This is a genomic window from Pelomicrobium sp. P1 (genome assembly GCF_052805615.1).
In genome coordinates, this window is record NZ_JBRBEM010000004.1 from 1 (window position 1) to 110330 (window position 110330).

114 protein-coding genes and 2 pseudogenes (1 of these 116 running past the window's edge) are annotated in these 110330 nt (G+C 67.1%); 40 read left to right on the forward strand and 76 right to left on the reverse strand.

What is annotated here, in order from left to right:
* The 5 genes from ACUVYZ_RS05280 to ACUVYZ_RS05300 all read left to right on the forward strand — a co-directional run.
* On the forward strand, positions 1–374 hold a 374-nt coding region (locus ACUVYZ_RS05280), incomplete at its 5' end, for an integrase core domain-containing protein (protein ID WP_446033039.1).
* A 63-nt stretch (positions 375–437) separates the two neighbouring features.
* Positions 438–788 carry a hypothetical protein gene (locus tag ACUVYZ_RS05285; protein WP_439933399.1) on the forward strand — a complete coding sequence of 117 codons (351 nt, stop codon included), beginning with the start codon at positions 438–440 and terminating at the stop codon, positions 786–788.
* A 120-nt stretch (positions 789–908) separates the two neighbouring features.
* Positions 909–1313: a hypothetical protein gene (locus ACUVYZ_RS05290; RefSeq protein ID WP_439933398.1), complete on the forward strand. Its 405-nt coding sequence runs from the start codon at positions 909–911 to the stop codon at positions 1311–1313.
* A gap of 51 nt (positions 1314–1364) precedes the next feature.
* A complete protein-coding gene (locus ACUVYZ_RS05295) occupies positions 1365–1799 on the forward strand; it encodes a NirD/YgiW/YdeI family stress tolerance protein (RefSeq protein WP_439933397.1) in 435 nt (144 codons plus the stop codon).
* Positions 1800–1857: 58 nt separating this feature from the next.
* Positions 1858–2442: a Uma2 family endonuclease gene (locus ACUVYZ_RS05300; protein WP_439933396.1), complete on the forward strand. Its 585-nt coding sequence runs from the start codon at positions 1858–1860 to the stop codon at positions 2440–2442.
* Between the two features lie 189 nt (positions 2443–2631).
* Here the strand turns inward: ACUVYZ_RS05300 and ACUVYZ_RS05305 are convergent, their stop codons facing one another.
* Entirely contained in the window at positions 2632–3438 is an 807-nt protein-coding gene (locus ACUVYZ_RS05305; RefSeq protein ID WP_439933395.1) for a TonB-dependent siderophore receptor, read from the reverse strand.
* A 268-nt stretch (positions 3439–3706) separates the two neighbouring features.
* Between ACUVYZ_RS05305 and ACUVYZ_RS05310 the strand changes: the two genes are divergently transcribed.
* Positions 3707–4090 carry a ribbon-helix-helix domain-containing protein gene (locus ACUVYZ_RS05310; RefSeq protein WP_446033045.1) on the forward strand — a complete coding sequence of 128 codons (384 nt, stop codon included), beginning with the start codon at positions 3707–3709 and terminating at the stop codon, positions 4088–4090.
* Positions 4044–4331: pseudogene (locus ACUVYZ_RS05315) on the forward strand (type II toxin-antitoxin system VapC family toxin); the annotation flags it as partial. The gene ACUVYZ_RS05310 and the pseudogene ACUVYZ_RS05315, both read left to right, overlap by 47 nt.
* 113 nt (positions 4332–4444) lie before the next feature.
* Here ACUVYZ_RS05315 and ACUVYZ_RS05320 read toward each other — a convergent pair.
* Positions 4445–4864, reverse strand: a complete 420-nt coding sequence (locus ACUVYZ_RS05320; protein ID WP_439933394.1) for a hypothetical protein — start codon at positions 4862–4864, stop codon at positions 4445–4447.
* A 359-nt stretch (positions 4865–5223) separates the two neighbouring features.
* Between ACUVYZ_RS05320 and ACUVYZ_RS05325 the strand changes: the two genes are divergently transcribed.
* Both ACUVYZ_RS05325 and ACUVYZ_RS05330 read left to right on the forward strand, forming a co-directional pair.
* Positions 5224–5466: a DUF2191 domain-containing protein gene (locus tag ACUVYZ_RS05325; RefSeq protein ID WP_439933392.1), complete on the forward strand. Its 243-nt coding sequence runs from the start codon at positions 5224–5226 to the stop codon at positions 5464–5466.
* Entirely contained in the window at positions 5453–5884 is a 432-nt protein-coding gene (locus ACUVYZ_RS05330) for a type II toxin-antitoxin system VapC family toxin (protein ID WP_439933391.1), read from the forward strand. Before ACUVYZ_RS05325 ends, ACUVYZ_RS05330 begins: the two co-directional genes overlap by 14 nt.
* 63 nt (positions 5885–5947) lie before the next feature.
* On the opposite strand, the gene ACUVYZ_RS05335 is transcribed toward ACUVYZ_RS05330, so the two are convergent.
* The 20 genes from ACUVYZ_RS05335 to ACUVYZ_RS05430 all read right to left on the reverse strand — a co-directional run bounded on the left by ACUVYZ_RS05335 (position 5948) and on the right by ACUVYZ_RS05430 (position 22060).
* Positions 5948–6106 (reverse strand): hypothetical protein, encoded by a 159-nt coding sequence (locus ACUVYZ_RS05335; RefSeq protein ID WP_439933390.1) that lies wholly within the window; start codon positions 6104–6106, stop codon positions 5948–5950.
* A gap of 36 nt (positions 6107–6142) precedes the next feature.
* A complete protein-coding gene (locus ACUVYZ_RS05340) occupies positions 6143–6550 on the reverse strand; it encodes an antibiotic biosynthesis monooxygenase family protein (RefSeq protein WP_439933389.1) in 408 nt (135 codons plus the stop codon).
* Positions 6551–6561: 11 nt separating this feature from the next.
* Positions 6562–6834, reverse strand: a complete 273-nt coding sequence (locus ACUVYZ_RS05345) for a hypothetical protein (protein ID WP_439933388.1) — start codon at positions 6832–6834, stop codon at positions 6562–6564.
* 94 nt (positions 6835–6928) lie between these two features.
* A complete protein-coding gene (locus tag ACUVYZ_RS05350; RefSeq protein ID WP_439933387.1) occupies positions 6929–7129 on the reverse strand; it encodes a hypothetical protein in 201 nt (66 codons plus the stop codon).
* Between the two features lie 233 nt (positions 7130–7362).
* Positions 7363–8385 (reverse strand): hypothetical protein, encoded by a 1023-nt coding sequence (locus tag ACUVYZ_RS05355; protein ID WP_439933386.1) that lies wholly within the window; start codon positions 8383–8385, stop codon positions 7363–7365.
* Positions 8379–9884 (reverse strand): TonB-dependent receptor domain-containing protein, encoded by a 1506-nt coding sequence (locus ACUVYZ_RS05360; RefSeq protein ID WP_446033046.1) that lies wholly within the window; start codon positions 9882–9884, stop codon positions 8379–8381. The genes ACUVYZ_RS05355 and ACUVYZ_RS05360 overlap by 7 nt, the downstream gene beginning before the upstream one ends.
* Positions 9767–10531: a TonB-dependent receptor plug domain-containing protein gene (locus ACUVYZ_RS05365; RefSeq protein ID WP_439933385.1), complete on the reverse strand. Its 765-nt coding sequence runs from the start codon at positions 10529–10531 to the stop codon at positions 9767–9769. The genes ACUVYZ_RS05360 and ACUVYZ_RS05365 overlap by 118 nt, the downstream gene beginning before the upstream one ends.
* A 190-nt stretch (positions 10532–10721) precedes the next feature.
* Positions 10722–11036: a hypothetical protein gene (locus ACUVYZ_RS05370; RefSeq protein WP_439933384.1), complete on the reverse strand. Its 315-nt coding sequence runs from the start codon at positions 11034–11036 to the stop codon at positions 10722–10724.
* 108 nt (positions 11037–11144) lie between these two features.
* Complete coding sequence (locus tag ACUVYZ_RS05375; RefSeq protein WP_439933383.1) at positions 11145–11780, reverse strand: hypothetical protein; 636 nt, start codon at positions 11778–11780, stop codon at positions 11145–11147.
* Positions 11777–12400, reverse strand: coding sequence for a hypothetical protein (locus ACUVYZ_RS05380; RefSeq protein ID WP_439933382.1), 624 nt, complete (start codon positions 12398–12400; stop codon positions 11777–11779). The genes ACUVYZ_RS05375 and ACUVYZ_RS05380 overlap by 4 nt, the downstream gene beginning before the upstream one ends.
* Before the next feature lie 2 nt (positions 12401–12402).
* On the reverse strand, positions 12403–13146 hold the full coding sequence (locus tag ACUVYZ_RS05385) for an ABC transporter ATP-binding protein (RefSeq protein ID WP_439933381.1): 744 nt from the start codon (positions 13144–13146) through the stop codon (positions 12403–12405).
* On the reverse strand, positions 13139–14107 hold the full coding sequence (locus ACUVYZ_RS05390) for a FecCD family ABC transporter permease (RefSeq protein WP_439933380.1): 969 nt from the start codon (positions 14105–14107) through the stop codon (positions 13139–13141). The genes ACUVYZ_RS05385 and ACUVYZ_RS05390 overlap by 8 nt, the downstream gene beginning before the upstream one ends.
* 103 nt (positions 14108–14210) lie before the next feature.
* On the reverse strand, positions 14211–15215 hold the full coding sequence (locus ACUVYZ_RS05395) for an ABC transporter substrate-binding protein (RefSeq protein ID WP_439933379.1): 1005 nt from the start codon (positions 15213–15215) through the stop codon (positions 14211–14213).
* A gap of 92 nt (positions 15216–15307) precedes the next feature.
* On the reverse strand, positions 15308–17425 hold the full coding sequence (locus tag ACUVYZ_RS05400; protein WP_439933378.1) for a TonB-dependent receptor: 2118 nt from the start codon (positions 17423–17425) through the stop codon (positions 15308–15310).
* A gap of 126 nt (positions 17426–17551) precedes the next feature.
* Complete coding sequence (locus ACUVYZ_RS05405) at positions 17552–19516, reverse strand: FTR1 family protein (protein ID WP_439933377.1); 1965 nt, start codon at positions 19514–19516, stop codon at positions 17552–17554.
* Between the two features lie 2 nt (positions 19517–19518).
* Positions 19519–19938 carry an ExbD/TolR family protein gene (locus tag ACUVYZ_RS05410; RefSeq protein ID WP_439933376.1) on the reverse strand — a complete coding sequence of 140 codons (420 nt, stop codon included), beginning with the start codon at positions 19936–19938 and terminating at the stop codon, positions 19519–19521.
* Position 19939: 1 nt separating this feature from the next.
* Positions 19940–20695 (reverse strand): MotA/TolQ/ExbB proton channel family protein, encoded by a 756-nt coding sequence (locus tag ACUVYZ_RS05415; protein WP_439933375.1) that lies wholly within the window; start codon positions 20693–20695, stop codon positions 19940–19942.
* A gap of 3 nt (positions 20696–20698) precedes the next feature.
* On the reverse strand, positions 20699–21400 hold the full coding sequence (locus ACUVYZ_RS05420; protein ID WP_446033040.1) for an energy transducer TonB: 702 nt from the start codon (positions 21398–21400) through the stop codon (positions 20699–20701).
* A gap of 44 nt (positions 21401–21444) precedes the next feature.
* Positions 21445–21594: a hemin uptake protein HemP gene (gene hemP / locus ACUVYZ_RS05425; protein WP_439933373.1), complete on the reverse strand. Its 150-nt coding sequence runs from the start codon at positions 21592–21594 to the stop codon at positions 21445–21447.
* A 217-nt stretch (positions 21595–21811) separates the two neighbouring features.
* Entirely contained in the window at positions 21812–22060 is a 249-nt protein-coding gene (locus tag ACUVYZ_RS05430; RefSeq protein ID WP_439933372.1) for a MoaD/ThiS family protein, read from the reverse strand.
* Positions 22061–22163: 103 nt separating this feature from the next.
* On the opposite strand from ACUVYZ_RS05430, the gene rtcA reads away from it, so the two are divergent.
* Positions 22164–23198, forward strand: coding sequence for an RNA 3'-terminal phosphate cyclase (rtcA, locus tag ACUVYZ_RS05435; protein WP_439933371.1), 1035 nt, complete (start codon positions 22164–22166; stop codon positions 23196–23198).
* A gap of 32 nt (positions 23199–23230) precedes the next feature.
* Here the strand turns inward: rtcA and ACUVYZ_RS05440 are convergent, their stop codons facing one another.
* Positions 23231–23530, reverse strand: coding sequence for a hypothetical protein (locus ACUVYZ_RS05440; RefSeq protein ID WP_439933370.1), 300 nt, complete (start codon positions 23528–23530; stop codon positions 23231–23233).
* Between the two features lie 378 nt (positions 23531–23908).
* Between ACUVYZ_RS05440 and ACUVYZ_RS05445 the strand changes: the two genes are divergently transcribed.
* Both ACUVYZ_RS05445 and eno read left to right on the forward strand, forming a co-directional pair.
* Positions 23909–25015, forward strand: coding sequence for a phosphotransferase family protein (locus ACUVYZ_RS05445; protein ID WP_439933369.1), 1107 nt, complete (start codon positions 23909–23911; stop codon positions 25013–25015).
* Positions 25012–26298: a phosphopyruvate hydratase gene (gene eno, locus ACUVYZ_RS05450; RefSeq protein WP_439933368.1), complete on the forward strand. Its 1287-nt coding sequence runs from the start codon at positions 25012–25014 to the stop codon at positions 26296–26298. The genes ACUVYZ_RS05445 and eno overlap by 4 nt, the downstream gene beginning before the upstream one ends.
* 10 nt (positions 26299–26308) lie before the next feature.
* Here eno and ACUVYZ_RS05455 read toward each other — a convergent pair whose 3' ends face one another.
* The gene (locus tag ACUVYZ_RS05455; protein ID WP_439933367.1) at positions 26309–26926 is read right to left on the reverse strand and encodes a cation transporter; all 618 of its coding nucleotides are present in this window, start codon (positions 26924–26926) and stop codon (positions 26309–26311) included.
* A gap of 161 nt (positions 26927–27087) precedes the next feature.
* Between ACUVYZ_RS05455 and ACUVYZ_RS05460 the strand changes: the two genes are divergently transcribed.
* Positions 27088–28302 (forward strand): DNA polymerase Y family protein, encoded by a 1215-nt coding sequence (locus ACUVYZ_RS05460; RefSeq protein ID WP_439933366.1) that lies wholly within the window; start codon positions 27088–27090, stop codon positions 28300–28302.
* A gap of 135 nt (positions 28303–28437) precedes the next feature.
* Here the strand turns inward: ACUVYZ_RS05460 and ACUVYZ_RS05465 are convergent, their stop codons facing one another.
* The 7 genes from ACUVYZ_RS05465 to ACUVYZ_RS05495 form a co-directional block, all read right to left on the reverse strand.
* Positions 28438–28644, reverse strand: a complete 207-nt coding sequence (locus tag ACUVYZ_RS05465; RefSeq protein ID WP_446033041.1) for a hypothetical protein — start codon at positions 28642–28644, stop codon at positions 28438–28440.
* Positions 28645–28724: 80 nt separating this feature from the next.
* A complete protein-coding gene (locus ACUVYZ_RS05470) occupies positions 28725–29390 on the reverse strand; it encodes an MOSC domain-containing protein (RefSeq protein ID WP_439933364.1) in 666 nt (221 codons plus the stop codon).
* Between the two features lie 162 nt (positions 29391–29552).
* Entirely contained in the window at positions 29553–30113 is a 561-nt protein-coding gene (locus ACUVYZ_RS05475) for an NADPH-dependent FMN reductase (RefSeq protein ID WP_439933363.1), read from the reverse strand.
* 58 nt (positions 30114–30171) lie between these two features.
* Positions 30172–30882: an SDR family NAD(P)-dependent oxidoreductase gene (locus ACUVYZ_RS05480; RefSeq protein WP_439933362.1), complete on the reverse strand. Its 711-nt coding sequence runs from the start codon at positions 30880–30882 to the stop codon at positions 30172–30174.
* Positions 30883–31042: 160 nt separating this feature from the next.
* Positions 31043–31918, reverse strand: coding sequence for an NAD-dependent protein deacetylase (locus ACUVYZ_RS05485; RefSeq protein ID WP_439933412.1), 876 nt, complete (start codon positions 31916–31918; stop codon positions 31043–31045).
* Positions 31919–31940: 22 nt separating this feature from the next.
* A complete protein-coding gene (locus ACUVYZ_RS05490; RefSeq protein ID WP_439933361.1) occupies positions 31941–32312 on the reverse strand; it encodes a type II toxin-antitoxin system VapC family toxin in 372 nt (123 codons plus the stop codon).
* Positions 32312–32557, reverse strand: a complete 246-nt coding sequence (locus tag ACUVYZ_RS05495) for a hypothetical protein (RefSeq protein WP_439933360.1) — start codon at positions 32555–32557, stop codon at positions 32312–32314. Before ACUVYZ_RS05495 ends, ACUVYZ_RS05490 begins: the two co-directional genes overlap by 1 nt.
* A 244-nt stretch (positions 32558–32801) precedes the next feature.
* Here ACUVYZ_RS05495 and ACUVYZ_RS05500 point away from each other — a divergent pair.
* Positions 32802–33793, forward strand: a protein-coding gene (locus ACUVYZ_RS05500; protein WP_439933359.1) for an IS630 family transposase whose coding sequence is annotated in 2 segments (ribosomal slippage) — positions 32802–33264 and positions 33264–33793 — 993 coding nt in all. Because the reading frame shifts where the segments join, the coding sequence is not laid out codon by codon here.
* 55 nt (positions 33794–33848) lie between these two features.
* On the opposite strand, the gene ACUVYZ_RS05505 is transcribed toward ACUVYZ_RS05500, so the two are convergent.
* Together ACUVYZ_RS05505 and ACUVYZ_RS05510 are read right to left on the reverse strand one after the other, a co-directional pair.
* Positions 33849–34553, reverse strand: coding sequence for an IS4 family transposase (locus ACUVYZ_RS05505; RefSeq protein ID WP_439933358.1), 705 nt, complete (start codon positions 34551–34553; stop codon positions 33849–33851).
* The gene (locus tag ACUVYZ_RS05510) at positions 34492–35004 is read right to left on the reverse strand and encodes a DUF4372 domain-containing protein (protein WP_439933357.1); all 513 of its coding nucleotides are present in this window, start codon (positions 35002–35004) and stop codon (positions 34492–34494) included. The genes ACUVYZ_RS05505 and ACUVYZ_RS05510 overlap by 62 nt, the downstream gene beginning before the upstream one ends.
* A gap of 206 nt (positions 35005–35210) precedes the next feature.
* Between ACUVYZ_RS05510 and ACUVYZ_RS05515 the strand changes: the two genes are divergently transcribed.
* Positions 35211–36155 (forward strand): DUF481 domain-containing protein, encoded by a 945-nt coding sequence (locus ACUVYZ_RS05515; RefSeq protein WP_439933356.1) that lies wholly within the window; start codon positions 35211–35213, stop codon positions 36153–36155.
* A 6-nt stretch (positions 36156–36161) separates the two neighbouring features.
* Here ACUVYZ_RS05515 and ACUVYZ_RS05520 read toward each other — a convergent pair whose 3' ends face one another.
* Genes ACUVYZ_RS05520 through hyfB form a run of 7 tightly spaced genes read right to left on the reverse strand, consistent with a single transcriptional unit; the run spans position 36162 to position 43689 of the window.
* Positions 36162–36449 carry a hypothetical protein gene (locus tag ACUVYZ_RS05520; protein ID WP_439933355.1) on the reverse strand — a complete coding sequence of 96 codons (288 nt, stop codon included), beginning with the start codon at positions 36447–36449 and terminating at the stop codon, positions 36162–36164.
* Positions 36446–36997, reverse strand: a complete 552-nt coding sequence (locus tag ACUVYZ_RS05525) for an NADH-quinone oxidoreductase subunit B family protein (protein WP_439933354.1) — start codon at positions 36995–36997, stop codon at positions 36446–36448. Before ACUVYZ_RS05525 ends, ACUVYZ_RS05520 begins: the two co-directional genes overlap by 4 nt.
* Before the next feature lie 24 nt (positions 36998–37021).
* Positions 37022–38563 (reverse strand): hydrogenase large subunit, encoded by a 1542-nt coding sequence (locus ACUVYZ_RS05530; RefSeq protein WP_439933353.1) that lies wholly within the window; start codon positions 38561–38563, stop codon positions 37022–37024.
* Between the two features lie 16 nt (positions 38564–38579).
* Positions 38580–40040 carry a hydrogenase 4 subunit F gene (locus ACUVYZ_RS05535; RefSeq protein WP_439933352.1) on the reverse strand — a complete coding sequence of 487 codons (1461 nt, stop codon included), beginning with the start codon at positions 40038–40040 and terminating at the stop codon, positions 38580–38582.
* Positions 40041–40043: 3 nt separating this feature from the next.
* A complete protein-coding gene (locus ACUVYZ_RS05540; protein ID WP_439933351.1) occupies positions 40044–40703 on the reverse strand; it encodes a formate hydrogenlyase in 660 nt (219 codons plus the stop codon).
* A 5-nt stretch (positions 40704–40708) separates the two neighbouring features.
* Positions 40709–41668 (reverse strand): respiratory chain complex I subunit 1 family protein, encoded by a 960-nt coding sequence (locus tag ACUVYZ_RS05545; protein WP_439933350.1) that lies wholly within the window; start codon positions 41666–41668, stop codon positions 40709–40711.
* A gap of 2 nt (positions 41669–41670) precedes the next feature.
* Positions 41671–43689, reverse strand: a complete 2019-nt coding sequence (gene hyfB, locus ACUVYZ_RS05550) for a hydrogenase 4 subunit B (RefSeq protein ID WP_439933349.1) — start codon at positions 43687–43689, stop codon at positions 41671–41673.
* A 139-nt stretch (positions 43690–43828) separates the two neighbouring features.
* Between hyfB and ACUVYZ_RS05555 the strand changes: the two genes are divergently transcribed.
* The gene (locus tag ACUVYZ_RS05555) at positions 43829–44032 is read left to right on the forward strand and encodes a CopG family transcriptional regulator (protein ID WP_439933348.1); all 204 of its coding nucleotides are present in this window, start codon (positions 43829–43831) and stop codon (positions 44030–44032) included.
* 88 nt (positions 44033–44120) lie between these two features.
* Here ACUVYZ_RS05555 and ACUVYZ_RS05560 read toward each other — a convergent pair whose 3' ends face one another.
* The gene (locus tag ACUVYZ_RS05560; RefSeq protein WP_439933347.1) at positions 44121–44570 is read right to left on the reverse strand and encodes a DsrE family protein; all 450 of its coding nucleotides are present in this window, start codon (positions 44568–44570) and stop codon (positions 44121–44123) included.
* A 192-nt stretch (positions 44571–44762) separates the two neighbouring features.
* Between ACUVYZ_RS05560 and ACUVYZ_RS05565 the strand changes: the two genes are divergently transcribed.
* From ACUVYZ_RS05565 to ACUVYZ_RS05575, 3 genes are all read left to right on the forward strand, one after another.
* A complete protein-coding gene (locus tag ACUVYZ_RS05565) occupies positions 44763–45311 on the forward strand; it encodes a sigma-70 family RNA polymerase sigma factor (RefSeq protein WP_439933346.1) in 549 nt (182 codons plus the stop codon).
* Entirely contained in the window at positions 45308–46015 is a 708-nt protein-coding gene (locus tag ACUVYZ_RS05570) for a zf-HC2 domain-containing protein (protein WP_439933345.1), read from the forward strand. Before ACUVYZ_RS05565 ends, ACUVYZ_RS05570 begins: the two co-directional genes overlap by 4 nt.
* Positions 46016–46106: 91 nt before the next feature.
* Entirely contained in the window at positions 46107–46373 is a 267-nt protein-coding gene (locus ACUVYZ_RS05575; protein WP_439933344.1) for an acylphosphatase, read from the forward strand.
* Positions 46374–46800: 427 nt separating this feature from the next.
* On the opposite strand, the gene ACUVYZ_RS05580 is transcribed toward ACUVYZ_RS05575, so the two are convergent.
* Complete coding sequence (locus tag ACUVYZ_RS05580) at positions 46801–51144, reverse strand: DEAD/DEAH box helicase (protein WP_439933343.1); 4344 nt, start codon at positions 51142–51144, stop codon at positions 46801–46803.
* Positions 51145–51368: 224 nt separating this feature from the next.
* On the opposite strand from ACUVYZ_RS05580, the gene brnA reads away from it, so the two are divergent.
* Positions 51369–51632 carry a type II toxin-antitoxin system BrnA family antitoxin gene (gene brnA / locus ACUVYZ_RS05585; protein WP_439933342.1) on the forward strand — a complete coding sequence of 88 codons (264 nt, stop codon included), beginning with the start codon at positions 51369–51371 and terminating at the stop codon, positions 51630–51632.
* Between the two features lie 25 nt (positions 51633–51657).
* On the opposite strand, the gene ACUVYZ_RS05590 is transcribed toward brnA, so the two are convergent.
* The 4 genes from ACUVYZ_RS05590 to ACUVYZ_RS05605 form a co-directional block, all read right to left on the reverse strand.
* Positions 51658–53256: a 4-hydroxyphenylacetate 3-hydroxylase family protein gene (locus ACUVYZ_RS05590; protein ID WP_439933341.1), complete on the reverse strand. Its 1599-nt coding sequence runs from the start codon at positions 53254–53256 to the stop codon at positions 51658–51660.
* 165 nt (positions 53257–53421) lie between these two features.
* Entirely contained in the window at positions 53422–54786 is a 1365-nt protein-coding gene (locus ACUVYZ_RS05595; RefSeq protein ID WP_439933340.1) for a SpoVR family protein, read from the reverse strand.
* A 10-nt stretch (positions 54787–54796) separates the two neighbouring features.
* Positions 54797–55990, reverse strand: a complete 1194-nt coding sequence (locus ACUVYZ_RS05600; protein WP_439933339.1) for a DUF444 family protein — start codon at positions 55988–55990, stop codon at positions 54797–54799.
* 34 nt (positions 55991–56024) lie between these two features.
* A complete protein-coding gene (locus ACUVYZ_RS05605) occupies positions 56025–57959 on the reverse strand; it encodes a serine protein kinase (RefSeq protein ID WP_439933338.1) in 1935 nt (644 codons plus the stop codon).
* Between the two features lie 593 nt (positions 57960–58552).
* On the opposite strand from ACUVYZ_RS05605, the gene ACUVYZ_RS05610 reads away from it, so the two are divergent.
* Positions 58553–59098, forward strand: coding sequence for a C40 family peptidase (locus ACUVYZ_RS05610; RefSeq protein WP_439933337.1), 546 nt, complete (start codon positions 58553–58555; stop codon positions 59096–59098).
* 142 nt (positions 59099–59240) lie between these two features.
* Positions 59241–59999: an SDR family oxidoreductase gene (locus tag ACUVYZ_RS05615; protein WP_439933336.1), complete on the forward strand. Its 759-nt coding sequence runs from the start codon at positions 59241–59243 to the stop codon at positions 59997–59999.
* Here the strand turns inward: ACUVYZ_RS05615 and ettA are convergent.
* Positions 59996–61669 carry an energy-dependent translational throttle protein EttA gene (gene ettA, locus ACUVYZ_RS05620; RefSeq protein ID WP_439933335.1) on the reverse strand — a complete coding sequence of 558 codons (1674 nt, stop codon included), beginning with the start codon at positions 61667–61669 and terminating at the stop codon, positions 59996–59998. The two genes, ACUVYZ_RS05615 and ettA, sit on opposite strands and share 4 nt — an antisense overlap.
* 331 nt (positions 61670–62000) lie before the next feature.
* Between ettA and ACUVYZ_RS05625 the strand changes: the two genes are divergently transcribed.
* Positions 62001–62429 (forward strand): DUF2917 domain-containing protein, encoded by a 429-nt coding sequence (locus tag ACUVYZ_RS05625; protein WP_439933334.1) that lies wholly within the window; start codon positions 62001–62003, stop codon positions 62427–62429.
* A gap of 237 nt (positions 62430–62666) precedes the next feature.
* Here the strand turns inward: ACUVYZ_RS05625 and ACUVYZ_RS05630 are convergent, their stop codons facing one another.
* Both ACUVYZ_RS05630 and ACUVYZ_RS05635 read right to left on the reverse strand, forming a co-directional pair.
* Entirely contained in the window at positions 62667–63476 is an 810-nt protein-coding gene (locus tag ACUVYZ_RS05630) for an enoyl-CoA hydratase/isomerase family protein (RefSeq protein ID WP_439933333.1), read from the reverse strand.
* 16 nt (positions 63477–63492) lie between these two features.
* Positions 63493–64428, reverse strand: coding sequence for an SMP-30/gluconolactonase/LRE family protein (locus ACUVYZ_RS05635; RefSeq protein ID WP_439933332.1), 936 nt, complete (start codon positions 64426–64428; stop codon positions 63493–63495).
* Between the two features lie 155 nt (positions 64429–64583).
* Between ACUVYZ_RS05635 and gcvA the strand changes: the two genes are divergently transcribed.
* Both gcvA and ACUVYZ_RS05645 read left to right on the forward strand, forming a co-directional pair.
* Positions 64584–65489 carry a transcriptional regulator GcvA gene (gene gcvA, locus ACUVYZ_RS05640; protein WP_439933331.1) on the forward strand — a complete coding sequence of 302 codons (906 nt, stop codon included), beginning with the start codon at positions 64584–64586 and terminating at the stop codon, positions 65487–65489.
* Between the two features lie 66 nt (positions 65490–65555).
* A complete protein-coding gene (locus ACUVYZ_RS05645; protein ID WP_439933330.1) occupies positions 65556–66653 on the forward strand; it encodes an NAD(P)H-dependent flavin oxidoreductase in 1098 nt (365 codons plus the stop codon).
* A 53-nt stretch (positions 66654–66706) separates the two neighbouring features.
* On the opposite strand, the pseudogene ACUVYZ_RS05650 reads toward ACUVYZ_RS05645, so the two are convergent.
* The 5 genes and pseudogenes from ACUVYZ_RS05650 to ACUVYZ_RS05670 form a co-directional block, all read right to left on the reverse strand.
* Positions 66707–67143: pseudogene (locus tag ACUVYZ_RS05650) on the reverse strand (CorA family divalent cation transporter); the annotation flags it as partial.
* Positions 67125–67286, reverse strand: a complete 162-nt coding sequence (locus tag ACUVYZ_RS05655; RefSeq protein ID WP_439933415.1) for a hypothetical protein — start codon at positions 67284–67286, stop codon at positions 67125–67127. The gene ACUVYZ_RS05655 and the pseudogene ACUVYZ_RS05650, both read right to left, overlap by 19 nt.
* A gap of 120 nt (positions 67287–67406) precedes the next feature.
* Positions 67407–67715 (reverse strand): PA2779 family protein, encoded by a 309-nt coding sequence (locus ACUVYZ_RS05660; RefSeq protein WP_439933329.1) that lies wholly within the window; start codon positions 67713–67715, stop codon positions 67407–67409.
* A gap of 149 nt (positions 67716–67864) precedes the next feature.
* Entirely contained in the window at positions 67865–68131 is a 267-nt protein-coding gene (locus ACUVYZ_RS05665) for a YdcH family protein (protein WP_439933328.1), read from the reverse strand.
* A gap of 170 nt (positions 68132–68301) precedes the next feature.
* Positions 68302–68607, reverse strand: coding sequence for a hypothetical protein (locus tag ACUVYZ_RS05670; RefSeq protein ID WP_439933327.1), 306 nt, complete (start codon positions 68605–68607; stop codon positions 68302–68304).
* Between the two features lie 336 nt (positions 68608–68943).
* Here ACUVYZ_RS05670 and ACUVYZ_RS05675 point away from each other — a divergent pair, with 336 nt between their 5' ends.
* Positions 68944–69108 (forward strand): FmdB family zinc ribbon protein, encoded by a 165-nt coding sequence (locus tag ACUVYZ_RS05675; protein ID WP_439933326.1) that lies wholly within the window; start codon positions 68944–68946, stop codon positions 69106–69108.
* 127 nt (positions 69109–69235) lie between these two features.
* Positions 69236–69844, forward strand: a complete 609-nt coding sequence (locus ACUVYZ_RS05680) for a glycine zipper 2TM domain-containing protein (protein ID WP_439933325.1) — start codon at positions 69236–69238, stop codon at positions 69842–69844.
* Positions 69845–70393: 549 nt separating this feature from the next.
* Here ACUVYZ_RS05680 and ACUVYZ_RS05685 read toward each other — a convergent pair.
* Positions 70394–71047, reverse strand: a complete 654-nt coding sequence (locus ACUVYZ_RS05685; protein WP_439933323.1) for a 2OG-Fe(II) oxygenase family protein — start codon at positions 71045–71047, stop codon at positions 70394–70396.
* 752 nt (positions 71048–71799) lie between these two features.
* On the opposite strand from ACUVYZ_RS05685, the gene pepN reads away from it, so the two are divergent.
* The 3 genes from pepN (at position 71800) to chrA (ending at position 76755) form a co-directional block, all read left to right on the forward strand.
* Positions 71800–74469, forward strand: coding sequence for an aminopeptidase N (gene pepN / locus ACUVYZ_RS05690; RefSeq protein ID WP_439933322.1), 2670 nt, complete (start codon positions 71800–71802; stop codon positions 74467–74469).
* 22 nt (positions 74470–74491) lie between these two features.
* Positions 74492–75262 (forward strand): DUF1499 domain-containing protein, encoded by a 771-nt coding sequence (locus ACUVYZ_RS05695; RefSeq protein ID WP_439933321.1) that lies wholly within the window; start codon positions 74492–74494, stop codon positions 75260–75262.
* Positions 75263–75360: 98 nt separating this feature from the next.
* On the forward strand, positions 75361–76755 hold the full coding sequence (chrA, locus tag ACUVYZ_RS05700; RefSeq protein WP_439933320.1) for a chromate efflux transporter: 1395 nt from the start codon (positions 75361–75363) through the stop codon (positions 76753–76755).
* A gap of 54 nt (positions 76756–76809) precedes the next feature.
* Here the strand turns inward: chrA and ribA are convergent, their stop codons facing one another.
* The 6 genes from ribA to ACUVYZ_RS05730 all read right to left on the reverse strand — a co-directional run bounded on the left by ribA (position 76810) and on the right by ACUVYZ_RS05730 (position 82318).
* Complete coding sequence (ribA, locus tag ACUVYZ_RS05705; protein WP_439933319.1) at positions 76810–77442, reverse strand: GTP cyclohydrolase II; 633 nt, start codon at positions 77440–77442, stop codon at positions 76810–76812.
* Between the two features lie 142 nt (positions 77443–77584).
* Positions 77585–77998 carry a thioesterase family protein gene (locus tag ACUVYZ_RS05710; protein ID WP_439933318.1) on the reverse strand — a complete coding sequence of 138 codons (414 nt, stop codon included), beginning with the start codon at positions 77996–77998 and terminating at the stop codon, positions 77585–77587.
* Between the two features lie 14 nt (positions 77999–78012).
* The gene (locus ACUVYZ_RS05715) at positions 78013–78684 is read right to left on the reverse strand and encodes a ceramidase domain-containing protein (protein ID WP_439933317.1); all 672 of its coding nucleotides are present in this window, start codon (positions 78682–78684) and stop codon (positions 78013–78015) included.
* Between the two features lie 109 nt (positions 78685–78793).
* Positions 78794–79285 carry an Hsp20/alpha crystallin family protein gene (locus ACUVYZ_RS05720; RefSeq protein WP_439933316.1) on the reverse strand — a complete coding sequence of 164 codons (492 nt, stop codon included), beginning with the start codon at positions 79283–79285 and terminating at the stop codon, positions 78794–78796.
* A gap of 170 nt (positions 79286–79455) precedes the next feature.
* Positions 79456–81897, reverse strand: a complete 2442-nt coding sequence (gene lon, locus ACUVYZ_RS05725) for an endopeptidase La (protein WP_439933315.1) — start codon at positions 81895–81897, stop codon at positions 79456–79458.
* Positions 81898–81910: 13 nt separating this feature from the next.
* Positions 81911–82318 carry an Hsp20/alpha crystallin family protein gene (locus ACUVYZ_RS05730; RefSeq protein ID WP_439933314.1) on the reverse strand — a complete coding sequence of 136 codons (408 nt, stop codon included), beginning with the start codon at positions 82316–82318 and terminating at the stop codon, positions 81911–81913.
* A 160-nt stretch (positions 82319–82478) separates the two neighbouring features.
* On the opposite strand from ACUVYZ_RS05730, the gene ACUVYZ_RS05735 reads away from it, so the two are divergent.
* The 3 genes from ACUVYZ_RS05735 to ACUVYZ_RS05745 all read left to right on the forward strand — a co-directional run bounded on the left by ACUVYZ_RS05735 (position 82479) and on the right by ACUVYZ_RS05745 (position 86502).
* Positions 82479–83207: a DUF72 domain-containing protein gene (locus ACUVYZ_RS05735; RefSeq protein WP_439933313.1), complete on the forward strand. Its 729-nt coding sequence runs from the start codon at positions 82479–82481 to the stop codon at positions 83205–83207.
* Positions 83208–83313: 106 nt separating this feature from the next.
* Complete coding sequence (locus ACUVYZ_RS05740) at positions 83314–84654, forward strand: HD-GYP domain-containing protein (protein ID WP_439933312.1); 1341 nt, start codon at positions 83314–83316, stop codon at positions 84652–84654.
* 75 nt (positions 84655–84729) lie between these two features.
* Positions 84730–86502 (forward strand): putative bifunctional diguanylate cyclase/phosphodiesterase, encoded by a 1773-nt coding sequence (locus tag ACUVYZ_RS05745; RefSeq protein ID WP_439933311.1) that lies wholly within the window; start codon positions 84730–84732, stop codon positions 86500–86502.
* A gap of 87 nt (positions 86503–86589) precedes the next feature.
* Here ACUVYZ_RS05745 and ACUVYZ_RS05750 read toward each other — a convergent pair whose 3' ends face one another.
* From ACUVYZ_RS05750 to ACUVYZ_RS05775, 6 genes are all read right to left on the reverse strand, one after another.
* Positions 86590–86793, reverse strand: coding sequence for a cold-shock protein (locus ACUVYZ_RS05750; RefSeq protein ID WP_439933310.1), 204 nt, complete (start codon positions 86791–86793; stop codon positions 86590–86592).
* Between the two features lie 181 nt (positions 86794–86974).
* Positions 86975–88528 (reverse strand): ATP-dependent DNA ligase, encoded by a 1554-nt coding sequence (locus ACUVYZ_RS05755; protein ID WP_439933309.1) that lies wholly within the window; start codon positions 88526–88528, stop codon positions 86975–86977.
* A 5-nt stretch (positions 88529–88533) separates the two neighbouring features.
* Positions 88534–89427, reverse strand: a complete 894-nt coding sequence (locus tag ACUVYZ_RS05760; RefSeq protein ID WP_439933308.1) for an alpha/beta fold hydrolase — start codon at positions 89425–89427, stop codon at positions 88534–88536.
* Entirely contained in the window at positions 89424–90194 is a 771-nt protein-coding gene (locus ACUVYZ_RS05765; protein ID WP_439933307.1) for an alkaline phytoceramidase, read from the reverse strand. Before ACUVYZ_RS05765 ends, ACUVYZ_RS05760 begins: the two co-directional genes overlap by 4 nt.
* A 251-nt stretch (positions 90195–90445) precedes the next feature.
* Positions 90446–93871 (reverse strand): DNA polymerase III subunit alpha, encoded by a 3426-nt coding sequence (gene dnaE, locus ACUVYZ_RS05770; RefSeq protein WP_439933306.1) that lies wholly within the window; start codon positions 93869–93871, stop codon positions 90446–90448.
* 135 nt (positions 93872–94006) lie between these two features.
* Positions 94007–94768 carry a ribbon-helix-helix protein, CopG family gene (locus ACUVYZ_RS05775; protein ID WP_439933305.1) on the reverse strand — a complete coding sequence of 254 codons (762 nt, stop codon included), beginning with the start codon at positions 94766–94768 and terminating at the stop codon, positions 94007–94009.
* Between the two features lie 173 nt (positions 94769–94941).
* Here ACUVYZ_RS05775 and ACUVYZ_RS05780 point away from each other — a divergent pair, with 173 nt between their 5' ends.
* From ACUVYZ_RS05780 to ACUVYZ_RS05810, 7 genes are all read left to right on the forward strand, one after another.
* The gene (locus ACUVYZ_RS05780) at positions 94942–95427 is read left to right on the forward strand and encodes a DUF4124 domain-containing protein (RefSeq protein WP_439933304.1); all 486 of its coding nucleotides are present in this window, start codon (positions 94942–94944) and stop codon (positions 95425–95427) included.
* A 5-nt stretch (positions 95428–95432) separates the two neighbouring features.
* Positions 95433–96311 carry an alpha/beta fold hydrolase gene (locus ACUVYZ_RS05785; RefSeq protein ID WP_439933303.1) on the forward strand — a complete coding sequence of 293 codons (879 nt, stop codon included), beginning with the start codon at positions 95433–95435 and terminating at the stop codon, positions 96309–96311.
* 1 nt (position 96312) lies between these two features.
* Positions 96313–96966 carry a 2-hydroxychromene-2-carboxylate isomerase gene (locus tag ACUVYZ_RS05790; protein WP_439933302.1) on the forward strand — a complete coding sequence of 218 codons (654 nt, stop codon included), beginning with the start codon at positions 96313–96315 and terminating at the stop codon, positions 96964–96966.
* A 161-nt stretch (positions 96967–97127) separates the two neighbouring features.
* Complete coding sequence (locus ACUVYZ_RS05795; RefSeq protein ID WP_439933301.1) at positions 97128–98027, forward strand: transporter substrate-binding domain-containing protein; 900 nt, start codon at positions 97128–97130, stop codon at positions 98025–98027.
* 60 nt (positions 98028–98087) lie between these two features.
* A complete protein-coding gene (locus ACUVYZ_RS05800) occupies positions 98088–98828 on the forward strand; it encodes an amino acid ABC transporter permease (RefSeq protein WP_439933300.1) in 741 nt (246 codons plus the stop codon).
* Between the two features lie 3 nt (positions 98829–98831).
* The gene (locus ACUVYZ_RS05805) at positions 98832–99515 is read left to right on the forward strand and encodes an amino acid ABC transporter permease (protein WP_439933299.1); all 684 of its coding nucleotides are present in this window, start codon (positions 98832–98834) and stop codon (positions 99513–99515) included.
* The gene (locus ACUVYZ_RS05810; RefSeq protein ID WP_439933298.1) at positions 99512–100237 is read left to right on the forward strand and encodes an amino acid ABC transporter ATP-binding protein; all 726 of its coding nucleotides are present in this window, start codon (positions 99512–99514) and stop codon (positions 100235–100237) included. Before ACUVYZ_RS05805 ends, ACUVYZ_RS05810 begins: the two co-directional genes overlap by 4 nt.
* Before the next feature lie 124 nt (positions 100238–100361).
* On the opposite strand, the gene ACUVYZ_RS05815 is transcribed toward ACUVYZ_RS05810, so the two are convergent.
* The 9 genes from ACUVYZ_RS05815 to ACUVYZ_RS05855 form a co-directional block, all read right to left on the reverse strand.
* Entirely contained in the window at positions 100362–100571 is a 210-nt protein-coding gene (locus ACUVYZ_RS05815; protein ID WP_439933297.1) for a dodecin, read from the reverse strand.
* A gap of 48 nt (positions 100572–100619) precedes the next feature.
* Positions 100620–101639, reverse strand: coding sequence for a D-cysteine desulfhydrase family protein (locus ACUVYZ_RS05820; protein WP_439933296.1), 1020 nt, complete (start codon positions 101637–101639; stop codon positions 100620–100622).
* Between the two features lie 2 nt (positions 101640–101641).
* A complete protein-coding gene (gene ggt / locus ACUVYZ_RS05825) occupies positions 101642–103231 on the reverse strand; it encodes a gamma-glutamyltransferase (protein ID WP_439933411.1) in 1590 nt (529 codons plus the stop codon).
* A gap of 65 nt (positions 103232–103296) precedes the next feature.
* Positions 103297–105729: a bifunctional diguanylate cyclase/phosphodiesterase gene (locus ACUVYZ_RS05830; protein WP_439933295.1), complete on the reverse strand. Its 2433-nt coding sequence runs from the start codon at positions 105727–105729 to the stop codon at positions 103297–103299.
* A 92-nt stretch (positions 105730–105821) separates the two neighbouring features.
* Positions 105822–106610 carry an ABC transporter permease gene (locus ACUVYZ_RS05835; RefSeq protein WP_439933294.1) on the reverse strand — a complete coding sequence of 263 codons (789 nt, stop codon included), beginning with the start codon at positions 106608–106610 and terminating at the stop codon, positions 105822–105824.
* Positions 106611–106631: 21 nt separating this feature from the next.
* On the reverse strand, positions 106632–107477 hold the full coding sequence (locus tag ACUVYZ_RS05840; protein WP_439933293.1) for an ABC transporter ATP-binding protein: 846 nt from the start codon (positions 107475–107477) through the stop codon (positions 106632–106634).
* Positions 107478–107523: 46 nt separating this feature from the next.
* Positions 107524–108558: an ABC transporter substrate-binding protein gene (locus ACUVYZ_RS05845; protein WP_439933292.1), complete on the reverse strand. Its 1035-nt coding sequence runs from the start codon at positions 108556–108558 to the stop codon at positions 107524–107526.
* Positions 108559–108649: 91 nt separating this feature from the next.
* Complete coding sequence (locus ACUVYZ_RS05850) at positions 108650–109261, reverse strand: YceI family protein (RefSeq protein WP_439933291.1); 612 nt, start codon at positions 109259–109261, stop codon at positions 108650–108652.
* Positions 109261–110330: the 3' portion of a CaiB/BaiF CoA transferase family protein gene (locus tag ACUVYZ_RS05855; protein WP_439933290.1), read on the reverse strand. The gene runs 127 nt beyond the window's last position; the window shows 1070 of its 1197 coding nt (coding positions 128–1197); its start codon lies beyond the right edge, outside the window; its stop codon occupies positions 109261–109263. The genes ACUVYZ_RS05850 and ACUVYZ_RS05855 overlap by 1 nt, the downstream gene beginning before the upstream one ends.

Consider the following 110330-nt stretch of genomic DNA (forward strand, 5'->3'; position numbering starts at 1 on the left):
CCGCCGCCTTGAGCCTGCTGCCCACCAAACCCCAGGTGGTCTTGTCGGACAACGGAAGTGAGTTCGAATCGAGCTTTGCCAAAACCCTCGAAGCCCACGGCATCGAACGCTGGTACACCTACCCCAAGACTCCCAAAATGAACGCCCACGTCGAACGCTTCAACCGCACCATCCAGGAATCCTTCGTCGACTACCACGAAGACCTGCTGTTCACCGACCTCGCACGCTTCAACCAGAAACTGGCCGACTGGCTCCTCTTCTACAACACCCAGCGCCCCCACCATCGCCTCGGCCAGCGCACTCCTCTATCATTCCTCCTCCAACACCAACCCGAGTGCCAAAGGTGGTGGACTCATACACAGCCTGGCAAATGAGAATAACTTGCATTACACTACAAAGTGTTCCCTCAGTCGGGGATAGCCGCAACGGAGGTCACTATGATGAAGGCGAGGACCTTTCTTTCCTCTTCCGCGGCGGCGGCCGTTCTGCTCCTGGCCGACGGCTTCGCTTGGGCTGAGCCGCCCGGCCTCGACACCGCTCGGGAAAACGTGCGGCAAGGCACGGCCGTGGCGCCGGAAGTGCTCCGGGGCGTGGAGGACCAGGTGCCCGAAGACGCCAAGCCCGCCATTCGCCGCAGCCGCGAAGCCAGCGGAATCGGCCGACGGGAAGCGCTGGAAGCCTTGGACCGGAGTCGAGACATGGGGGGCGGCCCTCCCTTTGGCGCCGTTCCCAGCCGACCGCCCTTCGCCGGCGGGCCGCCCGCGGGCGTGGGTCGGGGCCGTCCCTGAGGAACGGCCGAAAGGCGCGGGCCGAGCCACCCTGACGCCGTTGTCCCGCCCCTGCCCCTCAGGGCGGAGAAACATTGGCGCTCGGGGAGCGTCCAACCGGTAACGCTATCGGAGATCCCCATGATCCTCCGCGATCCGGTTCGGTGGTTGGCCGTGGGCGCGGTGGGCCTTGCCCTCCTCGCCCTCTCCGGTTGCGCGACCCTGGGCAAGCCCCTTCCCCCGCCGCCCACGACGGCGGAGATCGTGCAGATGGCCGAGGACGGCCGCTCCGCCGACGAGATCATCGCCCGCATGAAGGAATCCCGGGCGGTCTACCGGCTGCCGGCCAGCGAGCTGGCGAAGCTCAGGGAGCAGGGCGTGCCGGATGCGGTCATCGACTACATGCAGCAGACCTACATCGAGGCCGAGCGTTACGAGGAATACCGCCGGGCGCGGGATTTCTACGGGTGGTACGCCTGGCCCAGCCCCTACTGGCCTCACCCCGCCTACCGCTACCGGTTCTGGCCGTACTACTGGTGGTGGTAGGAATGCCACCGGGCTTGGCGGGCAAGTTTTCAGCGCAGAAGGATGGCAACCATGAAGAAAATCCGCTACTTCATCGAGCCCCTAGTCGCCTGCCTGGCGGGCACTGGCGCTGCTCTGGCCCAGGGCCCCTTCCCCACCACCGCGGCCGACATCCATGCCAGTCCCACGCCGGGCCAGCTCGTCGAGCTCAGGGGCCGGGTCGTGGAACGGCTGCGGGACAATGAGTTCCGCTTCGACGACGGGACAGGCCACCTCGTGCTGGACGCGGGGCCGCCCTGGTGGCATACGGTCTCCCTGCCCGCCGGCGCCGAAGTCACGGTGGTGGGCCGCGTCAGCCTGGGCCCGCCCCACGCGCGCCGGGCGTTGGAGCCCGAGATCGACGTGCACCGGCTGCAAACGCCCGCAGGCGAAATGATCCGGGTCCGGGATGTGGGCCCGGCGCCGTGGGCCGGCGGCCTTCCGCTGGCGGCTGTATTGAAGCGGTAAGTCTTGCCGCTACAATGGACGCATCGGAAAAGGGAGGTCCCCGGCGGGAAGGGATTTTATGAGCATCCAGAGCGAGAACTGGCTTCCGCGGCACCGGCTCACCGTGGACGAATACCACCGCATGGGCGAAGTGGGCCTGCTGGCGCCCGAGGCCCGGGTGGAGCTGATCGAAGGAGAGATCATTGACATGGCGCCTATCGGCAGCCGGCACGCCGGTACCATTGCCAGGCTTATCCATCTGCTGACTGCGGCGGTCGGCGACCGGGCCATCGTTTATTCTCAGTCCCCACTGCGCCTTGACGAGCACTCTGAACCCCAACCCGACCTCGTTCTCCTCAAGCCGCGCCGGGATTTCTACACCAGCCGCCATCCGACGGCTTCCGACACGCTGCTGGTGGTCGAGGTGAGCGACGTTACCCTGCGCTACGACCGCCAGGTGAAAGTGCCGCTCTACGCGCGCCACGACGTCCCCGAAGTGTGGATCGTCGATCTGGAGAATGCGCTGACCCACTTCTTCCGTTCCCCCGCCGGAGAGACCTACGCCCATATCTCGGCGACCGAGCGCCCGGGTCTCACCCCCATCGCGGCGCTGCCCGGGACCACCGTGGACCTGACCGGCGTGCTGCCACACGCCTCCAGGTAAACCACCCCCGCCTTTTTTGGGCACGGACCGAGGGCGGCTACACCGGCGACTCGTCCCCGAAAGGCCTCCTCCACCCTGCAGACAAGAATTTTCCTCCCGGCTCGTCCATGACGCCCCACCGGGCTTCTCCTTACACTTTTTTTCTTGTCAGCATGGACCGGACGCTCCCTCCGCACGTATCCCGCGCCTTCAGAACGCATAGCGCGCCCGCAGGGTGAACGTGTGGGGCCGGCCGAGCTGGATCTGGGTGGGCGAGCGGGAGCCGAGCATGTAGTCCTCGTCGAGCACGTTTTCCACACTCGCGAACAGGGTCAGGCCCGGGACTTGGGGCACGCGCCAGCTCGCGTCCAAGTCCAACCGGGTATAGCCGTCCACCTGGAAGGGAATCCCGAAATTGGCGCCCTGGCGTTCGCCGACGTAGATGAAGCTTCCGCCGAGGCGCAGGTCGGTCGTCGCGAAATAGGAGAGCCGCAGCGTGGCGGCGAGCTCGGGCGTGTTGGCGAGCCGCTGGCCCTCGAAGCCGTCGTTGTTCTCCTTGATCTCGGAGTCATGATACGTAAACGCGCCGATCAGGCTCAGCCGTTTCGTCACCTGCGCCGAGACGTCCAGCTCCACGCCGCGCACGTTCACCTCGCCTGGGGGCGCCGAGAAACTCGGGTTGTTCGGATCCGCGGCGATGACGTTGGTCTGGGTCAGGTCGAAGAGCGCCATGGTGTAGAACAGCCGCTTCCAGAAGGCGTCGCCCTTCACGCCGAGCTCGAACTGCTCGCCTTTCTGGGGATCGAAGCCACGGCCATGGGCGTCCTGACCGAAGGCGCCTTCGAAGGAGCGCGACCAACCGGCATAGACGGAAAGCTGCGGCGTGAGGTCGTAAACGGCGCCCAGCGACGGGGACAGCCCCGAGTCGCCAGCTAGGGTATTGCCGGTGTTGACGAATTCGTAGCTCCTGTAACGCAGGCCGCCCAGCAGATGCCAGCGCTCGCCGATATCCACCATGGTCGATGAAGTAGACCCCTTGCTCTCTTTCCTCGCTGAGAAACCGGCGGGGTGAAGCGAACGGCGCCGGCAGCAGCGCGCCGAATTGTTGGTCGAACGCCGGTCCAGTGCCGAAGGTACCGATCAGCTTGCGCAGAATATCCCCGTCGCTGGCATAGCGCTCGTAGCCCACGGCGAGCCGATGGCGGCTGGGGCCCAGGGACGGCGAAGGCTTCGGAGAAGGCCGGAGGATTTGATGTATGTCAATGGGACGGCTAGACTGACCTACATGGAAAAAACACAAATATATCTGCGCAAAAAGGAGCTCGCCGCATTGCGCGAGGCGGCACGGCGCTCCGGGCGCAGCGTCGCGGACCTGGTCCGCGAGGCAATCCGCAAGACCGTGTTGAAGCCCGGGGGGAAGGCCCGCTCGCCCTCTGGGACGGCAAACCCAAACGCGTTTCCGCCGACCACGACAGCGTGCACGACCAGCCGTGATACGGCACGGCGAGGCCGCATTCGTCGACAGCGGAGCCTGGATCGCCCTCGCCCTGTCTCGCGATCCGCTGCACACCCAGGCTCGGGAGCAGTAGGAAGGCCTTCAGGGCGCGGGGACGAAGCTCCACACTTCCGTTCCAGTCGTGATCGAAACCTTCAGCTTCCTGGAACGTAATGCCAATCGCGATGTCGCGCTTGCCTGGAAGGAGTCAATCTACCGGCCGGGTACGGTCAGAATTCTTCCCTGCGAACTGCGAGATCTGGAGCAGGCTTGGGAATACTTCCGGCGTCCCGATCGGGGCAAGCTTTCCGCCGTCGATGCGACCAGTTTTGTCATTATGGGGCGCGCGCGGATCCGGCTTGCTTTTGCGTTCGATCATCATTTCGCCGCGGTCGGATTCAGGCTGGTAGGCTAGCCGCGCGAGGGGGCGGCCTTAGCGCCGGCGGATCTCCGCGCTACCGTCTGGAAGGCTTCGAACCCGCACGGGCAGGATGCGGGGCAGCGCCCCGACCAGCGCTTGCGGATCGTTCACGCTGAAGCTGCCGGAGAGCCGCAGCTTGCCCACCTCCTCATCGGCCAACCGGTGGCCGGGTGCGCGGAGTAGCGCGCCAGCTCGCGAACCACTTCGGCCAGCGTCGCCCCATCGAACGCGAGCCGGCCCTCGCGCCAGGCAGTCGCGGCGGCGAAGTCCATGGGACGCGGCGCCTCGATGCGGCCCTGGGCGTCGATCCGGGTGCCGAGGCCTGCCGTGAGCGGCACTGCCTGCGTGCCTCCCGGGGCGGCGCCCTCCGCCTCCAGCAGGCGCACCACCGTTTCCTGTGCCACGTCCTCGGCCTCGAACCGGTCGCCCAGGCGCCGGGTGAGCGTCCCGACCAGCTCGTCGTAATAAACGCAGCACGGCGTGAAGCATCGGGTTACGGGACGTGGAAGCGAGCGGGACGCGGACAAAACCGCTGTCCACGACGAACGGCCGCTCTTGATCCCGGGTCACTTCGAATTCAGAAAAAACGAAACCGTCCCCTATCGAGAACCCGCGGTGGCTGGCTTGCCCCAGGACGGGGCATGGCCGGCTGAATGAGAATAGCTTGCAGTATCGAGACAATCGGACCGCGTTGTCAACGCGCGCCGGCGGACGGGTGATCGAGGCGCTCCAGCGCGCCGCGGCGTGTCATGTGCCGCGCGGAAGCGTTCGGGTGAAACGGCGCGCGGTGCGCGGTTTCCCGGCCCCTAGGTCAAACTCCCGCCGTTTGCATCGAGCCGATGCACGGTGTACCATATCAAACATATCGATAATATGGGTCATCCATATGAAAACTACCATCGAGCTCCCCGACGCGCTGCTCGACCGCTGCCGCAAAGTCGCGCGCCGCGAGGGCACGACGTTAAAAGCGCTGATCGAAGACGGCCTGCGCCTTGCGTTGCGCGCACGCGAGCGTAAGCCGGCGAAAACGCCCGGGCTCAAGCCGTTCAAGGGCGATGGGCTGACGGCGGAATTCCGCGATATGGGCTGGGAGCGGATACGCGACGAAATCTACCGTGGTCGCGGTTGACACCAACCTTCTCGTCTACGCCCACCGCACGGATGCGCCATTTCACGTTGCGGCCCGGGCGCTGATCGAGTCGCTAATGGCCGAAGCCACTGCCTGGGCGATCCCCTGGCCCTGCGCCCACGAGTTCATCGCCATCGTGACGAATCCCCGCATCTTCAAGACGCCGACCCCGCTCGACGTGGCGCTCGCGCAGCTGCGTACGCTCGCCGAGCAGCCCCAGATCATCTGGCTCGCCGAAGGCGACGATTACCTGCCGCGTCTCGAGACGCTCGCGCTGGCGGCGCAGGTCAAAGGCGGAGCCATACACGACGCTCGGATCGCGGCGATCTGTCTGTACCACGGTGTCCGGGAGCTGTGGTCAGCGGACCGGGATTTTTCGCGTTATCCGGCGCTGCGCGTGCATAATCCCCTCGTCTAAGCACGGATCGGAGCCGCCCGGTGGGACAACTTGGGTCGAATTCCCGAGGAGAGGGACCGGGTGTTACGGGTCGTCCACAACGAAACCGCAATGGACGAACGCTTCACGGGTCAGATCGGCCGCCTCGGCCTCGCACCCCACCCGCCCCGGCAGCAAACGGAAAAGCTCCCCCCGCCACTCGGCATAGGCGCTCGCGAGCTGGGCCTTGGGCCGGTCATCCATGGGCGGCGTCTTCGAGGGGCGCGGCCTTGATCCTTTTTAGCGAGCGACGCGCGGGCGAGCCCTAATGGAGTCGTCCGACCGGGAAGCCGCCCAACCCTCGACCCATGCGGTGAGAATGCCCTCTGGCGCGTCCGCCCCTGCGGGGCAGGGATCGATCAGTTCCACCGCCACGCGCTTCGGGGCGACGAAGACCGCAGGCCTTCCGGGAAGCGCCCCGGAGGCAGCCAGAACGAAAGCATCGGACCGGGTCCATTCCCGGAACTGCTCAGTCGATTCCCAGACGCTATAGAGCACGTGGGAAGGCATCCCTTGCGCCGGGCGGGAGAGGACGGCATGGCAGCAGCCCGGCCGCGCCGCCATCAGGCCGAGGAGCCGCTCGCACCAGGCGTCGAACGCTCCGCGGCATTCCGGCGCCACGAAAAACTGTTCGCTCACGACGATCATGGCCACCTCCCTCAATGGATCGAACGCTTTTGCTCGCGCGGGCTCTCGCCCTTCTGCATCCGGTACAGCAGGTCGTACCACCGGGCGATCAGGCGGCGGCAGACGTCCCGCAACATCGGAGCGGCATGGGCATCCGGATGGGTTTCTATGAATTGCAGGTGGCGAATGACCAGCTCGGCCTGAACGGGGCAACCCCGCTCGGCCTGCTTGGTCATGAGATACAAGGTCGCGGCCACGAGGGCCGGCAGCGTGGGATAGTCGGGATTATTAGGGTCGGCGGTCATATACGAGGCCTCATGATTCCAGGTTTTCGATGGCATCTTTGGCTGGCTGATCGGCATGACCGCCGACAGGCTGGCTGTGGTTGCGGGAGTTCCCTTAGTGTTTCTCCGCGCCCATTTCGATCTTGCTTTTATCGATCTCGATTTCCGTGGCCGATGCGAGTTGTGCCACGGCCTTGCCAAAACGAGCCCGGGCTGCGTTATAGGCTTCGTCATGGCTCGCCGCATCGACCCAGGCTTCCATCTCGACTTTATCCCCGTTGTCCAGCAAGTGGGCTAGCTTTACCTTGAAGTTCATCGCTCACGCTCTCCATAAGTAGATGATGCTCTTGTTTAACATCCAGGCCGTCCCGAACCGAATCCGGCGGGTATGCCTGTTCCCTCAATATCCGCTTGAGCAGCGGAATACAGTTGCCGCACTTGGGCAAGCGACCGAGCAGCTTGAAACAAGCCTTGACGCTGCGGGCGCCGTGCCGGCAAGCGAGGCGAAATTCCTCCTGGCCGATCCCGTGACAGGTACAGCAGCTCTTCTCACGCTGCACTCTGATGCTCCGTGTCGTGAGGACGGAGGGTGCGACGCACGGCGGGCCACCCCTCCCGCACCTTGTTATAAACCTTAGTAATTTGAGACAGAGGCTTGTTAATAAGTTTGAGGTTGACCAGGAACACGCCGATCTGGGCAGCAGTGATTTCCTGCGGCACCAACGGCCAGATGCCGGTCGCGGTTAGCACGAGCACCAGGGCCAAGCTCGCCCAATAGGCGAAATCAGCCGTCGCCTCGCTGCTCTGTTTCCAGAATTCGAACTTGATGCGATTGATGTAAAAGCGCTCTTGTCGCTGGTAAAGTTCTTCCCGGTTTCCTTGGGCGACCGCCGAGCCGACGCTGGCGACGAGCCGCAGGACGTTGTGGCTGTAGCGCTGGATCAGGCCGCCGAAGAGCAGCGCCACAAGAAAAGGCAGCAGGCTCGCCACGAGCAAAGCGGGCAGCAGCTCCGGAGAGAGAGACAGTTGCCAGAGGATCACTGCCGGCAAGCCGATCAGGATCGTCCAGAGCTCTTTCTGGAAAAGGTCGAAGATCTTGCGGGCGTTTTCGCAATCGTTGATCGAGCGGGCGACTTGCTCGCCGACGCACCCACTGCCCCGGCGCTCGAACCACACCCGTTGCAGCTCGATGAACAGCCGGTCGTCCAGCATCCGGTTAGTCAGTTTCTCGGCTAAGCGCAGCACCCCGAGCCCGAAAAAAATGCCGATCGCCAACGGCGTATAGGCGAGCAGTTCTTGGATTCTGAAAACATGCTCACCCTTGGTGATCTCCTGTAACACCTCCTTGACCAGCCACGCTTGCACCGGCTCGATAGCTGGCGTGATGATGTTGGGCAGGATGGCGGCGAGCAACAGCCAGGGATGGCGCAAAAGAATGCCCAGCATTTCCCTGAGGAGGGGACGCCAGGCATCCACCGGGGATCGAGATCGGCCTGGCGCCATCACTTTCCCGGAAGAAGCACTAAAGAGCTGGTTTTCGCGATCGGCCATTTTGCCCGGGTGCACTACCATCTGCCCTCCAGCGATACGAACCAGGTGCGGGAAGACTCTTCCAGCCGCGTTTCCCGGGCGCTGAAGCTGCCATCCGGCTTGAAGGTGGTCTCGTCGCGGAATTTGTCGTCCTTGAGCACGTTGCGCACCGCGAGCCGCACCTTGAAATGGCGCCCAAGCGGTTGGACTGCGTACACGTCCAGCAGCTTTTTGGCGCTTTCGAATTTCAGCTTGGTGTTGCCATCCCCGGTAATTTCGCTATTAGTCATAGCAGGCAAATAGTTGTAGATGGCACCGATCGTGAGTCCGTAAGGCTTAATTTCATAATCGAGGCCCACATTGAACACGTATGACGGCTGATCTTTGATCCGCCGTTTCTCTTTTACTCCCGGTGTCGTCACTTCGGAGAAGAGCCGGGCGTAGTTGAAGGTAAGCGCAAGGCCAGTCAGCCCGATTCCGTCCATTCGCGCCTTGAGGTCGACTTCGGCGCCCCAGATCCGGGCATCCCCCACGTTGAAGGGGCGGCTTACGAACCGCCCGCCTTCGCTCACCACCTGCCGCTCGATCAGGTCCTGCACGTCCCGGTAGAAGACATTGAGCCCGACGACCCCTTCCCGGCGGAAAAAGCGCTCGATCCCGAGCTCCAGGCCCCACGCCCGCTCGGGGCGCAGGTCCGGATTCCCCCCTTTATCGGGATTGGTCAAAGTACCGCCCTTGAGGTCGACGCCCGGCGCGAGGTCGTCCAGCTTGGGCAGGCGCAAAGTCCGCGCCACACTGGCCCGCAAGTTGGTAGCCGGGTCCCAGCGATGGAGGAGATGCAGGGATGGATTGAGGACGCCCGTCGTGCCGGTGCGTTCTACTCCGGAACCGTCTTCGCTTTCCCGGCGGATGCGCTCCAGCCGCAGCCCGGGGGTCAATACGCTGGAGCGGCCCATGCGCCATTCGTCCTGGACGAAGGCCGCGACGCGCCGCTCCTCGACTCGGAAGCGATCGGCGGCCGTTGGGGATTTGAAGACGCCGTTTTCAATGGTGGTCTTGTCGGTTTCCCAATCCTTGAGCACGCCCTCGAGGCCGACGCTCCAAAAGTGACGTTCGAAAGCCACGCCGCTCAAGCGGACGCGTCCCGCAAATTCCCGCTCGTCCTGCTCATCCTGCTGCAGGGTGGTCTTGGTGAGGGCACCCGACGCGTTGAAATCCCGGGTTCCGGTGTTCTTTTCCTCCCGGCCTTGCTCTGCCGTCAGTCGCAGGCTGAGCTGCCGGTCGCCTACCAAAGGTCGCGTCCATTCCCCCCTCAGCCGGGCGATCACCCGGTCTTTGTCCTCCGTCTTCTCCTGGCTGCCGCTGGGCGCGCCGGTCGAATTGAACTTGAACACGTCATTGCGCTTATCTTCTTGGCCAGCGATCAGGAAGGGGTCCAGGGTGAAAGACTGCCTGCCGTCCGGGTCCCAACGCAGCCGCGGCGCCAGCGTAAGCTCCTCCGCGGCGCCAGCGTAAGCTCCTTCACGTCGGCGGGTTTCGATTCAACGAGGCTGTCCTTGACCGCCCCGCTGGCGAGAAACCCCACCTTGGTATCCGTGAGCCGCTCGGCCCGATCGACTACGCCCGCGTTCAGCAGGTAACTGAACCTGCCTTGCCGATCGCCGTACTGCAGGCTCGCTTCGCCCACCTCCTCGGAACCGGTACGGCCGGCACCGACGCGCGCGCGAGCGACGCGCTGCACTGGCGCTTTGCGAAGTACGATGTTGACCGTGCCCCCGATCCCGTCGGCGCTGACGTCGGCGGTAGGGTTGTGAATCAACTCGATGCGTTCGATCATGTCCGCCGGCAGGCGATCCACTTGTATCTGCCGCTCCTTGGCACCGCCCACGATAGGCTCGCCATCGATCAGGATCTGGGTGAACCCCTTGTCTAACCCACGCACCCGGATGTCCTTGGTCACCCCCGGGGGCCCGGAATAAGTGATGCCAGGCAACCGCCGGAGTACGTCTCCGACGGTAGCGTCGTCGAACTTTTCGATGTCCTCGCGCCCGTACACCAGTTTCGCGGTGGGTGCCCGGCGCCGCTCGTCCACGGGATCCAATGTACCGACGACCTGAATTTCCCCGAGCCGTGCTTCCCAGGCAACCTCGGCCCCCGCATCGAGAAGCGTTCCCCACAACATCACCATGCAGCCAACCGATGCCGTTCTTTTCAGTCGCATCCAAGCCCCCTCTCTTCTCGAAAAAGCGGACTGGCTGGCTGGCCGGCTTCCGGCCGGCGGGCTGGCTGCCCCCCAAGTGGAGCGCCACGGGACTAATACCCGTGCGCTCCCGTCCATGCAATCAAAAAATCATCGCGGCGCGGCGGACGCTCCTCGTTCATCCCTCTGCCGGCATCTTGTCCTGATGCTTGCGGGCGGCGCGCTGCATCCAGACGAAACCCGTGATCACCAGCGCGAGGGCCGCCGCCTGGGCGGTAAGGGTCTGCACCGTGGGATAAATGCCGAGCACCGGCACCCGGGGGAAAACCACCAGGTCCGCCGGAAGCCTCCCCGCCTCCTGGAGCGCCGCCACGCCCTGGCCGACAAACACCACCGCAAGCAGTGCGACCAGCACGGAACTCACGGTGAAAAAGGGGCCGATGGGAAGCCGCACGCCGTAGTGGAAGACGGTCCAGGAGATGGCAACTAGCACTGCTGATAAAGCTCTTGCCATGGTGCTTAACAAGACTGTCGAACTCGATCTCGATAATGTCTTGAGGGCTTATAATTGCAACTTTGGGTTCACGAATCTTCGATTGTGTCAAACCTCGAACTTCATACTTCGGCTGTCCACGCCGGTCTTGATCCACGCTAAAAATCCTTCCAGGAAACGCTCTGTCACGGGCATGAAATAAGACCCATAGTGGTAGAACGGATCAAGCGTAGTGACAATCAGTGTTCCATTTGTGGACACTCGGTCTTCGTAAAGCAGACACCCTGTGTGGTTCTTGAGCTCGATCAACGGTGTCGCACCTGCGGGTACCTCCAACACGCCGTGGTAGTGCCAGGTTGCGTCAGCAAGCGTGACGTAGCGGAAAAAGTGGTGCGCCGGCGCGCTGGCGACAAGGCCAAGGTCGGCACCGGGTTCGCGCCACCACCAGAAATTGGTCGGACGATAGTGCCATTTCACATAAGGCAACCAGGTGTGGGGCTGGGTCTCGCCCATTACCACGAGCATGCCCCCCTTCGCGAGAAAACTATGTAATTTTGCTCGTGCTTCGCGCAGCTTTCCTGGATGCGTGCGGTCGGTGACGATCAGCACGTCGTAAGTCGCGAGATCGGTTGTCACCAGCTCGCGGATGTCGATCAAGGCGTCAAAGTGGCGTCCGAAGCGCTCGCCATGCAGCGCACGCTTGTGAAAGTAGGTGCCGCCATCCAGCGCCGCGAGTCTGGTCATGCCTTGCCTTCCTGATTGAGGCGCGCGGCGATCCATTGCACAAGCTGCTGCGGTAGCCGTGCGGCGCTGCGATCGCCTTCGCCATACCCCCACAGATCATTGCCGGCGTGCACCAGCAAGCATCCGCCGCCGCAGTATTCGAGTAGCCAGTCGACCGGCATGCGCCTGGGACCGAGCGCGTTCAACACTTTCGCGCCGCGCGGTGGCGGGTTGTGCCCGCGTCCGTAAAATCCGGCCACGCCCTTGCGGAAGGTAAGGTCATCCGGTTCGATGCCATCGAACACGGGATGCCTCATCAGTTTTTCCACATACAGGTCTTTGACGCGAAAGTCGGCGAGCGGCACGAATTCGCTCAAGCCGGGCAAGAAAGGGTAGGCGACGTGGCCGCAAAAGACGATTGTTTTACCCGCAGCAAGAAACGCCTGCAGCTTATCCTGCTGCTCAGCCAGCTCCCGCTGGTCGCAGCCGGTCCCAATCAGCAGGCCGCAAAAACCGGAAAGCTCGGTTGCCCGTAACGCATAGATGTCGATTCCCACGACGGGCACCGCGAGATCTCGGCGCGAGATCAGCGCGGGCGGCGGGTACTGTTCATACGTAATGAGTGCGATCGGCTGGCGCATAATTATGAATAGATCGGAACGAGTCCGGCGTAGCCATGCTCAGCGTCGCCGATCCGGACGCGCTTCACCGGAACGCCGTAGAGGGCTTCAAGATTGGTCTCGTTTAGCACGTCGTTCGCTGTCCCCGTAAGGTAATGATCTGCCGCGAGCATCAGCAGCACCCGGCTGTTTCCGGCTAGTGCATGTTGCGGATGATGCGTGGTGTAAACCACCGTAATACCGTGCCGGCCAGCGAGCTCCTCCAGCAGGCGCAGCACAGTGGCTTGATTTCGCAAATCAAGCGACGAAGCGGGCTCGTCGAGCACCAGGATCTCGCAGCGCGAAGCGAGCGCCCGCGCGATCAACACGAGTTGCCGCTCGCCTCCGGACAACGCATTAAAAGGCCGGCCGGCGAAGGCGGAAAGTCCTACCCGGTCGAGCGCCTCTTCCGCAATTGCATAGTCTTTCCGTGAAGGTTGAGAAAGTAGTTTCAGATGGCGGACTCGCCCCATCACCACCATTTCCAGCACCGAGTATTGAAACCCAGCGTAAAAGACCTGCGGCACAAACGCGGTCGCGCCGCCAAGCTTTATGGTACCTTCGCGCAAACCGATCAGGCCGATCAGCGACTTGAGCAACGTAGTTTTACCACGCCCGTTCGGTCCGAGGATACTCAACACCTCGCCACGACCTGCTTGCAGTGTTAAATTGCGGAACACCCAGCGGTCGGGTATGTACCAGTAACCTGCGTTTGACACCTCAATCATAGTTCCACCCTTTGTGCTGAAGCGAGCGCAGCAACGCGGCAAAAATCGGTGCGCCGACGAGTACAGTCAAAATGCCGAGTGGAATTTCTGCCGGGGTAAGGGAGCGAGCTAAATCATCGACGATAACCATATACATAGCCCCAATCAGCAACGACGCAGGGAGCAGCCGTCGATGATCCGCTCCGACCAGCATCCGGGCGATGTGCGGAATAACGAGCCCTACCCAGCCGATCACGCCACTTACCGATACCTGACCGGCGATGATGACGCAGGTGGCGATGAGAATTGCCCAGCGCATAGGCTGAACTTTGACGCCGAGCGCCGCGGCATCTTCGTCTCCCAGCGAGAGCAGGTTTATGCGCCAGGAAAGAATGAGTAGCGCGACTGCGCCCAGGCCAGTGGTGAACACAATAATCCCAAGCTTGGCATAATCGGCGGTCGCAAAACTGCCCAGGAGCCAGAACACAATACCGGGAAGCTTTTGCTCTGGATCAGCAACAAACACGAGAAGACTCGTGAGTGCACTAAGCAACGCGCTTGTTATCACGCCAGCGAGCACAAGCATGAGCACTGAGGAGCGACTTTTTACTCGGCTTATCAGCATGACAGCCAGAAGCGCGACAATGCTCCATGTAAACGCGCTTATTACCTGTCCGACCACGCTTGTGCCAAGCAGAATAGCGAGCGCTCCGCCAAAACCAGCGCCGGATGAAACACCGATGATCTGTGGCCCGACCAGTGGATTGCGAAACACGCCTTGCAACGCAGCGCCGCACAGTGCGAGGCCGGCTCCAGCGCAGGCAGCCATCAGCACGCGCGGGACCCGGACGATCTCGATTACCGTCTGCTGTGCCGGGGTCCAGGCGACGCCAGTGTCGATAAATCTACGCAGCAGAATAGCGACTGTCTGCTCCATCGGTACGGCGAACCTTCCTACGGCGAGCGAAAGCAGCAGGATCAAAACCAAAACCAATGCGAGCGCCGCCCAAAGCAGTGCCCACCTTACTGCTGCCTTCCCGGACTGGACACCGCGGCGCGCTGCGCCCGCGGGCTCCGGCAGCGCCTCAACGCTTGGCGTAGCGAGAGTAGTGGGCAGAGTCAATGTTGTCCTCCATCAAAAGAAGCCGGTCGAGCTCGGCATCGGTGAGTTCGTGACTGTAGAGAAACCGGAAAAGTTTTCGTACTTCGCGCCGCAGATCGATGCTCGTGTCCTCCGGGTGTAGCAGCCCGTAGAGCCACAGCCACATCAGCGGCGACTCGTGGCTGGGAGGATCCCAACGGTAGCCGCCGACCGGCACTTTATAGACGCGTTTGTCGCGCACCGCCTTGAGCGCGCGCCATTTTGTGTCGGCGTAGAGCGTGGCGGGCAGCACACCGTCGAAGCCGCCAAGTAAAATGACATCGGGATCCCACGCAAGCACCTGTTCGAAGGTGACGTCGGCGCTGGCGCCACTGATGCCTTGTGCTGCGTTCGCCCCGCCCACGAGGCGCACGTAGAAATCGTTGTATGATCCGGTGCCGGCCGGCCTGAGTCCGGTCTCGAAACGCTGAAAATAGAGCACCTTCGGACGCCGCGCCGCCGGTGTGGCAGCGGTCATGGCCTCAAGCTTCGCGCGCACGCTGCGATGCCAGGCGATAAGCTCAGCGGCCTTCTTTTCCTTGCCGGCGAGCTTTCCCATCGCCGCGAGCAGGTTTTCGAGATGTTCCTGCGTCCCGTAGCGCATCCCGAATACCGGCAGGCCGGCACGCTCGATCGCAGCAATCACGTCCTGCGGCTGGTCGGCCCACTGGAACACCACATCGGGCTTAAGGGAGAGCAGCGTCTCGATATTCGGCGTGAACTGTCCGCCCTTGACAATGTCGGTGGAGATCGCGAGCACCCCGGGGAACATGGTTTGCAGGATCCCACCGCGGATCGCAGACATCGACCCCGGGTTCATCCCGACAATACGCGCACTCGACCCGTCGATGGCCATGAATATGGAGGGCGCGGGCATCGGAATAAACGCAAGCCGCTGCGGCGGGGCGGCGAGCGACAGCGTCTTGTCGCGCTGGTCGACGACCGTCACTTTCTGAGCGCTCGCAGCGCACGAGACAAGCGCGACCGCGATCGCGAGCCAAAGCCGTGGTCGCGAAAGCTGGTATGGGTAGTGTTGAGTGATCATCGCCCAATGGACGAAACGAGGTTGATTGTGACCGACCGGCCAGGCTCGACCAGCGGGTTGGTAATGCTAGCGGGAAATGCGACGTTCGCCTGCGTCACCGGGTTGACGTAGGTCTTATTGGCGAGATTCTCGATTCCGAGCGTGAGTCGATAGTCCTTCAGCAGCGAATCAAAACGGCCGAGGTCCACACCGGCATAAATGCTGAGCACGCCGTATCCTCCGGTAGGCCGTTCCTGCGAGGGATCGATGCGGGTCTTGTTCACTGACCAACGCGCTGTCGCCTCGATCCAATAGGCGTTGTTCGGCAGTGCATAGCGCAATGACACCAACCCATTCAGCGGCGGGATGTAGGCAAGCGGGGTATTGGTTCGTGTGTTGGTGCCGCGCACATTCGCAGCATTGAAGCGCAACGCCAGCTCCTTCGTCATGGCATAAGCGCCGTCAAGTTCGAAGCCCTCGATTGTCGCTTCGCCCGTGTTTTGGCGCTGGCGGGTGGTGGCGTTGAGCACCACGGTCTGCAGCAGATCCTTGTAGTCGCTGCGAAACGCGGTCAGATTTACGCTCAGACCCTGCAGCCTAATCCGCGCGCCGATTTCATAGTTCATACTCGATTCCGGCTTTAGCCCCGGGTTCGGAAGGGTAGTCACCGCGCCCGCCACCCCTCCGAAGAATTTTTCAAACGTGGCGGGCACCCGAAACGCGGTGCTCACGTTACCTATAAAATGCAACGCATTGATGGGCCGGAAAATGAGCCCAGCGCTTCCGGTGACGGCGCTGTCTTGCACGGACCGGTTCTGGGCGAAAGCATTGGAAAGCACCGCACTTTCGCCGACCGCTGGAGTGCCTTCAACTTTGGTGCGGACGAGGTCGTAGCGCGCGCCGAGCGACGCGGTCCAACGTGGCGACGGATCCCAGTCGTTGTGGGCAAAGACGCCGACATTGGTCTGCGTGGCGTTGCGGTTGCGCTTCGCGCGTGCAGTAATAGAGGTCGTGACACCGGCCGCATTGACGGTGCGCGCATCATTTTCTGAACCCGGCCGTTCCTCATAATAGAAGTCAGCGCCGTACGAGAGTACGTTGCTGCTAAACGCCGAACGGGCCAACAGTTTACCCCCGTAAATCGTTGGACCGATTACGTACTGGTTGCTAAAGCTGACGCTACCGTTCGTCGCGGTGCGGCTCTCGGTGCGAATTATGGTCGACAAATTCCTGACATAGAGCGATGCTTCTAGGCCGTCCAGCCACGTCGCAATCCTGTTTTGCGTATAGCCGAGACGAAGATAACGTTCCTCGATCGGATCTTCCCGCACCTTGAGGAGCGGTTCGCCCGGGGCGCCGCCGATCCCGCCGGCGCGCCCGGACTCAACTCTGGCGGTCTTGCCGATGATCTCGAAGCGCTGGGTGGCGCTCGGCGAGTAGCCGATCCGCGCATTCAGCGACTGCGAAGTGAAGTCGCTGTTCGGGATTTCGCCCAGCGGAGTGTTGTAATTGCCTGCCGAGCGGATGTTGGCGCCGATCAGTGCATCAATCCCGTTGCCCAGACCTTGCAGCTCGAGCCGGGTTGCCCCCAGCGCATTCGTGCTGGAATAGCCGAGCGCGTAGAGGCGCGGCGTGAGGGAGAAGGGCTGCATCGGGTCGCCCGCCGCGCGTCGCGTGATGACGTTCACCACGCCGTTCATTGCATCCGAGCCATAGAGCGCGGAGGCCGGGCCGCGGATCACTTCGATGCGTTCGATCTCGTTTGGATCGAGGAGGCTATACTCGAGCGTATTGCGGCCCCGGAAGCGGTCACCGTCGACAAACAACACCATCCGCGGATCGTTCGAGTTAAGGCCGCGAACGACCAGCTGGCCGCCGAGACCCCCGGCGCGCGAGTAGGAAATGCCGGGCACGTCGTCGAGCAACGACTGCAGGTTCGTCATCGGCCGCGACTCGATCTGTCGGCGATCGATTACACTTATGGATTTCGGACTGAGATCGATCAAGCGCTCGCTGCGGGTCGCTGAAACAACAACTTCGCCTAGTGCAGTCTGGGCCAAGATCGAGCTGTGCCATGCCGCGCTGAATGCCGCAACCAGCATAGCGATCTGCTTCGTATACCAGTAACGTGACATCGCTAACCCTTTCCCAGTAGAGATCTCCAAATGCTGGCTATCCACGCTAGGAAAGCGGGAGTGGCTGGCTATATATTATTTAAAATCAAAGAATTAAGTTTACTCTGCTCCTGAGGATTTTTTAGCCTAAGCTGTTGTTTTAGGTGTACGACCGGCAGATGAGCGATTCCACGCAAATCCGGCAATTACGAGGGCAAGCACGATGGCCTGGGCAAGTAGCGTCTGCACCGTGGGATAAATGCCGAGCACCGGCACCCGGGGGAAAACCACCAGGTCCGCCGGAAGCCTCCCCGCCTCCTGGAGCGCCGCCACGCCCTGGCCGACAAACACCACCGCAAGCAGTGCGACCAGCACGGAACTCACGGTGAAAAAGGGGCCAATGGGCAGCCGCAGCCCGTAGCGGAAGATGCCCCAGGAAATGACCACGAGCGCCGCCGCGCCGCCCAGGAAACCCACCAGGATGGAGCCGCCGCCGGTGTCCCCCGTCTGCGTCCACAACGCCTGGTAGAAGAGCACCGTCTCGAATACTTCCCGGTAGACTGCGAGAAACGACACCGCCACCAGGGCGCTCACGGTGCCCCGGGAGAGCGCCCCCTTGAGCCGCTGTTCGATGAAGGCCTTCCAGGCTTGGGCATGGGACTTGCCGTGCAGCCAGAAGCCCACGTAGATGAGGATCGCCGCGGCAAGGAGCGCAGTGATTCCTTCCGTCAACTCCCGGCCGGCGCCGCTCACGCTGACCAGGTGGCTCGCCACAACCCACGTGGCGAGCCCTAGAAGCAGCGCCCCGGTCCAGCCGGCGTGGACGTACTTGAGGAGATCGCGCCGCTCGGCCTTCACCAGGAAGGCGATCACGGCGGCCAGCACCAGGATCGCTTCCAGCCCTTCCCGCAGCAGGATGACGAAGGCGGACACCGCGGCCGCCGAGGGTGAGAGCGCCTCACCGCCGAACAGCTCTTCAGCCCGGGCGAGCAGTACATCGATCGCCGCGGCCTTGCTTTCCACCTCCGCGACGGTCGCGCCCGAGCGCAGAAGGCCGCGGTAGGCCATCATGGCGGCTTCCACTTCGATCCGCAGATTCCTTGCCACCGTGTCAAGACCCGCCTCGGCGAGCTCGAAGCCCTCGAGATAGGCGGCGACCGCCAGCCGCTGGGCCTCGGCCCGGTCGCCGCGCCGGTAGGCGTCCACGCTTTCCGCGAGCAGCCGGCGGCTTTCGGCGATGGGCGAGCCGGCGGCGGGATCGAGGGCCTCGGGGTGGGCGGCGAGCCAGGCCATGACGGCGGCCGCGTCCTCGCCGTGCTTTTCGGCCACCTCCTTGCGGGTGAGGGTCGCCAGGGGTTTGAGCCCCGCGAAGACATCTCGGCCCACGCCCTCCTTCCACAGCGCCGCTCCCTTTTCCGCCAGGGCCGGGTCGATGCCTATGCCAGCGACATAAAAGGCGAGGGCCCAGCGGTCCTCTTCGGAAAGATGCCGGAAGCTCGTCATGGGCGTGCCCGCCACGCCGAGGGTGATGGTGCTGTAGAGGCCGTAGACGCTGCGGCTCGCCATGCGCGTCTGGTCGTGGAAGTCGCTGGGCGGCGGGTCCATGCCCAGGGCCGCCGGGCCGTCGCCGCGTCCCTGGGCGCCGTGGCAGCCGGCGCAGTGTTCCGCGTACAGGGTTCGGGCGCGGGAGAGGTCGGGGGCCCGCTTCGGGGTGACAGCGAGATTGTAGGCGTCGATCACCGCCCAGCGCAGCGCCGAGGCGAGCCGGGCGATCTCTTCTCCCGGGGCTTTCCCTTCGATGCGGCGCTTCAGTTCCGCCGCCTGCGCCAGGAGGTCCGCCTGCTGCGGTGGCGGCGGCAGCGTCTGGAGCAGCGCCAGTACCTGGCCGGCGAATTCGAGCTGCTCCCGGTACTCGGCTTCGTCCAGCACCTGGCCGTCGCGCACGAATTCCGGGTAGTCCACGCTCACGTAGTCCAGCATGTGCACGATGCTCTGCGCGTCCCGCAGGTTCGCTTCGGACAGGGCCGCGCGCGCCTCCATCGCCGCGATCAGCGCCGCGGCAAAGACGGCGGCGAGCCAGAAGCCGAGGGCGGATCCGCTCCTTTTGGACATGGCTAAGGCTCTCTGGGGTCGGTCACGAACCCGATGCGGGTGAGCCCCGCCTTGGCCGCCAGCGACAGGACTTCGGCCACCTGGCGGTATTCGCTGGCTGCGTCCGCCCGCAGGTGCAGCTCGGGCTGGGGCGCAAGGCGCGCGGCCTCCTCGAGCCGCTGGCGCAGTGCGAAGCGATCGATTTGCTCGCCGTTCCAGAATATTTCCCCCGTCGAGCGGATGCCGAGCTGCACGTGCTCGGGCCGGGTGATGTTCACGTGGCTCGAGGCTTTCGGCAGGTCGATCTTCACCGCGTGGGTGAGCAGCGGCGCGGTGATGATGAAGATGATGAGCAAGACCAGCATGACGTCGATCAGCGGGATCATATTGATCTCGCTCACTGGCTGGCTGGGCCCGCCGCTTTGAAAGCCGCCGAAGACCATCTCAGCCCCCCCCTTGGGCGGCCGCCACCGGGCGAACGGCTGGGCGCGCCTCGGTCGGGCTGCGGCCGCGGGCGTCGGCGGCGCGCACCCCGGTCACCATGAAAGCGAAGACGTCGTGGGCGAAGCCATCCAGCTCCGAGAGCAGGACCCGGTTAGCGCGGGTGAAGGCGTTGTAGGCGAGCACGGCGGGGATGGCCACCGCCAGCCCCAGGGCGGTCATGATGAGGGCCTCTCCCACGGGTCCCGCCACTTTGTCCAGCGTACCCTGGCCGGAGAGGCCGATGGCGAGGAGCGCGTGGTAGATCCCCCACACGGTGCCGAAGAGGCCGATGAAGGGGGCGCTCGAGCCCACCGAAGCGAGGAACGTGAGCCCCGACTCCGCCCGGGCGGTCTCCCGCTCGATCACCCGCCGCAGCGCCCGGGTCAGGAATTCGTCGGCCGAGCCCGTCTCGATGAGGCGCGCCTGGTCCCGGCGGCGGTACTGATCGCAGGCCGCGAGGCCCTGCTGCACGAGCCGCGAGAAGGGATCGTGGGCCCCTGCCTGGCGCAATCCCTCCTCCACCGCCGCCAAGCTCTCCGCCGTCCAGAAGCGCTCGAGAAAGCGCCGGCTGTGGCGGCGCACGAGGGCGTAGGCGACCGCCTTGGTGAGGATGAGATACCAGGAGGCGGCCGACATCAGGACGAGCAGCGCCAGGATGAATTTCGCCACCGCATCCGCCTGGGCGAGAAAGTGGGCAAAGCCCAAGGATTCGTGCATCGGTCAACCCCGCAACGTAAAGGAAATCGGAATGAGCACCTGCGCCTCGACCGGCGTCTCGCCCCGGCGCGCCGGCACGAACTTCCAGCGCTTGACCGCGGCCGCGGCAGCCTCGTCCAGGCGCGCAAAACCGCTTGAGCGCCTCACCTCCACGGCAAGGGGCAGCCCCTCCGCGCTCACCCGCACCCGCAGCACCACCTGGCCCTCCTCCCCCAGCCGGCGGGAGAGGGCCGGGTACTCGGGCGGAGGATTCAAGAGGTAGTCCGCGTCGAAGCGCGGCGGGACCAGCGGCGGGGGCGGCGGCGCCGGGGGCGCCTCCACGGGCGCAGCGGGCGGCGCCTTGACCGGCGGCGACTCGGGGGCCTTCGCCACCGGTACTTCCACCGGCGGGGCCACGGGGGCAGGCACCTCCTCGGGCACTGCCAGCAGCGGCGGCTCGGGCGCCTTCACCGGCTGGGGCTCAGGCTTCTCCTTGGGTTTCGGCTTCGGCTTAACCGGCAAGGGCTCGGGCTTGGGCGCCTCCTTCGGCGGTGCCGGCCTCGGCTGCGGCTCGACCAGGCTCACCATGAGCGTCACCGTGGTCTCCAGCGCTGCCCGCACCGGCGCGTAGGACCACAAGGCCCACAGCGCAAGCCCGTGGAGCGCGGCCACCAGGAGCAGGACGAGTCCCCGTACCAGACCCTCGGCGCGCCACGCCTCACCCATGAGAGAAGCCTCGACGGCAGTGTGGGACACGGCACCACCTTTCCTCACGCCGTCAGGATGAGCTTGCCGTTGGCGGTGCGCCGCAGGCGGTACTCCCGCTCCCCGTGCACGATGATGAGTTCCCCAGCCCGGCCCAGGAGCTCGTCGCTGGTGGCGCGCCGGGGCTTGCCCTCCTCTGCCGGGGCAGCCGTCATCGAAAGGGGCTGCTGGCCCGCAGGTCTCCCAGCGTGTCCTTGTTCCATCATGCGAATGAGAATACTTCTCATTCTTTGGCTTGTCAACGGCGGCAGTCCGGGAGTGGTCATCCCGCGCCGGAGACGGGCAGGAATGAGAGCGGAAAAGTCGTCGCGATAACGCGGACGGGAAACCCTGCGGTCAGGGCATCGCCCAGAGCGGCCGGAGAGAGAAGGGCTACCCGCGGCGCGCGGGCACGATGGCCACGTCGTCCCCGTCGGTCACCAGGGCGTCCAGCTCAACGAACTGCTTGTTGATCGTGACCTGCACCCGGTCCTCCCGCAGGTGAACGCTCCAGGGGCTGCCCCGCGCCCGCAGCCGCGCCAGCAGCATTCCCACGGGAACACCGGAAGGAGGCACCGGCAGCTCTTCGGAACTTTTGCCAAGGGCGTCCACCAGGGAAGCGAAGTAAAGAATGCGCGCCATCCGCCCATCCGCCAGGGGAAGAGAACGAGCAACATTCTAGTGCAGCTCAAGGCAAGGAAACGGCTTGCTGCCCCGGAGTCCTTGCCCCACACTCCAGGCCCGTATGCTGGAGATCGACGGATCCTACGGCGAAGGCGGCGGCCAGCTCGTGCGCACGGCCGTCGCCCTCGCGGCCGTGACCGGTCGCGGCGTGCGCATCCGGGGGATTCGCGCGCGCCGGCGCACCCCGGGCCTCGCCGCCCAGCATCTGACCGCGATCCGCGCCGTGGCTGCCCTGGCCCAAGGGGAACTCGAGGGGGATCGGATCGGCTCGATGGAAATCGCCTTTCGGCTCGGAGCGCTCCGGGGCGGGGAATACCGGTTCGCCGTGGGCACCGCCGGCAGCATCACCCTCGTGCTCCAGGCTCTGCTGCCGGTGGCGGTGAGCGCCCCTTGCCCGAGCGCTTTTCGCATCACGGGCGGGACCGACGTGCCTGCCTCGCCGCCCCTGGACTACCTGCGCTGGGTGCTGCTTCCCATTCTAGGGGCGTTGGGCGTCGAGGCGAAGGTAGAGTGCCTGCGGCGAGGCTATTACCCGCGCGGAGGCGGCGAAGTGGCGGTGGAGGTGCGCCCGGGTCGTCTCGGGTTCCTGGTCCTCGAGGGGCCGGGACCGCTGCAGGCGCTGCGCGGCTACGCCCATGTGGCCGGGCTTCCCCGGCACGTGCTGGAGCGCATGGACCGCGCCGCCCGGGCCCAGTTGGGCCCCCAGTTGGGACAGCCGGTGGAGCTGGAGGAGAAGCTCTTGGGCGCGGAAGAAGCCCTGGGCTCCGGTGGCGCCCTGGTGTTGGTAGCAGAAACCGCCCATACGCGGCTCGGCGCCTCCGCCGTCGCCCAGCGGGGCGTGCCTGCCGAGCGGCTGGGAAGCACGGCCGCACAAGCGCTCATCCAGGAGCTCGCCTGCGGGGCAACGCTGGACCTGCACGCCTCGGACCAGGTGCTCGTGTACCTGGCCCTCGCGGGCGGGATCTCCAGCTTCTACGCCCGGGCCCTCACCGCCCACGCGGCCACCGCCCTCTGGCTGCTCCAGCAGTTCCTGCCGCTACGCTGGGAGGCCCGGCCTGAGGGCTCCCGCACCCGCATTCGCCTGGAATGCGGATAGGCGCTTCCGAAAAGCGAGGGCGGGGCGAAAAGTTACTTGACCTCGCTCCTCTCTTTCTCCTGCTCGGGGGTCATGGCGCCGCCCGAGGACGAAACCGTCCCGCCTGCGGACGGGGTACCACCGCCGTATTCGGGGGGAGTTCCGCCACCCGCCGGGCTGTCCTGGGCGGACGGGGTTGACGGGGGCAATCCGGCAACGCCGGTTCCCTGACCCGAGGACTCGGCGGGCGGCGTCGCGGCCTCGCCCGTGGTGGCGGTTTCCTCTTGCTTTCCGCAAGCGGAAAGCAGCAGGGCAACCGCTGACACGGCAACAAGCTTCGACAGGGTCTTCATAAAGGCCTCCATTGACCTTGGCGTTGTAAACCCCGGCCATCCCGCGTTGCGCTAAGGCGGAACGTGGCAACGGCCCCGTACCGTGCCTCGTGCAAGCGCCGTGCCCAGGGGACGGAAACCCTGTCGATTCAAAGATAAATCTCCTGCTCCAGGCGCTTCACGATCCCGGGTTCCGGGGGACATGGGGGTCCGGTTGTCGCTGCGAAGCAACAGCTTTTCCCTTCTCCAAGGCAAAGGCGAAAGAATCGAAGGGGTTAGAGCGTTGGGGATCGGCAACAGCCGTGAGGAAGCATTCCGGGCTTGTTGAGTGCGGGGTCGTCGGTTATCTTGGTCTTGCACCCATCCCTGTCCCGGCCCCGACCTCAGCCGCTGACGGCCATGCATCCGGACGCTCCCCTTCGAGCCGCGCCGTCCCAGGACGCGATCCATGCCGCCCTGGTGCGCATGGGGCTCATGGGGCCCGGCGAGCGCCCGCCCCTCGTCCCCCTGGGCGGGGGCGTGTCCTCGGACATCTATCGGGTCGATCTGCCCGCCGGCCCCGCGTGCATCAAGCGGGCGCTCCCCAGGCTCAAGACAGCGGCCGAGTGGCTCGCCCCGGTGGAGCGCAACCGCTGGGAATACGAGTGGATGCAGGTGGCGGCGAAAATCGTTCCCGAGGCAGTACCGCAGCTTTTCGGGCGCGATGAGGAAAGCGGCGCCTTCGCCATGGAATACCTGGACCCGGCGATCCATCCGGTGTGGAAGGCGCAGCTTCGCGACGGCGTGATCGAAGAAACCACCGCGCGGGAAGTGGCCCGCCGCCTGGTGGCGATCCACGCCGCGACGGCGGGGGACGGGGAGATCGCCCGGCGCTTCGCCACCGATCACATCTTTTTCCCGATCCGCCTGGAGCCCTATCTCGTCGCCACGGCGCAGCGGCACCCTGACATTGGCTGCGCCCTCACCGAGCTGGCCGAAGCGACCGCCGTGACCCGGCGGACCCTGGTGCACGGAGACGTGAGCCCCAAGAACATCCTGGTGGGTCCCAAGGGACCGGTCTTTCTCGACGCGGAATGCGCCTGGTACGGCGACCCGGCCTTCGATCTCGCCTTCTGCCTGAACCACCTGCTCCTCAAGTGCCTGTGGCGGCGTAAGTGGCGGGACCGCTACCTCGCCTGCTTCGATGCCCTGGCGGACGCCTATCTTCGTGGCGTCACCTGGGAACCGCGAAGCGAGCTGGAGTCCCGGGCCGCCCAGCTCCTGCCGGCGTTGTTTCTCGCCCGGGTGGACGGGAAGTCCCCCGTGGAATATGTGACCGAGGAGAGGGACAAGGCCCGGGTGCGGCGCGTGGCCCGCTCGTTTTTCTTCCGGCCCGCGCGCCGCTTGAGAGAAATACGGGACGCCTGGACGGCCGAGCTCGCCCCGGGACGCGCAAACTTTTCCATCCGGGCGGAGGAACAAGCCGGCTGCGATTTCAATCCGGCGCCGCCCCCGGATCGATCATGACCGACACCACCATCACCCGCCTGCAAGCCCGCCGGGTGTGGGACTCCCGCGGGCGCCCTACCGTGGAAGCGGAAGTGCACCTCGCCTGCGGCGCGACGGGGCGGGCCATCGCCCCGGCCGGCGCCTCCCGAGGCACCCGGGAGGCGGTGGACCTGCGGGACGGCGGTCCCCGCTTCGGCGGCCTGGACGTAATGCAGGCGGTGGCCCACGTGGAGGGCCCCATCGCCCAGGCCCTGCTGGGCCGGGACGCGGCGGCGCAGGCGGAGATCGACGGGGAGCTCGCCCGCCTGGACGGCGGCCCCCACTTCGCCCGCCTGGGCGGCAATGCCGCCATCGCGGTGTCCATGGCGGTGCTCCACGCCGCGGCCACCGCCCACGGGGAGCCCCTGTGGCGCTACCTGGCGGAAGGCGAGCCGGTGCGCCTGCCCCTTCCCCAGATCCAAATCTTCGGCGGCGGGGCCCACGCGGGCCGCCGGGTGGACGTGCAGGACTTCATGGTGGTGGCGCTGGGGGCCGGGACCTACGCCCAGGCGCTGGAGATGACGGCGGAAGTGTATCGGGCGGCGGGGCAGCTTATGGCGGAAGCGGGCCGGCTCCAGGGGGTCGCGGACGAAGGCGGCTACTGGCCCGCCTTCGACTCCAACGAACAGGCGCTAGAGACACTTACCCGGGCGATCGAGGCGGCCGGTTTCACCCCCGGGGACGAGGTGGCCATCGCCCTGGACGTGGCCGCCTCCCAGTTCGGCGCCAAGGGCCACTACCGGCTCGCCCTGGACCGGTGGGAACGGGACCGTGATGGCATGATCGAGCTGCTCCTCGGCTGGATCGACCGCTATCCCATCGTCTCGGTGGAGGACCCTCTGGCCGAGGACGATGCCCTTGGCATGATGGCCTTCACCCGGGCGGCGGGCAACCGGGTGCAGGTGGTGGGGGACGACTACCTGGTCACCAGCGCCGAGCGGGTGGAAACCGCCGCGCGGGAAAAGACCTGCAACGCGGTCCTCATCAAGCCCAACCAGGCCGGCACGGTGACGGCGGCCCGGGCGGCCCTGGAGACAGCGAAGCGCTCCGGCTTCGGCACCATCATCTCGGCCCGTTCCGGGGAGACCGAGGACGTGACCATCGTCCATCTCGCCGTGGGCTGGGACGCCGGCCAGCTCAAAGTGGGCGCCTTCTCCCGCTCCGAGCGCATGGCCAAGTGGAACGAGGGCTTGCGCATCGAAGCCGCCCTGGGACCCGCCGCCCGGTTCGCCGGAAAGGCAGCCCTGCGGCGCGCCGGCTGAGGAGAAGGAACTACACCCGCGCCGCCGCCAGCGCCCGGGAGGCGCTGCGCATCACCCCCAGGGACGAGGCGAGCCACAGGGCCGCCAGGGCCAGGCCCACCGCGATGTCGGGCCAGGCGGAGCCGAAGACGAGCACCGCGCCGGCGGCTCCCAGGACCGAAACGTTGGCGACGATGTCGTTGCGGGAGCACAGCCACGCCGAGCGCATGTTGACGTCGTCCCCCCGGTGGCGCCACAGGAGCGCCAGGCAGAGGCCGTTGGCCGCCAGGGCGAGCAGCCCCACGCTGCCCATCAGGGACACCTCGGGAAGCTCGGGGATCAGCATCCCGTGGACCGCCTTGACCAGGACGAACAGGCCGAAGCCCGCCATCACCGCTCCCTTGAAGAGGGCCGCGCCCGCCTTCCAGCGCTCGCCCCGGGTCACCGCCAGCAGGCTCACCCCGTAAACCAGGGCGTCCCCCAGCATGTCCAGGGAGTCGGCGAGAAGGGCCACCGACCCGGCCGCCAGTCCCGCCGCCAGCTCCACGACGAACATGGCGCCGTTGATCCCCAGCAAACGCTTCAACACCGCCGCCTGGCGGCGGGTGAGCCGCCCGGTCCCGCACCCTTCGTGTCGACAGCAGCCCATCGGGAAAACGCCTCTCGATCTTCGATCCTATCTTCCGGGACGACGACTCTCAAGCCTGGAAACTGCCCCCGACCCGTCCTTCCAGCCGCGGCCCAGGGCGGGCTTGCCCAAGCCGCGTTTCTGTATAAATATACAGAAAAGAGACGGTCCGGAGCCAAGCCATGCCCCTGCGCGCCCTGTTCGTCGACTTCGACGCCTACTTCGCCTCCGTGGAGCAGCAGGACGACCCGGCGCTGCGGGGCCGGCCGGTGGCGGTGGTGCCGGTAATGGCGGACACTACCTGCTGCATCGCCGTGAGCTATGCGGCCAAGCGCCACGGGATCAAGACCGGCACCCGGGTGGCCGAGGCGAAGCGACTCTGCCCGGGCCTCGTGCTGCGGCCCGCCCGCCACGAGCGCTACATCGAGATCCATCATCGGCTGGTGCAGGCGGTGGAGTCCTGTATCCCGGTAGATGCGGTGCTCTCCATCGACGAGATGGCCTGCACGCTGACCGGGAGCTGGTGCGCGCCCGATCGCGCCCGGGAAATCGCGGGCAGAATCAAGGCTGCCGTTCGGGAGGTGGGGGAAGCCCTCACCTGCTCCATCGGTATCGCCCCCAACCGCTTCCTGGCCAAGACCGCCTCCAAGATGGACAAGCCCGATGGCCTTACGGTGATCCAGGAGAAGGACCTGCCGCAAGCCCTGTACCGGCTCCAGCTCGGCGAGCTGAACGGCGTCGGGCCGCGCATGCTGGTGCGGCTCGCGGCGGCGGGAATCCGCACCGTGGAGGATCTGTACGCGGCGAGCGCCGCGACCCTGCGCCAGGCCTGGGGCGGCGTGGAGGGAGAGCGGATGTACGCCCGACTGCGGGGCGAGACGGTCCCGGAACCCGAGACGGCACGCGCAAGCATCGGCCACTCCCATGTTCTGCCCCCCGACCTGCGGAAGGACGAGGCTGCTGCTGCGGTGCTGCACCGGCTGTTGCAGAAGGCCGCCTGGCGGCTGCGCCACCTGGGTTATTTCGCCGGCGGGATAGGGTTGCAGCTCCGCTACCTGGACGGGGGGCGCTGGTACTGCCGGCGGCGGCTGGAAGCGACCCAGGACACCTTGGCCTTGGCGCAAGCGATGGGGGAGCTGTGGGACAAGCGGCCGCGCCGCCGGCCGCCCTTGCTGGGGGTGGGGGTCACTCTGACTCATCTGTCCGAAGCGCGCGGACAGTCCCTGGAACTCTTCGCCGAGGCCGCCGCCCGGGGGCGGCTCTTCGAGATCGTGGACCGGCTGAATGCCCGCTTCGGCAGAAACGCGGTCTACTTGGGCGGCGCTCACGGGGCGCTGGAGGCCGCCCCCATGCGCATCGCCTTCACCCACGTGCCGGATCCGCGGACGGAGCGCTGAGGCCCCGCCCTGGTCGGTTCACCGGACCAGCCCGACCTTCGCCTTCCTCGCCGCCCGGATCAGAGCCTCGTCGAGGGTCGCCAGCGGCGCGTCCCCGGCGCATGGCCAGTTCCAGATAGGCGGCATGGTAAACGGTCAGGCCGTAGCGCTCGGCGAGGGGTAGACCACGCGCGCGGTACGCCCGTAATCGGGCTCGTCGATGGCGGTTCCCAGCGCACCGAGGTCCTGGATTCGCGCCATGGCCTCGGACGAGGAAATGGGGCCGCGCCGCACCATCATCAGCAAGGCGCTCAATACTTCCTCCAGTCGGATCGCAGGAACGATCGGGTCCTCCGTAGCCAATAGCTTCGGTAACCGCCTTGGGGGTCGCTCATCGGGGGCAAAACAGACCACGGTAGCGCTGCTATCGAGTACCAGGCCCATCAAGAGCGCCCTTCATTGACCCATGCGGCGAATCGCCGCGCCGCCCGCTCCCGCCAACCGGGCGAGAGCTCGGGAAGCTGCGCCAGGGCGGCGAGCGCCTCGCGGTCGGCGTCCCGGGCGAACAGCGCCCGCAACACCCGGAGCACGGACCACTGGGGGCAGGGCCGTTCCACCCCCACGATCGGGTCGCCGCAGCGCACCCATCCTTCCTCCAGCACCCGGTAGTACCAGCCCGCCCGCAGGGATTCCAACACCAGCGCCACCATGCGCGGCTCGCCGAAGCGCAGGTTCAGGTTGCGGCACGGCTGCCGGCCCTGGGAGACCTGGACGAGCGCCGTGCCCATCCGGTACACGTCGCCCACGCACACGTCGGCTTCCGTGATCCCGAGGGTGGAAACGTTCTCGCCGAAGGCCCCCGGCTTGGCGAGTCGCGGCGCGAGGTGGGGCTGCTCCTCGCGCCAGACCCGATAGTGATCCCGGGGATAGTGATGCAGCGCCTTTTCCGGACCGCCGTGGTGCTTGGCGTTGGCGTGCTCGTCCCCCACGAGCCCGGTCCAGGTCACTCGCAGCGGTCCGGGAACCTCCCGCTTGTCGATGGCGCTCAGGGTACCGTCCTCGCCCAGGGGCTGGACGCGGCCGATGCGCAGCGATTCGATGCGGACCATGACACGCATATCTTTAAGCAAAAGCGAGCCACGAACGGGCACGGATTTCCACGGATAAGGACCGGGGTGGTCTCTTCATCCGTGGCTGAAGGGTCTGGAAAAATTGCGCTTCAGCGCGCCGTTCAAAGCCAACCCGGTGCGTTGCGCTCCACGCATCCTTCGTCATCGGCGCAGCCGGCGCGTCCAATCCACCAGCGCCGCCAGGAGCTGTCGGATGAGTTCCCGGGTCGATTCGTCTTTGAGCGCGCCGTTCTCGTCGAAGCGGCTCGGCGCCTGGGAGATCATCACCTCCGGCCTGTTGAGGATGTGGGCGTTGAGATAAATGAAGCATTGCCGCAGGTGGTACTGGGCCCGGGCGCTGCCCAGCATGCCGGGGCTCGCTCCCATGATGGCGATGGGCTTTTCGTTGAACGGCTGCTCCGGCGGACGGGAGGCCCAGTCGATGGCGTTCTTGAGCACGCCCGGCACCGAATAGTTGTACTCGGGGGTGACGATGAGCAGCGCGTCCGCCGCCCGGATCTGCTCCCGCAGCCGCGCCGCCGGTGGTGGGAAACCTTTTTCCTTCACATCTTCGTTGTAGAGGGGCAGGTCTCCGATCTCGGCGAATTCCATGCGGGCGCCGGCGGGCAGAAGCTCCGCCGCTGCATTGAGCGCCGCCGTGTTGTAGGATCGGGCCCGGAGGCTGCCGGAGATGCCGAGTATGCGAAGGGTCGGATCGGTCATGGGTTCTCCCTTTTTCACGTCATCATGTCCAGCGCGGCCCTTTCATTCCGTGGCGGGCTCAAAACCGCTCGACCCAAGGCCGAAGGTCGAGTTCCTGAGTCCAGGCGCTGCGTGGCTGCCGGTGCAACTGGTAGTAGGCCTCGGCGATCGCCTCCGGCTCTAGCAGGGCGTCTGGACCGCGCTGGGCCAGCAGATGCTCGTAGCGCTCGGAGCGGATCTGGCCGTCGATCACCACGTGGGCCACGTGGATGCCCTTGGGCCCCAGCTCCCGGGCCATGCTCTGGGCCAGGGCCCGCAGGCCGAACTTGGGCACCGCCAGGTTGGCGAAACCGCTGCTTCCGCGTAGCGACGCGGTCGCCCCTGTAAAAAGGATCGTGCCCCGGCCCCGCTCCACCATCCCCCGGGCGGCCGCCTGGCCCACCAGGAAGCCGCCGAGGCAGCCGATGCGCCAGCAGCGCTCGAAGTCCGCCGGATCGATCTCCAGTATCCCGCCCGGCCGATAGGCGCCGACGTTGAACACCACCAGGTCGGGCGGGCCGAGCTCCCTTTCGACCTGGTCGAAGAGGGCCGCCACGGCCCCCGCGTCGGTGGCATCGCACGGGTAGCTTCGCACGCCAGTGAGCGGCTCGCGCTGGAGCAACGCCTCGAGCCTTTCCTTGCCGCGCGCCGCCATGGCCACCTGCATCCCCGCCGCGGCGAAGCGCTTGACCAGAGCCCAGCCCAGGCCCGGGCCCACACCCACCACCACCGCTACTTCCCGTTCTTTCATGGCTCACCTCCGATTCGAGCATCGGATTAACAACCGAGCGACCCAAAACGCCTGACGATGCTCGACCCTGGTGTGCTCTTTATTGCACAGGGCGAGCGGTAGGGTGCATAGAGCGAAGCGAAACGCACCGGCGCTACCGAGCGGTGCACCGGTGCGCACTCTACAACTCCGCCCGCGCTTGGAACAAGGCCCGGGCCAGCTCCGCGAGAACGACCGCGCACGGCGCCACGATCTTCAGTTGTAGAAGTTCGTCGGCCCGGGTGCGCCCCAGGTTGATGGCGGCGACGGGTTTTCCCATTTCCCGGGCGGCGAGACAGAACCGGTAGCCCGAATAGACCATGAGGGAAGAGCCCACCACCAGCAGCGCGTCGGCGGAGGCTAGCGCCTGAAGGGCGGCGTCCACCCGCGCCGGGGGCACGCCGGCGCCGAAAAACACCACGTCCGGCTTGAGCAGGCCGCCGCAGCGGAGGCACTCGGGGACGCGAAAATCGTCCAAATCGGCAAGCGCCACGTCGGCGTCGCCATCCGGAGCCAGCCCGGCCGATAGGGACAAGAACGCCGGGTTCTGCGCCTCCAGTATGCGCTGGACAGCGGCTCGCGGGAGCACCTCGCCGCAGTCGAGGCAAAGAACCCGCTCGAGGCTGCCGTGCAGCTCGATGACCCCTCGGCTGCCGGCCCGCTGGTGCAGGCCGTCCACGTTCTGGGTGAGCAGGGTGTGCACGCATCCGGCCGATTCCAGGCGGGCGAGGGCCCGGTGGGCGGCGTTGGGTCGGGCGGCTGCGACGCGGGGCCAGCCGATCAGGCTCCGCGCCCAGTAGCGTCGGCGGGCCAGCTCGGAGCGCAGGAATTCCTGGTGGCTCAAGGGTGGCGTGCGCTTCCATTGGCCTTCCACGTCCCGGTAGTCCGGAATGCCGGAGGCGGTGCTTACCCCCGCGCCGGTCAGCACCAGCAGCCGAGGATGGGCGCGGACAAAGCGCGCGAGGGCCTGCGTTTGCGTCATGGTCCCGGACGCCGCTTTCGAACCTCGAAATGGCAGGCGATCGCCATTCCCAGAAAAACTATGGCCGGTACGGGCGCTTCAACCCCTTGAGCATGGGAAAATGCTTCAGATTGAGGGTTGCTAGTTGCAGATTAGCGCTCTTCGCCGTCGCGGCAATGAGCGCATCGATCGGATCAACGCCGTGGCTTGGCCCGTATTGGCGAACATAGTCGCCGGCGAGACTTGCTGTCTCCAGCCCGATGTCATGGATTTTATATACTTCCAGAAGCCGCTCTATCTGCCGGCGCTCCCGCGCATTGCGGACACCTGCGATGAGCCCCGTTGCCGTGATCGCCGACAGCGATGGCGCTTCGGGCAAACCGTTCACGAACGCTAGCGCCACCTCTCGCCCGCGCAACACGTCGATTACGATACAGGTGTCCAGAAGCATCAAGCCCGCTCGTAAACGGACCCAAATCGCCGCTTGGCCGCAGCGCGAATCTCTTGGCTCAGGTTTTCGAGGTCCGTCCGATCTTTCCACATTCCCGCGACCGCGCGCGTCGCTTCCCGCCAGTCGACATCCTGGCGCTGCGCCCTGTCAATCAGAAGATCGACGCTCTTCCGGATCAGATCGGACTGCTTCTGCCCTGTGCGCGCAGCGATGGATTTCAGCGCAGCCTTCTGATCCTCGCGCAAAAAACCTGGATTTTCTGGATGCTTGTCGCCATTCCATAGACGACATACATTTTATGTGTCGATTTGAATTGAGGTCAATCAACACTGCTGTCCAAAGCAGCCGAAACCGCGAGGGTGCCCCCTTGATCTGACGCGGGTTCTGGACGAGTTACGACGAGATTCTATTGAGAATTACGTAACCTCATGACAACCTTTTTCTCCCTGATGCGTTATATCGATGTTGCGATTGCATCGAGGAGGGAGCATGGCGGTCAAGATGGACGAGGCGGCAAAACGGCGGGTGCGTGCGGGCCGGTTGCTGATGAAGGGCAAGAAGCCTGCGGAAGTGGCGAGGGCGGTTGGCGCACCCCGGCAGACCGTATATCGCTGGCTGGGCGTATTGCAGGAGAAAGGCATCGATGGGCTGTGCATGATGAGCAAGGGCGGACGCCCGTCGCGAATGTCCGCCGAGCAGGTCGAAGAGCTGCGCGAAGCCTTGCTGGCCGGGCCTGTAGCCTGCGGATACGGCACCGATTTGTGGACGCTCAAGCGGGTGCGCCTGCTGATCGAGAAGCGCTTTGGCATCCGATACAGCGAGGTCCAAGTCTGGCGCATTCTGGGCGCCATGGGCTTTTCCAGCCAGAAGCCGGAGAAGCGCGCCATCGAGCGCGACGAGGAAGCCGTGGCGCACTGGAAGAGGCGCACTTGGCCTCGGCTCAAAAAAAAGCCCAGCGGGAAGGCCGCGTAATCGTCTTCATCGACGAGTCGGGGCTGTCGGAGCGTCCCACACGCGTTCGCACCTGGGCGCCCAAGGGGCAGACGCCGGTGATCCAGTTCCATTTCAACTGGAAGCAGTTGTCGATGATTGCCGGGGTGAGCCGTACCAATGCCTACTTCCGCCTGCACGAGGGATCGATCAAGGGTCCGCAGATCGTCGAGTTCCTCAAGGCGCTCGTCAAACAGATCGGACAGCGGTTGTTGATCATCTGGGATGGTCTCAAGGCCCATCGTTCCCGCTTGGTACGGGACTACGTCGATGGCCTGGCGGGCAAGATCGAACTGGCCTTCCTGCCGCCTTATGCGCCGGAGCTCAATCCGGTCGAATACCTGTGGGCCTGGCTCAAGCGCCACGCCCTGGCGAATTACTGCCCCAACTCCATTGCCGACCTTGCCATCACCGCACGCGGCAAGCTCCAATCGGCACAGCGACGCACTTCGCTCATCGCCGCCTTCTGGAAACAGGCTGAGCTGTTCTGATGTCACGAGATTATGTAATTCTCAATAAGATCGGGCCTCCTTGTGCTGTCCAAGATCAGGCGAAGGCGAGCGCCGCTTGTGGCTGCGCCTGAAGATTGGGCGGCGCGGCGAAGGGCTCGTTCAACCAGGTGCGCAGGTCGCGATGGGTGAAGAGATTCATGCGCGGCAGCGCCACCAGATTGGACAGACTCCAGCCGAAGCGGGAGATCAGCTGGAGGTAGCGCAGCAGCAACATGGCAATCAGCGCCGTCCAGATCTGGATTCTCACCGCGTTGGCCGAGGTGCCGACGAAGGTCTTGAGTCTCAGGTTTTGCTTGAGCGCCTTGAAAAAGAGTTCCACCTGCCAGCGATCCTTGTAGATGGCGGCGATGGTGCAAGCGCCCAGGCCGTGATGGTTCGTCAGGAACACGAGCCGCTCGCCGGTGTCCTCGCACACGGCTTCCACCCGGCGCAGCAGGTGGGGGCACTTGTCCTGGGCGCCCACGCCGGTGAGCCGGATGCTCTGATCCTTGAAGATGTTGCGATTCTGCGGGACGGGTCGTTCCTCGACCACCTCGTACTGGGCGTTGTCTTTCATGCGGGTGACGAAAAAGACTGCCGAATCCGTCCAGTAGGCGAAGAGGCGATAGTCGTTGTAGCCCCGGTCATCGACCACGATGGTGCCAGCCGGGAAGGGAATGCGCCAGGCGACCTTGACGTCATGGACGGCTGCCTCGGTGATGATCCCGTAGGTGAGCAGACAGCCGTCGTGGTCGAGCACCAGATGCGGCTTGACCGCCCCCTTGGGTAGCGGCGGAACCTCGCCAGTCGAACATCGACAGGCACAGATCGATGACCGTCGAGTTCAGGCTCACCAGCTTGCTCTTGAAGCGGAACTTCTTCTTGCCGACGAACTGGGCAGCCACCCGCTCGAACAATGCGTAGAAGACCTTCTCGTACAGCTCCCAGGGGCGATGTCCATTGGCGTAGAACAGCGAGGAGCGCGCCGGCGCCTCGATGCCCAGGTGGGCGAGCTTGCCTTCGCAGCTCTTCAGCCCACCTTCGAGCTCCCGCAGCGAGGGGGCGCGGCCCAACTGGCAGAACATCATCGCCACGAACTGACTCCAGCTCGACAAACCCTTCGCAGCACGTTCGGAGCCGGCTCCCTTGACCATGCGCTCGAACTCGGATAGCGCGGAATCAGCTTGAGTATGTGACTGAACATGCTGCATGATGCGCTCACAACGGGCCTCCTTCGGTCGGGTACAGGTGGGTTTGGCGATTCACCCATACCCTACACCTCGGATGGCCCGCTGTCATAAGCTGTTTTGGACAAGAGTGGAGGAATATGCATTCTTTGACGAAGCGCGCATCGGCTTGTTTTTTGACCTCCCTCTGTCTGGCCACGGTCACCTCGGCGCGGGCGGACGAGGTCCGGATGAAAAACGGTGACCGGCTGACCGGTACCATTGTGCGCAAGGCGGATGATACCCTCATTCTGCGCACTGACTATGCCGGCGAGATCCGGCTGCAGTGGTCCCAGGTGGAGGGCATCTCCACCGACCAGCCGGTGGAAGTCCTCCTCACCGACGATGTCTACCTGAAAGCACGGCTCGAGGCCGCCGGGCAATCCCGCGTCGCCTTGGAGGGACAGGATACCCCGGTCGCCCGCGGCATGCCCCTGGAGCGCATCGCCTACATCAACCCGTCCCCGGAGCAGTCTGGACGGGGCGTGACCTTCAAGGGGCGCGTGCAGCTGGCCGCCGCCCAGACGAGCGGCAATACGGACACGGAGCGGCTCAACGGGGAAACCGAGATGACGCTGCAAGCCAAGCGCTATCGCTATATCCTAGGTGGCGACGCCAACCAGGAAAAAGACGACGGACGCACCTCGGCGTCCAACTGGCGGGGGCACACCAGCTTCGACTGGTTCTTCCGCCCGCGCCAGTTCCTCTACACCCGCGCAACCTTCGAGCATGACGAATTCAAAGACCTGAAGCTGCGCTCCACCTTCGGCGGCGGCTACGGTTACCAAGTGTTCGAGACTGAAACCACCCGTTTGTCGATCCAAGGCGGCCTGAACCACGTGAACGTAGACCGGATCGCCACGGACGACGAAAGCTATCCGGCAGCGGGCTGGCTCATCCGCTTCGAGCACAAGCTCTGGGGCGGTCCCATGACCCTATTCCACGTGCAAGACGGAGACGGGAGCCTCGAGGACGCTGGCGACCTCGTGGTGCGCACCAAGACTGGCCTGCGCTGGCCGCTGGCGGGTGGCCTGAACGCCACCGCCCAGCTCAACCTGGATTGGGACCACGATCCCGCGCCAGGACGCAAGAGCACGGACCAGACGCTGCTGCTGGGACTAGGTTACGAGTGGTAGGGGCGATCAGCACCGGGTGAGGCTGTCGCCACGCACGCAGGGCACGCTCATCCAGTAGTGGATCGGCCCCTTCGGCGCCGGCGGATATTCTCCGTAGCGCATGACCCAGGTGGCACCGGACTCCTTGTCCATGCGCACCAGGGCGTCCTTGCCGTCGGCGTCCTTGATCAGCATCAGCTCGTAGCGTCCCAGGGCCTGGGCCTGCCGCGGCGTTTTCGTCTCGGCCGAAACGGAGCCCGCAGCGAGCGCGGCAAATGCCGCGGCGAGCGCTGAAACCGTCTTGATGATTTTCAAGCCTGATCCTCCCTTCTTGCTTCGAAAGCGGTCTGGGGCATAGGGCGGCGCAACGCCGTCAACAGGCCCTGGAGCAGGGCCACCGGCGTGGGCGGGCAGCCGGGCACCGCCACGTCCACCGGGATCACGTTGGAGACCCGCCCGCGGCTCGCGTAGCTTTCGCCGAAGACGCCGCCGTTCGATCCGCAGTCTCCCACCGCCACCACCCGCTTCGGCTCGGGCATGGCCTCGTAAGTGCGCTGGAGAGCCTGCTCCATGTGTTTCGACACCGGCCCGGTCACCAGCAGCAGGTCCGCATGCCGCGGGCTCGCTACGAAACGGATGCCCAATCCTTCCAGCATGTAGTAGGGGCTGTTGAGGGCGTGGATTTCCAGCTCGCAGCCATTGCAAGAGCCCGCGTCCACGTGGCGGATGGCAAGCGAGCGGCCCACCACTTCCCACGCCGCGTCGAAGAGGGCCTGGCGCGCCAGCCTGAGTTTCTCATCCGGCTCCGGCGGCGGTTCGGTGATGATGCCTGTCACGGCGATCTTTTTCAGTATCCGATACATGGCTTGCCCCGTGTCTGCGGGTGTTCAAAGGTCATGCCCGCTATAGCTCAAATTGAAGCTTTTGTTGATCAGGGGAAAGTCGGGGACAATGTTGCCCAGCACCGCGTGCTCCAGCACCGGCCAGTTCTGCCACGAGGGATCGTGGGGATGGCAGCGATGGATACGACCGTTCTCGCCCAGGTGCAGGGCCACCAGCACCTCCCCGCGCCAGCCCTCCACCCAGCCCGCGCCGAAGGCGTCCGCCTCGAGGACGCCGAGATGCTCCCGTACCGGCCCGCCGGGCACGTTTTCCAGCAGCTCGCGCACGAGCCGCAGGGATTCCCGCACCTCTTCGAAGCGCACCGCCACCCGGGCGGCCACGTCGCCGTTGCGGTGGGTCGCCATCTGCACCTCCAGGAGATCGTAGGGCGGCACGGGAAACCGCACCCGCAGGTCCCATGCCAGCCCGCTCGCCCGGGCGACCAGGCCGGTGGCCCCCAGTTGCTCGGCCAGGGCAGGCGGCACCCGCCCGCAAGCGATGTAGCGGTCCTGCACCCCCGGGTGCTCGTCGTAGATCGAGCGCAGGCTGTCCACCTCCGCTTCCAGCCGCTCGCACAGCGCGAGGAGCCTCCCCGGGCCTTTGAGGGGTAGGTCCCGGGCGACCCCGCCCGGGACCACCAGGTCCATGAGATAACGGTGGCCGAAGAGCTCGGCGTTCAAGCGCAGCAAATCCTCCTTCAGCCGCCAGAACTGGGCGAAGCCGAAAGCGAGCGCCACGTCGTTGCCCAGATAGCCCAGGTCGCCCAGGTGGTTAGCGATGCGCTCCAGCTCCAGGGCGAGCCCCCGCAGCCAGGCCGCCCGGGCCGGGATTTCCACCCGGGCGGCGCATTCCGCCGCCATGGCGTAGGCCCAGCCGTAGGCGACCGTGGCGTCCCCCGATACCCGGGCGGCGAGCCGTGCGCCTTCCTCCACGGTCTTCCCCTCGAACAGCTTTTCGATCGCCTTGTGCTTGTAGCCGAGCCGCTCCTCCAGCTTGAGGACCTTCTCCCCCACCACGGAGAAACGGAAATGGCCGGGCTCGATGGTGCCGGCGTGCACCGGTCCCACCGGGATCTCGTGCACCCCGTCCCCTTCCACCCGCACGAAGGGATAGTCGTCGGGTTCGCCGGCATGCTGAGCGCCCAGCGGAAAGTCCTTGCGCAGCGGGTACGCCCGCTCGGGCCAGGCGCCATGCCTCAGCCAGGGACGCGTATCCGCAGCGCCGTCCGCAGCGATCCCCAGCAGGTCGTGCACCGCCCGCTGCATGCGGCCGGCCGCCGGGAAGATGCGGGATACGTCCGGATAGCGGGGCGGCGTCTCCGCCAGGGGCAGGCTGAGGATGAGCAGCCCGTCGGGAACCAGCAAGGCCGCGTGCACCGCGAAGCCGCCCGAGCGGGACCGCTCGTCCGATCCCCACAGCGCCACCAGCCGCCCGCCGGCGGCGCGGGCGCGCTCCATGGCCCCGCGCCATTGCGCCTCGTCCACCTGGGCGTGCCAGCCGGGGTAAGGCGCGGCGAGGGGAACGGCGTTCAAGCGGGCGAAGGGCATCTCGTCCTGCGCTCCCTCATCCTGCCCCGCCGATCATGGCCGCCGCTTCCCTGTACCAGGCGGCGAGGAAGGGCGGGATGTACAGCCCCAGCATCAGCACCAGGGCGAGGTGCACGAACACCGGCGCGATCGCCGGCGGGTGGGGCAGCCGCCGGGCAGTGGTCTCGCCGAACACCATCGGTTGCACCCGGCCGAATATCGAGGCGAAGGCGATCCCCAGGCCCATCAGCAGGAAGGGCGTCGCCCAGGGGTGCTCGCGCATGGCGGTGGTGAGGATCAGGAACTCGCTCGCGAACACGCCGAAGGGCGGCAGGCCCACGATGGCGAGGCTGCCGATCGCCAGGCCCCAGCCCACGGTGGGGCTCACCTGCAGGAGCCCCCGGATCTCGTCCATCACTTGCGTGCCCGCCTTCTGGGCCGCATGGCCGACCGCGAAGAAGATGGCAGACTTGGTGAGGGAGTGCACGGTCATGTGCAGCAGGCCGGCGAAGCTGGCCACCGGCCCGCCCATGCCGAAGGCGAAGGTCATGAGCCCCATGTGCTCGATGGAGGAATAGGCGAACAGGCGCTTGATGTCCTTCTGCCGCGACAGGAAAAAAGCCGCCACCACCACGGACAGCAGCCCGAAACCCATCATCAGGGCACCGGCGAAACCGCTCTCGAGGGCCCCGTCCACCAGCACCTTGCAGCGGACGACCGCGTACAGGGCCACGTTGAGCAGCAGCCCGGAGAGCACGGCGGAGATGGGCGTGGGCCCCTCCGCGTGGGCGTCCGGCAGCCAGTTGTGCACCGGCACCAGGCCTACCTTGGTGCCGTAACCTACCAGCAGGAACACGAACGCCAGGGAGAGCACGGTGGGCTCGAGCCCCGCCTTCATGGCGTCCAGGTGGGTCCACAGGAGGGTCACCTCCCCCTGCCCGCCGATCACCCGCTCGGCGGCGAAGTACAGGAGCACGGTACCGAACAGGGCCTGGGCAATGCCCACGCCGCACAGGATGAAATACTTCCACGCCGCCTCCAGGCTCGCCGGCGTGCGATAGAGGGACACCAGCAGCACGGTGGTGAGGGTCGCCGCCTCCATCGCCACCCACAGGATGCCCATGTTGTTGGCCAGCAGCGCCAGCAGCATGGTGAAGGTGAAGAGCTGGTACATGGCGTGGTAGAGCCGCAGCCGCCCGGGGTTGAGCTTGCCGTGGCGCTCTTCCACGCGCATATAGGGCCGGCTGAAAAGGGAAGTGGTGAAGGCGACGAAGGCAGTGAGCACCACCAAGAACACGTTGAAGGGGTCGACGAAGAGCTCGTCCTCCCAGGCGAACCGGGGGCCGCTTTCCAGCACCCGGAAGGCGAGGACAAGGGAGGCGGCCAAAGTCGCGAAGCTGGCGGCGGCGTTCGCCTCCGCCGCCCAGGGGCGATGGCCCACCAGCGCCAGCAGCAGGCCGGCGGCGAGCGGAATTGAAAGAACGGCGAAGATCTCCACCTTTCAGCGCTCCCGCAGCCGCTCCATGTGGCGCAGATCCAGGCTGTCGAAGGTCTCCCGGATCTGGAAGAAGAAGATGCCCAGGATCAGCACCGCCACCAGGATATCGAGGCCGATGCCCAGCTCCACCACCATGGGCATGCCGTAGGTGGCGCTGGTGGCGGCGAAGAAGAGGCCGTTCTCCATGGCCAGAAAGCCGATCACCTGGGGCACCGCCTTGCGCCGGGTGATCATCATCAGGAAAGCGAGCAGCACGCACGCCAGGGCGATGCCGATGGTCCCGCGGGTGATGGTGCCGGCGAGCTGGGAGATGGGCAGCGCCAGGTTGAAGGCTAGCACCACCAGGACGATGCCCACCAGCATGGTGGTGGGGATGTTGATCAGGGTCTCCACGTCCCACTGGACGTTGAGCCGGTGGATCAGCCGGTGGAGGATCCACGGCAGCAGCAGCACCTTGAGGGCGAGGGTGATGAGCGCCGACCAGTAAAGGTGCCCTTGTTCCGTGGACACCGCCACCACCAGGGTGCTCAAGGTGAGCACCGCCCCCTGGGCGGCGAACAGGTGGATCAACGACAGGATCCGCCGCTGGGACAGCATGGCGAAGGCGATCAGGAGCAGCAGCGCCGCCAGCAGGTGGATGAGTTGGGTGGCGAGCGACGGCATGGGCCTCAGGCTCCGAGCAACAGCAGGGTGAGCATGCCCAAAACCGCCAGCAGGAAAGCGGTCCCCAGGTATTCGGGAACGCGAAACACCCGCATCTTAGCCGACACGGTTTCGATCAGGGCGAGGCCGAACCCCGCCAGAGCGAGCTTCGCCACCAACGCCACCAGGGCCACCGGCACCAGGAGCCACTGGCCGGCGGGTGCGATGCCCCACGGCACGAAGAGCGCGATGCCGATGGCGGTGTAAGCCATGAGCTTGAGGGAAGCGGCCCATTCGATCATCGCCAGATGCCGGGCCGAGTACTCCAGCACCATGGCCTCGTGGATCATGGTGAGCTCCAGGTGGGTGGCTGGGTTATCCACGGGGATGCGGGCGTTCTCCGCGAGCAGCACCATGATGAACGCCACCGCGGCGAAGGCGAGGCTCGGGTAGATGGCAAACTCCCGGTGCGCCAGCGTCTCCACGATGGTGGTGAGCCCGGTGGACTGGGAGATGAGGGAGGCGGTGAAGAACACCATGAGGAGCGCCGGCTCAGCCAAGAACGAAACCAGCATCTCCCGCCGCGCGCCGAGGCTGCCGAAAGCCGTGCCGATGTCCATGGCAGCGAGCGCCAGGAACACTCGGGCGAGGGCGAATACGCCCACCAGCGCGATCACGTCCGCCGCTGGTGCAAACGGAAGGTCGGTCGCCAAGATCGGCACGATGGCCAGGGCGAGCAGCATGCAGCCGAACACCACGTAGGGCGCCGAGCGAAAGAGGGGCGAGGCGCTGGCGGCAATGACCGCATCCTTGTGGAACAGCTTGACGATGGTGCGGTAGGGCTGGACGAGGGGCGGCGCTTTGCGGTTTTGCAGCCAAGCCCGCCATTGGTTGACCCAACCCAGGTAGAGGGGCCCTAAGGCGACCGCCACCGCCAGTTGCAGCGCCTGGGAAGCGAGGGCACTCAGCGCGTCCAGCCAGCTCATCTTCAGTGCACGAACAGCAGCAGCAGGAGCAGCGTGCCGAAGCTGTAAAGAAGATAAATATGGATACGCCCGTGTTGCAGCACGCCGATCAGGGCCGACAAGCGCTCCACCGCCCGGGCGACCGGCAGGTACAGCCAGTGCCACAGCCGGTCCTCGACTTTCAGGTAGTACACCGGGCGCTCGTCGAAACCCGTGGGGAGCTGGCGTTCGGTGCGGAAAAAGGCCTCGAAGATCTGGCGGATCGGCTGGCCGAAGCCCTCGGCGGTGTCCTGCATGCGGGGGTTGAGCCCGGGGAAGCCGCAGTCCCAGGGGTCCGTCCGGCGCAGCCGCCCGTGATAGAAGCGCTTGACCAGGAGCACGGTGAGGACCACAGCGAGGAGGATGACCAGCAGGAACAGGAGCGGGGCGTAGCTCGCCCGCTCGGGGGCGACCGGGGTGAGAAACCACCAACTGCCGCCCGCCGCGCTCGGCGCGAGGCTCGCCGGGACCAGGACCTCGACGGCGGGGCTCAAGGCGACGATGGCCGCCACCGGGAAGACGCCGAGCAGCACGCACGGCAGGGCCAGCCAGGCAAGCCCGGCCAGCTCCCACGGGCCCGCGTCGTGGGCCTCCTTGAGCGTCTCCTCCCGCGGCTGGCCGAGGAAGATGACCCCGTAGAACTTCACCATCACGTAGGCGCCGAGGGCCGCCGAGAGGACCACCGCGGCGGCGGCCAGGGGGATCAGCATGACGAGATAGGTGTTGGGAAGCCCCGGGGAGAAGAGGAAGGCCTGCAGCAGGAGCCATTCGGAAACGAAACCGTTCAGGGGCGGCAGGGAGGCGATGGCCAGCACCCCCACCAGGGCGAGGCCCGCGAGCCACGGCATGCGGTGGATGAGCCCGCCCAGCTTGCCCAGGTTGCGGCTGCCGGTGGCGTGCAGGACATGCCCGGTGGCGAGGAACAACAGGCTCTTGAACAGCGCGTGGTTCAGGCAGTGGTAGAGGGCGGCGGTCAAGGCCAGGGCGGCGAGAAGACTCAGGCCGTAGCCGTGGAATACCAACGATAGACCCACTCCCGTAATGATCGCCCCGATATTTTCGATGGACGAATAGGCGAGCAGCCGCTTCATGTCGGTCTGCACCGCGGCGAACAGCACGCCGTAGAGCATGGTCACCAGCCCGAGGACAAGGGCAATCACGCCCCACCACCAGAGCTCGATCCCGATCAGATCGTAGGCGACCCGCAGCAGCCCGTAAACGGCGGTCTTGAGCATCACCCCGCTCATCATGGCGGAAACCGGCGAAGGCGCCGCCGGGTGGGCCTCGGGCAGCCACACGTGCAGCGGCACGAGGCCCGCCTTGGCGCCGAAACCCGCAAGCGCCAGCAGGAACGCCACGGAAGCCCAGAACGGGGAATGGGCGATGCCGCGCATGGCGGCGAAGGTGTAATCTCCCCCGCCCGCCTGCAGCACGCCGAAGGCGAGCAGGATGGCGATCGCCCCGACGTGGGCGATCAGCAAGTAGAGGAAGCCGGCCCGGCGGATCTCGGGGATGCGATGCTGGGAGATGACCAGAAAGTAGGAGGCTAGCGCCATGGTCTCCCACGCCACCATGAAGAGGTAGGCGTCGTCGGCCATCACCACCAGCGCCATGCCGGCGAGGAACAGGTGATACTGGAGGCACAGTAGCCCCGGGGCGGTCCCTTCGCCGCTGCGGAAGTACCCGGCGGAGAACAGGGAAATGCCCGCGGACGCGGCGCCCAGGAGCAGCAGGAAAAAAGCGGACAGGGCGTCCAGCCGCACGTGGAAAGGGAGATCGGGCAGGCCCAAGGGCAGCACCTGGCTTGCGGCGGGAGCGTGCATCGCGCTCAAGCCCACGGCGAACAGCACGAAGCCCCCCGCCGCTCCCAGGGGGAAGAGGAGGTGCCCGACGAAGCGCACGCTGTGCGGGCGAAGCAGGCCGAGCAGCCCGACGGCGATCCACCCAGACACCACCGCCAGCGAGGCGGCCAACGCTAGGCCAGCCGCGGCCTCAGCGGCCATTGTAAGCACCTTGAATCTTCATGCACTTCCGGCCTTCTCCCTGGAAAGAAGAGCCGGCCATTCGGTCGATTCCAGACTTGACATATGTTAATCTTATTATCATCCTACACATTAGGAATGTAAATATGATGCGTAGCCAATGCCTACCGAAGAACGGACGGCCCGGCTGACCGTCCTCATCGATCCGCGCAAAAAAGCGGTCTTCGAACGCCTGTGCGCCCAGGAAGACCAGACCCCTTCCCAAGTCGTGCGGCGTCTGATTCGGGGGTACATCGAGCAGCGCCTCGGCCGGCCCTGGAAACCCGGGGAGACCGTGGAGGACACGCTCCGGGACCTGCCTTGAGAAGCCGGCCACCGGCCGATCCGTACCAGGCCGGAGCGCCAAGAAAAAAGGCGGCTCACGCCGCCTTCTCGCGGGAACTTGCGTAGCGCTACGGCTTCAAGTACACGAAGCCGTACTTCGCCTGCAGCAGGCCGATCTCGGCCACCCCGGAGGGCACGATGTCCGCCTCCGGAATCACCTTGCTCTTGTCGATCTTGCGCGAGACCAGGGTGTTGTTGCACACCTTGAACTCGACGCCCCGCTCCTTGAGGGTCTGCACCGTGACCTGGTACGGGTTCTTGTTCTTGTCTTCCGCCCCCTCCAGCAGAAAGTCGATCCCCTTTCCGTGGGTCACCACCACGATCTTGGACTTGGGATCGGCGTCCAGGTGGTTGCGCACGTTGCGCAGGGCCGCCATCGCGTTTTCGCTGTCGTTGATGTGGTAGACCACTTTCTGGCTGTAGTCTCCTTCGTAACCTCCCGCTTTCGTCGGGACGGCGACGCCCAACAGGGGGGCCGCCGCCAAGGCGGCCAACAATGCGCGCTTGCTCTTGACCATGGTTCCATGCCTCCTCGTCACGTTATCCATCGGTAGTCGGCCGGGACATGCCGGCAGCCGGGACTTGCCCGCGCCACCGGCCGACCTTCAAGCCGTTCCCGCCAGAAAATACTCAAGAAACCGCGGTTTTATTCCCGAGCCGGTAGAATCCCGGGAATAAGACGGCGACAAAGCCGGTAAAAAAGGAAGAAGGTGCGTCTGAGGGGCACAAACGAGCGCTTCGAGCGGCTGGTCATGGCACACATGGACGCCGCGTACAATCTGGCGTACTGGATCACCCGAGACCCCCACGAAGCCGAGGAAGCGGTGCAGGAAGCGATGCTGCGGGCCTACCGGTTTTTCGATTCGTTCCATGGCGAAAACGGGAAGGCTTGGCTGCTGGGAATCGTCCGCAACACCTGCTACACCCTGTACAGCCGCAACCGGCCGTCCCGGGAACAGGAGGCGTTCGACGAGGAGCAGCACACGCCCAACGGCCCGGCCTGGGAGTTCGCCCTCTCCGATCCCGAAGCGGCGGCGATCCGGCACGCCGAGCGGGACTTGGTGAACCGGGCCATCGAGGCGTTGCCGGCGGAGTATCGGGAAGTGCTGGTGCTGCGGGAGCTGGAAGGGATGTCCTACAAGGAGATCGCCCGGGCCCTGGGGATTCCCATGGGCACGGTGATGTCCCGGCTCGCCCGGGGACGGAGCCTGATTCAGCGCGCCCTGGTCGCCCGCTTCAGACAGGAAGATCGGGGATGAACTGCCACGAAACGCGAGAGCTGCTCCACGCCTATGTGGACGGGGAGCTGGACCTGGTCACTTCGCTCGCCCTGGAGCGGCACCTGGCCGGATGCGCCGCCTGCCGGGGGCAGCAATCCGCGGCCCTGGCGGTGCAGAAGGCCATCGCTCGCGGCGCGGCCCGTCATCCGGCGCCGCCGCGCCTGCGGCGCGGGGTACAGCGCCGGCTCCGGACCCTCCGGGACGCCCACGGCGGGAGCGGCTGGCGCCGCTGGCTCTTGCCCGTTACCCTTCCGGTCGCCGGCGCCGCGCTGGCCCTCGCCCTGTGGGTGGGAATCCTGCCACCCGAACAGGCTCCCTTCGCCGCGCCCGCGGTGGAGAAAGTGGTCTATCACATCAACGACAGCGGCACCGCCGCCGCCGCGCTGCGCAATCTCTCCAACCACCTGGAGCAGTCCCCCAACGCCCGCATCGTGGTGGTGGCCCATAACGACGGGGTCGATTTCCTTCTGCAAGGCGCCCGGGACAGCGAAGGCCGGCCGTTCGCGATCATGGTGTCGGAGCTCAAGGCCCGGGGGGTGGACTTCCGGGTCTGCGGCAACACCCTGACCCGCCGGCACATCGAGCCCGCCCGCCTCATTCCCCAGGCCACCCTGGTGCCTTCGGGAGTCGCCGAGATCGCCCGGCTCCAGACCCGGGAAGGCTTCCGTTACTTGAAGCCCTGACCCGGCTTCAGGACCGGAAACTCTCCCGCCGGTTACAATGGAGCCGCGGGCGCCGCACGATAGCGCCCGGTCGATACCGAAATCGAACCGCGTGAACGTCTGCAAGCATCTCGTGATCCGCGGCCGCGTCCAGGGAGTGGGGTTCCGCTACTCCATGGTGCGCAAGGCCCGGGAGCTGGGCGTCACCGGCTGGGTGCGAAACCTGCGCAGCGGGGACGTGGAAGCCATGGTGGAGGGCAGCCCGGAGGCGGTGGAGGCCATGATCGCCTGGGCGCGCAGAGGCCCGCCGGGCGCCCACGTCGCCGCCGTGGACATCCGCGAGGGGGAAGGCAGCTACGCGGATTTCGACATCCGGTAGTAGGCGCGAGACGCCGGCCCACGAGCAACGACGCCCGAAACACGAACCCCGGGCTACTCGTCACCTCCTTCGGCGTCATGGGAGACCGTCCGGCCGTCCTGGTCCAGATCGAGGACGCGCACGGCGCCGCGGGCGAGACGGCAACGCCTGAGCTCCGCGAGAACGGGCACCTCCGCCAGGGCCTTTTCGGGAAGCTTGTCCCAGTCGATGCCCTCCGGCGCAGGAAGAGGGTTGGGCGCCTCGATCGTTCCCTCCGGCGTGACGATCAGGGAAACCGGCAGATCGTGGGCCTCGACGGAAAGTCGTCGAGAAGCTGAAGCGGGTGCACGGTGGTGGCGACCGGCATCGGCGGATTGCCCAGCTTCCGCAGGATCCCGTACTCCAGACCCCGCCTCCAGCGCGGACGCCTTGTCCTTGAAGCCTAGTATCAGAGCAGCCGGGCGAGGGCGGGCGGCGCGTGGCTCTTCAACAGCACATTGGCGAGCTCCCACTGCCGGGCGGCGGGGAGGGTTTCCAGGAACCGCGCTTCGCCCGCGCTCAGCACGGCCAGGGCCGCCCCGTCCCGGTACAGCACCCGATTCGCGGCAAGGGCCGGCACCCGCGGCCCAGGCACCAGGAGGCCCACCAGATTGAGGGGATCGGCGCCGCTCACGCATACCAGCTCCCCGTTCTTTTCCTCCCGGCGGGTGTCCCGCAGCAGCCCCACCGCCTCGGGAAGGGCGAACTGCTCGCCGGCAAAACCGTCGACGAAGCGGCCACCCCGGATCTCGCCTCGGGCCTCCAGGCGACGATAGGCCATGAGCAACTCCCGCCACGGGGGCAGGACATCGGCCTCCCGGTAAACCAGCTTCCAGAACACCACCCCATATCGCTTGAGCAGGGTCCGGGCAGCGTGCTCCACGGCCTGAGGGTCGAAGCCCGCACCCGGCCGGCCGGCCGGTTCCCCCAGCCGGCCCACGAGGAACCAGCGGCCCGCGTCTTCGATGCCGAACAAGGCGGTGCGCCGCCGGCGTTCCCCTCCCCCGCCCATGGGCCGGCGCCGCCCGGCGGGGAGCAGCAGGGCCCGCAGGCCCGCGAAGCTGTCGCAGCTCGCGAGACCCCACGCGGTAAGCTCCCCCAGGGCCTCTTCCACATAGGTGCGCGGCAGCCGCGCCCCGTCCACGATCTCGTCGAAGAAGGACGCTCCGTGGGCGGCGAGATGCTCCAGGACGGCCCGCGCCCGGGAGCTCAGGCGCAAGGCGGCCGGATCGATCTTGGGAGCGAGCTTCGCCCAGTGGTTCAGGTGGCGGCGCAGGACCAGGGTCACCGGCGTCGCTCGCACCGGCCCGGCCACCCGTTCCCGCTCGGGCGAAAGCCGCTGGGCGTCCACCCGCATCCACGCCACCCGGCCCGCCAGACACAGGTCGTCGAGCCAGACCGGGTCGTAGCCGGCCACCCGGGCAGGCAGGATTTCCGACTCCCAGGCCACCGCCGGCGCCTCGAATCCCTCCAACTGGGCGATCACCGCCGCTACCGCATCGGGTCCCTCCATCCGCTCCCCGGGCGCGAGGCGCTGCCAGCGCAGGAGGAAGCGCAGGAAATCGCCGCTGACCACGGGCTGGATTTCGCTGCGTAGGCGCTTCAGGGTATAGCGGTGGATGCGGGCGAGGAGCCCGCGCTCGCACCATTCGTCCTCGGTCGCGCCGGGGGTGAAGCGCCCGCGCAGGGCGAACCCCTCGGCCTCCAGCCGGGCGAGGGCCCCTTCCACCGGGCCCGCCGGCAGCGCGCCGGCCGCCGCCAATCCCCGCGCGGTCACCGGGCCCAAGCCCTCCAACCGTCCCCGCACGATTTCCGTCAGCGCCTCCTCCGGCGTCCAGGCCCGGGCCGCGTACTCCGGGGGCGCTTCCAGGGCCGGCGTGACCGCCCGCTCGGGGTACAGGGATTGGAACTGGGGTAGCCGCTCGGCGGCGATCCACAGCCCTCCCCTTGCGCCCCCCAGGTCCAGCCGCCCGGCCCGCCGCTGCCGGGCGAGGGCTTCCAGCAGGGCGCACCAGGAAGGCTGCCGTTCCACTTCCGCGTCGCTCAGGTAACCGAGCCAGAGCAGGGCATCATGCAGCTCGTCCGCCGTTTCGGCTTCGGGCCAGGCCTCTTCCCGCACCCGGGCGATGGCTTCCGGGTCGAGCCGCCCCAGATCGGCGGCCGTCTGCGGGTCCAGCCAGCGCCGGCTGACGACCGCCTGGGTGCGCCGCTCTTCCAGGGGCGCGTCGTCGAGGAAGGCGTAGGGCCGGGCGGAGAGAATCTCCAGCGCCAGGGGGGAAGGCGAGGTGAGATCCCGGGCGATCACCTGCACCTCCCCCCGGGCCAGGGCGGCGAGCAACCGCTCCAGGCCCTCCACGTCCATCGCCTCGAACAGGCAGTCGGCGATCGCCTGCCGCACCAGGGGATGGTCGGGGATTTCCCGGTCGCCCACCAGGTTCTCGCCGCAGGCCACCTGGTCGGGGAAAACCGCTGCCAGCAGATCCTCCGCCGCCAGGCGCTGGAGCTGGGGCGAGACCCTGGCGCCGCCCCTGAAACGGGGCAGCGCCAGGGCGATGGTGGCATCCCAGCGCCAGCGCGTGACGAACATGGGGGCGTCTAGGAGCGCCTGGGTGAGGAGCTTGCGCACCTCTTGGGCGTTCAAGTAGCCCACCACCTCCTCTAGCGGAAAGCTGTGGGCCGAGGTGAGGGATAGGACAATGGCATCCTCCGTGGCGGCGGCCTGGAGCTCGAAGTTGAACTTGCGGCAGAAGCGCTTGCGCAGCGCCAGGCCCCAGGCCCGGTTCACCCGGCTGCCGTAGGGGGAGTGGATGACGAGCTGCTGCCCGCCGAGCTCGTCGAAGAAGCGCTCGAACACGATGCAATCCTGGCGGGGCAGGCGCCCCAGCGCCGCCCTGGCCGTCGCGTAATAGTCGACGAGCTGGGTGGCGGCTTCGGGAGCGAGGCCCACCGTCCCCACCAGCCACTCCAGGGCGCGGGCCCCGCCCTCCTCGCCGGCCGTCCCCGCGAGGCGCGCCTCGATCTCGGCCCGCAGGCGGGACACGGCGAACGACACTTCGTCGGTTCGCGCCGGCGCCTCCCCCAGCCAGAAGGGGATGCCGGGCGGCGCGTCTTTCGCGTCCTCCACCCGCACCCGCCCCGCTTCGATGCGGAGAATCCGGTAGGCCACGTTGCCCAGTTGGAACACGTCCCCCGCCAGGCTCTCCACGGCGAAGTCCTCGTTCACCGTGCCCACCACCTGGCCGCCAGGCTCCAGCACCACCTGGTAGTCGGCGGTGTCGGGGATGGTGCCGCCGCTGGTGAGGGCTGCGAGCCTCGCCCCCCGGCGGGGCTTGAGCCGCCGGTTCACCGCGTCCCGATGGATGTAGGCCCGGCTGCGGCCGCGCTTACCGTGGAAGCCGTCAGCCAGCATCTCCACCACCTGGCGATACTCCTCCCAGGCGAGCCCCCGGTAGGGCCAGGCGCGGCGGTAGCATTCGTAGAGGTCCTGCTCGTCCCATTCCCGGCAGGCCACCTCCGCGGCGATCTGCTGGGCCAGCACGTCCAGGGGTTTTTCCGGGATGGTGAGGCGGTCCAGCTCGTCGCGCCGCACCGCGTCCAGCAGCGCCGCACACTCCGCCAGGTCGTCCCGGGAGAGGGGGAACAGCCGCCCCTTGGGCACGCCGCCCACCCGGTGTCCCGAGCGGCCCGCCCGCTGGAGCAGCCCGGCGATGGAGCGGGGAGAGCCGATCTGGCACGCCAGATCCACGAAGCCCACGTCGATGCCCAGCTCCAGGGAAGAGGTGGCGACCAGAGCCTTAAGCTCCCCGCGCTTCAGCCGCTGCTCCGCCTCCAGCCGCCGCTCCCGGGAAAGGCTGCCGTGGTGGGAGGTCACCCGTTCCTCCCCGAGCCGCTCCGAGAGGTGCCGCGCCACCCGCTCCGCCAGGCGCCGGGTATTCACGAACACCAGGGTGGTGCGGTGCTCCTCGATCAGGGCCGCCAGGCGGTCGTAGACCTGGCTCCACACTTCCTGGGACATCACTGCCTCCAATGGGGAGCCCGGCACCTCGATGGCGAGATCCCGCTCCCGGGCGTAGCCGGTGTCGATGATGGTGCACGCCTCGCCCCCCGTCAGGAACCGGGCCACCTCCTCGATGGGCTTCTGGGTCGCCGACAGCCCGATGCGGGTGAGCTTGGCGGAGGCGAGGGCCTGGAGCCGCTCCAGGGAAAGGGCAAGGTGAGCCCCGCGCTTGTTGGGCGCGAGGGCGTGGATCTCGTCCACGATCACGCTTCTTACGGTGGCGAGCATTTTTCGGCCCGAGTCGCTGGTCGCCAGGATGTAGAGGGACTCGGGCGTGGTCACCAGGATGTGGGGCGGGCGGCGGCGCATGCGCTCCCGCTCGGCCTGGGGCGTGTCCCCGGTGCGCACCAGGGTGCGGATCTCCACCAGGGGCAGTCCCAGCGCCTCCAACGCTTCGCCGATGCCGATGAGGGGCAGCTCCAGGTTGCGCTGGATGTCGTTGGACAGGGCCTTCAAGGGCGAGACGTACACCACCTGGGTCTCGTCCTTAAGGCCCTCTTCCAGGGCCTGGCGCACCAGGGCGTCGAGGGCGGCGAGAAAGGCCGCCAGGGTCTTGCCCGAGCCCGTGGGCGCGGCGATCAGGACGTGACGGCCCTCGCGGATGGCTGGCCAGGCGCGGGCCTGGGGCTCCGTGGGCGCGGCGAAGGTGCGCCGGAACCAGTGGGCGACGGCGGGGTGGAAGGCGTCCAGGGGCATGGGCGGAGGTTAGCCGCGGCCGCACAGTGGATCAAGCGGTGGCTGCCGCTCTTCCCGGAGATGGCCGATCCCGGATTCGGGCGACGGCTCTGCAACGCCGCATTGCGCTGGGACAAACCCTGGAGGGCCGCCGGCTCTACATCACGTTTACCTTGCGGCGTGAGGGCACGCGCATCCGCGTGATCTCTCGGCTTGCGACATACCTCGGAGAAAGAGGGAACTCTATGAAAAGGAAGCTTAAGGCACAGCCCCGGTTTCGCAGCGAAGCCGCGGAAAGAAAGTTCTGGGAAAGCCACGACAGCACGGAGTATGTCGACTGGTCGAAGGCGGAACGGGCGGTTTTCCCCAACCTGAAACCGTCGCACCGGAGCATTTCCCTCAGGTTGCCGGTTCACATGCTGGAGTGGATCAAGGGGGCGGCCAACGCGCGGGACGTACCGTACCAGTCCCTCATCAAGATGTGGCTGGAGGAGAAGCTTTCCGCCTGATCCAAGTCCCGAGCGCGGGCGCCCTTCACGAACCCACCTCGCCGCTTTCCTCCCGGGTTTCGCCTTCTCGCGCCTTCGGTGGCTCGGCGGGCAGGGGCGCGACGGCGGGGACCTCGGGCGCCTGGCAGCCGGTGAGGCAGCACCGGCCGGGCTGGCGATTGCGGGTGATGGCGCGCCCAGGGCTCGCCAGCGCTTCCCGTTCCAGCAGCCGCTCCACCAGGTCCACCTTATTGCCCAGGGGGTAGTGGCGGAAGATTTCCATCTTCATCGCTTCCGGAGAACCACCGCCGTGCAGCGAGATGACCGAGTACCAGCCGCCGGCGTAGGAGGCGGTCACGTCCTCCAGGAGCCGGGCCACCTCCATGCGTTTTTCATAGGGAATGTCGGGTCGGCCCCGCAGCACCTCGGCCAGGGTTCCCGCGGTGTGGGGGTTGTGGTCCTCCTCCGGCCCGGGCAGCGCCACCACCAGTCCCCCGGACACGTAGTGGGCGATCCGGTGCATGTCGTAGATCTGGGTCGAGAGGAGGAGCTTGCCCACGTTGGCGAATACGGGCTCCGGCTCGAATCCACCCGACGGGTCCCTCATCCCGTAGACCGAGGCCGCCACGCCGCAGGCGAAAAAGCCCTCCACGATCTTGATCAGCTCCACCATGGCGTCGCGCAGATGATGGACGCGGTCCAGGTCCAGCCCGTTCGCCTCGCACATGAGGGCCCCCGCGCCGATCAGCAGGTCCCCGAACCCGGCCCGGGCGCCGATGCAGGAATGGCGATGGTGGGTGGCGTAGGTGCGGGTGAGATACTCGGAGTGCTCCCACTCGCCGGCGAGGAACACCCGCTCCCAAGGCACGAACACCCGGTCGAAGTGCACCACCGCGGTGGTCTGGCCGTAGCGGGCACTAAACCTGGCGCCAGGTTCCCCCGGCCGTCCCGCCGGCCGCGCCACTAGAGTGATTCCCGGCGCGTCCACCGGCACCGCGCAACACACGGCGAAGTCCGCATCCCGCTCGGTCATATTCCGGCACGGCATCACCAGCAGCTCGTGGGCTAGGGGCGCGCCGGTGACGATCGCCTTCACCCCCTGGATCACCAGGCCGTCGGCGCGCCGCTCCACGATGCGCACATAGCTCTCCGCGATCGGCTGCTCGTGGGGGCGGAGGCTGCGGTCCCCCTTGCCGTCGGTCATGGCCACCGCGCAGGTGAGGTCCCCCTCCTCGACGAAGCGCAGGTACTCCTGGAGCCGCGGGTGGTACTCGGTGCCCCGGTCCTGGTCGAGCCGGTAGGTGGACTGGAAGATGGCGTTGAGGGCGTCCTGGGTGAGATAGCGCTGGGCGCAACCCGACGCCTGGCACACCAGGCGCACCGCCTCCAGCTTGTTGAGGAGGTCCGCCCCGGAACGGTTGATGTGGAGAAAGCGGTTCACCACCCGCCCGCCCGGGGCCTGCTGGGCGGTCATCACCGGGCGCAGCCGCTCGTTGCGCGCGAAGTCGTAGGTCACGCCGATGGCGTTAAGTCCCGGGGCGAACAGGGGCTCGTCGGGCACGCTCTCCACCCGCCGGCCGTTGACGAACACCCGGGGCTTGTGCTTTCGCAGGGATTCCCGATAGTCGGCGGCGGACATCAGCATGGCGGCACCCTCCGGATGGCAAGGCATACAGAAAAGCCCGGCGCTTTTAAATTGTTACACGCCCTCCCGCCCCCTTAGGGAAAGGTCGGCGGGCAAGCGGAAACGGACCGGGGAGCGGTCGGCGCGGAACCCGGGCTGCCCCGTGGTATCCCGGCCGCCGGGCGCTCAACCGCTCGCGAGCTCCTTGGGCCGGCCGCGCTCGTCCACGGTGCGCAGCACTACCGGCCGGCGCCAGACCCGGTGGACGTACTGGATCACCTTGCGCGCCCGCTCCAGGTCCAGGCCGCGACCATCGAGCTGATGGTCGTGGGTGAGCTCCAGCGTGCCGTCCAGGTGGACGTGGGTCACGGCGACCGACGGGGCGCCGAAGTTGAACTTGGGCGCGAGCAGCTTTTCCCGCAGGGTTTCGATGTCCCCCTGCTCCACCCGGATGTCGCCCCCGGGGGCCGCCACGTACTCGAACAGGCGCAACTCCTCGGCCAGGTCCTCGGTCAGGTAATTGCGCACGAAGCTGAAGTCGTCGTCCTCCTGCATGACCTGACGGGCGAAGGGTGCGCCCCGCTCGGCCACGATGCTCTCCCACATCTTGAAGCCCAGGTGGTACGGGTTGATGGTGAGGGCGATCTCCCGCCCCCCGGCGTAGGGGCGCACCACGTCCGAATGGGCCTTGATCGCGTCCAGGTAGACCTGCTGGGGGAGAAAATCCGCCTTGCGCAGGAGCTGGGCGTGCCAGAAGCTCGCCCATCCCTCGTTCATGATCTGGCAGGCGAACACGGGGTAGAAGTAGAAGGACTCCTCCCGCACGACGAGAAAGATGTCCCGCTCCCAGCCTTCCAGCTCCGGCGCGTAGTGGGCGATGAACCACAGCAGATCCCGTTCGGGCGCGGGGGGCACCGGCGCGCGCTTGCGCTCCTTGGGGGGAGTCGGCCTTTCCCGCCCGCCGGCCAGCTTGTCGAAGCGGCTCATGAACTCCCCCGACACCGGCGGGGCCTTCTCGGGCAGGTATTCCGGGTAGCGCGGCCGCCGCAGGCCCAGGTGCACGTTCACGTACTGCTCCAGAGCGAGGGCCGCGTCCAGCACGGCTTCCACCCGCGCCTCCCCGTAGACCTCGATCGCTTCGGTGATCTGGCGGGCGTGGGCGGCCGCCTGCTCGACGATGTGGTAGCCCACCTCCTCCTGGGTCCGTTTGAACAGCAGGTTGTTCTTGGCGAAATCGGCGTGGCCCAGGACGTGGGCCATCACCAGGGTGTTCTCTTCGAGGCTGTTGCGCTGGGCCAGGTAGGCCCGGTTGGGGTTGCCGGGAAAGACCACCTCGAACAGCCGCGAATGCCCCATGCGGTGCTGGACGAACTGGTAGATGTAGCGCACGCCGAAGGACCAGTGGGGCATGCGCACCGGCAGCCCGTAGACCGCCACCTCGGTCATAAAGCTGTCGGGGACCGTCTCGAAGCTGACCGGGTAGTAGTCGAGCCCCTCCTCGCGGGCGAGGCTTTCGAGCTTGGCGCAATAGCTGGCGAGGGAATCGTCCATGGGGTCGCCGTTACGCTGCCTGCTCCTCCGCCCGCTCCCGGAAGAAGGCCCGGATCGCGTCCCAGACCATGGTCTCTTCGGACAGGTGGTAGACCCCCACCGGCGCGCGGGCGTGCTGCAGCTCCCGGAACATCTGAGCCATCTCGGAGGTCTCCCGGCCTCCGTCGGCCGCTCCGACCTCCACGAAGCCCATGTAGTTCGCCACGCCCCCCAGGCGGGTGAGGGCCTGGGTGGCCGCCTCCCGGTCCTGCACGAAGTTCTGCCCGTCGGAGGCGTAGAACACGTAAATGTTGTAGCGGGAAGGGGCGAACCCCCCTTCGATCCGCTGGATCACCCGGTTGAAAGCCGTGGAGGCGACGGTGCCGCCGGTGCCCCGCACCTCGAAGAACTGCTGCTCGTCGAACTCCCAGGCGTTTTCCGTATGGGCGATGAACACGGTGCTGATGTGCCGGTACTGCCTGCGCAAGCCCTGCACCACCCAGAAAAAGAAGGTCTTGGCGAGCTGGCGGTCGCGGCCGCCCATGCTGGCGGAGACGTCCATCACGAAAAACACCACCGCCTCCGAGGCCGGGCGCACGCGCTTGATAAGCTGGCGGTAGCGCAGGTCGGTATCGTGGAACGCCGGTCCGCCCTTCTGGATATTGCGCCGCTTGATGGATTCGATGAGGGAGCGGCGCCGGTCCAGCCGCGACCGGGCCCCCCGCCGGTCCCACCCTTCCCGGGTGTAGTCGGTCTGCTCCACCGACCCGGCCTTGGCGGTGAGATTGGGCAATTCCAGCTCCTCCCACAGCCAGTCCACGATGTCGTCCACCGTGAGCTCCACCACGAATTGGATTTCGCCCCGGTTGTTGCCCCCGCTGCCGGGTCCCTTGTCTTCGCCCGCCCCTCGCCCCCGGCGCAGGACGTCCCCCGGCTTCACGTCCCCCTGCCCGACGCCTGCGTGCTCGCCGTGCTCGGAGAGGCGAAAGCGGTAGTGCTCCAGCAGCCTCACCGGCACCTGCACGCGCCGGTTGCCGTCGGTGCCCAGGATGTCCGCCTGGGAAATCAAGTCCGGCAGGTTGGACCGGACCGCCTCCCGCACCTTCTCGTTGTGGCGCAGCCAATCCCGCGCCCCGCGGGAGAACAGGTCATACCACGCGCCGCTGCCCTGCTCACCGACCGGGGAAGCGGGAGTGCTGGAGGTGCCGCTCGTCATGCCTGTCATGCGCGTCATCGTCTTGGGGCGATCCGGCCGCCCCTTACTCCTGGGACAACAGGGTGGTCACGTAATTCATGGCCTCCTTGGCGCTATGGTCATCATAACCGTAATGGCTGACGAGCCTTTCCTGCACCGCGGAAATCTTCTTCTGGGCCTCTTCGTCCGGCCGGGCGGCCGAGGTCACCAGCCGCAGCACGTCCCGGCGCTCCTCAAACAGGTATTGCTCGATGGCGTCGTGGAGCCGGGAATGGCTGTCCAGGGTGAACTTCTGCCCGGCCTTGTAGGCCACCATGGCCTTGCGCACCACTTCCTGGCGGAACGTCTCCTTGCCCGAATCCGAGATCTTGATCTTCTCTTCCACGGAACGCAGGAAGCGCTCGTCCGGCGCCCGGCTTTCCCCGGTGATGGGATCGACCACCTCGCGCCGGTCCAGGGAGGCCTCCACCTCGTCCAGGTACTTGTCCAGGAGCTGCTGGGCCTCCTCCTCGAAGGAGGTGAACAGGGCCTTGTGCACGTCTTCCTTCACCCACCGGTTGTAGAAGTCCTTACGGGTCACCACCAGGTAGTCCATCCACTGCCGCTTCTGGTGGGCGTCCATGCGGGCATCCGACTCGATGGCGTCCTTGAGGGCAAGCAGCACCTCCATGCTGGTCAGGCTCGAGGTCTCGCTTCGGGTGATGGCGTTGGACAAGGCGTTGATCACGAAGCGGGGGCTCGCCCCGGACAGGCCCTCGTCCGGGTGCTCCGCCCGCACCCGCTCCACCTCGGTCTCCGGGAAACCGTCCACGTGCTCGCCCGCATACAGGCGCACCTTCTTCGACATGTCCAGGTCGTCCCGGGCCGACTTCTTGAGGCGGGTGAGCACCGCAAACACCGCCGCCACCTTGAGCGCATGGGGGTCCAGGTGCACGTCGCGGAAGGTCTTGGCCGCCGAGACCAGCTTGGCGTAGATCCTCGCCTCGTCCAGGTAGGAGAGGGTATAGGGCACCTTGACGATCACCATGCGGTCCAGCAGCGCCTCGTTTTCCTTTTCCTGCAAGAACTTGTGGAACTCAGCCAGGTTGGTATGGGCGACGATGGTCTCGTCCAGGTAGATCAGGGGGAAGCGGGAGACCTTCACGTTCTTTTCCTGAGTGAGGGTGAGCAGAACGTAGAGAAACTCCCGCTTGACCTTGAGGATCTCGATCATCTCCAGTAGGCCCCGGCTGGCTGAGTACAGCGCTCCCGACCAGGACCAGGCACGAGGATCGCCCTCGTCCCCGATCTCGGCCACCTTGGACAGGTTCACGGAGCCCACCAGGTCGGCGATGTCGGCGGTGCTGGGGTCATGGGGCGCGTAGGTACCCACCCCGGAGCGGGCCGCCTCCGAAATGAACATGCGGCGAACCGGGAACTGCATGAAATCGCCGCCGAACTCTATCTCCAGACGCACCCGGCAGTAGGGGCAGAGCTCCCCCTGGATCTCCACCCCATAGGTCTCCCGGACCTGGGCCCGGAGGGTATGGGGAATCAGGTGCAGGGGCGACTCGTTGACCGGGCAGCCGGCGATGGCGTAGAGGGCTCCCTCGTCGGTGCGGCTGTACTCTTCCAGCCCCTGCTTGAGCAGGATCACTAGGGTCGACTTGCCGCCGGAGGGCGGGCCCAGGAGCAGGAGCAGCCGGCGGCCCACGTCGGAGCCAGCGCTCGCCGCCTTGAAGTACTCGGTGACCCGGGTCAGCGCTGCGTCGATGCCGAAGAGTTCGTGGGAGAAGAGAGCCGTCACCGGCTTCGTTTCCCCATCGCTCTGCTTCTCGGCATACCAGCGCAGCATGTCCCAGATGTACTCATGGCTCAGCCGGCTGTGGCGCTGGGGCGCCTGGGGAACGATCTGCTCGATGAATTCCCTGAACGTTCCCGACCAGTGTTGGGCGTTGTGCTGACGCGCGAAGGCGGTCAGCGACTCCACCAGGCTGTTGCTCGAGTTTCGTTCCGTCATGTCTCGCTTCACCATGTTTGGGGCATCGGCTACTTCCAGTCTAGACGAAGCGCTGGAGGAAGTAGGAGTCGCAAGCCCGAATTACCCTCAATTTAACCTCTTTTTAGACGCCCCTGGCGAGGGAAACGTTCTGATCCCAGGGACCTTTTGCCCGCCTCGCCCGTCGTGCGCCTTTCCCGGCGGCCCGCTCCCGGTTCCCCTTCTCCCCGCACCCGGCAAGCCGCGGCGTGACACCTGCTTTTCGTCTCGGCCCGGAGTGGGGCAGGCTTGCTTCTCTATTTCATAGCAAACGCCCGCCGCGTCGGTGGGTTGACCTAGCGCAAGGAAGTGCCCTCTTCGCCGGCGCTTGAAAAGCCCACCGGACCCGAACCCTGATCGTCGGAAACGCATCCCAAAGCGGGATGGGACAGGTGGGCCGGCCGCAATCCTCGAAGAGACCCCATGCAAGACTGGGGCCAAGCCGAAAGAGATTCGACGACGCCGAGGAACTACCCTCCAGCGTCCACGAAGTGCCGTAAAGCGTCCGGCGCCACCGCCCTCACGCAGCAAAGCGGGGATTTCGACCGGCATGGATCTTGCGAAGCCGCAGCGCGATGGTGAAAGCTCTCCCTCGTCTCGTCTTGATCGCCGTGGTGGTCCATGGACTCGGGGGCTGCGCCAGTGCGCCCCCGCCCCGGCCGCCGATGGCGCCTCCCGTGGCCTCCGCCACCCTTTCCGCGGAAGAGGTAAACCCCGCGCTCCCCGGACCGATGGTCCAAGCCCAGGAAGCCGCCGGCCACGCCACCAGGGCTGTCCGCCATGCGCTGGCCATGGTGGGCAGACCATACCGGGCGGGAGGCGCCGGTCCGGACGGATTCGACTGCAGCGGGCTGGTCCACTACAGCTTTCTCCGCGCCGGCCTACCGGTGCCCCGGGATACCCGCTCCCTCCTTCAAGCGGGCAGGCCGGTCGAGACGGAGGCGCTGGCCCCAGGCGACCTGGTGTTCTTCGACCAGGAGGGCAAAAAGGCCTCCCACGTGGGCATTTACTTGGGCCGGGGCCGATTCGTGCACGCGCCGTCCACCGGCGGCCGGGTACGGGTGGATCGCCTGGATGCCCCCCACTGGCGCTTGAGCTTCAGCGAAGCCCGGCGGCTCTGACCGTTCGAAACCCATTTCCGATGCCGGGGGAAAGGCCCAAGCGTCCGCCGGGGCCGGCGTCCTGGATTACCATAAAAAAACCCGGCGGGCCGCGGGTGAACCCGTCCCTTTCATCAATAGGACTCAGAATGGAGAACCGACCATGAGCGCTCCCCCCAAGGCGGCGGTGGTGACCGGCGCCGGCACCGGCATCGGAAAAGTAGTGGCCCTCGCCCTGCTGAAGGAGGGCTACCGGGTCGCCCTGGCGGGACGCCGCCGGGAGCCCCTGGAGCAGGCCGCCGCCGAGGCCGGCCCCGCGGCCCCTCGGGCCTTGGTGGTGCCCACCGACGTGAGCGATCCGGCCTCCGTGCGCCAGCTCTTCGCCCGGGTTCGAGAAGCCTTCGGGCGGCTGGACCTGCTCTTTAACAACGCCGGGGTCTTTGTGCCGGGGGCGTCGCTGGAGGACGTCCCCTTCGAGCACTGGAAGGCCTCGGTGGACGTCAACCTGACCGGCGCCTTCCTGTGCACCCAGGAAGCGTTCAACATCATGAAAAATCAGACGCCGCGGGGCGGCCGCATCATCAACAACGGCTCCATCTCGGCCCACGCCCCCCGGCTCCACTCGGCCCCCTACACCGCCACCAAGCACGCCATCACGGGGCTGACCAAATCCACCTCCCTGGACGGGCGCAAATACGACATCGCCTGCGGCCAGATCGACATCGGCAACGCCGCCACCGACATGGCCGCCAAGTTCGCCCAGGGCGCGTTACAGGCGGACGGCTCGGTCAAACCCGAGCCGCTCCTGGACCTCACCCACGTGGCGAGCGCCGTGCTCTACATGGCCAGCCTGCCCCTGGACGCCAACGTGCAGTTCATGACCCTCATGGCCACCAAGATGCCCTTCATCGGCAGGGGCTAGGCCATCAGCGGCTTGTACTTGATCCGGTGCGGCCGGTCGGCTTCGTCCCCCAGCCGCCGGCGCCGGTCTTCCAGGTAGTCGGCGTAGTTGCCCTCGAACCACGCCACCCGGCTCTCCCCCTCGAAGGCGAGGATGTGGGTGGCGATGCGGTCCAGGAACCAGCGGTCGTGGGAAATCACCACCGCGCAGCCCGGGAAATCGAGCAATGCCTGTTCCAAAGCGCGCAAGGTCTCCACGTCCAGATCGTTGGTGGGCTCGTCCAGGAGCAACACGTTGCCCCCGCTCTTGAGTAGCTTGGCGAGGTGCAGCCGGTTGCGCTCGCCGCCGGAGAGCTCCCCCACCCGCTTCTGCTGATCCGGGCCCCTGAAGTTGAACCGTCCCAGGTAGGCCCGGCTCGGGATCTGGTAGCCGCCCACCTGGATCACGTCCAGGCCTCCGGAGACCTCCTCCCACACGGTCTTCTCCGAGTCCAAAGCCTCCCGGGACTGGTCCACGTAGGCGAGCTTGACCGTGTCGCCGAAGCGCAGCACGCCCCCGTCGGGCCGCTCCTCGCCCACCAGAATGCGAAAGAGCGTGGTCTTGCCCGCCCCGTTCGGGCCGATCACTCCCACGATGCCGCCCGGCGGAAGGCGGAAGCTCAGGTCTTCGAACAGGAGCCGGTCGCCGTAGGACTTTTTCAGGCTCTCCGCTTCGATCACTAGCGCTCCCAGCCGGGGCCCCGGCGGGATGTAGATTTCGTTAGTTTCGTTGCGTTTCTGATACTCCTGGGACTCCAGTTCGTGGAAGCGGGCGAGCCGCGCCTTGCTCTTGGCGTGGCGCCCCTTGGGATTGGCGCGCACCCATTCCAGCTCCGCCTGCATGGCCTTGATCCGGGCCGACTCCTGCCGGGCTTCGATCTCCAGGCGCTTCTCTTTCTGCTCGAGCCATGACGAGTAGTTGCCCTGCCACGGGATGCCCTGGCCCCGGTCTAGCTCCAGGATCCATCCGGCCACGTTGTCCAGGAAGTAGCGGTCGTGGGTCACCGCCACCACCGTGCCCGGGTAGTGCTTCAGGTACTGCTCCAGCCACTGCACGGAAAGCGCGTCCAGGTGGTTGGTGGGCTCGTCGAGCAGCAGCATGTCCGGCTGGGACAGGAGCAGCCGGCACAGGGCCACCCGGCGCTTTTCGCCCCCGGAGAGGGTGGTCACGTCCGCATCCCAGGGCGGCAGGCGCAGGGCGTCCGCCGCGATCTCCAGGCGCCGCTCCACCTCCCAGCCCTGGAGCGCGTCGATCTTGTTCTGGAGTTCTCCCTGCTCTTCCAAGAGCCGGGCCATCTCCTCGTCGTCGAGGGGTTCGGCGAAGCGCTCCGAGATGGCGTTGAAGCGGTGGATCAGGGCGAGGGTCTCCGCCACACCCTCTTCCACGTTGCCGCGCACGTCCTTGGACGGATCCAGCGAGGGCTCCTGGGGCAGGAAGCCGATCTTGATGCCCGGCATGGGGATCGCCTCCCCCTCGTACTCCCGGTCCACGCCCGCCATGATCCTGAGCAGCGTGGACTTGCCCGAGCCGTTCAGGCCCAGGACTCCGATCTTGGCGCCGGGCAGGAAGGAAAGGGAGATGTCCTTGAGGATCGCGCGCTGGGGCGGGACCACCTTGCCCACCCGCAGCATGGTGTAGACGTATTGAGCCATTCGATATGCCGTCCGATTCCGGTTGTCCTGGAAAGGCGAAATTATGAAGAAAAAAGGCGGCTACAACACGGCGCGGGAAGCACCGCCCCTGTGTCGAATGCGCCGATTCCCCCACGGTCTCGGGGCGAGGGCATGAGATGACGAGGCCGCGAGCCCAAAGGTTGCGACCGGACGGGCGGTACGAGAGACGGGCGCGTTTCGCTTTCTCATCGGCAAACCACGCAAGGGCATGCGCGCCCGGCAAATCCGTTTCGTCGATCGCTGAAAAACCTTCACTCATGCGACTCCGGAGGCCGCCTACAATGGGCCTGTCAGCAACGCGGTCCAGCCCATGCCTCATTCTATCCACGTCGCTTTTCGATCCGAGTGCAGCAGCCTGGGGGATCGTCTGCGCCGGTTGCTGTCGGGGCTCTTTCCCCTTCCCGGGACCCAGGGTGTTCATTGCGTCCCCGCGGTCGCGATCCCGTTCCGCCGCCTGGTGGTGCATCTCTCCAAGGGACAGCTCCTCGCGATCCGGGATGGAAGTGGCTGCGCCGTCCGGTGCGTGTCGGGAGAGTTGTGGATCACCCAGGACTGCTCGACGAGGGACGTCATTCTGAGTGCGCGTGAGGAATTTGTCCTGGACCTGCCGGGGCTTGCCCTCGTTCACGCGACGAAAGAGAGCGTTGCCTGCGTCACCCGGCCAGCGCCAGTCCCATCGCCCGAGCACGCATGGTGGATCAAGTTCTTCGACATGGATACTGCGGCAGGCAAGCCCTGACCGGGAAGTTGCACGATGGCTGACAAGGAGACCCCGTTCGCCATCTGTGCGCTCCGGAATCCGCCCTATCACCTCGTCCCGCGCCGCGTCGATGACCGGAATGGAATCGCGGCGGGTCGGCGGGCACCACTTACCGCCCACATAGATCCGAGCAAATTGCATGTCTCGTTGCTACTTATCCATCGGAGTCCTCCGAAACGCTTCGGCACAAGAGGCAGCGAGGTTCATGGTAGGGCATTACGCCCCTGTTGCGGCACGGCGGCCAACCCGTCCCGGATCGCTTTTTTCGTAGAACTGCTGCAACCGCCGCCTGACCTCATTCCCCAAGGCCATCCTCGAGTAGCCATTGATCGCCTCGATGCGGAGCTGATCGTCGAGGCCTCTGCCGATCATCTCCAGCACCGTGGCCTTGGCCGAGCGCACTGCCTCCTGATCGTTGCGCAGGATGTGTTCGGCGACGGCCAGCGCCTGATCCATGAGCGCCTCGTGAGGAACGACCCGGGAGACGAGCCCCGCCCGCAGGGCGCGCTCGGCGTCGACCGGCTCCGCGGTCAGCACCATCTCCATGGCGAAGCCCACGCCGCAACTGTTGACCAGCCTCGGAATGCCCCCGTCGCCGTGATGAAACCCGCGGCGGGCCTCGAAGGATCCGAACACGGCGCGCTCGGAAGCGATGCGGATGTCCGCCGCCAGCGCAAGCTCGAATCCGGCGGCGATGGCCCATCCGTTCACCGCCGCGATGATGGGCTTGCGCAGCCAATGCATGCCGCGGGTGATTCCGCCCAGGCCCACGGGAACGAGATCGAGCACCTTCTGCTGGTCCGCGCCCACGTACTCGGGGACGAAGGTCTTGAGGTCCATGCCGGCACAGAACGCCCCCCCGTTGCCGGTGATCACAGCGACGTCGAGATCGGCGCTTCGGCCAAATTCCCGCCACGCTTCAACCAGCAGATGATGCACGTCCTGGTCGATGGCGTTTCTCGCCTCGGGACGGTTCAGCGTCACCCACAGGACGCGCCCGCGCCGTTCCACCAATACCTTGCTCATAGGTCCTCCTTTTTCTTTAACAGGGGGTGGTCTTGTAAACCAGGTTGTTGTGGGGAACGTCGCCGCTCAGCCGGTGATTCCACAAGGCTTTCAGCCTCGAATGGGTGACGTATAGCCTCGTGCCATCGCTGTCCAGGCTCGTCGGCATTTCCACCGTGAAGCCCCCGAGGCATTCCGCGACGTCCGCCATTTCCCCTTCGCGGAGGCGAATGCGCGCCACCCGGTCGGTGAATCCGAGCGCGGCATAGGCGAGCGCATCTTCTTCCGCAGGCGCCTTTCCGCCCGTGTCGGCGCTGCGAACCGTCGAACGGATCGCCAGACCGCAAACGCCGGCAAGCCGCCCTGGGGGCGCGAGTCGTTCCGCGCGCCGGGTATCGAGATCGAACCGCCACAGCTCTCCCGCCGCCGAGGAGCCGGCCAGCAGCCACTTCCCGTCGGGCGAGACGGCCAGCGCGGAAAATCCCTCGGCCCCCGGCCCGCCGCCGCCAGCCGCGGCATGCCATGGGGCCAGCTCGAGGCTTTCCCCATCCACCCGGTAAATGTGCCCGCGGGTGTTGTCGGAGATGAATGCGCTTCCGTCCGGAGCCAGGGCGATGTCGGGCAGACAATGCCTCGCGCTCGCCCGCGTCGCCAGGAAAACGCCGTCTTTGACGAGCCGGAGCGATCCCAAGTCGTACACGTAGAGCGCGCCGTGATCCAGCACCCAGAGCCGGTTGCGCTTCTCGTCCACGCGCACCCGCGCGGCGCCGTATTTCCCGTCTGCATGGGGCGCGAGGAACTGCTTCTGCGCCTTTGCCGGGTCCAGAGGCAGGAGCACCAGGGTGCCGTCCTGGTGGCTTCCCACGATGAGCGCGTCCTGCGCCGGCCAGTAGGCGAGCGCCGTGGGGTGCCATAGGGGAGACGGGTCTTTCCAGAAGAGCCAGTTGTCTTGTGGCTTGCAACCCTGCGCCATCAGAACAGTTGCGGCCAGGAGGAGGAGATACAGCGTCGTTCGCGATGACATGTGCGTGCCCGGATGTTTCCCGCGGAAGTACCAGCGGCTATCATAGAGATGACGCCCCAGCGCCGCGCGGATTCTTTTTCATCGTTCGTTGAGCCCTTCTCACCATGGCATCGGTTCGGCACCTTCCGCCCCTTCAAACCTTGGCCGCCTTCGAGGCGGCCGCGCGTCTGGAGAGTTTCGCCCGCGCTGCCGACGAGCTCTGCGTGACCCACAGCGCCGTTAGCCATCGCATCCGTCTGCTGGAGAATCACCTGGGCGCGCGGCTGTTCTTGCGCCTGGGAAAGAAGGTCGTGCTCACGCCCCAGGGAATGAGTTTCCTCGAGACGGTCACGCGTGCCCTGGAACTGCTCCGCGCCGGGGCCGCATCGGTCGCGCGCCAGAGCGGCCGCCGGCTTCGCCTCTCGACGCTTCCGGCCTTCGCCCATAGCTGGCTGGTCTACCGCATCGAGCGCTTTCTCCGGGCCCATCCGGACATCGACCTGGAGATCGACACGACCCCCAGCGTGGTGGATCTCAAGTCCGGAGAAGCGGACCTCGCCATTCGCCACGGCCTGGGAAACTGGGAAGGATTGGAAGTGATACGCTTCCTGGACGACGAGCTGCAGGCGGTCTGCAGTCCTAACTTCCGGGACGCGCATCCGGAAATCAAGGAACCCCGCGATCTGAAGGAAGCGCCGCTGCTTCGCCACACCGCCCAGCGCTGGGCGCCGTGGTTTCGGGCGGCGGGACTGGACTGGCCGGAACCCGCCCGCGGCCCGGCGTACAGCGACAGCGCGGTGATGCTGGCTGCGGCCGCTGAAGGGCACGGCGTCGCGCTGGCCAAGCGCTTGCTCGCCGCGCCGGCGATCGAAAGCGGCCGCCTCGTTCCGCTGTTCCCGCTAGCGGTCAAGGCCCGGGAGGCCTATCATATCGTGTACGTGAAATCCGCCCGGGACCGGCCGGAGGTCAACGCGTTCGTGCAGTGGCTTCTTTCCGAGGCCGAGCCTTCCGGGAACGGGGCGAATTGCTGAGGCCCTGTGCCCCTTCAAGCGCTTCTGGACGACGATCGATCTTCTCCAAACCACCCCCCATCGCCCATGCCGATCCACACAGCACTGACACGAAAGCTGCCCCTCGATTGCCCCATCATCCAGGCGCCCATGGCCGGTGGCGCGACGACCGTGGACCTGGTCGTCGCGGTGTGCGAGGCCGGCGCTCTGGGTTTCATCGCCGGGGCCTATACCACGCCCGCCCAGATCCTGGAGACGGCGCGAGCCGTGCGCGAGCGCACCGCCAGGCCCTTCGGCATCAACCTGTTCGCGCCCCAGCCGATGCCCGAGCTGCCGGGGGACGCTGGCCGCGCCCTCGAGCGGGTCGCCCTCTACCACGCCGAGCTGGGCCTGCCGCCGCCCGAGCTCCCCGCCCCGGCGCCGGACCCGTTCGAGGAGCAGCTTCCCGCGGCGCTGGAATCCGGCGCCTCGGTCTTCAGCTTCACCTTCGGCCCCTTGCCCGAGGCGGCCGTCGCCGCCATCAAGGCCCGCGGCATGTTCCTGATGGGAACCGCCACCACGGTGGAAGAAGCGATCGCCCTGGAGAAGTCGGGCGTGGACGCCATCGTGGCCCAGGGCGCGGAGGCCGGCGCCCACCGCGGGACCTTCGCCGCCGATTTCGACGCCGCGATGGTGGGAACCCTGGCGCTGGTGCCCCAGGTGGCGGACGCGGTCCGGGTGCCGGTGGTCGCCTCCGGCGGCATCATGGACGGCCGGGGCATCGCGGCGGCGCTGGCGCTGGGGGCGGCCGGGGTGCAGATGGGCACGGCGTTCCTCGCCTGCCCCGAGGCGGGTGTTCCCGAAGCCCATAAGGCGGCGATCCTCACGGCGCGGGAGCATCGGACGCGGGTGACGCGAGCCTTCTCCGGCCGCCCGGCGCGGGGGCTCGTCAACCGCTTCATGACGGAAGTGGATGAGAGCGGCGCGATCCTGCCGTTCCCGCTGCAGAACAGCCTCACCCGGCCGCTGCGCGCGGCCGCCGCCCGGTTGAACCGCCCGGAATTTCTCTCCCTGTGGGCGGGCCAGGGGGTGGGGCTTGCCCGGCGGCAGCCGGCGGGCGCGCTCATCGCCCGGCTCAACCGGGAACTGGAGCAGGCGCTCGAGCGCCTGGCGGCGTCACAAAGAACGCCCGCGCAAGAAGGGTAAGCGCCCGGCGTCCCAAGGGCACAAAACCGGGGGCGGCCTTCCACACGGGCGAGTCAGCCTCCCCGGCCGTCTCTACAGCCAGCCCGCCTTCTGAAGCGCCGCCACAGCAGCGCGTCCGCCCCCGCCATCACCGCCAGGACCAGGGGATAGCCGAAGGTCCAGTCCAGCTCCGGCATGTGGCGGAAGTTCATGCCGCAGATGCCGGCGATCATGGTCGGAACGGCAACAACGCGGCGTAGGAGGCGAGCCGCCTCATCACCTCGTTTTCCGCCAGGGCGATCATGGCAAGATTGACCTGCATCACGGTATTCAGCATCTCGCGCCGGCCCTCGATGGTCCGCAGCACCCGCAGCAGGTGATCGGAGACGTCGCGGGAGTACTCCTGCATGCCGCCGCACACCGGGGGAGTGCGCCCGCCGTGGAGCTTGCTCACCGCCTCCAGCAGCTGGGCGACCGCATGCTGCACGATCATCAGGCGGTGCTTGAGGGAATCTGGGCGAGCTCCTGCGGAGTGGGGTCCTTGAGCGCCACCCACACGAAGCCGCCGGGTTTGACCAGATAATCGCTGATCCCCTCTACGGGGAGATCGGCAAGCTTTCGACCGTCCTGATAGGCAAGGCAGCTGATGAGCATAGGCGGGCTGGCACCGATTCGGGGGGCGAAGAAGAAAAGGCAACCGCCGCCTGCGCCTTGTGCGTGGGGAAGGCGCGGGCGCGGGAATTCCAGAGGCCGGGGAGTGCACCCCGCGCCGGATCAAACGATAAGGGCGATCAGCAGGACCACCAGGATGATGATGAGGAGATCCCGGACGCTCAGATCGCCGCCCGCCGGCAGGGTGTTGATCCTTTCGGACACCATCCTGACTTCCTCGGCGGTCATGGCGTCTACGCGCTTTTTCGCCAGCTCGGGCTCGACCCCCAGGGCCTTGAGTTTTTCCCGGGCCTCGTCCCGGTCGAGGACGCCCTTAAGCTGCTCGCGCTGGACCTCTACGCCGGCGGGATCCAGGAGCCGCTCGGTCGAGACAATCTCCGCCTGCCCGGCGACGCTCTGAAGCGCGAACATCGACCCCGCCAAGAAGCGGCTGCAAAAAGCAGGCACACGCAATGCCATCTTGATCCTCCCTATTGGACGGTGACAAGGCGATGCCATGTTAACCCCAACCCGGCCCGTATTTCCAGGCTCCCGCCAAAAGCCCTTGGTCCCTTCCCGGCTCAGCGCGGTGAATCGACTCCCTCGTTCTTGAGCTTGCGCAGGATCAGGTAGATCTCGTCCTTGAGCTTGAGCCGCCGTTTCTTCATCGCTTCGAACTCGAAGTCTTCGAACGGCTTGTCGTTTTCCTCGATGTCCACGATCTCCGCGTTCACTTTTTCGTACTCGTCGAACAGGTGCGCGAGATGGGGATCCCGCTCCCTGAGCTCGTGGATGAGGGGGACGAATTCCGGAAACTCGTGATCCAGGTCGTGGGGAAGAACTCGCATACTGGCCTCCCGTGTCCATCGGAACCTGCACGCCGGGGTGGGGTCCGGCGCCAGACAGCATAACGCCGGCGAGGCGACCCGACCAACCGGGCACGACCGGAAGCCCCCGCCGCAAGCGGGGTGCCCTTTCCCTCCGCGGGGAGCGGGAAGACCGGGGCTGGCCCACGCGCCTATTTCTTGTTTTCGGCGAGCTGGGCGATCAGCCACTGAAGCTCGCGGTCCACGATGGCGCGGGAGACCTCCACCCCTTGGGCGTACGCGATCACTTCCTCGGTGCTCAGGATGATGGATTTGGAACCCCGGGGGCTTTCCACGGTGACGCGGTGATGCTTCGCCCCCGGCAACCATCCAGCTTCATCCCACACGGGCTCGCCCCGCAACGCAACCCCCGCCTGCCTGGCCAGCGCGACCAACTTGCGCGAGATCTCTTTGGCTCCCAGTTTGGCCAGCTCGCTTGCCTCGGGCCTGGTGTCCATGGCTACGCGGGTAGGAATTTTTCGGACTCGAGGGGTGCAACAATAAGCATCCGCGGCAGGGAACCCCCATCACCACCTGCCCGGCGATGAAACAAACTCCTCCTTTCAATTATTTAGACTGTTTATGGGGCAGAAATTCCCGCGGATCCCCGTTCGCCCGCGAACCTGCCGCCGGAAGGAGAAGGGCGCCCGGGGGCGGCCGCGGTCTAAGGCACCCGGGCAGCCGCCGGACAGTCTAAGGGCGTGAAAAGGGCCGGACGCTGCCCCGGCATGTCCATCATCGGGGTGTGGCGGTACCCCAGGCCCGGCCCGGGCGTAACGAAACGGAGGAGAAGTATGCCGATCTACGAATACCAGTGCCGGGAGTGCGGCGAGAAGTTCGAGCGCTCCGAGCACATAGCCGAGCACGGCCGTGAGAAGCCCCGCTGCCCCAAGTGCGGGGGTGACAAGGTGGAGCCGCTCCTCGCGCCCTTCTTCGCCAAGACCTCCCGAAAGAGCTGAAAACCCTGTCTCCTGACCCGGCGGTTGGGGCGGTAGAAAGGGAGGCGCGCGTTCAGCCGGGGTTCAGCTTGTGCTCCCTAGGATGGGAGGGGTGACGGCAGATTGCCGTGCCTTACGAGGAAGCGCCATGAACAACAGGAACGCCACCATCGCTTTCGGTTTTGTGATCGCCGCCGCGGCCGTCCCGGCCGCCGCCCGCCACGACGATGGGTATGTCGTCGCCCGTGTCGTGTCCGCCACCCCCGTGTACCGGCAAGTCGTTGAGCCCCGCCAGGCGTGCTGGTTCGAGCGGGTCGCGGAGCAGGAGCGCTCCTACACCGGCGCCGTAATCGGCGGCATCGCGGGCGGGCTCCTGGGCCATCAAGTGGGCAAGGGAAGCGGCAAAACCCTCGCCACCGCGGCGGGGGCCGTTACCGGCGCCCTGGTGGGTGATCACTTGGCGAACCGGGACCGGGCCCCCGGCTACCGGGATGTGAAACGCTGCCGCACGGTGGAGCACGTCCGGCAAGTGCACGACGGCTACGAGGTGGTCTACCGCCACGCGGGCCGGGAGCACGTGACCGTCCTGCCCCACCCTCCCGGACCTACGGTGCGCATCCCGGTCTCCGTCCACGCGGTCCACGTCCATCCGGCGCATCCCTTTCCTCCCGGCTGGTACAAGCACAAGGTCAAGCACAAGGAAAAGCACAAGCACGGGGACTACGAGTACGAATACGAGTACGAGTGGGACGATTGAAGCCCGCCCGCCGGGCGCCGGTCACTCCGGGTCGCCCGGCCTCTCTTTGTCGCGCACTTCGAATCGGGTCTCCCCTCGATCGATCAGGGGCGCCGGATCTCCGCCGTCATTACCGGCCTCTTGGCCCGTGGCGGCGGAGAGCCTCCCCGGGACGGGCGGGCAGGCAATCGGCGGCACTGAACCACGGGCGGTGGGACGGCGCGCGGTGGTGCAATGCGCAACCCCGGCGCCGCCGGGCCCTGAACCGCGCCCGCGGCGGGAGGGACGGCACGCCCCGGGGCTTCCCCGAACGCAGCTGGCGGGTACGAAACCCGGTGGGAAGGCGGACGGAGAGGACCTGCCTGGCCGGATCCGGGCAGCGCTCGCAGGGGGTACGGTGTTTTCAGCCAGTGCGGCTACCCCCGGGGCGGGGCGGTGGGACGTTGGACAACGGGGCAGAACTTCCGGCTCTTGCGCCCTCCGGTATGAGTCTTGTGGACCCCTAGGGCCAGGGGAGCGGTTGGCCTTTGGGCTGGTTGAGCCAAGGAGGACTGCATTTTCGCCAGCGCCTTATTCTTCTCCCCAAAGGGGCCGGCTCAACTCTTCGGCGTAGCGCGGGAACATGATGTTGAAGCTCAGGCTCACCCGCTCTTCCGCGCTCGCGTTCTCCGGCACCGAATGGGGCAGCCAGGCGGGGAAGAGAAGCAGCATCCCCGGCCGCACCTGGATTACCGCCAGGTCGGTGTTCTCCCGAGTGAGCTCCGTCACCGGAGGGCGGATCACCCCGGCCTGGGGCCTCGGATCGTGGAAGTAAATGGTGTCCGCGCCCGCCGGAGTGCGGACGTAGTAGACTCCGCTCAGGAAGTTATTGGGGTGGTAGTGCACGGGGTGGGCCGCCCCGGGGGCGAGCACCGTGGCCCAGCAGCCGGTCACCTGGAACTCCGCCGCCCCCACCTTGAGAAAAGTCAGCACCCCATGGCCCGCCAGCTCGATGATCTCCACCAGGGCCCGCAGCTCGGTCCGCTTGTGCAGCCCATAACCGGACTGCCAGCCCTGGCCGCGGGCGAGGGGCGGCAACCTCCGGCGCCCTTCCTCCAGCACCCGGGTCACCGCCGCCTGGATCGGCCCGGAGGTCTCCTCCTTGAGCTGGAACTGCCACACCATCGCGGGAAACAGGGCGTGAAGATCCGTCGCCGCGAGGTGGGGTTTGAGCCTGGCGATCATGGCGCCACCGGAACCGGGACGGGCAATCTTCGCCACAAGGCGCACTACCCGTCCTATTCCAGTCAAGCAAATCTGGACCAAGTTGCAACCGCGGCCCGCCTGGCCCGGGCCGGGTTGGAAACCAGCCAGATCAAGGGATTTGCCCGGCCTGTCCGAGAGGGCTTCCCAGGGTCGGCCGGTATTTCTCCTTGACGGGTCGGAGCGACTTTCCTAGTTTTAAAGCAGGCGAGGAAGCGCGCGGTCCTGCTTTCCGCCGCTCCGGGCAGAGCACACGGATCTCTCTCGACCGCCTGGAGTTTTGCGCTGCACATCGAGGCACGACGTGCCGGTCGAGAGGTCGTGCAACAGTTGCAGCGCCGCGCACGCGATTTCCGTGCGACGAGAAAAGCCGCATGAGTTCCCCGCTCTCTTGCGGGGAGACAGCTTGCACACATGGCCGCCGCCTGAAACGCGGCCTGGTCCGCGGGGCGATACCGACCGGTTGTGCGGTCTAACGTGCAAGCCGGGGCCGCAAGCACCTCCATGAGCTCGTGGGGGTCAAGGCTCCAGGCCCGGGGACGGAAGCCCTGCCCCGGGCCTTTCATTTGGAGCGCTTTCCGGCCTTCGTCCCCCATGGCCGCGTCTTCCCTCCCGGCGCCGGCTATGCAAAGATTTCCGCCGCCCGGAACTCATGCTGGCGCGCCCGAGTCAACCCAACGCGGCCGGGCGGCATTCCCGTTCCGTTTCCTCGAACGACAACTCGACGACTTCCCATGCGCGACCCGACTCCGAAGGCCATCTATCTCAAGGACTACACTCCGCCCCCCTTCCTGGTGGACGCCGTCGACCTGGACATCGATCTTCGTGACGACCATGCCCGGGTGCGGGCGCGACTCGACCTTCGCCGCAATCCCAGGGCCGGCGCCTCCAGTGGGTTGGCACTGGACGGGGACGAGCTCGCGCTGGAGTCCGTGCGGCTGGATGGCCGCCCCCTCAGCGAAGGGGAGTACGTGCTGAAGAATTCCCAGCTCCTCATCCCCGGGGCGCCGGATGCCCTCACCCTGGAGACGGTGGTGCGCATCCATCCCCATCAGAACACCCAGCTCATGGGGCTTTACGTTTCCAAGGACGGGTTCTTCACTCAGTGCGAGCCGGAGGGTTTCCGCCGCATCACTTTCTTCATCGACCGGCCGGACGTGATGGCCCGTTACACCACCACCCTCCATGCCAGCAAGACGGAGTGCCCCTGGCTTCTCTCCAACGGCAACCTGATCGCCCAGGGGGAGGAAGAAGGAAATCGCCATTGGGCCAGATGGGAGGATCCGTTCCCTAAGCCTTCGTACCTCTTCGCCATGGTGGCGGCCAGGCTCGACAAGCTGGAGGACACCTTCGTCACCCGCTCGGGCAAGCGGGCGAAGCTGCAGATCTACGTGGAGCCCGGCAAGCTGGACCAGGCGGGCTTCGCCATGCAGGCGCTCAAAAAGGCGATGAAATGGGACGAGGATACCTTCGGCCTGGAGCTGGACCTGGACCAGTACATGATCGTCGCGGTGGGCGACTTCAACATGGGGGCCATGGAGAACAAGGGCCTCAACATCTTTAACACCAAGTACGTACTGGCCCGGCCCGACATCGCCACCGACCAGGATTTCCGGCACATCGACCAGGTGGTGGCCCACGAGTACTTCCACAACTGGACCGGCAACCGGGTGACCTGCCGTGACTGGTTCCAGCTCTCGCTGAAGGAGGGCCTTACCGTGTTCCGCGACCAGGAGTTCACTGCGGACCTGTACTCCCGCCCGGTCCAGCGCATCCGGGACGTGCGCCACCTGCGCGCCGTCCAGTTCCCCGAGGACGCGGGTCCCATGGCCCACCCGGTGCGCCCCCAATCCTACATGGAGATCAGCAATTTCTACACCGCCACCGTGTACGAGAAGGGCGCGGAAGTGGTGCGCATGCTCCAAACCCTGCTCGGCAAGGAAGGGTTCCGCAAGGGCATGGACCTCTACTTCCAGCGCCACGACGGCCAGGCGGTCACCTGCGATGATTTCGTGCGCGCCATGGCCGATGCCAACGGCATGAACCTCGCCCAGTTCATGCGCTGGTACGACCAGGCGGGCACGCCCGTGCTGGACGTCTCGGACCATTACGACCCGGCGAGCCGGCGCTACGCCCTCACGGTGAAGCAGTCCTGCCCGCCCACGCCCGGCCAGCCGGAGAAGCTGCCGTTCCACATTCCCCTGGCAGTGGGACTGCTGGATCGGGACGGCAAAGACATTCAGCTCCGGCTCGAGGGCGAGCCCCCCGCGCCCCGCTCCCCGGACGGCACCACCCGGGTGCTCCCCCTCACCCGGCCCGAACACCGCTTCGTCTTCGTGGACGTGCCTGAGAGACCGGTGCCCTCCCTCGCCCGAGGCTTCTCCGCGCCGGTCGACGTGCGCTACCCCTATAGCAGGGAGGCCCTCGCCCATCTCATTGCTCACGACACGGATCCCTTCAACCGCTGGGACGCGGGCCAGCGCCTGGCCACCGATCTCATCCTCCAGGGCATCGAAGCGCTGAAGGCCGGCCGCGAGCCGGCGGTGCCGGAGGCCTTTGTCCGAGCCATGGCCCGGCAGCTCCAGGGAGAAGACGGACACGGACCCCGGGATCCGGCCTTCGCCGCGGAAGCCCTGTCGCTCCCCGAAGAGAGCTTCATCGCCGAGCGCATGGAGGTGGTGGACCCGGACGCGATCCACGGCGTGCGCACGGGCCTCGCCCGCGCCCTGGCCGAACGCCTGCACGGCGAGTTCATGCACGCCTACCGCGCCCAGGCGGTGCCGGGCCCGTACCGCCCGGACCCGGCTTCCGCCGGCAAGCGGGCGCTGCGCAATTTGTGCCTCGCCTATCTGGCCGAGACCGAGGACCCGGAGGCGCTGCGCCTCGCCTTCGTCCAGTTCGAAACCGCCGACAACATGACCGACGCCCTGGCGGCGCTTTCCATCCTCGCCCACTTCGACTGCCCCGAGCGGGAGCGGGCGCTGGAAGCGTTCTACGCCCGGTGGAAGGATGAGCCCCTGGTGGTGGACAAGTGGCTGCGGGTGCAGGCCGTCTCCCGCCTTCCGGGGACGCTGGAGAACGTCAAGCGCCTCACCGAGCACCCGGCCTTCTCCCTGCGGAACCCGAACAAGGTGTACGCCCTGATCGGGGCGTTCAGCATGGGCAACCACGTGCGCTTCCACGCCGCCGACGGCAGCGGCTACCAGTTCCTCGCCGACCAGGTGATCGTCCTGGACAAGCTCAATCCCCAGGTGGCGGCGCGCCTCGCCCGGGCGTTCGACCGCTGGCAGAAGTTCGATGAAGGGCGCAAGGCCCATGCCCGGGCAGCCCTGGAGCGCATCCGGGACACGGCGGGCCTCTCCAAGGACGTGGCCGAGATCGTCACCAAGGCGCTGGGCGACTAGCCTGGATTCCAGAACCCCGGAAATGGCCTCCTCGACCGGCGCTTCCAGGGCGGCCGCTCGGCTCGCCGGCCTCGGCCTCGGGCTGGCCCTCGCCGCCGCGACGGTGGGGCTCGCTTCCGGGATCGGCCACCGTCTCGGAGGGTGGCACTACGCGACCGGCATCCCCATGCTGCGCTGGGCCTTCTGGATCGCCCTGGCGGCGATCGTGCCCGCGGCGCTCGCCCTCGTCGTGGCACGCGCCGGGCGGGTCGTTCCGATGGCGCTGCTGGGCCTCGCCGTCGCCGCCGTCACCGCCTATCTTCCCTGGAGCCACTGGCGCCTCGCTCGAAGCGTTCCCCCGATCCACGACATCACCACCGACACCGAGCACCCGCCGGCCTTCGTCGCCACGGCCGCCCTGCGCAAGCCCGGCGACCATTCCCCCGCCTACGCCGGGCCCGCCGCCGCCGAGCAGCAGCGGCAAGCCTATCCCGACATCGCGCCCCTCATCGTGAAGGCGTCCAAGGAGGACGCGTTCGACGCCGCCCGCTCGGTCCTGGCGGCGATGGGGCTGGAGATCATCGATGCCGACCCGTCGGAAGGGCGCTTGGAGGCCACGGACACGAGCCTGCTCTTCGGCTTCAAGGACGACCTGGTGGTTCGCGTGACCGGCACCGCCGAAGGCACCCGCATCGACGCGCGCTCCCAGTCCCGGGTGGGGCGAAGCGACTTGGGCGTCAACGCCAAGCGAGTCCGCACCTTTCTTCGGGAGCTCGCCTCCCGCCTGGAAGCGGAGCGGCGAGCGCCTGGCTGATCCGCCGCTTCACCGATCCCGAGAGGCGTTCCTTCTGGGGATGGAAAAGCCTTCCGACTGCCCCCAAAATCGCGTCATCTCAGGACCTGTCGAAATCCATGCGCGAAGAAGAAACGGCCACCCACCGGGCGAGGGAGCGATACGGCCACTCCATCGCCTTCGCCGAGGCGCTGAAAGTCTGGGCCCGGGTCGCCGCCCTGAGCTTCGGCGGGCCCGCGGGCCAGATCGCGGTCATGCACCGCATCCTGGTGGAAGAGAAGAAATGGGTGAGCGAAAGCCGCTTTCTCCACGCCCTCAATTACTGCATGCTGCTGCCCGGCCCGGAGGCGCAGCAGCTCGCCACCTACATCGGCTGGCTGCTACACGGGACCGCCGGGGGCCTGGTCGCCGGGACCCTCTTCGTGCTGCCGGGTTTCCTCAGCATCCTGGCCTTGAGCGTCCTCTACGCCGGGTTCCAGGAGTTGACCGTGGTCCAGGCGGTGTTCTTCGGCATCAAGGCGGCGGTGCTGGCCGTGGTGGTGGAGGCGGTGCTGCGCATCGGCAAGCGGGCGCTCAAGACCGCGCCCATGGTCCTGCTCGCCGCGGCGGCGTTCATCGCGATCTTTTTCTTCGACATGCCCTTCCCCGCCATCATCCTGGCCGCCGCCGCCATCGGCTTCCTCGGCGGACGCCTGGACCCCCGGCGCTTCGTGGTCATCAAGGGGCATGAGCCGGCCGGCGGAGATGAACCCGCCGTGGACGCCCTGCTGGCCGAGGGCCGCCCTAGCCACACCCGCCCTTCCCTCGCCCGGGCGGTCAAGGTGGCCGCCGTGTGGCTTAGCCTGTGGTTTGCGCCTTTGATCGCCCTCGGCGCCACGCTGGGATCGGGCAACGTCTTCACCCAGATCGGGATCTTCTTCAGCAAGCTCGCGGTGGTCACCTTCGGCGGCGCCTACGCGGTGCTCGCCTACATGGCCCAGGAAGCAGTGGAGCGCTACGGCTGGCTCGCCCCCGGCGAGATGCTGGACGGCCTCGGCATGGCGGAGACCACCCCGGGCCCCCTGATCCAGGTGGTGCAGTTCGTAGCCTTCATGGGCGCCTTCCGCGACCCCGGTGCCCTGGACCCCTACAGCGCCGGCATTCTCGCCTCGGTGCTCGCCACCTGGGTCACCTTCGTGCCCTGCTTCCTCTGGATCTTTCTGGGGGCGCCCTACGTGGAGTCCCTGCGCGGGAGCGGCGCCTTGAGCGCCGCCCTCTCCGGCATCACCGCGGCGGTGGTGGGCGTGGTGCTGAACCTGGCCGTGTGGTTCGCCCTCCACGTAAGCTTCGGGGAGATCGAAGAGATGCACGCCTATGGAATAAAGCTGCTGGTGCCGGCGCTCGACACCGTCAACGTCCCGAGCGTGCTCCTCACCCTCGCAGCCTTCGCCGCCCTGATGCGCTTCAAAGCGGGGATGATCCCGGTGATCGGCGGAGCCGCCGCCCTGGGCGCCGCCTATTACCTGCTGGCCTGAGGGCTAACGCCCTTTCGGGGCGTTAGCCCCGAAAGGGCCGCCGGAAGCTTCCGGTCAGACCGGGATCCAGTGGCCGAGCCGCCGGGCCTTGGCTCGTAGGTAACGGTGGTTGTGGGGATTGGTCCCGGCCACCAGGGGCCGGCGGGAGGCGACCTGGATGCCGAGGGCTTCCAGCGCCGCCACCTTGCGCGGGTTGTTGGTCATGAGGTGCACCGCCCCCACGCCCAGGTGCTCGAAGATGGGCTTCACCGCGTCGTAACGGCGTTCGTCCTCGCCAAAGCCCAGGTGCCGGTTCGCCTCTACCGTGTCCATGCCCTCGTCCTGAAGGCGGTAGGCGCGGATCTTGTTGAGGAGCCCGATGCCGCGCCCTTCCTGGCGCAGGTACACCAGCACGCCCCGGCCCTTGGCGGCGATGCGCTTCATCGCCGTCTCGAGCTGGGCGCCGCAGTCGCAGCGGCGGCTGAAAAGGGCGTCCCCGGTCAGGCATTCCGAGTGCACCCGGGCGAGCACCGGCTCCCCGCCCGCCACGTCTCCCAGGGTGAGGGCCACGTGCTCCCGGCCGCCGGCCCGGTCGATGAAACCGTGCAGGCGGAAGGTGGCCCAGGGAGTGGGCAGGTCGCTCGACTCCACGTATTCGACCGAAAGCTCCCGCTCTCCGGCGGGCACCAGAGGGATTACGTTAGTCATGGCTGTTGTTTCCCTTCGCCGCGATGGAGCGCTTTGCCCCGCAAAGATAAGGGCATTGCCCCCGCAAATGCCAGAAAATTCTTTTCATTGGGCCATTTAATCCCGTTGAAGGACGGAAAGCCAGCCCATCTCCCCCGGCGACTCAGGGCCCGCGCCCCCGGGCTTTCTCCTGGACCCGCCGGTCGAAGCGCTCCACGTTGACCACCACCCGCTCGTGGATGCCCTCCCCGATCAGCTCCCGCTCGTCCTCGGCGCGCACGCGAAAGGTCAACCGGCGCCCGTCCACCCGCAGGAGCACCGCCTCAGCCCGCACCCGCATGCCCACCGGGGTGGCGGCCACGTGGGACACTTCCAGGCGCGTGCCCAGGCTCTGGTGGCCAGCCGGCAAGTAGGCTTCCACTGCGGCGAGGGCCGCCGCCTCCATCAGGTTCACCATCACCGGGGTGGCCAGGACGGGGATCTTGCCGCTGCCCACGTGGGGCGCGGTGTGCTCGGGTCCCACCACCACTTCGTGGCTCCCCGCCATGCCCGGCTCGAGCTGCAAAGTCAGTCCCATGAAATCCCCCCTTGTTATGTGCGCGCCGCGAGGACCGAAGCCGCCTGGCGCACCAGCGCCACCACCAGGCGGTAAAGCACCACCGCGTTCAGAAGATGCCAGAGAAAATGGGTCCCCACCGGCCATCCCTCGCACACCCACAAGTCCCCGGTGCGCAACGCCAGGGACAGGGTGAAGAGGGCCCAGGTCAAGGCGAAATCCCGCCCGAGGGGCGAGTCCCGGAGGCCCAGCCAGGCCACCAGGATGCCCAGGGTCGCCCAGGCGGGCCCGTAGAAGATGGAGCCGTTCAGGAAGTCCGGAGGGAAAAGCCCCCGCAGGCCGAAGTTGGCCGCCTGGAACAGCCCGAACCAGAAGAGGACCCAGGGTAGCGGAAGGGCCCCGACCCGGTGGAGGAAGCTCGGCAGGAACACGCTGATGAAGAGTAGGATCGGGATCTCGTCGGCCAGCGCCGCCCAGCGGGTGGCCAGTAGATGCCACAGGGTGCTCCCCACCCCGATGGCGACGACCAGGGCGATCAGGAGCGCCAGGTCCCAGCCGTTGCGAAGGCTTAGGCCCGGGGTTTCCCTGAAGCGCCGGACCGCGGCGGCCGCCGCCAGGAAAAAGGCCCCGTTGCTCAAGGTGTTCGCCGGCTCCTGCCACCAGCCCGGACCCGCGCGCTCACAGTAGGCGTCGATCAGCTCGTTCATGGAGGGAGAGGCTCCTCTGGCGAGCCGCCAGTGTGCCCGAACGCTCCCGCCGCAGCCAAGATGGCACAAAAAAGCCCGGCCGCGCCGGGCTTCTTGGAGTAAACGGAAATCAACTCACCTTGATGGTGCGCTTGCGGGACTTCTCCACCTTGGGCAGCGTGATCTCCAGGATACCGTCGGCCAGGGTGGCTTTGGCCTTGGACTCATCCACCGCGGCCGGAAGCGGGAGGGTGCGGGAGAAGGCGCCGTAGGCCATCTCGGACCGGTAGTAGTCGCCTTTTTCTTCCTTCTCTTCCCGCTTCACTTCGCCCTTCAGGGTGATGAGATCCCCGTCGATGGTGATTTCCACGTCCTCTTTCTTCACGCCTGGCATTTCGGCCCTGACCACCACTTCCTCGTCCCGGTCGATCACGTCCACCCGGGGCACTCGCCCTTCAAAGGGGAGTTCCGCCGGAAGCGCCCGCTCCCACCGGAACGGACGGAGCCAACCCCGCCCAAGGAACTCTTCGAAGAGCCGGTCGATGTCCTCGAACGGGGTTAGCGCCCGGGTCACGCCACGCCCCCGGGTCACGGGTACGTCTTTCCTGGTGTTCTCAGCCATAAAAACCTCCATTCGAAATCCGATCTGGTCAACGAATGCTTGATCCATTCGTTATGTAATATAGTGGCGCTCGGCGCGCCATCAAGCGGGCCGGGTTCGGATCACCCGCATCACGCGAGTCGGAAACCGGAGAGGGCGTTTTGATCCGGGCCGGCGCCCATGGGTGCGGGTCAACCGGCCGGCGCCTCCCGGCGCTCGCTGGTGGCCAGGTCGCCGCCGATGGCCGCCCGCAGGGCATCGTCCACCGTCTCGAGCCACACGAAGGTGAGACGCTTGCGGGCGTCCTCGGGAATTTCCTCCAGGTCGCGCTTGTTGCGCGCGGGCAGCAGCACCGTGGTGATGCCCGCCCGCAGCGCCGCCAGCACCTTCTCCTTGATGCCGCCCACCGGCAACACCAGCCCGCGCAGGGAGATCTCCCCGGTCATGGCCACGTCGTTCCTCACCGGCTTGTCGCATAAGAGGGAGACCAGGGCGGTGAAAATGGCCACCCCCGCCGAAGGCCCGTCCTTGGGCGTCGCCCCCGCCGGCACGTGGATGTGGATGTCCTGCTTTTCCAGGCTCTCGGGCGCGACGCACGGCACCCGCGCCTTGGCCAGAGACAGGGCCGTCTGGGCGCTTTCCTTCATCACGTCGCCGAGCTGGCCGGTGAGGATCAGCTTGCCGGAGCCCGCCACCTTGGACGCCTCGATGAACAGGATGTCGCCCCCCACCGGCGTCCAGGCCAAGCCCGTGGCCACCCCGGGCACCGAGACCCGCATGGCCACTTCGTTTTCGAACTTGCGCGGCCCGAGGATGGCGGGCAGGTCGTCCACGTCGATGCGGGCGCGCTCGATGGTCCCCTCGGCGATGCGCATGGCCACGTTGCGGAACACGGCGCCGATCTCCCGCTCCAGGTTGCGCACCCCCGCCTCCCGGGTATAGTCGGTGATGATGGCGCGGATCGCCGCCCCGGTGATCTCGCACTGCTCGGGCTTGAGCCCGTTCGCTTCGAGCTGGCGCTTAACCAGGTAGCGGAGCGCGATCTGCAGCTTCTCCTCCTCCGTGTAGCCGGGGATCTGGATGATCTCCATGCGGTCCCGCAGGGGCCCGGGAATGGTGTCCAGCACGTTGGCCGTGCAGATGAACAGCACCCGGGACAGATCGAAGGGCACCCCCAGGTAGTTGTCCCGGAAGGTGGCGTTCTGCTCCGGGTCCAGCACCTCCAGCAGCGCGGAGGCGGGATCGCCGTGGAAGCCGCCCGCCCCCAGCTTGTCCACCTCGTCCAGCATGAGCACGGGATTGCGCGTTCCCGCCTTGCGAATCGCCTGGATGATGTTGCCCGGCAGCGCTCCGATGTAGGTGCGCCGGTGGCCCCGGATCTCCGCCTCGTCGTGCACGCCGCCCAGGGAGATGCGCGCGAACTTGCGGTTGGTGGCCCGAGCGATGGACTGGCCCAGGGAGGTCTTGCCCACCCCCGGGGGGCCCACGAAGCACAGGATCGGGCTCTTGCCCGAGGGGTTGAGCTTCCTCACCGCCAGGTACTCCAGGATCCGCCGCTTGACTTTCTCCAGGCCGTAGTGGTCCTCCTCCAGGATGCGGCGGGCTTCGGCGATGTCGATGCGATCCTCCGTCTCCTTGGACCAGGGCAGCTCGATCAGCCAGTCCAGGTAGGTGCGGATCATGGGGTACTCGCCCGAGCCTTCGCTCATGCGCTGCAGGCGCTTCAGCTCCTTCTTCGCGTGGGTGGCCACCTCCTCGGGCATTTTGGCTTCTTCGATCGCCTTGGCCAGCTCCTCGAGCTCCGCGGTCTGCTCGTCGCCCTCGCCCAGCTCCTTCTGGATCGCACGCAACTGCTCCCGCAGCAGCACCTCCCGGTGACGCTCGTCCATGGCCTGCTTGGTCTGCTGGCTGATCTCCCTGGAGAGCTTCAACACCTCGATGCGGTGGGCCATGAGCTGGATCATCCGGTCGAGGCGCGCCTTCAGGTCGAAGGTTTCCAGCAGTTCCTGTTTCTCCTCGGGCTTCAAATCCATGAAGCCCGCCAGCAGGTCCGCCAGCGCCCCGGCCGAGGTGATGTTCTCCAGGGTATTGGCGAGTTCCGCCGGCACCTGAGGGAGCAGCTCCAGGATCTCCTTGGTCCGCTCCTTGAGCTGGAGCACCCGGGCCTCGATTTCCGCGCTCTGGGGCTCCTCTTCCTGGATGCGCTGGACGCGGGCCACCATGAAAGGCCAGCCTTCCAGGAACTGGAGCACCCGGAAGCGGCTTTCGCCCTGGGCCACGATGTGGTGGGTGCCGTCCGGCGTGGTGACGTAACGCAGCACGTTGGCCACCGTCCCCACCCAGTACAGATCCTCGGGCCCCGGCGTGTCGTTGGCCGCATCCCGCTGCAGCAGCAGCCCGATGGGCCGTTCGGAACGGGCCGCCTCCTGGGCGGCCGCCACGGATTTTTCCCGGCGCATGGAAATCGGCAGGATCACCCCCGGGAACAGCACCACGTTGCGCACCGGGATGAGGATCAGTGCGTCCTCGGGCAGCGGCTTCACGGGCTGCGCGGGCGCCCCCGCCGGCCTCTCCTGCAGTTCGCCCGCCGGGGCGCCGTTGACAAAAAGGCTTTGACGCTCGTTCGAACTCATGATGACTCCGTCGTCACGGCACTTTGCGCAGCAAAAGCCTGAGGCATCCGTCGCGAAGCTCTTGCCGTTCCAGTTGCAGGCGCCCCGCGACCAGCTCGATGCGGCGCTCGAAGCGGCCATAGGGAATCTCCAGGCGGTGGATCACCGCGCGGCGGGAGCCCGCCGGCAATGGCCGATGACCGACCACCCGCAGCATCGGCCCGTCGATCATGACCTCCACCGCCTCGGAAGGCACTCCGGGCAGCGCCACCAGGATGGTGACCAGGGCCCCGTCCTCCACGATGTCCACCGGCGGCTCCCAAGTGGGACGCCGGGCAAGGCCGCGCCCCAACTGGAAGAACCGGCGTTGCAGCCGGTCCGCCCGCTCCAGCAACTCGCAGGCCTCCGCCCACATCCACTCTGGCGTGTCGCGTATCGTCATCGGCGCCGTTTCCTGTCGAAGATGGCAGCGGAGCGTCCGGTGCCGCCGCCCGCACTTTCTGTCAACATGGGCACCGCGGGGCGGGTTTTCAATAGAGGCGAATCCGGCCCCTCCCGCAGCGCTGCTCAATCTCTGAAAACCAGACGCTTATACCCTTTCCATGGCCGCACCCCGGGATATCCGCGTCGGCTGCTGCGGCTTCTCCATGGCCCGGGCGGCCTACTTCCGCCGCTTCCGGGTGGTAGAAGTGCAGCAAACCTTCTACCAGCCGCCCCGGATCGGGACCCTGGAGCGCTGGCGGGCGGAGGCCGGCGCCGGGTTCGAGTTCACCCTCAAGGCCTGGCAGCTCATCACCCACGAGCCGGCGAGCCCTACCTACCGCCGCCTCAAATCCCCCATTCCCGAGGCGCTCAAGGACCGCTACGGCAGTTTTCGGCCGACGCAGGAAGTCATGGAAGCCTGGCGGGTGACGGCGGCCTGCGCCCGGGCGTTGCAGGCCCGGATTGTGGTCTTCCAGTGCCCGACCTCCTTCGGCCCCACGGAAGAGCGCATCGCCCACCTCATCCGCTTCTTCCGGGCGGCGCGGGCGGGCCACGAGGATCTCGTCTTTGCCTGGGAGCCCCGGGGACCGTGGCCCGAGGCCACGGTCGCCGGGCTCTGCCGCGACTTGGGTCTAGTCCACGTGGTGGATCCGTTCCAGGCCCTGCCCGCGGCGCCGGGCCTGCGCTATTACCGGCTCCACGGCATCGGTGGCTACCGCTACCGCTACACGGACGCGGACCTGAAGCGCCTGGCGGGGTGGTGCCGGGGCACTACCTACTGCCTGTTCAACAACATGACCATGGCCAAGGACGCGGCCCGCTTCGCGCGATTGTTAAAGAACCTCTGAGCGGCCGGCGTCCGGTCGCGGGTCCCGGCATCCTGGTCTACAATGGGGCAGGTGTCTGATTCTTAAAACAGGAGCGGGCCACCGTTCCATACTCCGGACGGAAGTCATGAAACGCAAGGTGGCGGTGGAGGAGCTTAAGTACGGCATGTTCGTGTGCGAGCTGGATCGGCCCTGGCTCGAGACACCTTTCCTATTCCAGGGTTTTCTTCTGGAAACGGAAGAGCAGCTCCAGATGCTCAAGCGCTACTGCCAGTACGTCTACGTGGACGTCATGCGCTCGGCCGAGCCCGGGACCGCCGGGCGCCCTCCCCAGAGCGTGGCTTTCGAGCGGGCGGCCGTGGCCGAGCCGTCCCCCCGCGCCGGGAGACCCCTCACCCTCTCCAGCACACCGTTCAAGACCGAACGCGGGTCCGGCATCCAGGCCGAGCTTGCCATCCCCCACGCCTCCCTGGCCGGGCTCCACCATCCCGGGCTGGGAGCGGTCACCTATTCGGACGCCGCCTGCGTCGAGGAAGAGGTCGCGCCCGCCCGGGAATCCACGGCGAACCTGGAGCGCCTAGTGGACGAGATCCATGTCCACCTCCTGGCGGAGCCCACCTTCGACCTCAAGCGGGTCCATTCCGCCATCCGGGAGATGGTGGACAGCATCGCCAGGAACCCCGACGCCCTGCTGCTCTTGAACCGGCTGAAGATCAAGGACACCAAGTCCTTCCAGCAGTCCATCTATACTGCCGCCCTCCTCATGGCCTTCGGCCGCCAGCTCGGCCTACCCAAGGAAGACCTGGTGGTGCTCGGGGAGGGGGGGCTGCTTTTCGACGTGGGCAAGATAAGGCTACCCCGGCAGGTGCTGGATCCCCAGCGCTCCCTCACCCCCGATGAGCTCAAGGAGTTCAAGAGCCACGTGGTGATCGGAGAACAGCTCCTCGGCGGCATGCGGGAGTTTCCCGAGGCCGCCCTCGCCATCGTGTCCCAGCACCACGAGCGGGAAAACGGCAGCGGCTATCCCCGTGGCCTGGTGGGCAACAAGATCTCCCTCTTCGGCAAGATGGCCGCCATCGTAGACTGTTACCAGAGCCTGTGCCAGGGCTACATGGGCGGCTCGCCCATGGCGTCCCACAGCGCCCTGCAGATGCTGCACGGGCTCGCGGGCAGCGCCTTCCATCCCGGCCTGGTGGAGCAGTTCATCCGCTGCATCGGCATCTACCCGGTGGGCACCCTGGTGGAGCTGCAGACGGGGGAAGTAGCCATCGTGTTCGCCCAGCACCGGGGCAGGAGCATGGAGCCGCGGGTCATGGTGGTGCTCGACGGCGCCAAGAAGCCCTATCCCAAGCCCTTCATCCTGGATCTGGCCGAGGGCCCCGCCGCGGCCTCGGGCGAGCCCTACCGCATCGTGAAGGGTCTGGAAGACGGAGCGCACGGCATTGACGCGCGGGAATACTATCTCTGATCCGATGGGAGCCGCCGATCCGCTAGAACCCCCCGCGACCCGGGCCCCCGGGCCGCGGGGCTGCGCGAGGGCCGGTTGATCCCGATCCCGCCGGCCAACGATCCCCAGGACGGGGCCTGGATCCGCAAGATCCACGCCTGCCTCGGCGGAGAGCTCCTTCCCACCCTGGAAGCGCTGATCGACGCAGCCACCACGCCCGCAGACCCGCCCTTCGATCCCGAGGAACGCGCCCGCTTCCGGGCCTTCGCCCTAGCCTACTTCCAGCATCTGGACCGGAGCGAGCCCGGCGACGAAATGGCGAGCGCCCTGGAAAGGACCTGGCACCAATACGGCGGCGCCGGCTTGAGCCTCGACTGGGTGCACCGGGCTTTCAACGCCTATCTGGCCGCCATGACCCGGGCCGCCCTCACCCGGCTGCCAGCGCCGGCGGAGGAGCGCGCCCAGGCCGCCCTGGCCCTGCAGCAGGCCGCACTGGCGAAGCTCGCCGCCGTGGCCCGGGCGGTACACGTTCCCGCCGCCGCGGCCCGGGCGATTGGCGAGGAAGCGCTGGCTGACCGGGTGGACTATCCCGCCTTTCTCGAGCGTTTGCGCTTTGAGATGGACGGCAAGGGTACCGAAGCGACCCTGGTGGCGGTGCTGGTGGCGGAGATCGACACCATCCGGGAGGTGGACAGCGTCATGGGCTATGCCTCCGGGGACCGGCTGGCGGAGGCCCTCCTCGAGCGGCTGCGCCGGGCCCTGCGCACCCGGGACGTGGTGGGCCGCATCGGCCGCAGCGACATGGGCTTCATCCTTCCCGGCATCCTCCACGAAGGCACGGCCACCCTGGCGGCCAACAAGATCCTGCGCGTCCTGGCCGAGCCTTTCCAGATGGAGGCCCGGCAGGTGGCGGTGGACGCCCGGGTCGGCATCACCCTGGGCACCCGGGGCTCCGTCACGGCGGAGGAGGCCCTGCGCCAGGCCTGCATCGCCGCGCGGGAAGCGCGGCGCAACCACGTGGGCTACACCGCCCACGCCGAGCTGGACGCGCTCGCGGGAGACTCTCCCCTCATCCTGCGCACCGATCTGCGGGAGGCGATCGAGGAGAACGAGATCTTTCTATGCTTCCAGCCCCAGGTGGACCTACGCACCGGTCGCGTCGCGGGGGCGGAGGCCCTGCTCCGCTGGGTGCACAGCAAGCGCGGGCCGGTGCCGCCCAACGTGTTCGTGCGCATCGCCGAGCACGGGGGGCTCATCTCCTCCCTCACCACCTGGGTGCTGAACGCCGCCGCCCGACACTGCGCCAGTCTGGTGGGCGCGGGCCTCGACGTGCGCATGGCGGTCAACGTGTCCGCCTACGACCTGCTGGACACCGATTTCGCCGATTTCACCGCCCACGCCCTGGAGCTGTGGGGCGTGCCGCCGGAGCGGCTGGTGGTGGAAGTGACGGAGACCGCGGTCATGGAGGACCAGCAGCGGGCCTTCGAGATGCTGGTGCGGCTCAAGCAACTGGGAGTGCGGGTCTCCATGGACGACTTCGGCACGGGCTACTCGTCCATGGCCCGGTTGCGGCACCTGCCCATCGACGAGCTGAAAATCGACCTCTCCTTCGTGAAGGCGGTGCTGGACGGGGACAAGGACAAGAAGATCGTCAAGTCTATGATCGACCTGGGGCACGGGCTCGACATGGAAGTGGTGGCGGAAGGCGTGGAGAACCAGGACACCCTGGGCTGCCTGGCCGAGCTGGGGATCGACCTCGCCCAGGGCTACCTGATCTCCAAGCCCCTGTCGTTCGCCGACTTCGAGCGCTTCGTCCGCGCTTTCGACCCGGGGCAGTTTGCCGTGCGTCGGTCGAAGGAACCGCGCTAATCCCTTGCGGAGCTGGGCAGGTTCCAGAGCAGAAACAAAAACCCCGGGGGATGCCCGGGGTTTCGGCTACAACGTTTTTCCCGCGCTTCAGGCGGCCTGGATGTTGGACGCCTGCAGCCCCTTGGGGCCGCGGGTTACCTCGAAGCTCACCCGCTGGCCTTCCTTAAGGGTCTTGAAGCCCTGCCCTTGGATGGCGGAGAAATGGGCGAAGAGATCTTCGCCGCCGCCGTCGGGGGTGATGAAGCCGAAGCCTTTAGCGTCGTTGAACCACTTGACGATACCGGTTGCCATTTACAGTCCTTTTCAACAAATCAAACGAAAGCGGGCGATTCCCGCACCCTCGATGCCTGAATCGCAAGACTGCAAACCGCCAAACGGGTATCGCACAACTTGGAATCCGACAACGAGCCGCCTTTGTACGCGGTTTCCGGGCCGGAGTCAAATGTTTTTTTACGGGCGGCGGCAAACGCCTTCAAGCGGTCGTCGAGCCCGCCGCGAGCGCCCGGGCGAACAGCCGCCGCACGGTCTCCACGGTGTCTGCCTCCTCCGGCCGCTTGTCGGGCCGCAGCCGCTTCACTCGGGCGAAGCGCAGCGCCATCCCGGTCGGGTACTGGGGGCTCGCCTGGACCTCGTTGCATTCGATTTCCACCACCAGCTCCGGCTTCACGTACACGGTCCAGTCGTCCCGGGAGAGCTCCAGGGCGAGGAGCTTCTCCGTCTGCCAGTGCAGCATCTCGTCGCTCAGGCCCTTGAAGGTCTTGCCCAGCATGACGAAGGTGCCCGTCTCCGGGTCCCGGGCGGCGAGGTGCAGGTTGGAGAGCCAGCCCTGGCGCCGTCCGTGCCCCCACTCGGCGGCAATCACCACCAGGTCCAGGGTATGGGCCCGCTTCACCTTGAGCCAGGCGGCGCCCCGGCTGCCGGCCGCGTAGGGCGCATCCAGCGCCTTGGCCATGACTCCTTCATGGCCACGCGCCACCGCGGCGTCGAAAAACGCCTGGGCCTCGGACAGGTCGTTCGTGATAATCCGGGGTACCACCAGCCCGGCGGAAACGGCTTCCGCCAGGGCCTCGAAGCGGCTGCGGGCCGGCTGGTCGAGAAGGCTCTCCCCGTCGAGATAGAGGCAGTCGAAGAAAAAAACCGATAGGGGAAGCTGCCGGCGCATGGCCGCCACGTCCAGCTTGCGCCCAAAGCGGCGCATGGTCACCTGGAAGGGCTCGGGGGTGCCGTCGCGCCGCAAGGCAATGGCTTCCCCGTCCAGGATCAGCTCGCGGGCGGGAAGCGCCGCCACCGCTTCCGCCACTTCGGGCACGGAGCAGGTCACCTCGTTGAGGCGCCGCGTGAAGACCGCCACGTCCGCGCCCTGCTTGTGCACCTGGACCCGGGCGCCGTCCAGCTTCCACTCCAGGGCCGCCTGGCCCAACTGGGCCAGGGCGTCGCCCGCGTCCTCGGCGCTCCCCGCCAACATGGGCAGGACAGGATGAAACAGGCGCAGGGAGAACCGCTCGAGTCCCGCCGCGCCCTGGACGAGGGCGGCCACGGCTACCGCGCCGAGATCGCCAGCAAGCATCGCAGCGCGGCGCACCCCCGCCGGCGGAAGCCCCGCCGCCTGGGCCACCGCATCCATCATGACCCCTTCCAGGGCGCCCTGGCGCAGCTCGCCGGCAAGCAACCGGAGCAGGAACGCTTGCTCATCCCCGGTGGCCTGCCGAAGCAGGGTGCGCAGCCGCTCGCTTCGCTTGGCCGCCGAGCTCGGGCCGAAAAGGCCGGCGATCCCGGCCAGGGCCCGGTCCACATCAGTGAGGGTCAAGGTGGGCGAGGGCGCCGAAGGGCCGAGGGCCTGGCGCAGCGCCGCCGGGCCGATGCCGAGCTTTTTCTGGCGCGGCTCGCCGGAGAGAAAGGCCACGCCGATCGGCACCTCCTCGGGCGCAAGGCACTTCAAGCACTCGGCGAGCGCCTGCACCTTGGCGCTGCGGCTGGAGGTCGCGGCCACCCGGTTCGAGGCGGCCACCAGTTCCGCGAGCTGCATGGAACTCAGCCGATCGCGCCCCGCGCCGCCTGCAGGCAGGCCTCGATCACGGCCTGCGGGCGCTCGCGCTGGGGAAAATGCCCCACGCCGGGCAGCACTTCCCGGCGATAGCCGGCGGTGAAGAACCCCTCCTTACCCGCCGAGGTTTCCAGCAGGGTCGCCCCGTCCTCGGCCCCGTGGAGCATGAAGGTGGGGACCTGCACTTTTTCCGGCGTCGCGAGCCGCCGCTCCAGCGCCTCATGGTGGGGATCCCCCGGGGCATAGCCCCAGCGATGGCGGTAGGAGTGGAGGGTGACGTCGATCCAGTCCGGGTTGTCGAAGGAAACCGCCGTCGCCTCGAATTCTTCGTCGGTGAATCGCCAGGAAGGCGACCACAGGCGCCACAGGCGGCGGGTGAAGTCCTGGCGGTCCCGCTCCAGCGCCTCCCGCCCCCGCTCCAGGGCGAAGTACCAGTGATACCAGTACTGGCGTGCCTGGTCGAAGGACAGGACTTGATCGGGCGTATTGGTGCCGTAGCCCACGGAAAGAGTCACCAGGGCGCGGATGCGCTCGGGGATCAATACCGCCGCCACATAGGCGGCGCGGGCGCCCCAGTCGTGGCCTACCAGCACGAAATCGCGCAGCTCCAAGGTCTCGGCGAAGTCCACCACGTCCTGCCCCAGAGCCGAGATCTGGCCGCTGCGCATGACAGAGGCATTGCGGAAGCGGGTGGGCCCGAAGCCACGCAAATAGGGGCACAGGACCCGGTAGCCCTCCTCCGCCAGCCGGTCGGCCACGTAGCCCCAGGTGCGGACATCGTCCGGCCAGCCATGGAGCAGCAGGAAAGTGGCGGCGTCCCGCACGCCCCGCTCTTCATAGGCGATTCGAAGGGTGGGCGTAGTCACGGTTTTCGCGCTCATTCGATCCTCCTCGCCGGACTTTTTCGCGGCAAGCCACGGGGCGCGCGCCGCATCAACATGCGCAGCACCCAATACATGGCCGCGGCCGCCAGCAGATGCTTCAGGGTGTGGCCGCTCACCCCATAGCCCAGGGCGAAGATAGCATGATCATGCCACTCCGCCGCCAGCGCGGCCGCGTACAGCAGGAACGCCGCCCATAGGTCCCCGCGCCTCGTGTAGCGCGACGGCAACGCGGTAAGGGTGAGCGTCGCCGCGCACGCGGCGGCCTGGAACGCCAGGTAAGGAAGCACGTTCTCGGCCCCCAGCGCGGCGCTCGCGCGCCAGTAGGCGACCGTTCCTACCCCGAGGGCGACGATGAGTAGAAAGGCCGGCAGCACCGCCTTCGAATCGCTGCGATCCGCCAGGGCGGCGGCCACGAGGGCCGAGAAGACAAGCGTCATGGCGGCGCGGTCCCATGCCAGGGCGTCATCCGTCGGCGCCCAGTGATAATACGCCGAGCCCAGCCCCGTGAGCACGGCACCGGCAAAGAAGGCGAGATAAGGCCAATGGCCCCGCTCCTCCAGGAAGGCCAGGCGGCCCGGGCCACGAAGGAAGCGCAACCCGAGCCATCCCACCGCCAGGAAGCCCGCGTTGGAGACCACGTTGGCGAAGTTGGAAACGCCGAGAAACGCGCGGGCATCCGCGAAGGCGTGATACGCCTGGGGCTGGGGATATGCGGGCGCGAGCAGGGCCACGGCCACCACGAAGAGCCCCAGGACGGCCGCCACGCCAAAACAGGCCGCCCCGGAGAGGGTGCGGTCGCGCCGGCCGGCTCGGGCCGGAGTCTCCGGATAGGCCGATGCGGCGATGGGCCGATCCTCCTCGTCGAGATGGTTCCGCAGCCGTTCGGCGGCGGGGGTTGCCGTTCTTTCGCCGGCGCGGGCGAGCCCCTGCCTCCGCGCTCAACCGGCCCGGAAGGACCGATTCGATCAAGCGCATTTCGCCCATCGTCGCGTCGCCGCGCCTGTCTTCCGCCGGCTCAGTAGAGGACTTGCACGTTCTCGGGCGCAAGCCACGCTTCAAGCCCGGCGATGAGATCGTCCTCCAGCCGCACCCGCCACCCGTCTCCCAAGGGAAGGTCGCACTCGGCCACCCCGTTCACGTAGTGCACTACCACCGGGCAGGTGCCGTTGCGATAAGGCTCCAGCAGATCCCGCAGCTTGACCGGGTCGGAAGCGCCATTGCACACAAGCCGCACCGCCTTGGCGTAGCGGCTGCGGGCCTGGGCCAGGCTCATGAGCTTTTCCGCCGTCAGGCGTACGCCCCCGCTGAACTCGTCGTAGACTACCTTGGCTTCCACCACCGCCAGGGCCTCTTCCCGCAGCCAGGCGCGGTGCTGCTCGAAGAGCTCCGAAAACGCCACCACCTCCACCTTGGCGCTGCCGTCGTCCAGCACGATGACCCCCATGCGGCCGCGCCGGGTGGGCTGGATGCGCAGGCTGTAGATCATGCCGGCCACCAGCACGCTACTCTGGGAGGGTTGCAGCTCGGCCAGGCGGGTCTTCACGAAGGCGGAGACTTCCCGGGCGTAGGCGTTAAACGGATGGCCCGAGAGGTAGAAGCCCAGAGCGAGCTTTTCGTTTTGCAGCCGCTCGGCCTCGCTCCACCGGGGGCAGTCGATCAGCTCCGGCGGGTGCTCGGCCCCCTCCCCCGCGTCGAAGAGGCTCACCTGGGAGGAAGCGAGGTCCCGCCGCTCCGCCTCTTCTAGGGCAATGCCCACCGAGGCGAGCAGGCTCGCCCGATGCTCGTTCACCGAGTCGAAGGCGCCGGCGCGCACCAGCGATTCCACCACGCGCCGGTTCACCAGGCGCTTGTCCACCCGCCGGCAGAAGTCGAACAGGCTGCGGAACGGCCCGCCCTCGGCCCGGGCGGCGAGGATGCACTCGATGGCCGCCTGGCCCGTGCCCTTGATGGCGCCGAGGCCGTAGCGGAGGGTGCGCTCGTCCACCGGGACGAAGCGGTAGCCGCTCTGGTTCACGTCCGGCGCGAGCACGGTGAGTCCGTTCTGCCTGGCGTCCTCGTAGAGCTGCTCCACCTTGTCGGTGTCATCCATCACCGCGGAGAGGTTCGCCGCCATGAAAGCCGCCGGATGGTGAGCCTTCATGTACGCCGTCTGGTAGGCCACCAGGGCGTAGGCGGCGGCGTGGGACTTGTTGAAGCCGTAGCCCGCGAACTTCTCCATGAGATCGAAGAGCTGGGTCGCCTTGTCCCGGCGCACTCCGTTCTTCTGCGCGCCGGCGACGAAGATCTCCCGGTGCCTCGCCATCTCCTCGGGCTTCTTCTTGCCCATGGCCCGCCGCAGCAGATCCGCGCCGCCCAGGGTGTAGCCGCCGATCACCTGGGCGATCTGCATCACCTGCTCCTGGTACACCATGATCCCGTAGGTGGGGCCTAGGATCGGCTCCAGCCTCGGGTCCAGGTATTCCACCGCCTTGCGCCCGTGCTTGCGCTCGATAAACTCCGGGATGAGATCCATGGGACCCGGGCGGTAGAGCGCCACTAGGGCGATCAAGTCCTCGAAGCGGTCGGGCCGGGCCCGCTTCAACAGATCCCGCATGCCACGGGATTCGAACTGGAACACCGCGGTGGTGTTGGCGCTGGAGAAGATCCTGTAGGTGTCCGGGTCGCCCAGGGGCAGGGACTCCAGGGACAGGGGGGAGGCGGGGTCGAGCTCGCGCACGTAGCGCAGCGTCCAGTCGAGAATGGTGAGGGTGGTCAGGCCGAGGAAGTCGAACTTCACCAGCCCGATCTTCTCCACGTCGTCCTTGTCCAGCTGAGAGACCACGCTCTGGGAGCCCTGAGCCGCGTACAGGGGGCAGAAATCGGTGAGCCGCCCCGGGGCGATCAGCACGCCCCCCGCGTGCATGCCCACGTTGCGTGTCAGGCCCTCCAGCCGCTCGGCCAGCGCGAGCAACTCCTGCACCTCTTCCTCGTTCTTCTCCCGCTCGGCAAGCAGGGGCTCCGCCTGCCGCGCCTCGGCAAGGGTGATGTGCTTGCCCGGCTGGAAAGGGATCAGCTTCGCTAACTGGTCGCAAAAGTTGTACCCCAGGTCCAGCACCCGCCCCACGTCCCGCACCACGGCCCGCGCCGCCATGGTGCCGAAAGTGGCGATCTGGGAGACGCTCTCGTGACCGTATTTCTCCCGCACGTACTCGATCACCCGGTCGCGCCCGTCCTGGCAGAAGTCGATGTCGAAGTCGGGCATGGACACCCGTTCCGGGTTCAGGAAGCGCTCGAACAGCAGGTCGTAGCGGATGGGATCCAGGTCGGTGATGCCCAGGGAGTAGGCCACGAGAGAGCCCGCGCCGGAGCCACGCCCCGGCCCCACCGGCACGCCGTTCGACTTCGCCCAGTTGATGAAGTCGGCCACGATCAGGAAGTAGCCGGAGAAGCCCATCTGCTGGATGGTCTCGATCTCAAAGGCGAGCCGCTCCCGGTAGCGGGGCGCCGCCCGTTCGCGCTCTTCCGCGTCGGGGAAAAGCCGGGTGAGCCGGCGCTCGAGGCCCGCCCGCGCCTCCCGCTCCAGGTATTCGTCCAGGGACGCACCCTCGGGCGTGGGGAAGCGGGGGAGTTTCGCCTTGCCCAGCTCGATTTCCAGGTTGCAGCGCCGGGCGATTTCCACGCTGTTGGCGAGCGCTTCCGGCAGGTCGGCGAAGAGGGCCCCCATCTCCGCCTGGGTCTTGAAGTACTGTTCGGGGGTGAAGGCCTTGGGCCGGCGCTGGTCGGACAGGATGTAGCCACCGGCGATGCACACCCGCGCCTCGTGGGCGCGGAAGTCCCCGGGCGCCAAGAACTGGACCGGGTGGGTCGCCACGACCGGCAGTCCCAGGCGGGCGGCTAGGGCCGCGGCGGCCCTGGTGCAGCTTTCGGCGTTGGGCGTGCCGTCCCGCTGGAGCTCCAGGTAGAAGCGGGCGGGGAAAAGCCGGGCGTAGTCCAGGCAAAGCGAGCGGGCCCGCTCGGCGTCACCCCGGGCCAGGGCCGCGCCCACATCGCCGTGGTGAGCGCCGGAGAGCAGGATCAGCCCTTCGGTGCCCTCCTCTTCGAACCACCCTTTCCTGATCTCGGGCCGACCCCGGTGCTGGTTTTCCAGGTAGGCCCGGGTCAACAGCCGCGACAGCCGCAGGTAGCCTTCCCGGGACTGACACAGGAGCAGGATCCGGTGGGCGTTGGCCCGGTCGGCCTCGTTGGTGAGCCACAGGTCGCAGCCGATGACCGGCTTCACCCCCTGGCCGCGGGCGGCCTCGTAGAACTTCACCATGCCGAACACGTTGGCGAGATCGGTGAGGGCCAGCGCCGGCATGCGATCTTCCCGGGCCCGGCGCACCGCGTCCTCGATCCGCACGATGCCGTCCACGATGGAGTATTCGCTGTGGAGCCTCAGGTGGACGAAAGCGGGATCGGGCATGGCGCTACAATGGCGCGCGCTTCGAAGTCGGGTGCGTGCCCCCAACGGCAGCACGCGGTGAAATTCTACCTCAGGCGGCAACACCCCTTGAACCGAATCGATCTGGACACGCGCGCCGGGGTTCCTGAAGGTTCCTTACGCCAGCATTTCGAAGGCAACGTGGCGGTGGCCGCGCCGGAGGCGGTACACGCCGAAGTCCTTGCGATCGATGGTGAAAATCCTCTGTAACCGGAGCTGCTCGGCAGCAACGACCAGGGACGCGTCGGCCAGGTCCATCGGCACGTCGCGGTAGCGGATCATCAGCTCGAACGCGCGCCCGAGCGTGGGCTCGTCGAGGAACCAGACGCTTAAGCCCCCGCCGGCGACGAAATCCATCAGGCGTTGCGCTCCATTGCTCCCCGGAGCGAGCAAATGGAACGCCTCCGCGAGACCGGCGTCGTGGTGCAAAGCGGCTCGTTCACGCGCTTGAGCCGATCCACGCACCTGCCGTGCCACTCGTCGGCCGGATCGAACAACGCAACCAGCGGGCCTATATCGACGAGGATCACCCGGCAACCGCGGGTCAAGGGTCTTTCTGGTCCGGGTGTTGGCCAAACCGGGGGGCTCGGGATGGAACGCGCCCCGTTGCCCGGATAGCTTCTTGCGATGTTTGCGCCGGATCACCTCCGCGACGGCGTGCTTCGCGTCCGCGGCGGCGGCCCGGGACCAGCCGCCGGCGCCTAGGTCCAAGCGCCGGTAGACTTCGTAGGGCCGGAGGGAGCCCTCGTGCCGAGCGTGTTTCTCGTATGCCTCCAAACCGCGCTTGAGCACTTCGGAGATGGAGAGGCCGGTCGCCTTGCGCAGTCTGGAGAGGGTTCTCTCGGCGTCTTCGTCGAGCCTTACCGTGCGGGTGCCCATTGGTCTTGCCCGCCGATGCGCGTCTTTGTAATACGGAATGTAATACGAAATATTCCGGGTCAACGCGCTGCCCGCCTTGCCCCGGTTCCCTGGTGCGACGCGCCGGCGGTCCCCGTTCTTGCGGCAGGCGCTGCCCTATAATGCTCCCCAACGACCCTGCTGCTCCTTCCCCGATGGGATCCGCCCGCCTCCTGCTCCTGGCCGCCCTCGCGTTCACCCCCGCCGCGGCCCAGGTCTACAAGTCCACCCTGCCCGACGGCCGGGTGGTCTACGGGGACAAGCCCGCGCCGGGGGCGCGGAAGGTGGAGCAGATGGCGCCGGCGCCCCAGCCTTCGGAAGCGGAACGGCAAGCTGGCGAAGCGCAGCGGCAAAAGGCCCTGGAGCGGGCCGAGCAGACCGCCGCGCGGCTGCGCGAGCGAGAGCGTGAGCGGGCGGCCGCCGAGGAAGAAGTGCGCCGGGCGGAAGCGGCCCTCGAGGAGGCGCGGCAGGCCCGGGAGGCGGGGCGTGCGCCGCTCCCAGGGGAGTACCTGGGCACGGCGGGTGGCGGAATGCGTCCCACCGAGGTCTACCAGGCCCGACAGCGGGCCCTGGAGGAAGCCGTCTCCGCTGCCGAGGCGCAGCTCGCCCGGGCCCGCCAGGCGCTGGAGGCGCTGCGCTGAGGGCGATGCGCTCCGGTAAACCGAGCCGGTCCAGCTTCCTGACGATCCGCGGCGTGCGCTACCACGTGCGCCGTTGGGGGCCGCCCGATGGGCCCCCGCTCTTTCTGTTGCACGGCTGGATGGACGTCTCGGCCTCCTTCCAGTTTCTGGTGGATGCCCTCGAAGGGCCCTGGCAGTGCATCGCCCCCGACTGGCGCGGCTTCGGGCTCTCCGGCTGGAACGAAGAGGGCTACTGGTTCCCCGATTACCTGGCGGACCTGGACGCCCTGCTCGATCTTTGCCCCGGCCGGGGGCTCGTTCCGCTGGTAGGCCACAGCATGGGCGGCAACATCGCCTGTCTCTACGCCGGGGTGCGGCCCGAACGGGTGAGCCGCGTGGTGTCCCTGGAAGGCTTCGGGCTCCCCGCCACCCGCCCGGAAGAGGCCCCCGAACGCTACCGGCGCTGGCTGGATGAGCTGAAGACCCCTGCGGCCTTCTCCGACTATCCTTCGCTGGAGGCGGTGGCCGCGCGGCTGCGGAAAAACAATCCGCGCCTCACCGAAGACCAGGCCCGGTTCCTCGCCCCCCACTGGGCCGCGCCCGGCCCCGACGGCCGGGCGCGGCTGCGCAGCGACCCCCAGCATAAGCGGGTGAACCCGGTCCTCTACCGGCTGGAGGAGGCGATGGCCTGCTGGCGCGGGATCGAGGCGCCGGTGCTGTGGGTGCTGGGGGAGGAGTCCGCCCTCGCCCGCCGGCGCCGGGAAGCCCCGGAAGAGTTCGACCAGCGCAGCGCCGCCATCCGCCGGCTGCGGGTGGAGACCCTGGCGGGTGCCGGCCATATGATGCACCATGACCAGCCCCGCGCCCTGGCGCGGCTGGTCGAAGCGTTTTTAATGGAGTCCTGATATGGCCGTTGCGACGCCGAGGGTCCTGGACTGGTACTTCGACTACGTCTCGCCCTTTTCCTACCTGCAGCTCGAAGCGTTCCACCGCCTGCCTGCCGGCGTGACCGTGCGGCCGCGGCCGATCCTCTTCGCCGGGCTCCTGGACGCATGGGGGCACAAGGGGCCGGCCGAGATCCCGGAGAAGCGCAAGTTCACCTACCGCTTCGCGGTATGGACCGCGGACAAGTACGGCATCCCCTTGAAGTTTCCGCCGGCCCACCCGTTCAACCCCCTCAAGCCCCTGCGCCTCACGGTGGCCCTCGGCGACCAGCCGGCAGTGGTCCGCCACATCTTCCGCTTCATCTGGCGGGAAGGCCGGCTGGTGGAAGATCCCAAGGAGTGGGCGCGGCTCGCCGCGGAGCTGGGCGCGCCGGACGCGGACGCGAAGATCGCCCAGCCCTGGGTCAAGGAGCGGCTGAAAGCGAACGGCGAGGAGGCCGTCGGCCGCGGCGTTTTCGGCGTGCCCACCTTCTGGGTCGAGGCAGAGTTGTTCTGGGGCTTCGACGCCACCGATTTCCTGCTCACCTTCCTGGAGAACCCGGGTCTCTTGCGCGAAGGCGAGCTGGCCCGCGTCTCCAGCCTTCCCGCCGCCACCCAGCGCAAGGGCCACCCATGAGGCTGCCGTCCCGGCGGCCTTGCCGGGCCTGGGCGCCCGGGGCACGCCTTCTGGACAAAGGGGGGCGCTTGGGCTAGATTCCTCTGCGGCCCGGAAGGAATCACAACGATTACAAGGCCTAACGTTTTCCATCCCAAACGCCATCGAGAGGAGAGAACAACATGAAACTCAGAAGCCGCATCGCCACCGCGGCCGCCGTCGTCGTCGCCCTCGTCGCGGCGCCGGCCCTGGCCGCCGAGCTCACCGGCACGATGAAGAAGATCAAGGACACCGGCGCCATCGTGATCGGCCACCGGGAGGCGTCAATCCCGTTCTCCTATCTGGACGACCAGCAGCGGCCCATCGGCTACTCCATGGACATCTGCGCTCGCATCGTGGAGGCGGTGAAGAAAGAGCTCAACATGCCCAATCTCCAGGTGCGGTACAACCCGGTGACGCCCCAGACGCGCATCCCCCTCATGGCCAACGGCACCATCGACCTGGAGTGCGGCTCCACCACCAACACCGTGGAGCGCCAGAAACAGGTGGGCTTCGCCGTGACCACCTTCATCACCGGCACCAAGCTGCTGGTGAAGAAGGACTCCGGGATCAAGAGCATCGACGACCTGAAGGGCAAGACCGTGGTGGTGACCCAGGGGACCACCAACGAGCGGGCGGTGAAGCAGATCAACGACGAGAAGAATCTGGGCATCCGCTTTCTTCACGCCAAGGACCACGCCGAGTCGTTCCTGACCGTGGAGACGGGCCGGGCGGTGGCCTTCCCCATGGATCACATTCTGCTCTACGGTCTGATCGCCAACTCCAAGAACCCGGCCGAGTGGGACGTGGTGGGCGACTTCCTGTCCTTCGATCCCTACGCCGTCATGCTACGCAAGGACGACCCCCAGTGGAAGAAGTTCGTCGACGCCGTGATCATCGGCCTGATGAAGAGCGGCGAGCTGGAGAAGCTCTACAATAAGTGGTTCCTGTCGCCGATTCCGCCCAAGAACGTGACGCTCAACGTGCCCATGACCCCGCAGCTCGTGGAGCAGTTCAAGAACCCCAACGACAAGGGCGCGTAAAGCGCGCAGTCAGCCTGGGGAGGGGCATCCGGCCCCTCCCCGTCGTTTCAAGCCCGCGCAATGCAGTACAACTGGAACTGGGGCATTTTCTTCCAGCCCGCCTTTTCCGGGGGCGGAACCTACCTGGACTGGATCCTTTCCGGGCTCAAGTGGACCGTCCTGGTGTCCCTGGCGGCCTGGGCGATCGCCTTCAGCCTGGGCTCGGTCATCGGCGTCCTGCGCACGACACCCGTCAAGCCGCTGCGCGCGATTGCCACCTGGTACGTGGAGCTGTTCCGCAACGTGCCGCTGCTGGTGCAGATGTTCCTGTGGTTCTTCGTAGTGCCGGAGCTCCTGCCCAAGGCCTGGGGCGATTGGCTCAAGCAGGAACTACCCCTGCCCGCCTTCTGGACCGCGGTGGTGAGCCTGGGCACCTACACCGCTTCCCGGGTCGCCGAGCAGGTGCGCTCCGGCATCCAGTCGATCCCCAAAGGGCAGACCTACGCGGGGCTCGCCATGGGGCTGTCGCTGCCCCAGGTGTACCGCCACGTGCTGCTCCCCATGGCCTACCGGATCATCATCCCGCCCTTGACCTCCGAGTTCCTGACCATTTTCAAGAACTCCTCCGTGGCCCTCACCATTGGGCTCCTGGAGCTCACCGCCCAGAGCCGCCAGATCACCGACTTCACCTTCCACGGCTTCGAGGCCTTCACCGTGGCCACGCTCCTGTACGTGATGATCACCATGATCGTCATGGTTGGCATGCGGATCCTGGAAGCCCGGGTGCGGGTCCCGGGCTACATCGGCAGCGGCGGACGGTAGCCCATGTTCGGGGAATTCGACTTCAATGTGATCGTGCGGGCGCTGCCTTTCCTGTGGCGGGGCATGCAGTTCTCCCTCTACCTCACGGCCCTCGCCATGGCGGGAGGCATCGTGCTGGGCACGCTGCTCGCCCTCATGCGGCTCTCCCGCTTCAAGCTCCTCAACCTGCCCGCGGGCGCCTACGTCAACCTGCTGCGCTCCATTCCCCTCATCCTGGTGATCTTCTGGTTCTACTTCCTGGTGCCCATCGTCATGCGCGCCATCCAGGGCACCGAGTACGCCGCGGGCATCGGCCCGTTCTACTCCGCCCTCATCGCCTTCACCCTGTTCGAGGCCGCCTACTATTGCGAGATCATCCGCGCCGGCATCCAAAGCGTGCCCAAGGGCCAGGTCAACGCCGCCTACGCCCTCGGGCTCTCCTATGGCCAGGCGATGCGCCACGTGGTACTGCCCCAGGCGTTCCGCAACATGGTCCCGATCCTGCTCACCCAGGACATCATCCTGTTCCAGGACACCTCCCTCGTGTACGTGGTGGGCCTGTCCGACTTCATGGGGGTGGCGAGCAAGGTGGCCCAGCGGGACGGCCGCCTGGTGGAGCTCTATCTCTTCGCCGCCCTCGTGTATTTCGTCATGTGCTACGCCGCCTCCTACTTGGTGAAGCGCTTGCAACAGAGGTTCTCCGTATGATCACGATCAAGAACGTCTCCAAGTGGTACGGGAACTTCCAGGTGCTCAAGAACTGCTCCACCTACGTGGACAAGGGCCAGGTGGTGGTGTGCGGCCCATCCGGCTCGGGAAAGTCGACCCTGATCAAGTGCGTGAACGGGCTGGAACCGTTCCAGGAGGGAGAGATCATTGTCAATGGCGTGTCGGTGGGGGACCCGAAGACCAACCTCACCAAGCTGCGCTCCCAGGTGGGCATGGTGTTCCAGCACTTCGAGCTGTTCCCCCACATGAAGGTCATCGACAACGTCAACCTGGCTCAGGTCAAGGTGCTGGGCCGGTCCAAGGAGGAAGCCACCGAGAAGTCGTTGAAGCTCCTGGACCGGGTCGGCCTCAAGGATCAGGCGTACAAGTACCCCGGGCAGCTCTCCGGCGGCCAGCAGCAGCGGGTGGCCATCGCCCGGGCGCTGGCTATGGACCCGGTGTGCATGCTGTTCGACGAGCCTACCTCCGCCCTCGACCCGGAGATGATCAACGAGGTGCTGGACGTGATGGTGGAGCTCGCCCGGGAAGGCATGACCATGATGGTGGTCACCCACGAGATGGGCTTCGCGCGCAAGGTGGCCCACCGGGTGGTCTTCATGGACGAGGGCGAGATTGTGGAGGACGCCCTCAAGGAGGATTTCTTCGGCAAGCCCCGCTCCGACCGGGCCCAGCAGTTCCTGTCCAAGATCCTTCATCACTGAAGCCCGCGGGGCCGTCAGCCGGCGCCAGCCTGCAGCCTTGATCACGGGCCAGACCAGGGTCGACAGTCACCCCAGCCCCGCCACCAGGAGGGCGAGGAGAACGACACTCCCCAGGACCGTCTATTCAGTCTTCGAGGGTGAAACCCACCTTGAGGGTCACCTGCCAATGGGCCACCTTGCCCTCGGCGATGGCGCCCCGGGTTTCCACGATCTGGAACCAGTGAAGGTTGCGCAGCGTCTTCGACGCCTTGGCGATCGCGTTCTGCACCGCATCCTCGATGCTGGTGCTCGACGAGCCGGTCAGCTCGATTAGCTTGTACACATGGTCGGTCATGGTCATCCTCCTTTCGATCGACTTCCCCTCTCTCCGCGGAAGCCCGATTCAAGCAAACACATCCGCGTAGGCAAACAGACCCGGCAGCCCGCCGGTGTGCAGAAACGCCACCGTCTCGTCGCGGCCGATCCCGCCCTTGCGCGCGAGGTCCACGAGCCCCGCCATGGCCTTGCCGGTGTACACCGGATCGAGGAGCAGGCCTTCGGTGCCCGCGGCCAGGGCGAGCGCCTCCTTCATCGGCTGCGTCGGTTCACCGTAGCCCGCCCCGAGGTAGGCGTCGGTCACCTCCACCGCCTCGTCCGGCGGCGCCGACTCGGAACCAAGGGCCCCCGCGGCTTGAGCGGCAAGCCGGGTGACCAGCGGCCGCTGCTCGGACGCGCTCGCGCGCACGGCGATGCCCGTCACCCGGACCGCTGCACCCATCACGTGGAAACCGGCCACGAGCCCCGCGTGGCTGCCGCCGCTGCCGCTGGCGAGCACCACCCGGTCGAGGTGGACGCCCTGGGCCCGCGCCTGGGCCAGAAGCTCAACGGCGCATTCGGCGTAGCCGAGATCGCCGAGAAGGCACGTGCCGCCGCGAGGGATGACGTAAGGTTTCGCCCCTTGGGAGGCAAGCTTCGCCGCCAACCGCTCCATCGCCGCCGTCGGCTCCTCGCCCGGTTCGAGGGCATGGAGGCGGGCGCCCAGCAGCCGATCGAGCAGCAGGTTGCCGCCCCGGGTGTATTCGATGCCCGCGTCCGGGCGGGAGGGCGAGAGCAGCAGATGGCAGGCGAGCCCAAGCCGGGCGGCCGCGGCGGCGGTCTGGCGGGCGTGGTTCGACTGCCACGCGCCGGTGGTGATGAGGGTGTCCGCCCCGCGGGCGAGGGCCTCGCCCAACAGGTATTCCAGCTTGCGGACCTTGTTGCCGCCGCCCCCGAGCCCCGTCAAGTCGTCGCGCTTGACCCACAACCGCAACCCGCCGAGGGCCCGCCCCAGCCGCGAGAGCGGCTCCAGGGGCGTGGGCTTGACCGCCAGCGACACCTTGGGATAGCGGCCGAGCTGCTCCATCAGCACGTCAGCCGCGGACATTTTCAGTATCCCACCGCCTGGCCATCGGCCCGGGGCTCGGACGCCCCCAGGTAGCCGCCCTCCAGGCGGTAGATAGCCTGGGCGCGCCCGAATTCCGTGGCGAAGCGGGGCGCGACCCGCACGACGTGGCCCCGGCGCCGGAGCGCCTCCACGGTGGCCGCCGGCATGGAATGCTCCACCGCCAGGATATCGCCGGGATCGATCCGCCAGCGGGGCCCGTCGGCCGCCGCCTGGGGGTTCTGGCGGTAGTCGGCGAGTCGCACCAGTATCTGCACGTGGCCCTGGGCCTGCATGGCGCCTCCCATCACGCCGAAGCTCATCAGCGGCGCGCCGTCCCGGGTAACGAAGCCGGGAATGATGGTGTGCAACGGCCGTTTGCCGCCGGCCACCTGGTTGGGGTGTCCCTCGGCCAGGACGAAGCCCGCGCCGCGGTTCTGCAGGCTCACACCGGTGCCCGGCACCACCACGCCCGAGCCGAAGCCCATGTAGTTGGACTGGATCAATGACACCATCATTCCAGAGGCGTCGGCGGCGGTAAGGTACACGGTGCCGCCGCCCGGGTGCCTGTGGGCGGGGCGGGAAGCTTTCTTCCTGTCGATGCGCGTCACCCGCTCCCGGAGATAGGCCGGGTCGAGAAGCTCGGCGGGAGTCACGGTCATGGAAGCCGGATCCCCCACATAACGATAGAGGTCGGCGAAGGCGAGCTTCATGGCCTCCACCTGCAGGTGCACGCTGTCGGCGGAATCCGCCGGACACGAGGCGAGATCGAAGTGGGAGAGGATCCCGAGGGCCTCGAGCGCCGCGATGCCCTGGGTGTTGGGCGGTATCTCGTGCAGCGTAAAGCCGCGGTAGCGCTGGGCGACGGGCTCCACCCAGTCCACCGCGTGGCTCGCCAGATCCTCCAGGGTCAGCGCCGCGCCGTGGGCCCGGGCATGGGCGGCGATTCTCTCCGCCAGCTCGCCTCGGTAGAACGCTTCCCCTTCCGAGGCGGCGATCATGGCCAGGCTCTTCGCCAGATCTGGAAAGGCGAAGCGCTCGCCGGGGAGCGGCGGACGCCCCTTGGGCAGATAGGCTTGGGCAAAACCCGGCTGGGAGGCGAGGACGGGCGCCATGGCGGCCCACAGCCGGGCGATGGTGGGCGACACCAGGAAGCCGTCGGCGGCGTAGCGGATCGCCAGCTCGAACAGGTCGGCGAAGGGCAGCTTCCCGAAGCGCCGGGAAAGGGCCAGCCAGCCCGCCACCGCCCCCGGCACGGTCACCGCCTCCCAGCCGAGGACGGGCATCGCCGTCATGCCCTGGAAGCGCTCCGGGCTCCACGCCTTCGGCGCCCGGCCCGAGGCGTTGAGGCCGTGCAGGCGCGTGCCGTCCCACACCAGGGCGAAGGCGTCCGAGCCGAGGCCGTTGCCGGTGGGCTCCACCACGGTGAGGGCGATGGCGCAGGCGAGGGCCGCGTCCACCGCGTTGCCGCCCCGCTGGAGCATGGCGAGCCCCGCCTGGGCCGCCAGGGGCTGGGAAGTGGCCACCACGTTCGCCGCCAGCACCGGCATGCGCTGAGAGGGATAGGGGAAGTCCCAATCGAAGGGAAGCGTTATGGGCGAGGAGGAAAGCTCGGGCGAGTCGTTCATGGGGAAAACTCGGGAAATATCCGGGCTAGCACCTAGCCCGCAATCCACGGGGAGCGGGCCTCCCAGGCGGGAAACTCGTCCGCGGGAATCGGCGCGCTGATGCAATAGCCCTGGGCTATGTCGCACCCCAGCTCCGCCAGGCGTCCCCAGATCGCCTGGTTCTCCACCCCTTCGGCCACCACCTCCAGGTCCAGGCTATGGGCCAGCTCGATGGTGGAGCGCACGATCACGGCGGAGTCGGCGCTGTCCACCATCCGCCCGACGAAGGACTGGTCGATCTTGATGGTGTCCACCGGCAGCCTCTGCAGATAGGCCAGGGACGAGTAGCCGGTGCCGAAGTCGTCGATGAGCAGCTCCACCCCCAGGTCCTTCAGCCGCCGCAGGGTCTCCAGGGATCCGGCCGGGTCGTCCATGAGGGCGCTCTCGGTAAGCTCGAACTGGATCCAGTCGGGCCGGGCGCCCCAGGTGGCGAACAGCCCGTTTACCCGGTCGAGCAACTGGGGATCGTGCAGGTCCCGGGCCGACAGGTTGACCGCCAGCGGGCTCTCGACGCCTCGCTCCCGCCAGGCGTAGCGCTGGCGCAAAGCGGCCTCCAGGACCCAGTAGGTGAGGGGCGTGATGAGCCCCGTGCCTTCGGCCAGCTTGATGAACTCGCCCGGGTTGATCATGCCGTGGCGCGTATGCCGCCAGCGCACCAGGGCTTCCGCGCCGCAGACGCGGCGCGAGGCCATGCGCACCTTAGGCTGGCAGTAGAGCAGGAGCTCGTGGTGCTCGATGGCCCGGCGCAGGTCGCCCATGAGCTCGAGGCGCCGGGTGCTGTCGCTGTCGAGGGCCCCGGCGTAGACGGCGAACCCGCTGCCCCGGCGCCTGGCCTGGTAGGCCGCCATGCTGGCCCGGCGCATGAGCACGTCCGGCTCCGTGCCGTGGCCGGGGAAAAGGGCGATGCCGATATGGGCCCGGGCATCCACCTGCAGCCCGGAAAGCTCCACCGGATCGTAAAGGGCCACCAGCAGGCGCTGGGCGAACTGGATCGCCTTCTCGGCGTTCACCCGGGGCAGGAGCAGCGCGAACTCGCCCTCCCCCACCCGTGCCACGATGCCCCCTTCTCCCACGACGCCGGAAAGCCGCGAGCCGATCTCCTTGAGCAGCGCATCGCCCTCCCGGTAGCCCAGGGTCTCGTTTATCTCGCGAAAGCGGCCCACCTCGAGGTGCAGCAGGGCGAAGGAGCGGTTCTGCGCCCGGGACTCGGCGACGACCTGCTCCAGCCGCTCCCCTAGGCTCACCCGGTTGAGCAGCCCGGTGAGCGGGTCGAAGTAGGCCATGCGGCGGATGGTCTCCTCCGCCTCCCGCGCCCGGGCCCGGGCGAGCAGGGCGGACAGCCCGTAACTCAGGTCCTGCGCCGTTTTCTTGAGCAGCTCTACCTCGGCTGCGTCGAACGCGTCCGGCTCCGGCGCGCAGATGGCGAGCGCCCCGAAAATCCGCCCGTCCACCCGCAGGGGCAGCGCGATCAGCGAGGCGTAGCCCCGAGCCAGGAACTCCTCCTTCCACACCATGACATTGGGATCGGTCGCCACATTGCGGATGACGGCGGGCTCGCCGGTGCGCACCGCCGTGCCGCTCGCCCCCCGGCCCCGCTCCTCGTCCGCCCAGGAGAGCCGGAGGGCGTCCAGGAAATCTTGGTCCACTCCCGCCCAGGCCACCGGCCGCAAGGTGCACGCCTCGTCGTCTTCCGCCCGGGTCACGTACGCGGAGCGGTAACCCGCTTCCTCCACCACCACCCGGCAGATCTCCTTGAGGAGGCTTTCCTCGTCCTGGGCGTGGAGCAGGGCGTGGTTCGACGCCGCGAGGGTGCGGTGGGCGCGGTTGAGCCGGTGGAGCTCCTCCTCCGCCCGCCGGCGCCGGGCCCGTTCCCGCAGCGTCTCGATGCCGTAGGCCAGGTCATCGGCCAGCTCGGTCAAGAGCTTGACCTCCTCGGGATCGAAGGCGTCGGGCTCTGGCGCGTAGATGCTGAGCGCTCCCCCCACGGCCCCTTCGATCCGCAGCGGCAGCGCGATCACCGAGACATAGCCCCGCCGGGCGGCCTCATCCCGCCAGAAGGGATAGTTGGGATCGGTACGGATGTCCCGCACGATGCAGGGCTCCCCGGTGCGGATGGCGACGGGGTTCGGGCCCTTGCCCCGCTCGGAATCCTCCCGCCAGGTGCGCTTGATGGCGAGGAAGCCCTCGTCCACGCCCCAACAGGCGACGGGCGTGACGGTCTTCTCCTCGTCGTGCTCGGCCCGGCTCACCCAGGCCAGGCGGTAGCCGCCCTCCTCCACGATGACCCGGCAGATGTCCCGGAGCAGCGCCGCCTCGTCTTCCGCCCGTACCAGGGCCCGGTTGCACGCGGACAGCGTCCTGAGCGCCCGCTGCAGCCGCTCGATCTCGGACAGGGCCTCGGCGCAGGCGGAGGGTTGCTCGGGCATCGTTTCGGACCTTTCTTGATCCATTCTTCATTATAGGTCCGCGCCCGACGGAAGCGGGGGAGCACTGCACCCCGGTTCGGTGTCGCGCGACGCTAAAGGGTCTCGCTCCCCGCCGCGGTGGGCCGCCATACCAGGAGCCGCCGCTCGGCGAAGGTCACCACCGCGTCCAGCAGCAGGGCGAAGCCCGTGAGCACCAGGATCCCGGCGAACACGGTGTTGATGTCGAAGGTGCCCTCGGCCTGGAGGATCAGGTAGCCCACGCCCTGGGCCGAGCCCAGGTACTCGCCCACCACGGCGCCCACGAAGGCCATGCCCACCGAGGTGTGCAGGCTGGAGAACACCCAGCTCGTGGCCGAGGGCAGATACACGTAGCGCAGGAGATGCCGTCGGCTGGCGCCCAGCATGCGGGCGTTGGCGAGCACCACGGGGCTCACCTCCCTCACCCCCTGGTACACGTTGAAGAACACGATGAAGTATACCAGCGTCACCCCGAGGGCCACCTTGGACCAGATGCCCAGCCCGAACCACACGGCGAAGATAGGGGCGAGGATCACTCGCGGCATGGCGTTCAAGGCCTTGATGTACGGATCGAGAATGGCGGAAGCGACGGGGGACAGGGCGAGCCACATGCCGATCACCAGGCCGAACACGGTGCCCACGGCGAAGGCGAGGAGCGTCTCCACGAGGGTGACCGCCAGGTGCCGGTAGATCTCCCCGCCCGCGAACCACTCCCACACCTTGGCCAGCACCACCAGGGGCCGGCCGAAGAAGAAGGGCGGCAGGATCTCCGTCTCGGTGAGGACCCACCAGGCGAAGAACACGCCCACCAGCACCAGGAGCTGGTAGATCCACAGGGTGCGGGCGCTTGGCTTGCCTTTCATCCCTCGCGCTCCCCGGCCCGGTCAGCCTTCCATGGTCTGGGCATAGCCCTTCAGCACCTCGGCCTTCATGGTGTGCCAGATCCGGCTGTGCAGGTCGACGAAATGGGGAGCGAGTCGGATCTCCGCCACGTCCCGCGGGCGGGGCAGGTCGATCGGGTACTCGCCAATGGGATGGGTGCCGGGACCCGCCGAGAGCACCACCACCCGGTCGGAGAGGGCGATGGCCTCCTCCAGGTCGTGGGTGATGAACACCACCGACTTGCGATCCGCAGACCACAGCTCCAGCAGCTCGTTCTCCATGAGCTGGCGGGTCTGGACGTCGAGGGCCGAGAAAGGCTCGTCCATGAGCAGGATCTGCGGGTCCAGGATGAGCATCTGGGCCAGCGCGGTACGCTTGCGCATGCCGCCCGAGAGCTGGTGGGGGAAGCTGTGCCCGTGGCCGGCGAGCCCCACCCGTTTCAACCACTCGGCGGCCCGCTCCAGGGCTTCCGGCTTCGGGACGCCGCGGAAGATGAGCCCGGCGGCCACGTTCTCCAGGGCGCTGCGCCAGGGCATGAGGGCGTCGGCCTGGAACATGTAGCCGGCTTGGCGGTTGATCCCTTGGAGCCGCTCGCCGAAGACTTCCACGTGCCCGCCCGTGGGCACGAGCAGCCCCGCCGCCACGTTGAGCAAAGTGGACTTACCGCAGCCGGTGGGCCCCACCACCGATACGAATTCCCCGCGGGCGACCCGCAGCGTCGTGTCGCGCACCGCGGTGTAAGATTCCCCCGGGCCGCTACGGGAGGGGAACGTCACGGTGATATCGACGAGGGCCAGCGCGACCTCGTGGAATGCGCTTGCGGCGAAACCCCCTTGAGACGGGCTCATGCTCGGATTTTCCCGCCCCTCCCGCATACTCCCCGGCGGACCACGGCTACTTGTATTTCTGCAGGGCCTTCCGGACGAAGCCGTTGTCGAAAGTGGCGGCGAGATCAATGTGGGCCGCCTTCTGCACGGAAGGTTCGAACTGCTTGAGCACCGCGTACACGCTCCTGGCGCCTTCCATCGTGAGCTGGCCGTCCGGGGACAGGGTCGGCAGGTTCTTGATCAGGCCCACCCGGTACAAGCCCACGTCGCCGCCGTAATATTCCGGCGGTACCGTGGCGATGATCTCCTTGTCGGTAGCCTTCTGCAGCCAGCGGTTAGCGCGCACCATGGCGTTCACCACTGCCTGCACCGTGTTGGGGTATTTTTTCACGAAGTCTTCTTTCACGTAGATGCAGCCGGCATGGTAGGCGGCGCTGCCGTAGGCCTGCCGCATGCCCTCCTCGGTACGGGTGTCCACCTTGATCACGATGTCGCCCGCCGCTTCCAGGCGCGTAATCACCGGGTCCAGGTTGGAAATGGCGTCGATTTCGTTCCGCTTCATCGCCGCCACCGCCCCGCCGGTGGCGCCCACCCCGATGATGGCCACGTCGGCGGGCTTGAGACCGTGCTTCACCAGCAGGTTGGACACGAACATGTGGGTGGAGGAGCCGGGCGCCGTGACGCCCACTTTCCACCCTTTCATATCCGCGGGGGAGCGCCATTGCTCCGTCCTGGATCTATGCACCCCCAGCACGATGCCCGAGTAGCGGCCCTGCAGCACCACCGCCTTGATGGGGATGCCCTTGGCCTGCATGTTGATGGTGTGCTCGTAGGCCCCGGAGACCATGTCCGCGCTGCCGCCCACCAGGGCTTGCAGCGCCTTGGCGCCCCCGGGGAAGTCCACGATCTGGACATTGAGCCCCTCGTCCTTGAAGAAACCCTTTTGCTCGGCGATGGTGAGGGGCAGGTAGTAAAAAAGGCTCTTGCCCCCCACCGCGATGGTGAGATCCGGTTTTTCGAGCTTGCCCTGGGCTAAGCCGGCGGGCGCGAACGCCAGCGCCGCCATGGCGAGGATCCATCGGATAGGTCGCGCGCGTTTCATCTTCTTCCTCCTCGTTTGTTTCGGACCGAACGACGGCGCGAGGATGCTCACACGGCGGCCTCGGCGGTGTCAATCCCGCGGCCGTGCGCTCCTAACCGCCTTCGCGAATCCCCTCGACGGAGATGCTGAGACGCACTTCGTCGCTCACCAGGTCGAGGAACCGGTCCATGCCGAAGTCCGAGCGGCGCACCACGGCGCTCAAGTCCCCGCCGCAGATGTAGCGTCGCACCAGAAGGATTTTCACGACCCGGCAGGCAAAGCGCTCGACGGTGAGGGTGAGCTTGCGGGTCCGGCCCCGCACCGTGAGCCAGCCCTCGAACTCCCGGGGCAGCCCCTCCTCGAAGCGCGTGGCCTTCGCCACGAAGCGCGCCACCGGAAACGAGGCGGCGTCGAAGAAATCGGGATCCCGCAACAGGCGGTCCAGCGCCTCCGCGCCGGTGGAAACGCTTCCCGTATCGATTAGCGCGTCCACCTCGGCCGTCTGCGCCCGGGTGTCCAGGATCGCGCGGCCCTTGTCGATATTGAACCGGCCCCGCAAGGTGGATACCCCGACGTGGGTGACGGCGAAGTACACATAGGTGTGCTGGGGATCCAGGCGGAAACTCTCCGCCGCGACACCCTGGCCGGCCAGCGACAGCAGAAGCGCAGCGGCTGCCCAGCGGCGTAACGGACCCGGCCTAGCCGACTTGCGCGAGCAGGCCATCAAATCACCCCGGCCTTCCGCAGCCGCTCCCGCGCTGGGGCGTCGTAGCCCAGCCGCTCCAGCACCTCGTCGGTATGCTCCCCCAGCGCCGGCCCGAGCCAGCGGGTGTCCCCCGGCGTCTCCGAGAGCTTGGGCACGATGCCGGGCAGCTTGAGGGGGTGCCCGTCGGGCAGGCGATACTCGCGGATCATTTCCCGCGCTTGGTAGTGGGGGTCGGCCACGATGTCGGCGATGTCGTAGATGCGGCCCGCGGGCACCTCCGCCCGCTCCAGGGTTTCGAGCACTTCCTCTAGGGAGTGGACCCGGGTCCAGTCGCGGATGGCGGTCTCGATGCGCTCGGTGTGCTTGACCCGCCCGTCGTTGCGGGCGAGCTCCGGGTCGTTCGCCAGGTCCTCGCGCCCGATGGCAGTCATCATGCGCCTGAAGATGGAATCGGCGTTGGCGCCGATCACCACGTATTTGCCGTCCTTGCAGGGATAGGTGTTGGAGGGAACGATGCCGGGGAGCGAGGAGCCGCTGCGCTGCCGCACGAATCCGTACATGTCGTACTCGGGCAGCAGGCTCTCCATCAGGTTGAACACCGATTCGTAGAGGGCCACGTCCACCACCTGGCCCCGCCCGCCCTTCACCTCCCGGTGGCGCAGCGCCATGAGGGCGCCGATCACCCCGTGCAGAGCGGCGATGGAGTCGCCGATGGACACCCCGACCCGTACCGGGGGCTGGTCCGGAAAACCGGTGAGATGGCGCAAGCCCCCCATGGATTCGCCGATGGCGCCGAAGCCAGGCCGGTCCCGGTACGGACCCGTCTGGCCGTAACCGGAGATGCGCACCATGACGAGCCCGGGGTTGATGGCGGAGAGCTGCTCCCAGCCCAGGTTCCATTTCTCCATGGCGCCGGGGCGGAAGTTCTCCACCACGATGTCTGCGTCCCGGGCGAGCCGGCGCACGATCTCCTGCCCTTCAGGCGCGCGCAGATTCACCGTGACCGATTTCTTGTTGCGCCCCTGCACGTACCACCACAGGGACGTCTCCTTGTACAGCATGCGCCACTTGCGCAGGGGATCGCCCT

Bases quoted from the DNA above. Each gene is read 5' to 3' on its own strand.
- dnaE (WP_439933306.1), bottom strand. From the start codon at position 93,871: ATGCCCGATCCCGCTTTCGTCCACCTGAGGCTCCACAGCGAATACTCC.
- ACUVYZ_RS05805 (WP_439933299.1), top strand. From the start codon at position 98,832: ATGTTCGGGGAATTCGACTTCAATGTGATCGTGCGGGCGCTGCCTTTC.
- ACUVYZ_RS05375 (WP_439933383.1), bottom strand. From the start codon at position 11,780: ATGACCAGACTCGCGGCGCTGGATGGCGGCACCTACTTTCACAAGCGT.
- ACUVYZ_RS05345 (WP_439933388.1), bottom strand. From the start codon at position 6,834: ATGACCGCCGACCCTAATAATCCCGACTATCCCACGCTGCCGGCCCTC.
- ACUVYZ_RS05815 (WP_439933297.1), bottom strand. From the start codon at position 100,571: ATGACCGACCATGTGTACAAGCTAATCGAGCTGACCGGCTCGTCGAGC.
- ACUVYZ_RS05795 (WP_439933301.1), top strand. From the start codon at position 97,128: ATGAAACTCAGAAGCCGCATCGCCACCGCGGCCGCCGTCGTCGTCGCC.
- ACUVYZ_RS05555 (WP_439933348.1), top strand. From the start codon at position 43,829: ATGCCTACCGAAGAACGGACGGCCCGGCTGACCGTCCTCATCGATCCG.
- ACUVYZ_RS05570 (WP_439933345.1), top strand. From the start codon at position 45,308: ATGAACTGCCACGAAACGCGAGAGCTGCTCCACGCCTATGTGGACGGG.
- ACUVYZ_RS05475 (WP_439933363.1), bottom strand. From the start codon at position 30,113: ATGACCGATCCGACCCTTCGCATACTCGGCATCTCCGGCAGCCTCCGG.
- eno (WP_439933368.1), top strand. From the start codon at position 25,012: ATGACCGACACCACCATCACCCGCCTGCAAGCCCGCCGGGTGTGGGAC.
- ACUVYZ_RS05695 (WP_439933321.1), top strand. From the start codon at position 74,492: ATGGCCTCCTCGACCGGCGCTTCCAGGGCGGCCGCTCGGCTCGCCGGC.
- ettA (WP_439933335.1), bottom strand. From the start codon at position 61,669: ATGGCTCAATACGTCTACACCATGCTGCGGGTGGGCAAGGTGGTCCCG.
- ACUVYZ_RS05420 (WP_446033040.1), bottom strand. From the start codon at position 21,400: ATGGGTGAGGCGTGGCGCGCCGAGGGTCTGGTACGGGGACTCGTCCTG.
- ACUVYZ_RS05545 (WP_439933350.1), bottom strand. From the start codon at position 41,668: ATGAGCTGGCTGGACGCGCTGAGTGCCCTCGCTTCCCAGGCGCTGCAA.
- ACUVYZ_RS05850 (WP_439933291.1), bottom strand. From the start codon at position 109,261: ATGGCCTGCTCGCGCAAGTCGGCTAGGCCGGGTCCGTTACGCCGCTGG.
- ACUVYZ_RS05835 (WP_439933294.1), bottom strand. From the start codon at position 106,610: ATGAAAGGCAAGCCAAGCGCCCGCACCCTGTGGATCTACCAGCTCCTG.
- ACUVYZ_RS05365 (WP_439933385.1), bottom strand. From the start codon at position 10,531: ATGGTGATGTTGTGGGGAACGCTTCTCGATGCGGGGGCCGAGGTTGCC.
- ACUVYZ_RS05470 (WP_439933364.1), bottom strand. From the start codon at position 29,390: ATGGTCCGCATCGAATCGCTGCGCATCGGCCGCGTCCAGCCCCTGGGC.
- hyfB (WP_439933349.1), bottom strand. From the start codon at position 43,689: ATGGCCGCTGAGGCCGCGGCTGGCCTAGCGTTGGCCGCCTCGCTGGCG.
- ACUVYZ_RS05595 (WP_439933340.1), bottom strand. From the start codon at position 54,786: ATGGACGATTCCCTCGCCAGCTATTGCGCCAAGCTCGAAAGCCTCGCC.
- pepN (WP_439933322.1), top strand. From the start codon at position 71,800: ATGCGCGACCCGACTCCGAAGGCCATCTATCTCAAGGACTACACTCCG.
- ACUVYZ_RS05670 (WP_439933327.1), bottom strand. From the start codon at position 68,607: ATGGACACCAGGCCCGAGGCAAGCGAGCTGGCCAAACTGGGAGCCAAA.
- ACUVYZ_RS05660 (WP_439933329.1), bottom strand. From the start codon at position 67,715: ATGTTCGCGCTTCAGAGCGTCGCCGGGCAGGCGGAGATTGTCTCGACC.
- ACUVYZ_RS05715 (WP_439933317.1), bottom strand. From the start codon at position 78,684: ATGAACGAGCTGATCGACGCCTACTGTGAGCGCGCGGGTCCGGGCTGG.
- ACUVYZ_RS05540 (WP_439933351.1), bottom strand. From the start codon at position 40,703: ATGCCGTCGCTCGCCACCCAACTCATCCACCTGCTGGCGGCGCTGCTG.
- ACUVYZ_RS05810 (WP_439933298.1), top strand. From the start codon at position 99,512: ATGATCACGATCAAGAACGTCTCCAAGTGGTACGGGAACTTCCAGGTG.
- ACUVYZ_RS05845 (WP_439933292.1), bottom strand. From the start codon at position 108,558: ATGAAACGCGCGCGACCTATCCGATGGATCCTCGCCATGGCGGCGCTG.
- ACUVYZ_RS05760 (WP_439933308.1), bottom strand. From the start codon at position 89,427: ATGAGCGCGAAAACCGTGACTACGCCCACCCTTCGAATCGCCTATGAA.
- ACUVYZ_RS05775 (WP_439933305.1), bottom strand. From the start codon at position 94,768: ATGGGCACCCGCACGGTAAGGCTCGACGAAGACGCCGAGAGAACCCTC.
- ACUVYZ_RS05750 (WP_439933310.1), bottom strand. From the start codon at position 86,793: ATGGCAACCGGTATCGTCAAGTGGTTCAACGACGCTAAAGGCTTCGGC.
- ACUVYZ_RS05455 (WP_439933367.1), bottom strand. From the start codon at position 26,926: ATGGGCTGCTGTCGACACGAAGGGTGCGGGACCGGGCGGCTCACCCGC.
- ACUVYZ_RS05780 (WP_439933304.1), top strand. From the start codon at position 94,942: ATGGGATCCGCCCGCCTCCTGCTCCTGGCCGCCCTCGCGTTCACCCCC.
- ACUVYZ_RS05325 (WP_439933392.1), top strand. From the start codon at position 5,224: ATGAAAACTACCATCGAGCTCCCCGACGCGCTGCTCGACCGCTGCCGC.
- ACUVYZ_RS05645 (WP_439933330.1), top strand. From the start codon at position 65,556: ATGCCGATCCACACAGCACTGACACGAAAGCTGCCCCTCGATTGCCCC.
- ACUVYZ_RS05490 (WP_439933361.1), bottom strand. From the start codon at position 32,312: ATGCTTCTGGACACCTGTATCGTAATCGACGTGTTGCGCGGGCGAGAG.
- ACUVYZ_RS05800 (WP_439933300.1), top strand. From the start codon at position 98,088: ATGCAGTACAACTGGAACTGGGGCATTTTCTTCCAGCCCGCCTTTTCC.
- ACUVYZ_RS05615 (WP_439933336.1), top strand. From the start codon at position 59,241: ATGAGCGCTCCCCCCAAGGCGGCGGTGGTGACCGGCGCCGGCACCGGC.
- ACUVYZ_RS05625 (WP_439933334.1), top strand. From the start codon at position 62,001: ATGCCTCATTCTATCCACGTCGCTTTTCGATCCGAGTGCAGCAGCCTG.
- ACUVYZ_RS05305 (WP_439933395.1), bottom strand. From the start codon at position 3,438: ATGGTGGATATCGGCGAGCGCTGGCATCTGCTGGGCGGCCTGCGTTAC.
- ACUVYZ_RS05385 (WP_439933381.1), bottom strand. From the start codon at position 13,146: ATGATTGAGGTGTCAAACGCAGGTTACTGGTACATACCCGACCGCTGG.
- ACUVYZ_RS05355 (WP_439933386.1), bottom strand. From the start codon at position 8,385: ATGGTAGTGCACCCGGGCAAAATGGCCGATCGCGAAAACCAGCTCTTT.
- ACUVYZ_RS05440 (WP_439933370.1), bottom strand. From the start codon at position 23,530: ATGAAGACCCTGTCGAAGCTTGTTGCCGTGTCAGCGGTTGCCCTGCTG.
- ACUVYZ_RS05340 (WP_439933389.1), bottom strand. From the start codon at position 6,550: ATGATCGTCGTGAGCGAACAGTTTTTCGTGGCGCCGGAATGCCGCGGA.
- ACUVYZ_RS05820 (WP_439933296.1), bottom strand. From the start codon at position 101,639: ATGTCCGCGGCTGACGTGCTGATGGAGCAGCTCGGCCGCTATCCCAAG.
- ribA (WP_439933319.1), bottom strand. From the start codon at position 77,442: ATGACTAACGTAATCCCTCTGGTGCCCGCCGGAGAGCGGGAGCTTTCG.
- ACUVYZ_RS05735 (WP_439933313.1), top strand. From the start codon at position 82,479: ATGGCCGCACCCCGGGATATCCGCGTCGGCTGCTGCGGCTTCTCCATG.
- ACUVYZ_RS05830 (WP_439933295.1), bottom strand. From the start codon at position 105,729: ATGCCCGAGCAACCCTCCGCCTGCGCCGAGGCCCTGTCCGAGATCGAG.
- ACUVYZ_RS05590 (WP_439933341.1), bottom strand. From the start codon at position 53,256: ATGCTGATGTCCGCCGCCGACTATCGGGAATCCCTGCGAAAGCACAAG.
- ACUVYZ_RS05755 (WP_439933309.1), bottom strand. From the start codon at position 88,528: ATGCAGCTCGCGGAACTGGTGGCCGCCTCGAACCGGGTGGCCGCGACC.
- ACUVYZ_RS05680 (WP_439933325.1), top strand. From the start codon at position 69,236: ATGAACAACAGGAACGCCACCATCGCTTTCGGTTTTGTGATCGCCGCC.
- ACUVYZ_RS05610 (WP_439933337.1), top strand. From the start codon at position 58,553: ATGGTGAAAGCTCTCCCTCGTCTCGTCTTGATCGCCGTGGTGGTCCAT.
- ACUVYZ_RS05460 (WP_439933366.1), top strand. From the start codon at position 27,088: ATGCCCCTGCGCGCCCTGTTCGTCGACTTCGACGCCTACTTCGCCTCC.
- ACUVYZ_RS05335 (WP_439933390.1), bottom strand. From the start codon at position 6,106: ATGGATGACCGGCCCAAGGCCCAGCTCGCGAGCGCCTATGCCGAGTGG.
- ACUVYZ_RS05685 (WP_439933323.1), bottom strand. From the start codon at position 71,047: ATGATCGCCAGGCTCAAACCCCACCTCGCGGCGACGGATCTTCACGCC.
- ACUVYZ_RS05720 (WP_439933316.1), bottom strand. From the start codon at position 79,285: ATGGCTGAGAACACCAGGAAAGACGTACCCGTGACCCGGGGGCGTGGC.
- ACUVYZ_RS05560 (WP_439933347.1), bottom strand. From the start codon at position 44,570: ATGGTCAAGAGCAAGCGCGCATTGTTGGCCGCCTTGGCGGCGGCCCCC.
- ACUVYZ_RS05730 (WP_439933314.1), bottom strand. From the start codon at position 82,318: ATGACGATACGCGACACGCCAGAGTGGATGTGGGCGGAGGCCTGCGAG.
- ACUVYZ_RS05790 (WP_439933302.1), top strand. From the start codon at position 96,313: ATGGCCGTTGCGACGCCGAGGGTCCTGGACTGGTACTTCGACTACGTC.
- hemP (WP_439933373.1), bottom strand. From the start codon at position 21,594: ATGACGGCTGCCCCGGCAGAGGAGGGCAAGCCCCGGCGCGCCACCAGC.
- ACUVYZ_RS05350 (WP_439933387.1), bottom strand. From the start codon at position 7,129: ATGAACTTCAAGGTAAAGCTAGCCCACTTGCTGGACAACGGGGATAAA.
- ACUVYZ_RS05605 (WP_439933338.1), bottom strand. From the start codon at position 57,959: ATGACGGAACGAAACTCGAGCAACAGCCTGGTGGAGTCGCTGACCGCC.
- ACUVYZ_RS05295 (WP_439933397.1), top strand. From the start codon at position 1,365: ATGAAGAAAATCCGCTACTTCATCGAGCCCCTAGTCGCCTGCCTGGCG.
- ACUVYZ_RS05525 (WP_439933354.1), bottom strand. From the start codon at position 36,997: ATGTATCGGATACTGAAAAAGATCGCCGTGACAGGCATCATCACCGAA.
- ACUVYZ_RS05310 (WP_446033045.1), top strand. From the start codon at position 3,707: ATGGAAAAAACACAAATATATCTGCGCAAAAAGGAGCTCGCCGCATTG.
- chrA (WP_439933320.1), top strand. From the start codon at position 75,361: ATGCGCGAAGAAGAAACGGCCACCCACCGGGCGAGGGAGCGATACGGC.
- ACUVYZ_RS05530 (WP_439933353.1), bottom strand. From the start codon at position 38,563: ATGCCCTTCGCCCGCTTGAACGCCGTTCCCCTCGCCGCGCCTTACCCC.
- ACUVYZ_RS05480 (WP_439933362.1), bottom strand. From the start codon at position 30,882: ATGAAAGAACGGGAAGTAGCGGTGGTGGTGGGTGTGGGCCCGGGCCTG.
- ACUVYZ_RS05410 (WP_439933376.1), bottom strand. From the start codon at position 19,938: ATGGTCTTCGGCGGCTTTCAAAGCGGCGGGCCCAGCCAGCCAGTGAGC.
- ACUVYZ_RS05285 (WP_439933399.1), top strand. From the start codon at position 438: ATGATGAAGGCGAGGACCTTTCTTTCCTCTTCCGCGGCGGCGGCCGTT.
- ACUVYZ_RS05710 (WP_439933318.1), bottom strand. From the start codon at position 77,998: ATGGGACTGACTTTGCAGCTCGAGCCGGGCATGGCGGGGAGCCACGAA.
- ACUVYZ_RS05600 (WP_439933339.1), bottom strand. From the start codon at position 55,990: ATGACAGGCATGACGAGCGGCACCTCCAGCACTCCCGCTTCCCCGGTC.
- brnA (WP_439933342.1), top strand. From the start codon at position 51,369: ATGAAAAGGAAGCTTAAGGCACAGCCCCGGTTTCGCAGCGAAGCCGCG.
- ACUVYZ_RS05630 (WP_439933333.1), bottom strand. From the start codon at position 63,476: ATGAGCAAGGTATTGGTGGAACGGCGCGGGCGCGTCCTGTGGGTGACG.
- ACUVYZ_RS05405 (WP_439933377.1), bottom strand. From the start codon at position 19,516: ATGTCCAAAAGGAGCGGATCCGCCCTCGGCTTCTGGCTCGCCGCCGTC.
- ACUVYZ_RS05675 (WP_439933326.1), top strand. From the start codon at position 68,944: ATGCCGATCTACGAATACCAGTGCCGGGAGTGCGGCGAGAAGTTCGAG.
- ACUVYZ_RS05415 (WP_439933375.1), bottom strand. From the start codon at position 20,695: ATGCACGAATCCTTGGGCTTTGCCCACTTTCTCGCCCAGGCGGATGCG.
- lon (WP_439933315.1), bottom strand. From the start codon at position 81,897: ATGAGTTCGAACGAGCGTCAAAGCCTTTTTGTCAACGGCGCCCCGGCG.
- ACUVYZ_RS05840 (WP_439933293.1), bottom strand. From the start codon at position 107,477: ATGAGCCCGTCTCAAGGGGGTTTCGCCGCAAGCGCATTCCACGAGGTC.
- ACUVYZ_RS05665 (WP_439933328.1), bottom strand. From the start codon at position 68,131: ATGCGAGTTCTTCCCCACGACCTGGATCACGAGTTTCCGGAATTCGTC.
- ACUVYZ_RS05740 (WP_439933312.1), top strand. From the start codon at position 83,314: ATGAAACGCAAGGTGGCGGTGGAGGAGCTTAAGTACGGCATGTTCGTG.
- ACUVYZ_RS05580 (WP_439933343.1), bottom strand. From the start codon at position 51,144: ATGCCCCTGGACGCCTTCCACCCCGCCGTCGCCCACTGGTTCCGGCGC.
- ACUVYZ_RS05380 (WP_439933382.1), bottom strand. From the start codon at position 12,400: ATGCGCCAGCCGATCGCACTCATTACGTATGAACAGTACCCGCCGCCC.
- gcvA (WP_439933331.1), top strand. From the start codon at position 64,584: ATGGCATCGGTTCGGCACCTTCCGCCCCTTCAAACCTTGGCCGCCTTC.
- ACUVYZ_RS05785 (WP_439933303.1), top strand. From the start codon at position 95,433: ATGCGCTCCGGTAAACCGAGCCGGTCCAGCTTCCTGACGATCCGCGGC.
- ACUVYZ_RS05655 (WP_439933415.1), bottom strand. From the start codon at position 67,286: ATGCTCATCAGCTGCCTTGCCTATCAGGACGGTCGAAAGCTTGCCGAT.
- ACUVYZ_RS05445 (WP_439933369.1), top strand. From the start codon at position 23,909: ATGCATCCGGACGCTCCCCTTCGAGCCGCGCCGTCCCAGGACGCGATC.
- ACUVYZ_RS05400 (WP_439933378.1), bottom strand. From the start codon at position 17,425: ATGTCACGTTACTGGTATACGAAGCAGATCGCTATGCTGGTTGCGGCA.
- ACUVYZ_RS05430 (WP_439933372.1), bottom strand. From the start codon at position 22,060: ATGGCGCGCATTCTTTACTTCGCTTCCCTGGTGGACGCCCTTGGCAAA.
- ACUVYZ_RS05300 (WP_439933396.1), top strand. From the start codon at position 1,858: ATGAGCATCCAGAGCGAGAACTGGCTTCCGCGGCACCGGCTCACCGTG.
- ACUVYZ_RS05510 (WP_439933357.1), bottom strand. From the start codon at position 35,004: ATGCAGCATGTTCAGTCACATACTCAAGCTGATTCCGCGCTATCCGAG.
- ACUVYZ_RS05290 (WP_439933398.1), top strand. From the start codon at position 909: ATGATCCTCCGCGATCCGGTTCGGTGGTTGGCCGTGGGCGCGGTGGGC.
- ACUVYZ_RS05515 (WP_439933356.1), top strand. From the start codon at position 35,211: ATGAAAAACGGTGACCGGCTGACCGGTACCATTGTGCGCAAGGCGGAT.
- rtcA (WP_439933371.1), top strand. From the start codon at position 22,164: ATGCTGGAGATCGACGGATCCTACGGCGAAGGCGGCGGCCAGCTCGTG.
- ACUVYZ_RS05635 (WP_439933332.1), bottom strand. From the start codon at position 64,428: ATGGCGCAGGGTTGCAAGCCACAAGACAACTGGCTCTTCTGGAAAGAC.